The 81,171-nt window shown below is 71.5% G+C and carries 83 protein-coding genes, 1 tRNA gene, 2 pseudogenes and 1 riboswitch; of the genes and pseudogenes, 50 read left to right on the top strand and 36 right to left on the bottom strand.

What is annotated here, in order from left to right; all coding sequences use genetic code 11:
* Window positions 1-55: 55 nt before the first annotated feature.
* Entirely contained in the window at window positions 56-775 is a 720-nt protein-coding gene (locus JAN01S_RS02105) for a DUF6882 domain-containing protein (RefSeq protein WP_068312932.1), read from the bottom strand.
* 83 nt (window positions 776-858) lie between these two features.
* The gene (locus tag JAN01S_RS02100; protein WP_068312929.1) at window positions 859-1,566 is read right to left on the bottom strand and encodes a DUF6882 domain-containing protein; all 708 of its coding nucleotides are present in this window, start codon (window positions 1,564-1,566) and stop codon (window positions 859-861) included.
* An 84-nt stretch (window positions 1,567-1,650) separates the two neighbouring features.
* On the opposite strand from JAN01S_RS02100, the gene JAN01S_RS02095 reads away from it, so the two are divergent.
* The 6 genes from JAN01S_RS02095 to JAN01S_RS17040 all read left to right on the top strand — a co-directional run bounded on the left by JAN01S_RS02095 (window position 1,651) and on the right by JAN01S_RS17040 (window position 6,221).
* Complete coding sequence (locus tag JAN01S_RS02095; RefSeq protein WP_068312926.1) at window positions 1,651-2,214, top strand: HIT family protein; 564 nt, start codon at window positions 1,651-1,653, stop codon at window positions 2,212-2,214.
* A gap of 105 nt (window positions 2,215-2,319) precedes the next feature.
* Window positions 2,320-2,955 (top strand): phosphatidylinositol phosphate synthase, encoded by a 636-nt coding sequence (gene pgsA, locus JAN01S_RS02090; RefSeq protein ID WP_068312924.1) that lies wholly within the window; start codon window positions 2,320-2,322, stop codon window positions 2,953-2,955.
* A complete protein-coding gene (locus tag JAN01S_RS02085; RefSeq protein ID WP_068312921.1) occupies window positions 2,952-3,887 on the top strand; it encodes a phosphatidylinositol mannoside acyltransferase in 936 nt (311 codons plus the stop codon). The genes pgsA and JAN01S_RS02085 overlap by 4 nt, the downstream gene beginning before the upstream one ends.
* On the top strand, window positions 3,884-5,071 hold the full coding sequence (locus JAN01S_RS02080; RefSeq protein ID WP_068312917.1) for a glycosyltransferase family 4 protein: 1,188 nt from the start codon (window positions 3,884-3,886) through the stop codon (window positions 5,069-5,071). The genes JAN01S_RS02085 and JAN01S_RS02080 overlap by 4 nt, the downstream gene beginning before the upstream one ends.
* Window positions 5,068-5,637 (top strand): hypothetical protein, encoded by a 570-nt coding sequence (locus tag JAN01S_RS02075; RefSeq protein WP_068312915.1) that lies wholly within the window; start codon window positions 5,068-5,070, stop codon window positions 5,635-5,637. Before JAN01S_RS02080 ends, JAN01S_RS02075 begins: the two co-directional genes overlap by 4 nt.
* A gap of 47 nt (window positions 5,638-5,684) precedes the next feature.
* A complete protein-coding gene (locus JAN01S_RS17040) occupies window positions 5,685-6,221 on the top strand; it encodes a hypothetical protein (protein WP_169797148.1) in 537 nt (178 codons plus the stop codon).
* A 16-nt stretch (window positions 6,222-6,237) separates the two neighbouring features.
* On the opposite strand, the gene JAN01S_RS02065 is transcribed toward JAN01S_RS17040, so the two are convergent.
* Window positions 6,238-7,569 (bottom strand): aminotransferase class I/II-fold pyridoxal phosphate-dependent enzyme, encoded by a 1,332-nt coding sequence (locus JAN01S_RS02065; RefSeq protein ID WP_068312909.1) that lies wholly within the window; start codon window positions 7,567-7,569, stop codon window positions 6,238-6,240.
* Window positions 7,570-7,698: 129 nt separating this feature from the next.
* Between JAN01S_RS02065 and pdxS the strand changes: the two genes are divergently transcribed.
* Window positions 7,699-8,595 carry a pyridoxal 5'-phosphate synthase lyase subunit PdxS gene (gene pdxS, locus JAN01S_RS02060; protein ID WP_068312899.1) on the top strand — a complete coding sequence of 299 codons (897 nt, stop codon included), beginning with the start codon at window positions 7,699-7,701 and terminating at the stop codon, window positions 8,593-8,595.
* A gap of 68 nt (window positions 8,596-8,663) precedes the next feature.
* Here pdxS and JAN01S_RS02055 read toward each other — a convergent pair whose 3' ends face one another.
* The 5 genes from JAN01S_RS02055 to JAN01S_RS02035 all read right to left on the bottom strand — a co-directional run bounded on the left by JAN01S_RS02055 (window position 8,664) and on the right by JAN01S_RS02035 (window position 12,418).
* A complete protein-coding gene (locus JAN01S_RS02055) occupies window positions 8,664-10,013 on the bottom strand; it encodes a hypothetical protein (protein WP_157075557.1) in 1,350 nt (449 codons plus the stop codon).
* 165 nt (window positions 10,014-10,178) lie between these two features.
* A complete protein-coding gene (locus JAN01S_RS02050) occupies window positions 10,179-11,237 on the bottom strand; it encodes a YihY/virulence factor BrkB family protein (RefSeq protein ID WP_068312892.1) in 1,059 nt (352 codons plus the stop codon).
* Entirely contained in the window at window positions 11,237-11,623 is a 387-nt protein-coding gene (locus tag JAN01S_RS02045) for a DUF3618 domain-containing protein (protein WP_068312890.1), read from the bottom strand. Before JAN01S_RS02045 ends, JAN01S_RS02050 begins: the two co-directional genes overlap by 1 nt.
* A complete protein-coding gene (locus JAN01S_RS02040) occupies window positions 11,620-12,060 on the bottom strand; it encodes a phage holin family protein (protein WP_244884715.1) in 441 nt (146 codons plus the stop codon). Before JAN01S_RS02040 ends, JAN01S_RS02045 begins: the two co-directional genes overlap by 4 nt.
* Entirely contained in the window at window positions 12,053-12,418 is a 366-nt protein-coding gene (locus JAN01S_RS02035) for a hypothetical protein (RefSeq protein WP_068312887.1), read from the bottom strand. Before JAN01S_RS02035 ends, JAN01S_RS02040 begins: the two co-directional genes overlap by 8 nt.
* 123 nt (window positions 12,419-12,541) lie before the next feature.
* On the opposite strand from JAN01S_RS02035, the pseudogene pdxT reads away from it, so the two are divergent.
* The 10 genes and pseudogenes from pdxT to JAN01S_RS01985 form a co-directional block, all read left to right on the top strand.
* Window positions 12,542-13,141: pseudogene (gene pdxT, locus JAN01S_RS02030) on the top strand (pyridoxal 5'-phosphate synthase glutaminase subunit PdxT); the annotation flags it as partial.
* Between the two features lie 220 nt (window positions 13,142-13,361).
* Window positions 13,362-14,123: a YebC/PmpR family DNA-binding transcriptional regulator gene (locus JAN01S_RS02025; RefSeq protein ID WP_068312884.1), complete on the top strand. Its 762-nt coding sequence runs from the start codon at window positions 13,362-13,364 to the stop codon at window positions 14,121-14,123.
* A gap of 84 nt (window positions 14,124-14,207) precedes the next feature.
* Window positions 14,208-14,744: a crossover junction endodeoxyribonuclease RuvC gene (ruvC, locus tag JAN01S_RS02020; protein WP_068312961.1), complete on the top strand. Its 537-nt coding sequence runs from the start codon at window positions 14,208-14,210 to the stop codon at window positions 14,742-14,744.
* The gene (gene ruvA / locus JAN01S_RS02015) at window positions 14,741-15,334 is read left to right on the top strand and encodes a Holliday junction branch migration protein RuvA (protein WP_068312882.1); all 594 of its coding nucleotides are present in this window, start codon (window positions 14,741-14,743) and stop codon (window positions 15,332-15,334) included. The genes ruvC and ruvA overlap by 4 nt, the downstream gene beginning before the upstream one ends.
* Window positions 15,331-16,452: a Holliday junction branch migration DNA helicase RuvB gene (gene ruvB / locus JAN01S_RS02010; protein WP_068312878.1), complete on the top strand. Its 1,122-nt coding sequence runs from the start codon at window positions 15,331-15,333 to the stop codon at window positions 16,450-16,452. Before ruvA ends, ruvB begins: the two co-directional genes overlap by 4 nt.
* Before the next feature lie 140 nt (window positions 16,453-16,592).
* The gene (yajC, locus tag JAN01S_RS02005) at window positions 16,593-16,898 is read left to right on the top strand and encodes a preprotein translocase subunit YajC (protein ID WP_068312876.1); all 306 of its coding nucleotides are present in this window, start codon (window positions 16,593-16,595) and stop codon (window positions 16,896-16,898) included.
* Window positions 16,898-18,826: a protein translocase subunit SecD gene (gene secD, locus JAN01S_RS02000; protein ID WP_068312873.1), complete on the top strand. Its 1,929-nt coding sequence runs from the start codon at window positions 16,898-16,900 to the stop codon at window positions 18,824-18,826. Before yajC ends, secD begins: the two co-directional genes overlap by 1 nt.
* A gap of 5 nt (window positions 18,827-18,831) precedes the next feature.
* Window positions 18,832-20,082, top strand: coding sequence for a protein translocase subunit SecF (gene secF / locus JAN01S_RS01995; RefSeq protein WP_084359926.1), 1,251 nt, complete (start codon window positions 18,832-18,834; stop codon window positions 20,080-20,082).
* On the top strand, window positions 20,079-20,606 hold the full coding sequence (locus JAN01S_RS01990; protein ID WP_068312864.1) for an adenine phosphoribosyltransferase: 528 nt from the start codon (window positions 20,079-20,081) through the stop codon (window positions 20,604-20,606). Before secF ends, JAN01S_RS01990 begins: the two co-directional genes overlap by 4 nt.
* A 9-nt stretch (window positions 20,607-20,615) precedes the next feature.
* Window positions 20,616-22,904, top strand: a complete 2,289-nt coding sequence (locus tag JAN01S_RS01985; protein ID WP_068312861.1) for a RelA/SpoT family protein — start codon at window positions 20,616-20,618, stop codon at window positions 22,902-22,904.
* Window positions 22,905-23,209: 305 nt separating this feature from the next.
* On the opposite strand, the gene JAN01S_RS01980 is transcribed toward JAN01S_RS01985, so the two are convergent.
* Window positions 23,210-24,583, bottom strand: a complete 1,374-nt coding sequence (locus JAN01S_RS01980; protein ID WP_244884714.1) for a DUF349 domain-containing protein — start codon at window positions 24,581-24,583, stop codon at window positions 23,210-23,212.
* A gap of 56 nt (window positions 24,584-24,639) precedes the next feature.
* Here JAN01S_RS01980 and JAN01S_RS01975 point away from each other — a divergent pair, with 56 nt between their 5' ends.
* Both JAN01S_RS01975 and hisS read left to right on the top strand, forming a co-directional pair.
* Window positions 24,640-25,344, top strand: coding sequence for an MBL fold metallo-hydrolase (locus JAN01S_RS01975; RefSeq protein ID WP_068312858.1), 705 nt, complete (start codon window positions 24,640-24,642; stop codon window positions 25,342-25,344).
* The gene (hisS, locus tag JAN01S_RS01970; protein ID WP_068312855.1) at window positions 25,341-26,708 is read left to right on the top strand and encodes a histidine--tRNA ligase; all 1,368 of its coding nucleotides are present in this window, start codon (window positions 25,341-25,343) and stop codon (window positions 26,706-26,708) included. The genes JAN01S_RS01975 and hisS overlap by 4 nt, the downstream gene beginning before the upstream one ends.
* Window positions 26,709-26,798: 90 nt before the next feature.
* On the opposite strand, the gene JAN01S_RS01965 is transcribed toward hisS, so the two are convergent.
* Complete coding sequence (locus JAN01S_RS01965; protein WP_068312851.1) at window positions 26,799-27,422, bottom strand: hypothetical protein; 624 nt, start codon at window positions 27,420-27,422, stop codon at window positions 26,799-26,801.
* 46 nt (window positions 27,423-27,468) lie between these two features.
* Here JAN01S_RS01965 and JAN01S_RS01960 point away from each other — a divergent pair, with 46 nt between their 5' ends.
* The 8 genes from JAN01S_RS01960 to der all read left to right on the top strand — a co-directional run bounded on the left by JAN01S_RS01960 (window position 27,469) and on the right by der (window position 35,320).
* On the top strand, window positions 27,469-28,440 hold the full coding sequence (locus JAN01S_RS01960; protein WP_068312849.1) for a site-specific tyrosine recombinase XerD: 972 nt from the start codon (window positions 27,469-27,471) through the stop codon (window positions 28,438-28,440).
* Window positions 28,441-28,574: 134 nt separating this feature from the next.
* Window positions 28,575-29,390, top strand: coding sequence for a ParA family protein (locus JAN01S_RS01955; protein WP_084359935.1), 816 nt, complete (start codon window positions 28,575-28,577; stop codon window positions 29,388-29,390).
* Window positions 29,391-29,440: 50 nt separating this feature from the next.
* Window positions 29,441-30,367: a segregation and condensation protein A gene (locus tag JAN01S_RS01950; protein WP_068312952.1), complete on the top strand. Its 927-nt coding sequence runs from the start codon at window positions 29,441-29,443 to the stop codon at window positions 30,365-30,367.
* Window positions 30,360-30,998, top strand: coding sequence for an SMC-Scp complex subunit ScpB (scpB, locus tag JAN01S_RS01945; protein WP_068312848.1), 639 nt, complete (start codon window positions 30,360-30,362; stop codon window positions 30,996-30,998). The genes JAN01S_RS01950 and scpB overlap by 8 nt, the downstream gene beginning before the upstream one ends.
* The gene (locus JAN01S_RS01940; protein WP_068312846.1) at window positions 30,995-31,903 is read left to right on the top strand and encodes a pseudouridine synthase; all 909 of its coding nucleotides are present in this window, start codon (window positions 30,995-30,997) and stop codon (window positions 31,901-31,903) included. Before scpB ends, JAN01S_RS01940 begins: the two co-directional genes overlap by 4 nt.
* Window positions 31,900-33,027 carry a prephenate dehydrogenase gene (locus JAN01S_RS01935; RefSeq protein ID WP_084359925.1) on the top strand — a complete coding sequence of 376 codons (1,128 nt, stop codon included), beginning with the start codon at window positions 31,900-31,902 and terminating at the stop codon, window positions 33,025-33,027. Before JAN01S_RS01940 ends, JAN01S_RS01935 begins: the two co-directional genes overlap by 4 nt.
* 22 nt (window positions 33,028-33,049) lie before the next feature.
* Window positions 33,050-33,748, top strand: coding sequence for a (d)CMP kinase (cmk, locus tag JAN01S_RS17475; RefSeq protein ID WP_068312844.1), 699 nt, complete (start codon window positions 33,050-33,052; stop codon window positions 33,746-33,748).
* A gap of 84 nt (window positions 33,749-33,832) precedes the next feature.
* Entirely contained in the window at window positions 33,833-35,320 is a 1,488-nt protein-coding gene (der, locus tag JAN01S_RS01925; RefSeq protein ID WP_068312843.1) for a ribosome biogenesis GTPase Der, read from the top strand.
* 3 nt (window positions 35,321-35,323) lie between these two features.
* Here the strand turns inward: der and JAN01S_RS01920 are convergent, their stop codons facing one another.
* The 3 genes from JAN01S_RS01920 to JAN01S_RS01910 are packed head-to-tail and all read right to left on the bottom strand — an operon-like array spanning window position 35,324 to window position 38,068.
* Complete coding sequence (locus tag JAN01S_RS01920; RefSeq protein ID WP_084359923.1) at window positions 35,324-36,931, bottom strand: radical SAM protein; 1,608 nt, start codon at window positions 36,929-36,931, stop codon at window positions 35,324-35,326.
* Window positions 36,928-37,305 carry a hypothetical protein gene (locus JAN01S_RS01915; protein WP_157075556.1) on the bottom strand — a complete coding sequence of 126 codons (378 nt, stop codon included), beginning with the start codon at window positions 37,303-37,305 and terminating at the stop codon, window positions 36,928-36,930. The genes JAN01S_RS01920 and JAN01S_RS01915 overlap by 4 nt, the downstream gene beginning before the upstream one ends.
* Window positions 37,280-38,068: a prolipoprotein diacylglyceryl transferase gene (locus JAN01S_RS01910; RefSeq protein ID WP_068312839.1), complete on the bottom strand. Its 789-nt coding sequence runs from the start codon at window positions 38,066-38,068 to the stop codon at window positions 37,280-37,282. The genes JAN01S_RS01915 and JAN01S_RS01910 overlap by 26 nt, the downstream gene beginning before the upstream one ends.
* 129 nt (window positions 38,069-38,197) lie before the next feature.
* Here JAN01S_RS01910 and JAN01S_RS01905 point away from each other — a divergent pair.
* The 4 genes from JAN01S_RS01905 (at window position 38,198) to JAN01S_RS01890 (ending at window position 39,564) form a co-directional block, all read left to right on the top strand.
* A tRNA-Pro gene (locus JAN01S_RS01905) sits at window positions 38,198-38,271 on the top strand.
* A gap of 74 nt (window positions 38,272-38,345) precedes the next feature.
* A complete protein-coding gene (locus tag JAN01S_RS17630) occupies window positions 38,346-38,795 on the top strand; it encodes an SDR family NAD(P)-dependent oxidoreductase (RefSeq protein ID WP_068312835.1) in 450 nt (149 codons plus the stop codon).
* Window positions 38,796-38,812: 17 nt separating this feature from the next.
* The gene (locus tag JAN01S_RS01895) at window positions 38,813-39,223 is read left to right on the top strand and encodes an EthD domain-containing protein (protein WP_068312833.1); all 411 of its coding nucleotides are present in this window, start codon (window positions 38,813-38,815) and stop codon (window positions 39,221-39,223) included.
* On the top strand, window positions 39,220-39,564 hold the full coding sequence (locus tag JAN01S_RS01890) for a hypothetical protein (protein ID WP_068312830.1): 345 nt from the start codon (window positions 39,220-39,222) through the stop codon (window positions 39,562-39,564). Before JAN01S_RS01895 ends, JAN01S_RS01890 begins: the two co-directional genes overlap by 4 nt.
* A 39-nt stretch (window positions 39,565-39,603) precedes the next feature.
* On the opposite strand, the gene ppgK is transcribed toward JAN01S_RS01890, so the two are convergent.
* From ppgK to zwf, 4 genes are read right to left on the bottom strand one after another with little or no spacing between them, the layout of a single operon-like run.
* A complete protein-coding gene (gene ppgK, locus JAN01S_RS01885) occupies window positions 39,604-40,383 on the bottom strand; it encodes a polyphosphate--glucose phosphotransferase (RefSeq protein WP_068312824.1) in 780 nt (259 codons plus the stop codon).
* Complete coding sequence (gene eda / locus JAN01S_RS01880) at window positions 40,376-41,002, bottom strand: bifunctional 4-hydroxy-2-oxoglutarate aldolase/2-dehydro-3-deoxy-phosphogluconate aldolase (protein ID WP_068312821.1); 627 nt, start codon at window positions 41,000-41,002, stop codon at window positions 40,376-40,378. Before eda ends, ppgK begins: the two co-directional genes overlap by 8 nt.
* The gene (gene edd / locus JAN01S_RS01875) at window positions 40,999-42,813 is read right to left on the bottom strand and encodes a phosphogluconate dehydratase (RefSeq protein WP_068312810.1); all 1,815 of its coding nucleotides are present in this window, start codon (window positions 42,811-42,813) and stop codon (window positions 40,999-41,001) included. Before edd ends, eda begins: the two co-directional genes overlap by 4 nt.
* Entirely contained in the window at window positions 42,810-44,267 is a 1,458-nt protein-coding gene (zwf, locus tag JAN01S_RS01870; RefSeq protein ID WP_068312807.1) for a glucose-6-phosphate dehydrogenase, read from the bottom strand. Before zwf ends, edd begins: the two co-directional genes overlap by 4 nt.
* Before the next feature lie 89 nt (window positions 44,268-44,356).
* On the opposite strand from zwf, the gene JAN01S_RS01865 reads away from it, so the two are divergent.
* From JAN01S_RS01865 to JAN01S_RS01850, 4 genes are all read left to right on the top strand, one after another.
* Window positions 44,357-45,538, top strand: coding sequence for an ROK family transcriptional regulator (locus JAN01S_RS01865; protein ID WP_068312805.1), 1,182 nt, complete (start codon window positions 44,357-44,359; stop codon window positions 45,536-45,538).
* A 99-nt stretch (window positions 45,539-45,637) separates the two neighbouring features.
* Window positions 45,638-47,323 (top strand): glycoside hydrolase family 13 protein, encoded by a 1,686-nt coding sequence (locus tag JAN01S_RS01860; RefSeq protein WP_068312803.1) that lies wholly within the window; start codon window positions 45,638-45,640, stop codon window positions 47,321-47,323.
* On the top strand, window positions 47,324-48,337 hold the full coding sequence (locus tag JAN01S_RS01855; protein ID WP_068312798.1) for a LacI family DNA-binding transcriptional regulator: 1,014 nt from the start codon (window positions 47,324-47,326) through the stop codon (window positions 48,335-48,337).
* Between the two features lie 74 nt (window positions 48,338-48,411).
* Window positions 48,412-48,774 carry a helix-turn-helix domain-containing protein gene (locus JAN01S_RS01850; RefSeq protein ID WP_084359920.1) on the top strand — a complete coding sequence of 121 codons (363 nt, stop codon included), beginning with the start codon at window positions 48,412-48,414 and terminating at the stop codon, window positions 48,772-48,774.
* Window positions 48,775-48,777: 3 nt separating this feature from the next.
* Here the strand turns inward: JAN01S_RS01850 and JAN01S_RS01845 are convergent, their stop codons facing one another.
* The 3 genes from JAN01S_RS01845 to JAN01S_RS01835 form a co-directional block, all read right to left on the bottom strand.
* Complete coding sequence (locus JAN01S_RS01845) at window positions 48,778-49,365, bottom strand: ClpP family protease (RefSeq protein ID WP_068312797.1); 588 nt, start codon at window positions 49,363-49,365, stop codon at window positions 48,778-48,780.
* Window positions 49,362-49,991, bottom strand: a complete 630-nt coding sequence (locus tag JAN01S_RS01840) for a ClpP family protease (RefSeq protein ID WP_068312792.1) — start codon at window positions 49,989-49,991, stop codon at window positions 49,362-49,364. The genes JAN01S_RS01845 and JAN01S_RS01840 overlap by 4 nt, the downstream gene beginning before the upstream one ends.
* Before the next feature lie 92 nt (window positions 49,992-50,083).
* The gene (locus tag JAN01S_RS01835) at window positions 50,084-50,560 is read right to left on the bottom strand and encodes a hypothetical protein (RefSeq protein WP_068312789.1); all 477 of its coding nucleotides are present in this window, start codon (window positions 50,558-50,560) and stop codon (window positions 50,084-50,086) included.
* Window positions 50,561-50,704: 144 nt separating this feature from the next.
* On the opposite strand from JAN01S_RS01835, the gene JAN01S_RS01830 reads away from it, so the two are divergent.
* Window positions 50,705-52,105 (top strand): MoxR family ATPase, encoded by a 1,401-nt coding sequence (locus JAN01S_RS01830; RefSeq protein WP_068312786.1) that lies wholly within the window; start codon window positions 50,705-50,707, stop codon window positions 52,103-52,105.
* Window positions 52,095-54,104: a vWA domain-containing protein gene (locus tag JAN01S_RS01825; RefSeq protein ID WP_068312781.1), complete on the top strand. Its 2,010-nt coding sequence runs from the start codon at window positions 52,095-52,097 to the stop codon at window positions 54,102-54,104. The genes JAN01S_RS01830 and JAN01S_RS01825 overlap by 11 nt, the downstream gene beginning before the upstream one ends.
* 5 nt (window positions 54,105-54,109) lie before the next feature.
* On the opposite strand, the gene JAN01S_RS01820 is transcribed toward JAN01S_RS01825, so the two are convergent.
* From JAN01S_RS01820 to JAN01S_RS01800, 5 genes are read right to left on the bottom strand one after another with little or no spacing between them, the layout of a single operon-like run.
* Window positions 54,110-54,895: a putative hydro-lyase gene (locus JAN01S_RS01820; RefSeq protein ID WP_068312775.1), complete on the bottom strand. Its 786-nt coding sequence runs from the start codon at window positions 54,893-54,895 to the stop codon at window positions 54,110-54,112.
* Entirely contained in the window at window positions 54,888-55,772 is an 885-nt protein-coding gene (locus tag JAN01S_RS01815) for a 5-oxoprolinase subunit C family protein (RefSeq protein ID WP_068312773.1), read from the bottom strand. Before JAN01S_RS01815 ends, JAN01S_RS01820 begins: the two co-directional genes overlap by 8 nt.
* Complete coding sequence (locus tag JAN01S_RS01810; RefSeq protein ID WP_217999988.1) at window positions 55,769-56,374, bottom strand: 5-oxoprolinase subunit B family protein; 606 nt, start codon at window positions 56,372-56,374, stop codon at window positions 55,769-55,771. The genes JAN01S_RS01815 and JAN01S_RS01810 overlap by 4 nt, the downstream gene beginning before the upstream one ends.
* A gap of 5 nt (window positions 56,375-56,379) precedes the next feature.
* Window positions 56,380-57,147, bottom strand: a complete 768-nt coding sequence (locus JAN01S_RS01805) for a LamB/YcsF family protein (RefSeq protein WP_068312768.1) — start codon at window positions 57,145-57,147, stop codon at window positions 56,380-56,382.
* 40 nt (window positions 57,148-57,187) lie between these two features.
* Window positions 57,188-58,441 (bottom strand): NRAMP family divalent metal transporter, encoded by a 1,254-nt coding sequence (locus JAN01S_RS01800; RefSeq protein WP_068312765.1) that lies wholly within the window; start codon window positions 58,439-58,441, stop codon window positions 57,188-57,190.
* Between the two features lie 133 nt (window positions 58,442-58,574).
* Between JAN01S_RS01800 and JAN01S_RS01795 the strand changes: the two genes are divergently transcribed.
* Entirely contained in the window at window positions 58,575-59,282 is a 708-nt protein-coding gene (locus JAN01S_RS01795; RefSeq protein ID WP_068312937.1) for a GntR family transcriptional regulator, read from the top strand.
* 32 nt (window positions 59,283-59,314) lie between these two features.
* Window positions 59,315-60,217, top strand: a complete 903-nt coding sequence (locus JAN01S_RS01790; protein ID WP_068312762.1) for an SDR family oxidoreductase — start codon at window positions 59,315-59,317, stop codon at window positions 60,215-60,217.
* 40 nt (window positions 60,218-60,257) lie between these two features.
* Here JAN01S_RS01790 and nhaA read toward each other — a convergent pair whose 3' ends face one another.
* The 4 genes and pseudogenes from nhaA to JAN01S_RS17465 form a co-directional block, all read right to left on the bottom strand.
* Window positions 60,258-61,538, bottom strand: a complete 1,281-nt coding sequence (gene nhaA / locus JAN01S_RS01785) for a Na+/H+ antiporter NhaA (protein ID WP_068312759.1) — start codon at window positions 61,536-61,538, stop codon at window positions 60,258-60,260.
* Window positions 61,539-61,592: 54 nt separating this feature from the next.
* Window positions 61,593-61,763, bottom strand: a complete 171-nt coding sequence (locus tag JAN01S_RS16790) for a hypothetical protein (protein ID WP_157075555.1) — start codon at window positions 61,761-61,763, stop codon at window positions 61,593-61,595.
* A 94-nt stretch (window positions 61,764-61,857) separates the two neighbouring features.
* Entirely contained in the window at window positions 61,858-62,622 is a 765-nt protein-coding gene (locus tag JAN01S_RS01780) for an MFS transporter (RefSeq protein WP_244884717.1), read from the bottom strand.
* Window positions 62,623-62,726: 104 nt separating this feature from the next.
* A pseudogene (locus JAN01S_RS17465) lies at window positions 62,727-63,109 on the bottom strand (DUF6328 family protein); the annotation flags it as partial.
* Window positions 63,110-63,112: 3 nt separating this feature from the next.
* On the opposite strand from JAN01S_RS17465, the gene JAN01S_RS01775 reads away from it, so the two are divergent.
* Entirely contained in the window at window positions 63,113-63,664 is a 552-nt protein-coding gene (locus JAN01S_RS01775; protein ID WP_068312757.1) for a type 1 glutamine amidotransferase domain-containing protein, read from the top strand.
* Here JAN01S_RS01775 and JAN01S_RS01770 read toward each other — a convergent pair.
* Window positions 63,630-64,280: a cysteine hydrolase family protein gene (locus tag JAN01S_RS01770; RefSeq protein WP_068312752.1), complete on the bottom strand. Its 651-nt coding sequence runs from the start codon at window positions 64,278-64,280 to the stop codon at window positions 63,630-63,632. The genes JAN01S_RS01775 and JAN01S_RS01770 overlap by 35 nt on opposite strands.
* 103 nt (window positions 64,281-64,383) lie before the next feature.
* Here JAN01S_RS01770 and JAN01S_RS01765 point away from each other — a divergent pair, with 103 nt between their 5' ends.
* On the top strand, window positions 64,384-64,653 hold the full coding sequence (locus tag JAN01S_RS01765; RefSeq protein ID WP_068312936.1) for a DUF7218 family protein: 270 nt from the start codon (window positions 64,384-64,386) through the stop codon (window positions 64,651-64,653).
* Window positions 64,654-64,709: 56 nt separating this feature from the next.
* Here JAN01S_RS01765 and JAN01S_RS01760 read toward each other — a convergent pair whose 3' ends face one another.
* From JAN01S_RS01760 to JAN01S_RS01745, 4 genes are all read right to left on the bottom strand, one after another.
* Window positions 64,710-65,099, bottom strand: coding sequence for an ectoine synthase (locus JAN01S_RS01760; protein WP_068312750.1), 390 nt, complete (start codon window positions 65,097-65,099; stop codon window positions 64,710-64,712).
* Window positions 65,100-65,142: 43 nt separating this feature from the next.
* Window positions 65,143-66,423 (bottom strand): diaminobutyrate--2-oxoglutarate transaminase, encoded by a 1,281-nt coding sequence (ectB, locus tag JAN01S_RS01755; RefSeq protein WP_068312748.1) that lies wholly within the window; start codon window positions 66,421-66,423, stop codon window positions 65,143-65,145.
* Between the two features lie 55 nt (window positions 66,424-66,478).
* Window positions 66,479-66,994, bottom strand: a complete 516-nt coding sequence (ectA, locus tag JAN01S_RS01750; protein ID WP_068312746.1) for a diaminobutyrate acetyltransferase — start codon at window positions 66,992-66,994, stop codon at window positions 66,479-66,481.
* Between the two features lie 138 nt (window positions 66,995-67,132).
* Window positions 67,133-68,272 (bottom strand): MalY/PatB family protein, encoded by a 1,140-nt coding sequence (locus JAN01S_RS01745; RefSeq protein WP_068312742.1) that lies wholly within the window; start codon window positions 68,270-68,272, stop codon window positions 67,133-67,135.
* An 85-nt stretch (window positions 68,273-68,357) separates the two neighbouring features.
* Between JAN01S_RS01745 and JAN01S_RS01740 the strand changes: the two genes are divergently transcribed.
* From JAN01S_RS01740 to gcvP, 9 genes are all read left to right on the top strand, one after another.
* Window positions 68,358-69,350 (top strand): DUF881 domain-containing protein, encoded by a 993-nt coding sequence (locus tag JAN01S_RS01740; RefSeq protein WP_068312739.1) that lies wholly within the window; start codon window positions 68,358-68,360, stop codon window positions 69,348-69,350.
* A complete protein-coding gene (locus tag JAN01S_RS01735; protein ID WP_068312736.1) occupies window positions 69,347-69,679 on the top strand; it encodes a small basic family protein in 333 nt (110 codons plus the stop codon). The genes JAN01S_RS01740 and JAN01S_RS01735 overlap by 4 nt, the downstream gene beginning before the upstream one ends.
* A 5-nt stretch (window positions 69,680-69,684) precedes the next feature.
* Entirely contained in the window at window positions 69,685-70,614 is a 930-nt protein-coding gene (locus tag JAN01S_RS01730; RefSeq protein ID WP_244884710.1) for a DUF881 domain-containing protein, read from the top strand.
* A gap of 21 nt (window positions 70,615-70,635) precedes the next feature.
* On the top strand, window positions 70,636-71,025 hold the full coding sequence (gene gcvH / locus JAN01S_RS01725) for a glycine cleavage system protein GcvH (protein ID WP_068312733.1): 390 nt from the start codon (window positions 70,636-70,638) through the stop codon (window positions 71,023-71,025).
* An 82-nt stretch (window positions 71,026-71,107) separates the two neighbouring features.
* Window positions 71,108-71,560 carry an FHA domain-containing protein gene (locus tag JAN01S_RS01720; RefSeq protein ID WP_068312730.1) on the top strand — a complete coding sequence of 151 codons (453 nt, stop codon included), beginning with the start codon at window positions 71,108-71,110 and terminating at the stop codon, window positions 71,558-71,560.
* 2 nt (window positions 71,561-71,562) lie between these two features.
* Window positions 71,563-72,267 (top strand): transcriptional regulator FtsR, encoded by a 705-nt coding sequence (gene ftsR, locus JAN01S_RS01715; protein ID WP_068312728.1) that lies wholly within the window; start codon window positions 71,563-71,565, stop codon window positions 72,265-72,267.
* A 20-nt stretch (window positions 72,268-72,287) separates the two neighbouring features.
* A complete protein-coding gene (locus JAN01S_RS01710) occupies window positions 72,288-72,776 on the top strand; it encodes a bifunctional nuclease family protein (RefSeq protein ID WP_068312725.1) in 489 nt (162 codons plus the stop codon).
* Window positions 72,777-72,943: 167 nt separating this feature from the next.
* Window positions 72,944-73,519, top strand: a complete 576-nt coding sequence (locus JAN01S_RS01705; protein ID WP_157075554.1) for a MerR family transcriptional regulator — start codon at window positions 72,944-72,946, stop codon at window positions 73,517-73,519.
* A gap of 42 nt (window positions 73,520-73,561) precedes the next feature.
* Window positions 73,562-73,657, top strand: a riboswitch (glycine riboswitch).
* A 72-nt stretch (window positions 73,658-73,729) separates the two neighbouring features.
* Window positions 73,730-76,633, top strand: coding sequence for an aminomethyl-transferring glycine dehydrogenase (gene gcvP, locus JAN01S_RS01700; protein WP_068312719.1), 2,904 nt, complete (start codon window positions 73,730-73,732; stop codon window positions 76,631-76,633).
* A gap of 125 nt (window positions 76,634-76,758) precedes the next feature.
* Here the strand turns inward: gcvP and JAN01S_RS01695 are convergent, their stop codons facing one another.
* A complete protein-coding gene (locus JAN01S_RS01695) occupies window positions 76,759-79,905 on the bottom strand; it encodes an AAA family ATPase (RefSeq protein ID WP_068312716.1) in 3,147 nt (1,048 codons plus the stop codon).
* Window positions 79,902-81,077, bottom strand: a complete 1,176-nt coding sequence (locus JAN01S_RS01690; RefSeq protein WP_068312713.1) for an exonuclease SbcCD subunit D — start codon at window positions 81,075-81,077, stop codon at window positions 79,902-79,904. Before JAN01S_RS01690 ends, JAN01S_RS01695 begins: the two co-directional genes overlap by 4 nt.
* Window positions 81,078-81,171: the final 94 nt, after the last annotated feature.

Raw genomic sequence — 81,171 nt, 5'->3', positions numbered from 1 at the left:
GCCGATCCGATGGACCGGCTGCGGGAGTGGGTGCCCGGGCAGGAGCCCTGAGGGCTCAGCCCTCCTGACCCTTGTCGGCGCCCTCGAGCTTCATGCTCGCGTTGGTGATCCGCCGCTGGTCGTCGAAGGTGAACTCGACGTGCCCCGTCTCGTCGGCGATCCGGATGACGTCGCCGTCCTCGGTGGCGGTGAACCCGGGACGGTGCTCGGCCAGCCCCAGCACTGTCGAGCGATGGTCGGTGATGTTGCCCGCGCTGAGGACGTACCCCAGCCGCGAGGCGACCTGCATCAGCTCGGGCTCGGGCACCTCGATCCCCTCGAGGACGAACACCGCCCGCGTCCCGCCTCCCACGTCGGCGGTGTAGTACGGGCTCAGGCGGGTCGCCTCGACCCCCACGTAAGCGACGAGGTGCGCGAGGGCCGTCACGGTCTCACCGACGTCCTCGCCGGGCTCGAAGGGCAGCTCAGCAGTGGTCAGGTCGGTGATGCCGTACTTCTCTCCCAGCTCCTTGATCTTGGTTGCGGCCTCACTCCCGCCCTGGGGGTGGGCCCACCCCCAGAGCATCGAACGGGGGCCCGGGGCCACGGACCCGATGAGGTGGATCCTGGCGCTGAGGGTGCGCTCGGCACCGACGAAGCGGAGGGTTCCGGCCTCCATGTCTCCGTCGATCTGGTGCTCGCCCAGCTGTTCCTCCAGCACCTCACCGAAGAGGGTCTGCTTGAGGTTGGCGTAGAGGGCGGCTCGGTTGGCGACGTTCTGCAGTCCTGGGTGCATGGGCACCATCCTGCCGAGCGACCCCGTCCCACGCACCCCGTGGCGATGGGGAGGACTCCCCATCGTCCGGTGGGCTCGCCGCCTCAGGCGCCCAGTTGTGCGCGGATGTCGATGATCCGGTCCTGGGGGTCGAAGACGAAGAGGATCTCGCCGTTCCCGTCGTGCAGGCGGATGGCCGGGCCCTCCTGCATCGCCTCGAACCCTGCCCGGTGCTCGGCCAGCCCCAGGACCGACGAGCGATGGTTGGCGATGAATCCCGCAGACAGGATGCGCTGCATGCGGGTGGCGGCGTCGGCGAGCGTGGGCTCCGGCACGTCGACGTCGAGCAGGAAGCTCACGAGGTCGCTGCTGCCGGGCAGGTCGACCATGTAGTACGGCGCGCGCCGCGTGGCCTCAATCGCGGCCGACCCGGTGAGGTGGGCCATCCGAGCAGTCGGCGGCAGGCCCTGCGGGGCGCTGCCGCCTTCGTAGGGAAGCCGCTCCGTCGTGAGGTCGGTGATGCCGTGGCGTTCACCGAGTTCGCGCACGGAGGTTGCGTGTTCGGCGCCCTTGGGGTGGCCCCATCCCCAGATGACCTCGCTCGGGTCCGCCTTGATGAACGCGATGAGGTGTGCCGGCACCGTCAAGGGGGTGCCCTGCTCGCCGTGGAAGGTCATCGTGCCCGCCGCGCTGTCATAGGACGACTGAGGTCGTCCGAAGCGCTCGGCGAGCATCTGGCCCAGCAGAGCCTGCTTGAGCAGGGCGTACAACCCTGCGCGGTCGGCCACGTTCTGCAGTCCGGGAGTCGTCATGGGGACATCATGCCGTGCCCGGAGGGAGCGCAGGCAGCGAAGGGGGACGCCGGCCCGAATCGTCGCCATGACAGGATCGGCCGCATGACCGAGGCCAACGACCGCCCGCTCGAGGACGAGCGCTCCTTCGTCGGTGTCCCGGACGGGTTCGACCGACTGTGGACGCCGCACCGGATGGCCTACGTCACCGGGGAGCGGCCCAGTGACGAGGCCGGCGAGGGGTGCCCCTTCTGCGTCGCGCCCGACAAGGACGATGCCGAAGGGCTCGTCGTCCACCGTGGCGAGACCTGCTTCGTCGTCATGAACCTCTTCCCGTACAACGCCGGTCACGTCCTCGTCTGCCCCTACCGCCATGTCTCCCTCTACGTCGACCTCACCGACGAGGAGACGGCGGAGTTCACGGCCCTCACCAAGGCCGCGATCCGCGCCCTCCAGGCCTCGTCCAACCCGCACGGGTTCAACCTCGGGATGAACCAGGGCGCCGTCGCCGGCGCCGGTGTCGCAGCGCACCTGCACCAGCACGTCATCCCGCGCTGGGGTGGCGACATGAACTTCCTGCCGATCGTCGCGCAGACCAAGGCGCTGCCGATCCTGCTCGAGGACGCCCGGGCGGCCCTCGTCGCGGCCTGGCCGGACGCGCAGGCCTGAGGCGAAGGGGGAGGGGCGCGGCCCCCTTCGTCAGCGTCGTCGGCCGCCCCACACTCGGCGAGGTGGTCGGGGACCCGACCCGCGCGCGGTTACGCTTGTCGCGCCATGCTCAATCGATACGCGCGCGCCGCCGTCACCCGGATCCTCACCCCGGTGGCGAAACTCCTCAACCGCCTGGGCATCAGCCCCGACGTGGTGACCATCCTCGGCACCATCGGCGTATGCGTCGGCGCGCTGGTCTTCTTCCCCCGCGGGCAGCTGCTCGTCGGCGTCCTCGTCATCACCGCCTTCGTCTTCTCCGACACCATCGACGGCGTCATGGCGCGTCTGCTGGGGCGCACGAGCAAGTGGGGCGCCTTCCTCGACTCGACGCTCGACCGCATCGGCGACGCCGCGATCTTCTCCGGCTTGGCCATCTGGTTCTTCCAGGGCGGTGACGACCGCGTCATGGCGTGGCTCGCCATGGCCTGCCTCGTGCTCGGCAGCGTCGTCTCGTACGCCCGCGCCCGAGCAGAGGGACTGGGCATGACCGCGAGCGTCGGCATCGCGGAGCGCGCGGACCGCCTCGTCGCCGCCCTCGTCACCACCGGACTCGTCGGGCTCGGGCTGCCGGAGGTCGTCCTCAAGGTGGTCCTCGCCGTCCTCGCCGTGGCGAGCGTCGTCACCATCCTCCAGCGGGTGCTCTTCGTCCGGCAGCAGTGCATCGCCGACGACGCCGCGTCGACTCCCGCGACGTCGTGACCCGGTTGCGCCGGCAGGCGACCGTCTGGGCCTTCCTGCTGGCCTGGCGGGTGCTGCGTCTCGTCCCGGCGTCCCTCGCGTACCGCCTCTTCGACCTCGCCGCCGACCGGACGTACGCCGGTGACGGCGACTCCGTGCAGCGCCTGCGCGCCAACTACGCCCGGGTGCGTCCCGAGCTCGGTCCCGACGAGCTCGAGGCGTTGACGGCGAAGGGGGTGCGCGGCGCCCTTCGGTACTACGTCGAGGCCTTCCGCCTGCAGTCCCTCGACGGGGACCGGGTCGACTCCATCGTCCGCTACGAGGGCGCCTTGCCCGAGCTCAAGGGGCACCTGCTCGCCGGCCGGCCCGTGCTCGCCTTCCTCGGCCACACGGGCAACTGGGACCTCGCCGGCGTCTGGTGCGCCCGTCACCTCGGCAAGGTCGTCACGGTCGCCGAGCGACTCGAGCCGGAGGAGATGTTCCGCGCCTTCCTCGACTACCGCGAGAGCCTGGGCATGGTCATCCACCCGGCGGAGCGCGGGACCTACGCGCTGCTGCGCGCCCAGCTCGACACCGGGGAGCCGGTGGTCATGCCGCTGTTGGCCGACCGCGACCTGTCCGCCAGCGGGGTCGAGGTCGACCTGTGCGGGCACCGGGCGCGCATGGCGGCCGGCCCGGCCGCGCTGGCCGTCGAGACCGGACTGCCGCTCTTCCCCGTCACGCTGCGTCATGAGCGCATCGGTCGCTCGTGGGGCATGGTCGTCACGATCCACGATGCCGTCGAGGTGGCTCCCCAGGGCCACCCGGAGGCGGTCAGGCTGACGACGCAGGCCTGCGCGGACGCCTTCGGCGCCGCGATCACCCGGCACACCGAGGACTGGCACATGATGCAGCGGGTCTTCGTCGAGGACCTCGACCCGGCGCGCGACGCGGCCCGGAGGGCTGTGGCATGAGGGTGGGTCTGGTCAGTCCCTACTCCTTCGACGTCCCCGGAGGCGTCCAGTTCCACATCCGCGACCTCGCGGAGTACCTGGTCCGGCACGGGCACGAGGCCTCCGTCCTCGCGCCGGCCGACGAGGGCACCGAGCTGCCCCCCTACGTCGTGCCGGCGGGACGTGCGGTGCCGATCCGCTACAACGGCTCGACCGCGCGGTTGCTCTTCGGTCCGGTCGCCGCAGCCAAGGTGGGTCGCTGGCTGGAGGAGGGCGACTTCGACGTCGTCCACATCCACGAGCCCCTCGCACCCAGCCTCTCGCTCCTCGCCCTGTGGGGCACGACGAGCCCCGTCGTCGCCACCTTCCACACCTCCAACGTGCGCTCCCGCGTCATGCAGGCCGCCTACCCGCTCCTGCGCCCGTCCCTGGAGAAGATCCACGGTCGCATCGCCGTGTCCGAGGACGCGCGGCGCACCGTGACCACCCACATCGGCGGTGACGCGGTCGTCATCCCCAACGGGGTCGACACCGCTGCCTTCGCGCGGGCGAACCGGGACGAGCGCTGGAGCGGCAGCCCCGGCCGACCGACGATCGTCTTCCTCGGTCGGATCGACGAGCCGCGCAAGGGGCTGCCGGTCCTGTCGGCGGCCATGCCGGCAATCCTCGACGCCGTCCCCGGGGCGCGGCTGCTCGTCGTCGGTCCCGGCAGCGTCGACGCGGCCCGGGCGAAGCTGACCGAGCGCGTGCTCGCCGCGACCGAGTTCCTCGGCGCGCTCTCCGACGAGGACAAGGCGGCCGCCCTGGCCTCGGCCGACCTCTACGTCGCGCCGCACACCGGGGGAGAGAGCTTCGGCATCGTCCTCGTCGAGGCGATGGCCGCCGGGGCGCCGGTCCTCGCGAGCGACCTCGCCGCCTTCCAGCGGGTGCTCGACGGCGGCCGCACGGGGATGGCCGGTGCGCTCTTCGCCAACGAGCGTCCCGAGGACCTGGCTGCCCGCGCGGTCGAGCTGCTGGCGGACCCGGGTCGGCTGCGCGTCCTGTCGGACCTCGGGCGCGAGCGGGCGCGCGTCTTCGACTGGGACGTCGTGGCCAAGGAGATCCTCGCCGTCTACGACACGGTCGTCGACTCCGGGATGCACCACCGCGAGGTCACCCGGCTGCGTCCGGGCATCGACCGCAGGGCCGGGGGAGGCCCGGCATGACGACCATCAGCTGGATCGTCCTCGTCATCTGCGTCCTGCTCGTGCTCGCGTGGTACCTCTCCTACAGCGCCGCGCGTCTCGACCGCCTGCACGCCAAGGTGGAGGGTGCTCTGTCCGCGCTCGACGCGCACGTCGTGCGTCGGGCCGAGGCCAGCCTCGAGCTGGCCAACTCCGGTGCCATCGACCCGGCGAGCGGGTTCCTCCTCGCCGCGGCCGCCAGCGAGTCGCTCGAGCGGGTCAACGAGCGCACCTTCGAGTCGGACCTGCTCGAGGGACAGCACTTCGCCGGTCGCGAGAGCGTCGAGAGCGAGCTGACCGAGGTCCTGCATGCCGCGCTGCCGGGGCAGGTGGTCACCGACATCACGGCCGAAGGGGGCCCCGGCGCCGCTGCGCTCGAGCGCGTCCGCGAGGCGGGTCTGCGCGTCCAGCTGGCGCGCCGCTTCCACAACGAGGCGGTCAAGGAGGTCCAGCGGGTGCGGGCCAAGCGGATCGTGCGGCTCTTCCGCCTGGCCGGGTACGCCGACCTGCCGCGGACCGTGGAGTTCGACGACACCCTGCCGGGCTGAGTCCGGACCCCTCGCCACGGGCCCGCGGAGGCGGCATGATCTGGGGCATGACCCCGGCCGACCTCACCCTCGTCACACCGCTCAACGAGGTGCTCGGCCTCGCCGGCCTGCCGCGTGTGGGCCTGGAGCACCTCGCGCTGGCCCAAGTGGCCCTGCTCGGGGGTGACCGGGCCCTCGCGGCGGTGCCCACGGCCCGCCGGCGCCGCCGCCGACGACGCGGTGGAGGCATCGGCTTCCTCGGCCTGTGCTGCTGCCTGCTGCCGCTGGCCCTGGCCGCACTCATCGGCTACCTCGTGTGGTCGCGGCGCAAGGGGCAGGACCCCAGGACGGCCATCAGTGGCCTCGGGTCCTCCTTCGGCGGGACCCCGTCTGCGGGATCGCATCCGGCACCGCCCCCGCCCGGGGGCTCCACGTCGCCCGGGGGCGCGACGCCACCCCCGCCGCCGGGTGGGACGACGACGGCGTCCGGAGACGCACCGCCGCCGACGGGCGGTGAGGGGCCACCGCCCCCTTCGTCCGGGCGTCCGGCACCTCCGCCGCCTCCCGGGGCGTCCGACCCGGGCACCCCACCGCGGGAGGACTGACCGCCGCTGGCGCGACTCAGTCGCCCGCTCGCGCCGCCTCGACGATGTCGGTGGTCAGGGACTCGGCCTGCTCGTCGTCGAGGTCGTGCACGGTCAGGCGCAGATGGCGTGAGGGCTCGTCGGTCTCCATCAGGCGGAAGTCGTCACCAGTGCGCACCAGCCAGCCCCGGCGGGTCAGCCTTTCGGCCGCCTCCCGTGCGGCCACCGGCAACTCCACCCACAAGCTCATCCCGTCGCCGGCCTGCGTCGGCAGTCCCCGCTCCGTGAGCAGTGCGGCGAAGGTGGCGTTGCGCTCCGCGTAGTGGGTGCCTGCGCGGTCGATGCGGGCCAGCGCGTCCTCGTCCGTCATGACCGAGTGCGTGATGCGTTGCAGGAGGTGGCTCACCCACGTCGTGCCGGGACTGAGCCGCAGCTCCAGCCGCGCGGCCGTGTCGGCGTCGCAGGCCGTCACGGCGAGGCACATGTCCGGGCCGGCGAACTTCGAGACCGACCGCACGAGGGCCCAGCGCTCGTGGTCCGGACCGATGATCGAGTGGAAGGGCTGCCGCGACAGGTAAGAGAAGTAGTCGTCCTGCACGACGAGGACGTAGGGGTGCTCCGCCATCACCGCGCGCAGGGCCTCGGCGCGACGTGCGCTCAGCGACGCGCCCGTCGGGTTCTGTGCCCGAGGGGTGCACACGACGGCGCGCACGCCCTGGTCGAGCGCGTGGCGCAGCCCCTCGACGGTCATGCCCTCGGCGTCGACGGGGACGGGGACCGCGCGGTACCCGCCGAGCTGCGCCAGGTGGATGCTCGCCAGGAAGCAGGGGTCCTCGAGAGCCACCGTGTCGTCACGCATGAGCGCTTGTGCGAGCAGGCGCTCCACGGCGTCGACGGCGCCGCTCGTCAGGGTGATGTGCAGCTCGTCCTCGTCCACCGGTACGTCCGGTGCCATCCAGCCCCTGGCCCACGCGAGCAGGTCACGGTCGATCGTGGGTTCGCCGTAGAGGACGTGCCGCCCGGCGGCCGCGGCGAGAGCCGGCCCGAGGTCGGGGATCAGCGCGGGATCCGGGTTGCCGGTGCCGACGTCCCGCAGCGAGCCTGCGGGGGCGAAGCCCTCCTGGGGCACTCGCGCAGGCCGGGCGACCCGGGTGCCGGCGCGGCCCTGCGACACGACAACCCCGGAGCGGGCCAGCGCACGGTAGGCGGCCACGGCCGTGTTGCGGTTGACCCCGAGCTGCTCGGCCAGGGCCCGCACCGGAGGGAGGACCTCCCCGGGTGCCAGGCGGCCGCGCTCGACGAGGCCGCGCACGCTGTCGGCGATCTCGGCGGCCGTGCCCCCCGTGATCAGTGCTGCGTCGGTACCCACGTCCCGGAGTCTAGGTCCACCTTCACGACCCGTGGACGACCGTCACGGCTTTGGCCTGTGCCGTGCTACTTTCTGGCCTAGATCAAAAATCGGCCTGCTCCCGGCGGGCCACGGGAGATGGAGTGGACCATGACCAGTGACACGACCGAGGTCGGGACCGCGCGCGTCAAGCGCGGGATGGCCGAGATGCTCAAGGGCGGCGTCATCATGGACGTCGTCACGCCGGAGCAGGCGAAGATCGCCGAGGACGCCGGCGCCGTGGCCGTCATGGCCCTCGAGCGCGTCCCGGCCGACATCCGCGCGCAGGGCGGCGTCTCGCGGATGAGTGACCCCGACATGATCGACGGCATCATCGAGGCCGTCTCGATCCCCGTCATGGCCAAGGCGCGCATCGGTCACTTCGTCGAGGCCCAGGTGCTGCAGTCGCTCGGGGTCGACTACATCGACGAGTCAGAGGTGCTCACCCCGGCCGACTACGCCAACCACATCGACAAGTGGGCCTTCACCGTCCCCTTCGTCTGCGGTGCCACCAACCTGGGTGAGGCGCTGCGCCGCATCACCGAGGGCGCCGCGATGATCCGGTCGAAGGGGGAGGCCGGCACCGGCGACGTGTCGAACGCGACGACCCACATGCGCTCCATCCGCCAGGAGATCCGACGCCTGCAGAACCTCGCCGAGGACGAGCTGTACGTCGCCGCCAAGGAGCTGCAGGCCCCCTTCGAGCTCGTCAAGGAGGTCGCGGCCAACGGCAAGTTGCCCGTCGTCCTCTTCACCGCCGGCGGCATCGCGACGCCCGCCGACGCGGCGATGATGATGCAGCTGGGCGCCGAGGGCGTCTTCGTCGGGTCGGGCATCTTCAAGTCCGGCAACCCGGCGCAGCGCGCCGAGGCGATCGTCAAGGCGACGACCTTCTTCGACGACCCGGACATGCTGGCCAAGGTCTCGCGCGGCCTCGGTGAGGCGATGGTCGGCATCAACGTCGACGAGATCCCCCAGCCGCACCGGCTCGCCGAGCGCGGCTGGTGACGGGTCACCGAGCGCGTGTTTGAGGGGCCCGGGTCGACGACCCGGGCCCCTCACCCGCTCCCGGACTGTCAGTAGCTGCCGATGAAGTGGGTCCACCCGGGGTAGAGCTCGGCGCCGTCGGAGACCATGATCCGGCGGTCCGCGGCCGAGCGCAGGTCGAGCCGTCGGCCCAGCTCGAGGCTGTAGATGTTGATGGTGGAGCGGGCGCCCCCGCCGCTCAGGCCCGCGCGCAGCCCGTGGTCGGTCTGGCCGCTCGTGGCGATGGTCGTGGTGGAGACGATGCCGCCCAAGGGGCCGTGGAGGACGACCTGTCCGGCCCGGTTGACCTCCAGCCCGGTGACCCCCGTGCACAGGTGGTACCGGTTGCCGTAGGGGAGCACGCCCACCTCCTTCGTCGTGAAGCGGACGCGACACCCGCGCTGCACGAGATCGACGGGCTCGACGGACCCGTCGATGTACGGCCCGTAGGCCTGCGCGGCAGCGGTCGTCACGGCGTTGGTCACGCCGGGTCGCTGCGTCGTCTTGGTCCAGGACACCCACATGTTGGCGACGACCCCCTTCACCCGCGCATAGTCACGTGGTTGCCGCAGGTCGAGCCGCCGGCGCCACCGTGAGTCGTAGATGCTCACCGTCATGACCGACGGGGTCGCCGTCACCCCGGTGATGAGGCCACGGGCGGCGAGCGTCTCGTCGGGGTCGGCCTGGGCGTTGACGACGGCTCCACGTTGCTCGCCCGAGGACAGCACCTGGAGGTCGCCCGTGGGGGACAGGCGGAGCGAGGAGGCGCCGATGCACCGGTGCGTCCCGTTGGCGTGGACGCGCGGGGTCTCGCTGTCGAAGCGGATGACGCATCCGCCCGCGATCGTCGTCTCCGACGTCGCCGTGCGGTCACGGTAGGCGCCGAGCGCGTCGTACCCCGGGTCCTTGAGCAGGGACGCCGCCGTCGTCCCCGACGGTGTCACCTTGACCCAGCCGATGACCAGGTCGGCACGGACCACCCTCCGCCGCTGCGTGGTGCTGCGCAGGCTGATCCGGCTCTTGTCCCGCGCGTCGTAGAACCTCACGGTGACGTGCTTGCCGTTGCCCGTGGCACTGGTGGCAATGCCGCGAGCACTGAGCACGGGGCCGGCCTGCACCATGATCCGCAGCGAGGGATACGGCGCCTGTGGCGTCATCCGCACGATGAGGTCGCCGCGGTTGTCGACCCCGAGCGAGCTGACGCCCACGCAGGGCCGCCCCGCGGAGCCGACCGGACTCGCGGTCCCGGCCGCGTCGAAGGCGATCCGGCACCCTCCGACGACGTACCGGTCGACCGGGACGAACTCGTCGTCGATGGCCGCCGCGTTCCCCGACGGGACGAGGAGGACGGCGAGGAGAAGTGCTGACAGGACGGACGCGAGCAACCCGCGGCGAGGCATGATGAGCAAGGTGACCCCCGGTGACCAGCCCGGGCTTCCCCTCCGGGCAAGGAACCCACACGACGTGCGGGGGCAAACTTTGCGCACCGTGCCGCGCCGTGGGCGAGGCGGACTTCCGTGCATTTCCGCGTCGGTCCCGACCGGGGCACACCGCGTGACCTGCGCTCAGCCGCGGTCGGTGCGCCCGTGCCCCCTGCGGCGCAGTGCTCGCGCATCCCGGACGTCCTCCTCGTGCTTGTCCTTCTTCTTGTCGATGCCGGTCGTGTCGCGCCGAGGCAGCTGGATCTCGTCCTCGGCGGGCATGCCGGCCTGCAGCTCCCGCCCACGCTCGAGCTCGGCGTCGAGCTCGGCACCGAAGAGCAGGGCGAGGTTGGTCAGCCACAGCCACAGCAGGAAGACGATGACGCCGGCCATCGATCCGTAGGTCTTGTTGTAGGAGCCGAAGTTCGCCACGTAGATGCCGAAGGCCACGGACGCGAGCACCCACACGAGGATCGCCACGAGCGCGCCGGGGCTCATCCACCTGATCTTCGGCTGGCGCACGTTCGGCGTCGACCAGTACAGCAGCGCGACGATGACGACCACGGCGAGGAGGAGGACCGGCCACTTGGCGATCTGCCAGACCGTGACGGCACTCGACCCGAGCCCGAGCAACGAGCCGATCGACTCCGCGACCGGTCCCGAGACGACCAGTGCCACGAGCACGGCGGCCACCAGGACGAGGAGCACCGCGGTGACGAGGAGCATCAGCGGGCGCAGCTTCCAGACCGGCCGGCCCTCGGTGACGCCGTAGATCCTGTTCATCGCCCGTGAGAAGGCGTTCACATATCCCGATGCCGACCACAGGGCACCGGCGAGGCCGAGCACCAGGGCCAAGCCGGCGCCGGTGCCCTGGGCCAGTGAGGTGAGGACCGGCTCAAGGGTGTCCGTCACGGAGGCTCCCGCCGTGTCCCGCAGGACACCGAGGACCGTGTCGACCGTCTGCGGCCCCTGCCCGACGAGGCCCACGAGTGAGACGAGGGCGATGAATGCCGGGAAGAGCGCCAGGACGGCGTAGTACGTCAGTGCCGCCGCGAGGTCCGTGCACTCGTCCGCGGAGAACTCCCGCGCCGTCCGGCGCAGCACGTGGCGCAGCGTGGGCTTCTCGAGGTCGGTCGGTCCGTCCGGCGCGCGGGAGTCCTCCGAGTGCGGTGCTGGACCGCTGCGGTCAGCTCGTCCGGTCATCAGAGCCGGTAGCCCCGGTACCGGTGGAGCCGTCTGCCACGTGAACGGACGAGGCGCACGGCGAGCGGCAGCCCGACGAGCGCGACGGCCGCGGCGACACCCGCTGCCCAGACCTGTGGCATCGGCTTCCCCTCACGATCGGTCGCGGACCGCCGCACGTTGGCCACGGCGTGCTGCACCCGCGCCTTCTGCTCGTCGGCCCCGTGCTTCGCCCGCGTCCTGACGTCGAGCTTCGCGGCGAGTGCGTCGACCGTCTCACCGAGCTCGGCTCGCGTGGCGGCGGCCTCGCGCTCCAGCTGCTCGACCCCCTCGTCCGGTGACGGGTGGTGCTCGTCCGGGACCGCGCGGAGGTCATGGCGGGGTTCCTGCTCGTCGAAGGTGCTCACGGGTGGTGGCCTCCCTTGACCGTGTCGATGTCGGCCTTGACGTTGTGGACGGTGCGCTCGGCGGGCGGTGCCGCCTCGGACACCTGCTTCTTGCCCACGAGGGCAAGGAGACCGGCGACCGCCAGGAGGACCACGCCGACGACCAACGCGGCCAGCCACAGGGGCATGACGAGGTCGAGGGCGATGATGGCGGTTGCGACGAGGGCGGCGACGCCGTACAGCGCGACGAGACCGGCACCTCCGAAGAGTCCCGCTCCCGTCCCGGCCTTCTTCGCGCTCTGCGTCAGCTCGGCACGAGCGAGCGCCATCTCCTGACGGACGAGTTGTCCGATCTGCTCGGTGGCGTCGGCGACGAGCTGCCCCGTGCTCTCGTGCTGGGTCGGGATGTCGTCGCGGCCCGCGGCGTGCGAGCCGCTCGCGTGGGTGGGATCAGCCAAGGCCGCCACGTCCCGGGGTGGTGCCGGGGCCCGAGGTGGGCTCGCCCGACCCGAGACCGCCTGCGCCGGTCCCGGGGGTGGTGCCGACGCCGGTGCCGGGAGAGGCGGTGGTGGTCGTCGTCGGGGTGTCGGTGGAGTCGTTCCCCGTCTTCTCCTTGACCTTGGCGGTGATCTTGTCCCCCGCCTTGTGCCCCAGGTCCTCGGCGGCCTCCTGGGCCTGACCGGCCTTGCGCTGCACCTTGGGGTCCTTCCACAGCCGCTTGGCCTGGCCGCTGATCTTGTCGTACTGCTCACGGCCGGCTCGCGTGCCGAACACGTAGCCGATGGCTCCGGCGGCGAGCATCGAGATCTTGCCCATGACAACCTCCTGGGTTGAGTCGTGCGGTTGGTTCATCTGGCTACCCGCCGATCGGGGGACCAAACACGTCCACGCATCGAGGCGGCGGCAGTCGCAGGCGTGCGGGCGACTACATTCCGCTCCATGAGCGACCTCTCCCGTCCCGTCATCGGAGTCCTCGCGGTCCAGGGCGACGTCCGGGAGCACCGGGCCGCCCTCGAGGAGGCCGGCGCGGCGACGTTGCCGGTGCGCCGACCGGAGGAGCTGGCGACGCTGGACGCGCTCGTCCTCCCCGGAGGGGAGTCGACGACCATCGACAAGCTGACCCGCACCTTCGGCCTGCGTGACCCCCTTCGTGCTCGTATCGCCGACGGGATGCCGGTCTACGGCAGCTGCGCCGGGATGATCCTGCTCGCGGACCGCATCCTCGACGGCCACCCCCACCAGCAGACCCTCGGCGGGCTCGACATCACGGTGCGGCGCAATGCGTTCGGCCGCCAGGTCGACTCGTACGAGACCGATCTCGAGGTCCGTGGGCTCGAGGGTGGGCCGCTGCGCGCGGTCTTCATCCGAGCGCCGTGGGTGGAGCAGGCCGGTCCCGACGTCGAGGTGCTCGCGAGCGTCGAGGCGAAGGGGGAGACCCATCCCGTCGTCGTGCGGCAGGGTCGGCTCCTCGCCACGAGCTTCCACCCGGAGGTCACGGGGGACCACCGGGTGCACGCGCTGTTCGTCGGCATGGTGCGGGACTCGAGCACGGACGGCATGGTGCGGGACTCGAGCACGGAAGGCATTGTGCGGGACTCGAGCACGGACGGCATGGTGCGGGACTCGAGCACGGACGGCATGGTGCGGGACTCGAGCACGGACGGCACGGTGCGAGGTGGCGGCGAGAACGACGTCGCGCGTGACGTGAGCGCGTAGGATCGCTCCTCGGACCACCTGCCAGCCAGTACGAGGAGACCACGTGTCCGGCCACTCCAAGTGGGCAACCACGAAGCACAAGAAGGCGGCGATCGACGCCAAGCGCGGCAAGCTCTTCGCCAAGCTCATCAAGAACATCGAGGTGGCCGCCCGCACGGGCGGTGGCGACCTCGCTGGCAACCCCACGCTCTACGACGCCGTGCAGAAGGCGAAGAAGAGCTCGGTCCCCAATGACAACATCGACCGCGCGGTCAAGCGTGGTTCGGGTGCCGAGGCCGGTGGGGCCGACTGGGAGAACATCACCTACGAGGGCTACGCGCCCGGTGGTGTCGCGGTGCTCATCGAGTGCCTCACCGACAACAAGAACCGCGCCGCCACGGAGGTCCGCACGGCCCTGTCCCGCAACGGCGGCAGTCTCGCCGACCCCAACTCGGTCGCCTACCTCTTCAACCGCAAGGGCGTCGTCATGGTGCCCAAGGTGGAGAAGGGGGAGGACGAGCTCCTCGAGATCGTGCTCGAGGCGGGCGCCGAGGAGATCAACGATTTCGGCGAGTCCTGGCAGATCGTCTCCGAGGCGACCGACTTCGTCGCCGTGCGCACCGCGCTGCAGGAGGCCGGCGTCGACTACGACTCCGCCGAGGCCTCCTTCCTGCCGAGCATGCAGGTGCCGCTCGACGCCGAGGGTGCCAAGAAGATGATGCGAGTCATCGACGCCCTCGAGGACAGTGACGACGTGCAGAACGTCTACACCAACGGCGACGTCTCCGACGAGGTCATGGCCCAGCTCGAGGCCGACGACGAGTGATCGGCGTGTCGGCGGCGCCCGGTGCGTCGCCGACACGTAGCCTCGAGCAGAACAGGTGTTCGAGTCGATCCGGGAGTGGTGCGCGTGCGAGTGCTGGGCGTGGACCCCGGGCTGACCCGGTGCGGCCTCGGGGTCGTCGAGGGTGAGGCGCGGGCCCTGCGCATGGTCGCCGTCGGTGTCGTGCGCACCTCCAGCGGGCGCGACACGGGCGACCGGCTTGCCTACGTCCAGGACGAGCTCGACACGTGGCTGGACCGCTTCGCTCCCGATGCGATCGCCCTCGAGCGCGTCTATGCCGCCGACCACGTCCCGACCGTCATGACGACCGCCCAGGTGAGTGGTCTCGTGCTGCTCGCCGGCGCCCGTCGCGGCATCCCCGTCACCCTCCACACGCCCACCGAGGTCAAGGCAGCCGTCTCCGGCTCCGGCCGGGCGGACAAGGCGCAGATCGCGACCATGGTCACCCGGATCCTCACGCTCGACGAGCCGCCGCGTCCCGCCGACGCCGCGGATGCCCTGGCCCTGGCCATCTGCCACCAGTGGCGCGGCCGGGGTGCGATGCGCCAGGAGCTCGCCGCTGCCAGCGAGCGGGCCCGGCTGCGATCGGTGGCCGGCGCATGATCGCCTCGATCACCGGCACCGCCCGGCACGTCGGACTCGACCGCGTCGTCGTCGACGTCCACGGCGTCGGGCTCCTCGTGCACACCCCACCGGCCGTCGCGGCGGGCTGCCGCACCGGGACGGAGGTCGACCTGGCCACGAGCATGGTCGTGCGCGAGGACTCCATGACGCTCTACGGCTTCGCCACGGCGGGGGAGCGCGACACCTTCGAGCTGGCCCAGACCGTCAGTGGCGTCGGGCCGCGGGTCGCGCTGGCGATCCTGTCGGTCCTCAGCCCCGACGAGCTGTCCGCCGCCGTCGCGGGCGAGGACATCGCGACCCTGACCAAGGTCCCCGGCATCGGCAAGAAGGGGGCGGAGCGTCTCGTCCTCGAGCTGCGGGACAAGATGCCGCACGCTCCAGGGGCTGGGGCAGCGGCCGCGCCCGCGGCGACCGCCGCGGCCTGGCAGGAGCAGGTCGCCGACGCGCTCGTGGGTCTGGGCTACTCGACCAAGCAGTCCGCCGATGCCGTGGCCAAGGTCGCCGACGAGCACGGTGCCGGTGACGTCTCGAGCGCGCTGCGCGCGGCGCTGCAGGTGCTCGCACGATGAGCGGCTTCAGCTCAGAGATCCGGGTGGCCGACGAGGACCCGCGCGAGGGGGACGGCTCCTTCGAGGCGACTGCCCGCATCGTCGACGCTGGCGGCACCGACGACGACTCGACGGTCGAGGCGGCGCTGCGGCCTCGCCGGCTCGACGAGTTCCCCGGTCAGCCCAAGGTGCGCGACCAGCTGGGCCTGGTGCTCGAGGCGGCCCGCCGCCGTGGATCGCCGCCGGACCACGTGCTGCTGTCCGGACCGCCCGGCCTGGGCAAGACGACGCTGGCGATGATCGTCGCCGCCGAGCTCGAGCAGCCGATCCGGGTCACGTCGGGGCCCGCGATCCAGCACGCCGGTGACCTCGCGTCCGTGCTCTCCTCGCTCGTCGAGGGCGAGGTGCTCTTCCTCGACGAGATCCACCGCATGTCCCGACCGGCCGAGGAGATGCTCTATCTCGCGATGGAGGACTTCCGGGTCGACGTGGTCGTCGGCAAGGGGCCCGGCGCCACGGCCATCCCCCTGGAGCTACCCCCCTTCACCGTCGTCGGAGCCACGACGCGCGCTGGTCTGCTGCCGGCGCCCCTGCGCGACCGCTTCGGTTTCACCGGCCACCTCGACTTCTACGAGGTCGCCGACCTCGAGCGGATCCTGCAGCGCAGCGCCCGCCTGCTCGGCGTCCCTGCCGACGAGGACGCGCTGGCGGAGATCGCGCTGCGCTCCCGTGGCACGCCGCGCATCGCCAACCGGCTGCTGCGGCGGGTGCGCGACTGGGCACAGGTGCACGGCACCGGGGAGGTCGACGTCACCGCCGCCCGCGCGGCCCTGACCCTCTTCGACGTCGACGAGGCGGGCCTCGACCGGCTCGACCGTGCGGTGCTCGAGGCCATGTGCCGCCGCTTCGGCGGGGGCCCCGTGGGCCTGTCGACGCTGGCCGTGGCGGTCGGCGAGGAGACCGACACCGTCGAGACCGTCGCCGAGCCGTACCTCGTGCGCCAGGGCTATATCGTGCGCAGCCCGCGGGGACGACTCGCGACCCCGCTCGCCTGGGGCCACCTCGGTCTCACCCCACCGCCGGGGGAGCAGACCCCCCTTCCCCTCCCGGACGGAGCCGACGGCGGCCGGTTCGGCTGAGGCCGCACCGAAACCAATTGCCCCTCGTGTCCGTTGGTACAGGTCAGCAGCACTGACCTAGACTCGGCCCTTGGCTCGGGGACACCCGAGCCACTGCGACGTCTCCCGACCGACCAGTCCCGACCCAGGAAGTCCCTCTCATGAACGAAGGCTCGCAGACCGCCAGCCTGCTCTTGCTGATCCTCCCGCTCGTGCTCATCGGCTTCATGCTGTGGTCGGCACGACGACGGCAGCGCACGATGGCGGAGTTCACCGCGTCGCTTCAGGTCGGGGACGAGGTCTTCACGACCTCCGGCATCCTCGGTCGCATCGTCGAGCTCGACGACGACCGACTGCGCCTCGAGGTCGCGCCCGGCACGGTCCTGACCATGGACCGTCGGGCGGTGGGCATGAAGGTCGAGCCCACGCAGACCGGACCCGTCACGGACCAGGACGGACGGGACTGATGGCGGAGCGTCGACGCACCAAGGAGATCGCGCGCAGGGACAACGCCAAGCGCACCCTCGTCTGGCTCTTCGCCGGGATCATCGTGCTCGTCGGAGCCCTGGGCTACGGCGTCTGGCAGAAGGACGCGTCCTGGACGCCGCGTCTGGGTCTCGACCTGGCCGGTGGCACGCAGATCGTCCTCGAGCCGCGCGTGACGGGTGGCGGCAGCGTCTCGCCCGAGCAGCTCGCCGAGGCCCGCGACATCATCGTCCAGCGTATCGACTCGCAGGGCACCACCGGCGCCGAGGTCACGACCCAGGGTGACTCCAACATCGTCGTCGCCATGCCGGGCACCCCGACCAAGGAGCAGGAGGATGCGATCGCGGCGTCCTCGCAGATGCAGTTCCGCCCGGTGCTGGCCACTGCCATCGGCGACCCGTCGCTCATGGAGCCGGCCCCCAGCGAGACGAGCGGTTCGGGCTCCTCCAGCCCGACGTCCGGCTCCACGTCCGGATCCGGCTCCTCGGCCAGCGACGACGCGAGCAGCAGCACGACGCAGCCGAGCACGAGCCGCAGCGAGACCTCCGCGTCCCGCGACCGGGCGCGCACGGCCGAGCCCACTTCGCCCGGCACGACCTCGTCCAAGAGCTCGAGCAGCTCGGCCTCCTCGAGCGCCTCGTCCTCCGGCAGCGCCTCGTCCACGGGCGCGCCCAGCGAGCCCCCGGCCCAGAGCTGGTCGCCGTCGGGCAAGCCGACCGGTCCGATGGACCCCAACAACATCACCACCGAGGTGTGGGACAGGTTCCAGGAGCTCGACTGCTCGAAGCCGCCGGAGGAGGCTCCGTCGACCGACCCCGACGAGCCCATCGTCGCGTGCAAGCAGGACGGCTCGATCAAGTACGTGCTCGGTCCGGTGGTCGTTGCCGGCACCGAGATCGCCAACGCCGAGGCCGGCTACCGGGTCGGCCCGCAGGGCCAGCAGACCAACGAGCCGGAGATCTCCCTCACGCTGACCAGCAAGGGTCGAGGTGCGTACGGCGACATCTCCGAGCAGATGGTCCAGATGCCCGGGCTGCAGCCCGGGGTCAACCCGCCCGGCTCCTACAACGCCCTCGCGGCCGTCCTCGACTCGCAGGTCCTCATCGACCCCGGCTTCAACGAGGCGATCCCGAGCGGGCAGGCCAGCATCTCCGGCTTCACGATCGACGAGGCACGGAGCCTGGCCAAGTCGCTGAAGTTCGGCGCACTTCCGCTGTCCTTCGATGTGCAGACCCGCCAGGAGATCAGCCCCACCCTCGGCTCCGAGCAGCTGCGCTGGGGTGTCATCGCCGGCGTCATCGGCCTGCTCATCGTCTTCGGCTACGCGATGGTCCAGTACCGCGCGCTGTCGATCGTCGTCGTCGGGTCGATGGTCATCGCCTTCCTCATCACCTATCTGGCCATCGCCTTGTTGGCGTGGGGCTACAACTACAGACTCGACATGGCCGGCGTGACCGGTCTGATCATCGCCATCGGTGTCACCGCCGACAGCTTCATCATCTACTTCGAGAGAGTCAGGGACGAGCTTCGCGAAGGGCGCAACCTGCGGGCCGCGGTCGAGGCCGGGTGGGCCCGGGCCAAGGGCACGATCCTCGTGGCCGACGGCGTCAACCTCGTCGCCGCGGTGATCCTCTACGTCCTGGCCAGCTCCGGGGTGCGCGGCTTCGCGTTCACCCTCGGCCTGACGACCCTGATCGACCTGGCGATCTTCTGGCTGTTCACCCACCCGATGCTCACGATCCTCGCGCGCGGCAAGTTCTTCGCGTCCGGCCACCCGTGGTCCGGCTTCGACGTCAACCGGCTGCGTGAGGCCAAGGTCCGCTACAAGGGCCGCGGCACGTTCGACATCGAGGGTCCGCTCGAGCGTGACAACCCGGCGACCGTGCCGGCCGAGGGAGGCGCGCGATGAGCCGCATGGCGGACTGGGGCAATGACCTCTACACCGGGCGTCGCTCGATCAACTTCGTCGGCCAGTCGAAGAAGTGGTACGTCTGGTCGGCCATCATCATGATCGTGGCCGTCGCCGGCCTCGTCGTGCGGCCGCTCAACCTCAGCCTCGAGTTCACCGGAGGCTCCGAGTTCCGCGTCGCCACGCAGAGCGCGCCGAGCAACTACGAGGACCTCGCCACCGAGGCGGTGCGCGAGGTCGCCGGCGGCGACTCCTCGGCCAATGTCTCCACGCTCGGTGGCAGCACCGTGCGTGTGCAGACCGAGGAGTTGAGTGGCGACGAGGCCCGTGAGGTCTCGCGCACCCTCGCGACCGCCTTCGACGTCGAGAGCAGCGAGGTCAGCTCCAACTTCATCGGGCCCTCGTGGGGTGCGTCCGTCAGCCAGCAGGCGCTGCGGGCCCTCGTCGTCTTCCTCGTGCTGACGACCGCTCTCATGGCGCTGTACTACCGCAACCTCAAGATGGCGGTGGCGTCGATGATCGCCCTCGCGCACGACATGGTCATCACCGTCGGCATCTACAGCTGGTCCGGCTTCGAGGTCTCGCCGGCGACGATGATCGGATTCCTCACCGTCCTGGGCTACTCGCTCTACGACACGGTCGTCGTCTTCGACCACGTGAAGGAGAACACCCGGGCAGCCTTCGCCAACCGACGGATGAGCTTCGCCGACGCCGCCAACCTCGCCGTCAACCAGACGCTCGTGCGCTCGATCAACACGACGATCATCGCCAACCTGCCGGTCGTCGCGGTCATCATCATCGGCTTCGCGGTCCTCGGACCGGGCACACTGCTCGACCTCTCGCTGGCACTCTTCATCGGCACGACCGTCGGTGCCTTCTCGTCGGTCTTCATCGCGACGCCGCTGCTGGTGGACCTGCGGCGCAAGGACCCCGAGGTGGTGCAACTGGCCAAGGACGCAGAGAAGCACCGCGCCCGCCAGGAGCGGCAGCCGGCCATGGCCGCGAGCGGCGCGACGAGCACCGCAACCGTGGCCCCGAGCGGAGGATCTGGTGGCCGGGGCAGCACGCCGGCTCCGGACCGCGGCGGAGATGTCGGCACCCAGGACGAGTCGACCGGCGTCGCGGAGTCGGGCGGCGTCGCCGAGCCGGGCGAGGCCCAGACCGTCACCGGCCGCAAGGTGCACAAGTACGCCCAGTCGGCAGGCCCCCGCAACCAGCCGAAGAAGACGCCCCGCAAGCGACGGGGCAAGGGGTGAGCACGGACCTCGGGGAGCGGATCCTCACCGGCCTGCGCGACGTCCCCGACTTCCCGGAACCGGGTGTGACCTTCAAGGACATCACGCCGGTGATCGCCGATGCCGCCCTCTTCGCCGATGTGGTCCGGGCCCACGCCGAGCCGTGGCAGGGCCGGGTCGACGCGGTCGCAGGGCTGGAGGCGCGCGGGTTCATCTTCGGTGCCGCCATCGCGCTGCACATGGGACTGGGCTTCGTCCCGGTGCGCAAGGCGGGCAAGCTGCCGGGTCCGACGATCGGCGTCGACTACGCGCTCGAGTACGGCACTGCGCGGATCGAGGTGCAGCGCGAGGCCGTGGCCCCGGGCGCCCGGGTCCTCGTCGTCGACGACGTCCTGGCGACCGGAGGCACGGCCGCTGCCGCGTGCGAGCTCCTCGAGACCTGTGGCGCGGTCGTGCCCGGCGTCGAGGTCCTCGTGGAGATCGAGGCCCTCGGTGGGCGAGACGTGTTGGCGGGCCGTGCCGTCCGGAGCCTGGTCACGGTCTAGGCTCTCTCCATGAGCGAGCGCGGCACCAGCAGCGGCGGGTTCTCCCCGCGGTCTCTGGCGCGCGCTTCGTTGGCCCGACTGGGCAGTGGCCGCGCGGCCACTCCCGGCGTGCTGGACCCCCTGCTGCAGATCGTGCGGCAGAGCCACCCCAAGGCCGACCTGTCGATCATCGAGCGCGCCTACGACGTCGCCGAGCGCGCGCACCGCGGCCAGTCCCGCAAGAGCGGTGACCCGTACATCACCCACCCGCTCGCGGTGACGACGATCCTCGCCGAGCTCGGCATGACACCGGTGACGCTCGCCGCCGCCCTGCTCCACGACACCGTCGAGGACACGGAGTACTCGCTCGACGAGCTCGAGGAGGAGTTCGGCGCCGAGGTGGCCAAGCTCGTCGACGGCGTGACCAAGCTCGACAAGGTCACCTACGGCGACAACGCCCAGGCCGAGACCGTGCGCAAGATGATCGTGGCGATGGCTCGTGACATCCGGGTGCTCGTCATCAAGCTGGCCGACCGCCTGCACAACGCCCGCACCTGGCGATACGTCTCGACCGGGTCGGCCCAGCGCAAGGCCCAGGAGACGCTGGAGATCTACGCGCCCCTGGCGCACCGCCTCGGGATGAACACCATCAAGTGGGAGCTGGAGGACCTCTCCTTCGCCACGCTCTACCCCAAGGTCTACGAGGAGATCGTCCGGCTCGTCGCCGAGCGCGCCCCGGCCCGCGAGGAGTACCTGACGACGGTCAAGGGGCAGGTCGTCGCCGACCTGCGTGAGGCCCGGATCAAGGCGACCGTCACCGGTCGGCCCAAGCACTACTACTCCGTCTACCAGAAGATGATCGTCGGGGGTCGCGAGTTCGGCGAGATCTACGACCTCGTCGCCGTGCGCGTCCTCGTCGACACGGTGCGGGACTGCTACGCGGCGCTCGGCGCGCTGCACGCCCGGTGGAACCCCCTTCCCGGGCGGTTCAAGGACTACATCTCCCTGCCGAAGTTCAACATGTACCAGTCGCTGCACACGACGGTCATCGGACCGCAGGGCAAGCCGGTCGAGATCCAGATCCGCACCCACCAGATGCACCGTCGCGCCGAGTACGGCGTCGCCGCGCACTGGAAGTACAAGGACCGCGGCAACCCCGACGGGGGCAAGGTCGACGACGGGCAGGTCGGCGAGATGGCGTGGCTGCGCCAGCTGCTTGACTGGCAGAAGGAGACGGCCGACCCGAGCGAGTTCCTCGACTCCCTGCGCTACGAGATCAACACGCAGGAGGTCTACGCCTTCACGCCCAAGGGGCAGGTCATCGCCCTGCCTGCCGGCTCGACGGCGGTCGACTTCGCCTATGCCGTCCACACCGAGGTGGGGCACCGGTGCATCGGGGCCCGGGTCAACGGCCGCCTCGTGCCCCTGGACTCGCCCCTCGAGAACGGCGACGCGGTCGAGGTCCTCACCTCCAAGGCCGAAGGAGCCGGACCCTCTCGCGACTGGCTCAACTTCGTGCGCTCCGCGCGTGCCCGCAACAAGATCAAGCAGTGGTTCACCAAGGAGCGCCGTGAGGAGATGGTCGACTCCGGCAAGGAGGCCATCGCCAAGGTCGTGCGCAAGCAGAACCTGCCGCTCCACCGCATTGTCACCGTCGAGTCCCTGACGGCCGTCGCGAGCGAGCTGCGCCGGCAGGACGTCGACGGGCTCTATGCCGCCGTCGGCGAGGGGCACGTCTCCGCGCAGCACGTGGTCTCGCGGCTCATCGCGGCAGCCGGGGGAGAGGACGGCGCGACCGAGGACCTCGCCGAGGCCACCCTTCCGGGACCCATCGGACGTCCCCGGAGCAGCAGCGATCCCGGTGTCGTGGTCAAGGGCATGGACGACCTGTGGGTCAAGCTCGCCAAGTGCTGCACCCCGGTGCCCGGTGACGAGATCATGGGCTTCATCACCCGCGGCAACGGCGTCTCGGTGCACCGCGTCAACTGCCCCAACGCAGACTCGCTGAAGAAGGAGGCCGAGCGGCTCATCGAGGTCGAGTGGGCCCCGAGCAGCTCCAGCGTCTTCCTCGTGCAGGTGCAGGTCGAGGCCCTCGACCGGGCCGGGCTGCTCTCGGACGTCACCCGCGTGCTCTCCGAGTCGGGCGTCAACATCCTCTCCGCCGCCGTGCAGACCTCACGCGACCGCGTCGCGATCCTGCGCTTCACCTTCGAGATGGGCGAGGTCGCCCACCTCAGCCACGTGGTGCAGCAGGTCAAGCGCATCGAGTCGGTCTTCGACTGCTTCCGCATCACCGGCGGCAGCAACAAGCGCGGCTGACCGCGCCCAGACCCGAGGTGTCGGGCCGGCCGCGGCCTCCAGACCCTCGCACCGCTCCCGGACAGAAGATCCGGCGCGCTGCCGAAGCGGTGCCCTGAGGAGCTTGTGCAGCAAGCGTCTCGAAGGGTCCTTCGTCGTCGTGCGGTCACGTTGTCGTTCTCGACTTCGGCTTGATGCTGCGCCGGACCTTCTGTCCGTCCGCTCCGTGAGTGCTCCCGGCCGTCACCCGTCCGCGCATCTCCCCGGGGAAATGCGCGGTCTCGGCCTCCTGGCCGGGAGCGGTGGCAGAGAGAAGCGGAGGAGAGTCAGCCGCCGAACTCGTCGAGCCCCTTGCGGGCCTGGTCCAGCCACGCCTGCTGGGCCTCGAGCTGCTCGCGCAGCTTGGCCGCGCGCGAGGCGTTGCCGCGGGACTCGGCCTGCTCGACCTCGGCCTGCAGGTCGGCGACCTTGGACTCGAGCTGGGTGACCATGGAGGAGGCGCGCGCGGACAGCTCGGGGTTGGAGCTGGCCCACTTCTTGTCCTCGGCGTCGCGCACGGCCTGCTCGACACGCTGCATGCCCTTCTCCATCCGGGAGATGTCGGCGCGCGGGACCTTGCCCGCGGCCTCCCACCGGTCCTGGATGCCGCGCAGGGCCACCTTGGTCTTCTCGAGGTCCTTGACGGGCAGCAGGGCCTGGGCCTCGGCGAGGATCGCTTCCTTGACCTCCAGGTTGCCGCGGTGCGCCTCGTCCTCCTTGGCCGCCTCGGCGTCCTTGGCGTTGAAGAAGGCGTCCTGCGCTGCGCGGAAGCGCTCCCACAGGCGGTCGTCGTCCGCGCGCCCGGCGCGACCCGCCCGGCGCCACTCGTCCATGAGCCGCTTGAAGGCCCCGGCCGTGGCATTCCAGTCGGTGGAGGTCGACAGGCGCTCGGCCTGGACGACGAGGTCCTCCTTGACGTGCTTGACCTCGCCGCGGGTCTGCTCCAGCTGGGCGAAGTGGGCGCGGCGCGTCTTGTCGAAACCGTTGCGGGCCTTGGAGAAGCGCTGCCACATCGCGCTCTCGACGTCCTTGTCCAGACGGACCTTGCCGCGCTGGTGGGCCTTCCACTCGTCGAGCAGGGCGCGCATGCGGGCCGTGGACTGCTTCCACTGGACCTTTTCGACGGGCTGCGCCGCGATCGTCTCCGCCTCGGCAACGATCTTCTCCCGCTCGGCGGCCGCGGCCTGCTTGGCTTCGGCGCGGTGGGCCGACTCGGCCTGACGCTTGGCGGTCAGGCCGGCCTCGAGCTCGGCGATGAGCGACGCGAGCGCCGGCAGGTCGCCGACGACATTGGGCTCGTGGGCGTGCTCGCGCAGGCTCTTCAGGCCGTCACCGATCTCCTTCGCGGAGACGTCGGGGACCTCGAGGCGCTGGTGCAGCAGGTGCGCGGAGGCGTAGAGCTCGTCGTACTTGCGGGCGAAGTACTGCAACGCCTCGTCGGGCGTCGCGTCGGGGTAGGAGCCGACCTCGCGCTCACCCTCGCCGTCGCGGACGTAGACCTTGCCCTCCTCGTCGACCCGGCCGAAGGCGGCCGAGGCGGAGTGGTCCGTCGTGGCCGCCGGGGGTTCGGTGGCGGGCGTCGCGGGCGGGCGGGGAGCCATGCGGGCCAGGGCCGCAGGCGAAGGCGCCGAGGGGCGCGGGGCGTTGGTCTCGTCACTCACAGGGCCGAGGTTACCCAAGGGCGTGCGACGAAGGGGGCCGCACGTAGGGTTGTCCCGTGCTGACCCTCTCGTTCCCGGCGCAGGCCTTCGGGACCAATTGCTACGTCATCGCCGACGGGCCCGGCGAGGAGTGCCTCATCGTCGATCCCGGCATCGGCATCGAGGAGACCCTCCGCGAGGTCCTCACGACGCACCGGCTCAAGCCAGCCGCCGTGCTGCTGACCCACGGTCACGTCGACCACGTCTTCTCCGTGACCCCCGTCTGCGGTGGCGAGCTCGCCGCCTACATCCACACCGACGACCGCTACCGACTCGTCGACCCGTTGGGCTCCTCCTCCCTCGGACCGCAGCTGAGCGGGATGCTCGAGCAGCAGTTCGGCAAGAAGGTCACCTGGCGCGAGCCGGAGCGGATCGTCGAGGTCACCGACAGCGAGACGGTCACGGTGGCCGGGATCGACCTCGAGGTCGTCCACGCGCCGGGCCACACGGAGGGCTCGGTCATGTTCGCCGTCGACGCCGTGCCCGAGGGCGTGCCCGCCGAGGCCGAGGTCGACCGCACGCTCATCACCGGTGACGTGCTCTTCGCCGGGTCGATCGGTCGCACGGACCTGCCGGGAGGGTCGTACGAGGCGATGCAGGACTCCCTTCGTCGGGCGGTCCATCCGCGTCCCGACTCCAGTCTCGTCCTGCCCGGCCACGGGCCCGCGACCACGCTGGGCCGTGAAAAGGCGACCAACCCGTACCTGCAAGGACTGTCATGAGCACCCCCCGCGCCACCAAGGTCACCCCGCTGTCGGGCTTCCCCGAGTACCTGCCGGAGCAGCGCATCGTCGAGCAGCACTTCATCGACGTCATCCGCTCCACCTTCGAGCTGCACGGCTTCCCGTCCATCGAGACGCGCGCGGTCGAACCCGTCGAGCGCCTCCTCGGCAAGGGCGGCGACGCCGACAAGGAGATCTACGGCATCCACCGGCTCGCCGCGGAGGACGAAGGGGGTGCTGCCGGCGGTTCCCGCGAGGGTGATCTCGGCCTGCACTTCGACCTCACCGTGCCCTTCGCCCGCTACGTCGTGGAGAACGCGGGGCGGTTGAGCTTCCCCTTCCGCCGGCACCAGATCCAGAAGGTCTGGCGCGGCGAGCGTCCTCAGGAGGGGCGCTACCGCGAGTTCACCCAGTGCGACATCGACGTCGTCGACACGGGGGAGCTGGCGCCGCACTTCGAGGCCGAGATGCCGCTCGTCATGGCGGAGATCTTCGCCAAGCTGCCGATCCCGCCGATGGTCATCCAGGTCAACAACCGCAAGATCCCCGAGGGCTTCTACCGGGGCCTGGGCATCGACGACGTCGCCGGGACGCTGCGGGTGGTCGACAAGCTCGACAAGATCGGGCCGGACAAGGTCGCGGCCCAGCTCGTCGAGGCCGGCCGCACGCCCGAGCAGGCGCAGGCGGTGCTCGACCTCGCCTCGATCCGCACGCAGGACACCTCCTTCGTCGAGCAGGTGCGGACCCTCGGTGTGGAGCACCCCGTGCTCGACGAGGGCCTGGCGGCGTTGGCCGCGGTCATCGAGACCGGTGCGGCGGCAGCCCCCGGCGCGATGGTCGCGGACCTGCGCATCGCCCGCGGCCTCGACTACTACACCGGCACCGTCTACGAGACCCAGCTCATCGGCCACGAGTCCTGGGGCTCGTTCTGCTCCGGCGGCCGCTACGACGAGCTGGCGAGCGACGGCAAGAACACCTATCCCGGCGTCGGCATCTCGATCGGTCTCTCCCGGCTGCTCGGCCTGCTCCTCGGCAAGGGCCTCGTCGGCGCGAGCCGCAAGACCCCGTCCGCGGTGCTCGTCGCGGTCACGGACGAAGGGAGCCGCCCGGCCTCCGTCGCGGCGGCCACCGCCCTTCGTGCTCGCGGTATCCCGTGCGAGGTCGCGCCGGTCGCGGCGAAGTTCGGCAAGCAGATCCGCTTCGCCGAGCGGCGCGGGATCCCGTACGTGTGGTTCCCCGGCGCCACCGAGGGCGGCGGTGACCAGGTCAAGGACATCCGCTCCGGCGAGCAGGTGGACGCGGACGCCGCGACCTGGCAGTGCCCTGCCGAGGACCTGCGACCCCAGGTCGTCGCCCTGACCTGACCCACCGACACCGCGCATCTCCCCGGGGAAATGCGCACTCCAGACGCCTCAGAACGCGCATCTCCCCGGGGAAATGCGCGTTCTGGGGCGTCAGCGGTCGGTCGCGGCGGGGGAGGGCGGGCGCAGCCCGCAGTCGGCGAGCTCGAGCTCGGCGAGGGCCCGCACCACGTCGGCGTCACCGCGGCGCCACGCGCCGGCCGGGTCGTCGCTGATCCGGGCCAGTCGCTGGAGCGGTTGGTTCGCCATGGCCCGCAGGGCGAAGAGGTCGAGGTCGTCGACGTTGTCGACGAGGGACTGGGCGGCGGTGGCCCTGCGGACGAAGCGCCAGCGGGCCGCGAGCCAGAAGGCACCCACGATGAGGATCGGGGTCAGCGCCGTGACCCAGCCGAGGGTCGTCGCGAGCCGTTCGACGGCGGTGACGAGGTCGCGGCCGGCGTCCTCGATGCTCGAGCCGGCGGCCGCGGCTTCGCGGAAGGGCGTCGCGACCTTGTCGTCGAGCAGCGGCAGGTCGTCGACGTCGTCCCCGGCACTGGTGAGCTTGTCGCGGAACCCGCGCCCCGCGCCCTCCAGCCGCCGGCCGGGCTCCGCGAGCTCGAGTGTGGACGCGTGGACCGCCATGCCGATGCGCGCCCAGAGCACGATCCAGCCGAGCATGAGCAGGTCCGCCGCGACCTGGGCAAAACGACGGGCGGGCAGATCCGCATAGAGCTTCATGCGCCCATTAGACTCCCCGGCGTGGTCGCGACCACCCGTGGGCACAATGGGGTGCCCACGGCACGACCATCCTGATGGAGGAGCGACACAGGTGAGCACGACGCCCCTGGAGCGGGCCGTGCGGACCTGGCTGACGCAGCTGGACGTCGAGCGCGGGGTCTCGCGCAACACGCTCTCCGCCTACCGACGCGACAGCGGTCGCTACGTCGACCACCTCGCCGCCCACGGCGTGACGGATCCCGCCGAGGTCACCGAGGCGCACGTCTCCGGATTCCTCGCAGCCCTGCGCACCGGCGACGACGACCACCCGCCGCTCGCCGCCAGCTCCGCCGCCCGCACCCTCGTCGCGGTGCGCGGCCTGCACAAGTTCCTCGCCCTCGAGGGTGTCACCGAGCACAACCCGGCCGAGGACGTGGCGCCGCCGGCACCCCCTTCGCGCCTGCCCAAGGCCATCGCACCCGACGAGGTCGTCCGGCTCATCGATGCCGCGGGTCTCGGCGACGGGCCGATCCCGCTGCGTGACCGCGCCCTGCTCGAGGTGCTCTACGGCACGGGCGCGCGCATCTCCGAGGCGGTCGGCCTGGACATCGACGACCTCGACCTCGCCTCGGGCGCCGTCCGGCTCCTGGGGAAGGGAGGAAAGGAGCGGGTCGTGCCCATCGGCACCTACGCCACCGAGGCGGTCCAGGCCTGGACCGTGCGCGGCCGGCCCGAGATGGCGACGAAGGGCAAGGCCGGACCGGCCCTCTTCCTCAGCCAGCGCGGTGCGCGCCTGTCGCGGCAGAGCGCGTGGGCGGTCATCACCGCAGCAGCCGGTCGAGCGAACCTGACCGGCCACGTCTCTCCGCACACCTTGCGGCACTCCTTCGCCACGCACCTGCTCGAGGGCGGCGCCGACGTGCGCGTGGTGCAGGAGCTGCTCGGGCACGCGTCGGTGACGACGACGCAGATCTACACGATGGTCACCGTGCAGCAGCTGCGTGAGGTCTACGCACAGAGCCACCCCCGTGCCCGCTGATAGTGTCGTCGCTGATCAGCGAGAGGCTGACCGACCGCCAGACCCGATGGAGTGATCCGACTGTGGCATCAGAGGTGACGCCGCCGCTCGAGCTCGAGCACGACCTGACCCAGCACGGTCCCACCGGCCGACCCATGCCCGCCTTCCCGGAGCCGGAGCCCCTGGCCTCCCACGGCCCCGCGCGCATCATCGCGATGTGCAACCAGAAGGGTGGCGTCGGCAAGACCACGACGACGATCAACCTCGGCGCGGCGCTGGCCGAGGCCGGACGACGCGTGCTGCTCGTCGACTTCGACCCGCAGGGTGCGCTCTCGGTCGGGCTGGGCGTGCCCACCAACACGCTCGAGATCACCATCTACGACCTGCTCGTCGGGCGCGGTCACGAGATCACCGAGATCATCCAGCGCACCTCCGTGCCGGGTCTCGATGTCGCTCCGGCCAACATCGACCTGTCCGCCGCCGAGGTGCAGCTCGTCGGCGAGGTCGCCCGCGAGCAGATCCTCTCCCGCGTGCTGCGGCCCGTCGTCGACGAGTACGACGTCATCCTCATCGACTGCCAGCCCTCGCTCGGCCTGCTGACGGTCAACGCCCTCACCGCGGCGCACGGCGTGATCATCCCGCTCGAGACCGAGTACTTCGCCATGCGTGGCGTCGCCCTGCTCGTCGAGACCATCGACAAGATCACCGACCGGCTCAACCCCGGCCTGACCGTCGACGGCATCCTCGCGACGATGTACGACGGACGCACCCTGCACAGCCGTGAGGTCGTCGGCTCGGTCGTCGACCACTTCGGCGACAAGGTCTTCCACACGGTCATCTCGCGCACGGTGAAGTTCCCCGACGCCACCCTCGCCGCCGAGCCGATCACCACCTACGCCACGGGACACTCCGGCGCCAACGCCTACCGGCAGCTGGCGCGTGAGCTCATCGCCCGCGGCGGCGCTCCCTGACGACCGTGGAGGCCACTGAGGCCGCTGCGCCCGCTCCCGGGACCGAGGACATCGAGGTCGTCGCCGCCGACGGCGACGTCGAGTCGCCTGACGGACCCGCCCCTGACGTCGCCGTCCCCGGCGGTGTCATCACCAAGCGGGGCGCGCAGCAGGCCTTCACCGTGCACCTCGACAACTTCGAGGGGCCGTTCGACCTGCTGCTGGGTCTGATCAGCAAGCACCAGCTCGACATCACCGAGATCGCGCTGGCCAGGGTGACCGACGAGTTCATGGCGCACCTGCGCGCTCTGCAGGCGAGCGAGCCCTCGTGGGACCTGGGCCAGACGAGCGAGTTCCTGCTCGTCGCGGCGACGCTGCTCGACATCAAGGCCGCCCGTCTGCTGCCCAACACCGGCGACGGCGACGAGGAGGACCTCGAGCTCATCGAGGCCCGTGACCTGCTCTTCGCCCGGCTCATGCAGTACCGCGCCTTCAAGGACGTCGCCGCCCACCTCGGCGAGACGATGGCGACGACCGGGCGGATGACGCCTCGCCAGGCCGGGCTGGAGCCGCACCTCGCGTCGCTGCTGCCCGAGCTGGTCATCAGCATCACCCCCGAGCAGCTGGCGATGGTCGCCGCCCGGGCCCTGACGCCGCGCGAGCCCGAGACCGTCGGCCTGGGCCACCTGCACGCCCCGGCCGTGAGCGTGCGCGAGCAGGCCGCCCTCGTCGTCGACAGGCTGCGTGCCGAGGGAGCGGTCTCCTTCCGCGCGCTCGTGCGCGACGCGGACTCGACCCTCGTCGTCGTGGCCCGTTTCCTCGCACTGCTCGAGCTCTTCCGCGACCGCCAGGTCACCTTCGACCAGCCCGAGGCGCTCGGCGAGCTCGAGGTCAGCTGGACGGGCAGCCAGGAGGGCACCGTGGACGTCGGTGCCGAGTTCGACGACGAAGGGGAGGCACCGCCCCCTTCGTCCCCCGAGGAGGAGAGCGATGAGTGAGCCCACCGAGCCGCAGGAGCCGGCCGCGGTCGAGCCCGAGGGCGACGACGTGCAGGTCGCCTTCGACGTCGGCGAGCTGCCCGGCGGCGCCCGTGGCGCGATCGAGGCGGTCCTGATGATCGTCGAGGAGCCGGTGACCGACCACGCCCTGGCCTCGGCCCTCGAGCTGCCGGTCGAGGAGATCCGTGAGCACCTCGGCGCGATCGAGCGCGCCTACAACGACGGCCAGCACGGCTTCACCGTGCGCAACGTCGGGGGAGGGTGGCGCTTCTACAGCCACCACGCCTACGCACCGGTCGTCGAGCGCTTCGTCCTCGACGGGCAGCAGTCGCGCCTGACGACCGCCTCCCTGGAGACCCTGGCCGTCATCGCCTACCGGCAACCGATCTCGCGGGCCCGCATCTCCGCGGTGCGTGGGGTCAACGTCGACGGTGTCGTGCGCACGCTGCTCACCCGCGGCCTCATCATCGAGGTGACCAAGGACGAGGAGTCCAACGCCACGCTCTACGGCACGACCCCGTACTTCCTGGAGCGGATGGGTCTGAACTCCCTCGACGACCTCCCGCCCATCGCCCCCTACCTCCCCGACGCAGCAGTGCTCGACGAACTCGTGAACGAGGCCCGCCCATGACCCCTCCCAACCGCCGATCCTCCGGACCCCAGGGCTCGCCCCGGGGCAAGGGACCGAAGAAGCCGCCCCGCCCCGGCCGCCGCCCGCAGCCCGACCGCGGCACGACCGGACGCAGCCGACAGGGGCAGCCCGACCTGGCGCCGTCCCCGCCGCAGACCCCGACGATCGACGTGCACGACCCCGAGGGCACGCGCCTGCAAAAGGTGCTGGCCGCTGCCGGCGTCGGCTCGCGCCGGGCCTGCGAACTGCTCATCAGCGAGGGCCGGGTCGAGGTCGACGGGCAGGTCGTGCGGGAGCTCGGCGTGCGCGTGGACCCGCTGCGGCAGACCGTGCACGTCGACGGCGAGCGCATCCACCTCGACGAGTCGCGGGTCTACCTCGCCTTCAACAAGCCGATCGGGGTCGTGACGACGATGTCCGACGAGCTCGGTCGGGTGAGCATCGGTGACTACGTCGCCGGGCGGCCCGAGCGGCTCTTCCACGTCGGACGCCTCGACGCCGACACCGAGGGCCTGCTCATCCTCACCAACGACGGCGACCTCGCCCACCGGCTGCAGCACCCCGCCCACGGCGTGCTGAAGACCTACATCGCCGAGATCCCGGGCCCGGTGCCCAAGGACCTCGGCAAGCGGCTGCGGGAGGGCGTCGAGCTCGAGGACGGGCCGGTGCAGGTCGACTCCTTCAAGGTCGTCGACTCCCGCCCGGGCAAGGCGATCGTCGAGGTGATCCTCCACGAGGGACGCAAGCACATCGTGCGCCGGATGCTCGACCACGTGGGCCACCCGGTGCTCTCGCTCGTGCGCACCCAGGTCGGTCCGATCACCCTCGGCACGACCAAGTCCGGCCGGTGGCGCAACCTCAGTCGTCAGGAGATCGCCGACCTCTACAAGGCTGCGGGGCTGTGACCGCGTCGTCCGAGGCGAAGGGAGCCGCTGCCGACCTCCCGCCGGTGCACGTGATCGGCACCGGCCTCATCGGGGCGAGCATCGGCCTGGCCCTCAGCAGTGCCGGCGCCGACGTGTCCCTGGAGGACCAGTCGGAGACCTCGGTCGCGCTGGCGCGCGACCTGGGTGCGGGCCGGATCACCGGTGAGGTCACTCCGGGCCTGGTCGTCGTCGCCGCGCCCCCGGACGTCACACCGCGCATCGTGCTCGCGGCCCTCGAGCGCTGGCCGCATGCCGTCGTCACCGACGTCGCCTCGGTCAAGCAGGCGATCCTCGCCGACCTCCAGCGGGCCGGCGTGCCACTGGACCGCTACGTCGGCAGCCACCCGATGTCCGGCCGGGAGCGGTCGGGTGCCATCAGCGCCCGCGCCGACCTCTTCGAGGGACGCGCGTGGGTCCTGTGCCCGCACGAGGGCAGCGACGCCGCCGCCACGGAGCTCGTCGCCCGCCTGGCCCGGGCCACGGGCGCGGCCGTGACCACCCTGAGCGCCGCCGACCACGACGCGGCGGTCGCCGGGGTCTCCCACGTGCCACAGATCGCGGCCTCCCTCGTCGCGGCCCGTCTGGAGCACCTGAGCGAGCAGGCCATCGGCCTCGCCGGCCAGGGGGTGCGGGACGTCACCCGCATCGCCGCCAGTGACCCCGGGCTGTGGACCCAGATCCTCTCCGGCAATGCCTCCGCCGTCGCCGACGTCCTGCGTGCCGTGCACGAGGACCTCGCCCGCGTCGTCACCGCGCTCGAGGAGCTCGGCTCCGGCGAGGACGACGTGGCCGACGCCCCAGGGGCCCGGGCGGTCCTGGCGCACAGCATCGCTGCCGGCAACGCGGGGCACGCCCGCATCCCCGGCAAGCACGGTGCTCCGCCGGCCACGTATGCCGTCGTCAGGGTGGTCGTCGACGACCGGCCGGGCGAGCTGGCCCGGCTCCTCGCCGAGATCGGCGAGGAGGGGGTCAACCTCGAGGAGCTGCGTCTCGACCACGGGCTCGGACTGCCCTTCGGCCTGGCCGAGGTCTCCGTCCTGCCGGGCGCAGCCGGTCCGCTCACCGAGGCGCTGCAGGCGCGCGGGTGGCAGATCCACTCCTGAGCGCCGACTAGGGTGGACCACCGTGACCAGCCAGCCCACCCCCTTCGTCATCGGTATCGACGGCCCCTCGGGGTCCGGCAAGTCCAGCGTCTCGCGGGCGGTCGCCACGCAGCTCGGGGCCGGTTACCTCGACACCGGGGCCATGTACCGGGCGCTGACGTGGTGGTGCTGCCACACCGAGATCGACCTCGGCAATGCCGCGGCGATCACCCGGGCGGCCGTCGAGCTGCCGCTCGACATCGGTGACGACCCCTCCGCGCCCACCGTCGTGGTCGACGGCACCGACGTCGCCGAGGCGATCCGCACGAGCGAGGTCTCCTCGCTCGTCTCGACCGTCGCCACCGTGCCCGAGGTGCGCGTGGAGATGCAGCGTCGGCAGCGCGAGCTCATCGAGCAGATCGCCGCGCGGCACGGCTCCTGCGTGGCCGAAGGGCGGGACGTCACCACGGTCATCGCGCCGGACGCGCAGGTGCGCATCCTGCTCACCGCGAGCGAGGAGGCCCGGCTGCGCCGGCGCTCCCTCGAGGTGCACGGCGCCACCGACGAGGCCGCCATCGACGCCACGCGCGACCAGGTCGTGCGGCGCGACCGCGACGACTCGACCGTCTCCCAGTTCACCGAGGCCGCCGACGGCGTGAGCGTCGTCGACACCTCCGACCTCGACTTCGAGGGCTCGGTCGCCGCGGTCATGGCGCTCGTCGACGCCGCGCGCCGACGCTGACCGGACCCACCCCCTTCGTCTCGACGCGGCCCCGGCCGCCAGCGGCTGCGACAATGGCCGTCCACCGACTCTCCAGGAGCACCGTTGAACACCACCCCTGACCCCACCGACCCCTCCGGGACGGAGGACGCCGCGCACGCCGAGGGCGTCGAGCGGGTGCTGCGCGCAGGTCTCGAGGACTTCGAGCTCACCCCCGAGGACCGCGCGCTCATCGACGGCTTCCAGCCCGAGGAGGAGCAGGAGGTCACCGGTCCGCTGCCGGTCGTCGCGATCGTCGGCCGGCCAAATGTCGGCAAGTCGACCTTCGTCAACCGTGTGCTGCGCCGGCGCGAGGCCGTCGTCGAGGACACCCCGGGCGTCACGCGTGACCGCGTCGCCTACGACGCCGAGTGGGCGGGGCGGCGCTTCACGCTGCTCGACACCGGCGGCTGGGAGATCGGTGCCGAGGGCATCCACCTGCGCGTCGCCGAGCAGGCCGAGGTCGCCATCGAGATGGCCGACGTCGTCGTCTTCGTCGTCGACGCGATCGTCGGGGCGACCGACGACGACGAGGCGGTCGTCAAGCTGCTGCGCAAGTCCGGCAAGCCGGTCGTCCTCGTGGCCAACAAGGTCGACGACCAGCGCTTCGAGGCCGATGCGGCCGCGCTGTGGAACCTCGGTCTCGGCGAGCCCTACCCGGTCTCCGCGCTCCACGGGCGGGGGAGCGGCGACGCCCTCGACGCCGTCCTCGACGTCATGCCGGAGGTTTCCGCCACCGCCGGTCTCGTGCCCGAAGGGGGCCCACGTCGCGTCGCGCTCATCGGCCGGCCCAATGTCGGCAAGTCGAGCCTGCTCAACCAGCTCGCGGGGGAGGAGCGGGTCGTCGTCGACAACGTCGCCGGCACCACCCGTGACCCGGTCGACGAGCTCATCCAGCTCGGCGGGCGCCAGTGGCGCTTCGTCGACACCGCCGGTATCCGCCGCCGGGTGCACCAGACCCGGGGCGCCGACTTCTACGCCTCGCTGCGCACCCAGGCCGCGTTGGAGAAGGCGGAGGTCGCGGTCATGCTCATCGACACGCACGAGCCGATCGCCGAGCAGGACCTGCGCATCATCAGCCAGGTCGTCGAGGCCGGCCGGGCCCTCGTCATCGGCTACAACAAGTGGGACCTGCTCGACGAGGAGCGCCGCTTCTACCTCGAGCGCGAGATCGAGCGCGACCTCGTGCAGGTCCAGTGGGCGCCGCGGGTCAACCTCTCCGCCCTCACCGGTCGGCACGTCGACCGGCTGACCCCCGCGCTGGACAAGGCCCTCGACTCCTGGGACCGCCGCGTGCCCACGTCGCGGCTCAACGCCGTGCTCGGCGAGATCGCCTCGTCCCACCCGCACCCGGTGCGTGGGGGCAAGCAGCCGCGCATCCTCTTCGCGACCCAGGCCTCGACGCGTCCGCCGCGCTTCGTCATCTTCGCATCCGGGTTCATCGAGGCCGGCTACCGCCGGTTCCTCGAGCGGCGGCTGCGCGAGGAGTTCGGCTTCGAGGGCACGCCGATCGAGATCAGCGTGCGGGTGCGCGAGCGGCGCGGGCGCCGCTGAGGCTCACCGCCCGGCGGTCAGCGGCAGCAACCGCGACGACGTCTCCGGTGCGACCCCGATCTTCTGCCGCGCGAGCGGCGCCCATGCCTGGACCGCGCAGAAGGGGGCGCACTGGTCCCCCTTCGTCCCCGTGGTGCCGACGTGCACGCAGCACTGCGTCAGGCGCTCCTCGATCATCGTCTCGATGTCCATGAAGGGCTTGACGCTGATCCGCTTGACCCGCTCGCCCATGAGGCGCCTCAGTCGCTCGTGCTGGCCGGGCAGGCGAGAGGTCACCAGGGCCGTGAGCGTGGACAGGCCGAGGTCGCAGGTCTGGCAGACCGCCTTCCACAGGTCGGCGACCTGCGGGTGCGACAGTGACGTCTGCTCGCTCAGCAGACCGAGGACCGCCTCCTTGACCACCGTGCGCATCTGCTCGGGCAGGGCCTGGTCGGTGATCCGGTTGGCGAAGCTGTCCGGGGCGAGGTCGAGCCACTGCTTGAGCTGGTCGTGGCCGACGATCTCGGTGAGCGAGCGCCACGTGTCGGAGTCGTCCTTGAGCAGGTAGCCGACGGAGGCGCAGTGGGGGTGGCTGCACGGCAGGGCGGTCAGGTCGCGCCACGTGACGCGGCCGTCGGTCTGGGGACCCATGCGGGCGAGCACGCCGGTGTGGGTGAGGCGGTCGGTCGGGTCGATGGCCCCGGAGCGCCCGGAGCCGAAGATCGGCTGGATCGAGACCCCGCAGACGAAGGGGGTCGCCAGCGCCCGGTCGATGACGTGGCCGATCTCGTCGTCGTTGACGCCGAGGGCCGCGGTCATCGTCAGGGTGGTGAAGACGCCGGCCTCGCTCAGGCGTGCGATGGCCCGGTCCTTGTGGCTGCGCAGATCACCACCGCGGTGGTGCAGTGACGCCTCGGCCGACGAGCCGTCGTACTGCAGGTAGACCTCGACGCGCTGGCGGTGGCGACGCAGGAGGGCGAGGAGGGCGTCGTCGCGGGCGAGGGTCAGGCCGTTGGTGTTGATGAGGATGCGTACGACCGGGCGGGTGACGAGCGCGTCGAGGAGTCTCTCCAGCTCAGGGTGGAGGGTCGGCTCCCCGCCGGAGAGCATGAGGACGTCGAGGCGACCGTCCTCGCGGGCGAGGCGGGCGTCGACATTGGCCAGGACCTGCTCGACGCTCGCGACCCCGGTGAGCGGGGGAGCGGAGTCGGCGAAGCAGGTGGGGCAGCGCAGGTTGCACTGCTCGGTGACGTCCTCGAGGAGGATGCAGGTGTGCTGGGTCTGCATCTCGGGCAGGCCGTCGAGGTAGGCGGAGGGCACCGGGGCGAAGTTGCCGGCGAGGTCGGGCACGTGCGACTTGGTCGGTGCGGTCCACTCCTCGAGGTAGCTGAGGATCTCGGGGTGCTCGTCGTAGAGGGTGCGCTGCAGGCCGTGGTCGGGGCAGCCGCGCTCGAGCCAGATGCGACCGTCGCGCTCGGCGAGCCAGCCGCTGAGGCGCCGCACGTCCGCGAGGTCGCGGTCAGGCTGCTCGTGGTGGCAGCGCGGGCAGAAGGCGTTGACGTAGCGGTGGATGCGATCCCCGCGCAGGGGACGTCCGGGGCCGGCGTCGGGCTGGTCGGAGCGGGGGCTCACAGCGGCAGCACCGCCGCGTTGTCGTAGCTGGCCAGGGCGCCGAAGAGGATGACGGTGCACACCCCGGCGCTGGAGATCAGCCAGACCCCGGACGCGACGAGCGCGGCGACGCCCCAGCCGCGCAGGCTGTCGGGGACCATGAGGATGCATCCTCCGACGAGCAGCACGACCGGGATCGAGAGGATCGCGACGAAGACGAGCGAGGTGACGGCTGAGCCGGAGCTGCTCCCCGGAGAGATGGCGCTGGCCGCCCAACCGATCAGGCCGAGCAGGATCGGGCCGAGGAGTCCGACGAGGGCGCCGAGTGCCGCACCCGGCCCCATGCCCAGGCGCCTCGCCGGCGGTGCGTCAGGCGGGAGGGGGTACTGGCTCACGGTCGACTCCGGTGTCTCGACGGCGGATGGCGACGACGCTACGCCACACGAGCAGCGGGAGGGTGGCGGCCAGGAAGATCTGTGGGCGTGTCAGACCGAGGTCGGTCAGCTCGTTGCCGCGGACCAGCTCGACGACGAAGCGGAATCCTGCGTACCCCGTGATGTAGAGGGTGAAGAGGTCTGCGGGGTCGGTCAGTCGGTCGCGCCAGATCCAGATCGCGACGAGGGCGACGAGGTGGAAGGCGATCTCGTAGGCGAAGGAGGGGTGCAGTCGGGTGCCAACGGGCACGCCCCAGGCGGCGGCGTCGGCCGCAGACGTCACGGTCATCGCCCACGGCACGTCGGTGGGGGTGCCCGGCAGCTCGGTGAGCAGGCACCCGATGCGGCCCACGGCCATCCCCGCGGCGACCGACGGCGCGAAGAGGGCACCGGTGCGCCACCGCATGCGCAACAAGCGTTTGCCGACGAGGACCGAGACGTAGGCGAAGGCCAGGCCGCCGAGGATGCTGCGGTTGCCGTAGAGCCAGTGGAGGGCGAGCGAGTCGTTGGTGCCCGGCTGGAGGTGCTGCAGCCACGTACCCAGGCGAGCGCCGACCGCGCCGAATGCCACGGCGAGCGCCACGAGCGCCCAGATCCGGTCGTCGTCGACACCTCGGCGCTGCTTCTCCAGGGCCAGCACGACGCCGGCGGTGAGCACACCGAGACCGACCCACAGGTCGTGGGTCATGGAGGGCGTCCAGCCCTGCGCCAGTGTCGGATCCATCGGTCCCGATCCTGCCAGTCCGGTGGTCTCGGTTGCCCGAGACGAAGGGGGAGCCGCGTGCCGGAGGACCGATTCGGCGAGTGCCGGGAGCGTGGGATAAGGTGACGTTCGCTCCTCACGGAGCAGCCACGGGCTGTGGCGCAGTTTGGTAGCGCACTTGACTGGGGGTCAAGGGGTCGCAGGTTCAAATCCTGTCAGCCCGACAGTGTCCTGAGTCGCGACATCGTTTGCACGGTGTCGCGATTCAGGACTTTTTTTGTGGGTTCGCGCGGGTGTCGTGGACCTGCAGATCCTCGGAACCGCCGTGCACGCGAGTTCAGTGACGACCCGGGGGAGCGGGACGATCATCAATGTGTCGTCCCTCGACGGACTGCAACCGACTCCGCACCACGCCACCGACGGTGCCAGCAAAGCCTTCGTGAACAGCTTCTCCGCGTCGCTTCACCACGAGAGCCGAGGCAGTGGCGTCACGATCACCAACGTCATGCCCGGCTACGTGCGCACCGAATTCACGCGGACCGCCGGAATTGACGGCGGACTGGACGGCGTCCCGAGTTGGATGGTGCTGACACCCGAACAGGTCACCCACCAGGCATTGAACGGTGCTGCGGCCGGACGGGCCGTCGTGGTGCCGGGACGTGCTTACCGAGCCTCCGCCGGAGTGCTCTTAATGCTGCCGAGCCGAGTCGGCCGCCGCATCTTCAGTCGTCTCGCCCCCGGTCAGTGAACGGAGAGGAACCACCCATGGACAGAGCCTTGAGAGTGACCAGCCAGATCGCCCCGGTGGTTTTGCGCGCGGATCTGCCGCGCGACCGAGCGGCGACGTACTGGAGCGACGAGCACGCAAGGATCGTGCGCAGAGCGCTCCCACACGTCATGGAGTACAACCAGCACCACTTCTCCACGACCGACGTCGGGTACTGGCCGGCGACCGGGATGGTCGGCACCATCAGTCCTGAGGACTACGACGGGATCGCCGAGCTCCGCTTCGCGGGTGTCGTCGGAGCCGTCCGCAACATCCCGCACTCCAAGGCTGTCTATTCGACGAGCAGAACCCCTTCGAGACCGTCATCGGCTACCAGACCGGCCAGTCTCGAGGGCGGTGGTGGACCGAACGACTCGACGACAGCGTCGGGCATCGGACCGTCGTCATGATCCGGCAGCGCAAGGGCACCCGGTCCCGTGATTTCCGCACCTTCATTCACGACGAGCTGGGACGAGCGTTGCACGGGGCCGGCGCCCAGGATCTGCGCACGTACACCTTCATGCGCTACATCGCAGCCATGTGGAGCACCCCGGGCGTGAACCACGCGGGTCCTGCGCACCGCCGCCACCACGCGGCCTTGGTCATCGGAGCCGACTCCCGCCAGCAGTTCGACGACATCCTCAAGTCCACGGAGGTGGCCGCTGTCATCGATCGTCAGGAGCGGCACATCACCGCCGCACACGCCTACGCCGTCGATCGTACCGTTCCCGGCATCAGGATGAAGCCGTGAAGGTCACCGACGAGCCCGGCCCGACTGAGGACCCCATCGTCATCCGGCCGCGGGCATCACCACGGGTTGGTCGGCGACCCGTCGGCTTGCGAGAGCGGCGCCGATGACCCCCGCGTCGTTGCCGAGCGCTGCCGGGACGATCGGGGCGCGGGTGCGCACGTGCGGGAGGAACCGGTCGGCCGATGCGCTCACCGCCCCGCCGACGACGATGAGGTCGGGGGTGAGGAGGCTCTCGAGGAGCCCGTAGTAGGCGGTGAGCCGCTCCGCCCACTTCACGTACGAGAGCCCTTCCCGCTCCCGGGCCGCGGTCGAGGCGAGGTGCTCGGCGGGGCGGCCGGACATGGGCAGGTGACCCAGCTCGGTGTTCGGCACGAGGGTGCCGTCGACGAGGAGGGCGCTGCCGATGCCGGTGCCGAGGGTCGTCACGACGACGACACCGGAGCCTGCCGCCGCGGCGCCCCGCCTGGTCTCGGCGATGCCGGCGGCATCGGCGTCGTTGACGGCCGTGACGGGGCGCGCCAGTGCCGTGTGGAGCGAGTCCTCGACGGGGTACCCGATCCACGACGGGTCGATGTTCGCGGCCGTCTCGACGACCCCGCGCCGGACGACGGCCGGGAGGGCGATGCCGACGGGGGTGGCGTCGGTCGGTGCCAACGCCCGCACGATCTCCGCCACACACTCGGAGATCGCCGCCGGCGTGGCCGGCCGCGGGGTGTCGGCGACGAATCGCTGTCCCATGAGGATGCCGCTGCCGGTGTCGACGAGGGCGGCCTTGATCGTCGTCCCGCCGACGTCGACCCCGACGACGTGCTCAGGCACGGATGGTCCCGGCCACCGCGAGCGCCTCGCTCGCGAGGCGGGTGATCTCGCCCCAGTCAGCGACCTCGACCACGGCCGCGGGGGTGATCCACGAGCCGCCGACGCAGCCGACGTTGGGGAGCGCGAGGTAGTCGGCGGCGTCGGCCGGGCCGATCCCACCCGTGGGGCAGAAGCGCATGTCGGGCACCGGGCTGTGCACCGCCTGGAGGAAGGGAGCACCACCCGACGCCCGCGCGGGGAAGACCTTCGCCTCGCGGATGCCGCGCTCGCGCAGGGCGAGCATCTCGCTCACGGTCGCGGTGCCGGCGAGGAAGGGCAGCCCTGTCTCCGTCATGGCGTCGAGGAGGGGGTCCGTGGCGCCCGGGGAGACGAGGAAGCTCGCCCCCTTCGCTGCAGCCTGCCCCGCCTGCGCCGGGTCGACGACCGTGCCCGCCCCGACGGTGATCTCGGGCACCTCCTCGGCGATCCGTTCGATGGACTCGAGCGCGGACGAGGTGCGCAGGGTGAGCTCGATGATGTCGATGCCGCCCGCGACGAGGGCCCGTGCGAGCGGGACCGCCCGGCTGGCGTCCTCGAGGATGACGACGGGGATGACGGGGGAGATGTCGAGAAGGCTCATGCGTGACCACCTGAGAAGAAGAAGGACGCGCCCTCGTCGGCCGGGCCGGCCGACGCGCGCATGTTGTCGAAGAGCTCACGGCCGGTGCCCGTGAAGTCGTGGGAGACGAGGTGCGCCTCCCGCGCACTGATGTCGTCGTGGACGAAGAAGGTCCCGGCATCCGCGTCGACGGTGACGAGATCGCCGTCCACCACGCGGCAGAGCGGGCCGTCGAGGCTGGCCTCGGGCGTGACGTGGATGGCCGCGAGGATTTTGCCCGAGGCGCCGGACATCCGGCCGTCGGTGACGATCGCGACCCGGTGGCCTCGGTCCTGGAGGACCCCGAGCGCGGGCGTGAGCTTGTGCAGCTCCGGCATCCCGTTGGCCGCCGGACCCTGGTGCCGGACCACGGCGACGAGGTCGCCGTCGAGGCTGCCCTCCTCGAAGGCGCGCAGCAGGTCGTGCTGGTCGTCGAAGCACCGCGCCGGTGCGGTGACGCTCCGGTGCTCCGGCGCGACCGCGGAGACCTTGACGACGCCGCGACCGAGGTTGCCCTCGATGACCCGCAGACCGCCGTCCGTGGCGAAGGGGGCGTCCACCGTCCGCAGCACGGACTCGTCGAGGCTCTCTGCCGGTCCCTCCTCACGCACCACCTCGCCGTCGCGCAGCCGCGTCTCACGGGTGTACCGCCGCAGGCCCCGGCCATCCGCGGTGAGGACGTCCTCGTGGAGCAGTCCGTGCTCGAGGAGGGTGCGCACGGTGACGGCGAGCCCGCCCGCCGCCGCGTAGTGGTTCACGTCCGCGGAGCCGTTGGGGTAGATGCGGGCGAGGAGGGGCACGACCGTCGACAGGTCGGCGAGGTCGTCCCAAGAGAGGATGATGCCGGCGGCCCGCGCGATGGCCACGAGATGGAGAGTGTGGTTCGTCGAGCCGCCCGTTGCGAGGAGCGCGACGCACGCGTTGACGACCGCCCGCTCGTCGACGACCTCCCCGAGCGGCGCCTGCCCGGCGAGCGCGAGCTCGGTGACCCGGCGCCCGGCCTCGACGGTCAGCGCCTCCCGCAGTGGCGTGCCGGGGTTGACGAAGGTGGCTCCCGGCAGGTGCAGGCCCATGACCTCCATGAGGAGCTGGTTGCTGTTCGCCGTGCCGAAGAAGGTGCACGTGCCCTCGGAGTGGTACGAGCTGGCCTCCGCGTCGAGGAGGGCGCGCCGGTCGACCTTGCCCTCGGCGTACTCCTGCCGCACCCGCGCCTTCTCACCGTTCGGCAGTCCCGAGGTCATCGGACCCGCGGGCACGAAGAGGGTCGGCAGGTGGCCGAAGGACAGCGCACCGATGAGCATGCCCGGCACGATCTTGTCGCACACGCCGAGCAGGAGCGTGCCGTCGAACATGTCGTGCGAGAGCGCCACAGCGGTCGACATCGCGATGACGTCACGGCTGAAGAGCGAGAGCTGCATGCCGTCGCGTCCCTGGGTGATCCCGTCGCACATCGCGGGCACGCCGCCGGCGACCTGCGCGATGCCGCCCGCCCCGAGCACCGCCTTCTTGAGCGTCTCGGGGTAGCCGGCGAAGGGGGCGTGCGCGGAGAGCATGTCGTTGTAGGCCGTGACGATCGCGATGTTGGGCTTGACCAGGCCGCGCAGGTCCCCCTTCGCCTCCCGAGGTGCTCCGGCGAAGCCGTGGGCCAGGTTGGCGCAGCCGAGCCGGCCGCGGGCGGGTCCGCGGCCGGCGGCGGCACGCACCCGTGACAGGTAGGCCCGGCGGGTCGTCGCGCTCCGCTCGCGGAGTCGGGTGGTCACGTCGTCGATGACGGGGTGGAGGGTGGGGTTCATCGGGTCACGTCCTCGTTCCAGGAGCGTCCGTCACGCTCGATCAGCAGGTCGGCCGCGGCGGGGCCGTCGGTGCCGGCCGCGTAGGGGCGGGGTCGGCGGGCACCGACCCCACGGATGATCGGCTCGACCCAGCGCCAGGCCGCCTCGATCTCGTCGCGGCGCATGAAGAGCGTCGTGTTGCCGCGCACGACGTCCATGAGGAGTCGCTCGTAGGCGTCGGGGGAGGGTGCGCCGAAGGCCTGGGAGAAGTTGAGGTCGAGCGAGACGGGGCGGACTCGGATCCCGCCGGGTCCGGGCTCCTTGGCGACGAGGTGGAGCCTGACGCTCTCGTCGGGCTGGAGGCGCATGACGAGCCTGTTCGGCTCCTGCGTCCCTTCGCTGCCGGGGAACATCGGGTGCGGGGTCGGCTTGAAGGCGACGACGATCTCGGAGCAGCGCTCGCGCATCCGCTTGCCGGTGCGCAGGTAGAAGGGGACGCCCGCCCAGCGCCAGTTGCGGACCTCCGCCCGGAGCGCGACGAAGGTCTCCGTCCGGCTCGGCGCCTCGACCTCCTCGACGTAGGACGGGGCGGCCGCGCCGTCGACGAGACCGGCCGTGTACTGCCCGAGGACGCACGCGCCGTCGAGGTCCTCGAGCGGCGTGAGGGCCTGCAGGACCTTGAGCTTCTCGTCGCGCACCGACTCACCGGCGACCTGGGTCGGGGGTTCCATCGCGACGAGGCAGAGGAGCTGGAGCAGGTGGTTCTGCAGCATGTCGCGCATCGCGCCTGCACTGTCGTAGTAGCCGCCGCGGCTCCCGACACCGACCGACTCGGCGACCGTGATCTGCACGTGGTCGATGGCCGTGGCGTGCCACAGCGGCTCGAAGACCGAGTTGGCGAAGCGCGTCACGAGGAGGTTCTGCACGCTCTCCTTGCCGAGGTAGTGGTCGATCCGGAAGATCTGCGACTCGGCGAAGACCTCGCCGACGGAGTCGTTGATCTCCCGGGCAGAGGCGAGGTCGTGCCCGAGCGGCTTCTCGAGGACGACACGGCTGCTCGGCTGGACGAGCCCGATCTCGTCGAGGCGGTGGCAGATCGTCCCGAAGAGGGCCGGCCCGACGGCGAGGTAGAAGACCCGGACCGGGTTCACCCGCTCGCGGAGGCGATCCCCGAGTGCGTGCCAGTCGTCCGGCTCGTCGACGTCGAGGCACACGTGCTCGAGCCGCGCGGCGAAGTCGTCGATCTCGCCCGACGTGACGCCGGGGACGAACTCCGGGAGCGCGCCGCGCACCTTGTCGCGGTAGCCGGCGTCGTCGAGACCGGCGCGGGAGACGGCGACGACGCGCGTCTGTGTGGGCAGCTGTCCGTCGCGCAGTCGGAGCAGCAGGGAGGGGAGCAGCTTTCGCAGGGCGAGGTCGCCCGTGCCTCCGAAGATGACGAAGTCGGTGGCCTCGAGAGGCGCGGTCACGTTCATGGGCGGTGAGCCTAGGGAGACTTATGACTTCGTGCAATACAAAAGTCAGTATTTGAGAGCACCAAAGTGCTGCGTGGTTGAATGACGCGGTGCCCGCCCCCTCCGCGCCCGCCACTGCCGGGGAGGTCCTCGCGCTCATCCGCGAAGGGCGCGCGACGACCCGGGCCGATGTCGGTCGGGTCACCGGACTCTCCCGCACCGCCGTGACCGCTCGTCTGTCCGCGCTCCTCAGGGCCGGGCTGCTCGTCGAGACGGTCGTCGAGCCCTCGGGGGGTGGCCGCCCGCCGGCGCGCCTGAGCTTCAACTCGGACTTCGGGGTCGTCCTCGCGGTCCCGCTCGGGCGGAGCCGGACCCAGACCGCAGTGTGCGCTCTCGACGGCGAGGTCCTCGCCGCCACGGCCTTCGACCATGCCGACGGGGCATCGCCGCAGGAGATGATGCCGCGGATCCTCGGGGCGCTCGAGGAGCTCCTCGCCTCGATCGACGTGCCGCCGGAGCGCGTCCGGGGCATCGGGGTCAGCCTGCCCGGCACCGTCGACACCGAGCGCGGCATGAGCCTGTCCTCGCCGATCATGCCCGGGTGGGAAGGCGTGCCGCTCGCCCCCTTCTTCGATGCCTACGGGGAGGTCCCCGTACGCGTCGACAACGACGCGACCGTCCTCGCCCTCTCGGAGGCCGACGGCCACCGTCGGCGGTTCGACGACCTCGTCGTCCTCAAGGCCTCGACCGGGATCAGTGTCGGCATCTTCGGCGGGGGGCGCCTCCTGCGGGGCGCTCTCGGCGCGGCGGGGGAGATCGGCCACACCCGGACCCCGGCGGCGGTGGGACGCACCTGCCGGTGCGGTGGCACGGGTTGCCTCGAGTCCGTCGCGGGCGGCTGGGCGCTCGTCCAGGACGCGGTGGCCGCGGACCGTCCGGTGCCCCACGTGCGAGAGCTCGTGGCCCGGGCCCTCGAGGGCGACGCCGCCGCGCGACGTCAGCTGCGCGAGAGCGGGCGGCGGGTCGGCGAGGTGCTGTCCGGGGTGGTCAACCTGCTCAACCCCGGGGCAGTTGTCGTCGGTGGCGACATGGCTGCGGGCTACGACTTCTTCGTCGCGGGACTGCGCGAGACCCTCTACGCGGAGGCGACGGCACTCGCGACGCGCGACCTCGAGATCCTGCCGAGCACGCACGGGCAGGAGGCCGGAGTCGTCGGCTGCGCCCAGCTGGCCCTGGGCGAGGTGCTCCGGCCCGAGCGGGTTGACCGCTACCTCGCACGGGTGGGGTCCTGAGGGCTCGCGACACGCGCTTGCAGCAAGTTGCAGACCTCTTGCGCGCAACTTGCAGCTGCGTTACCGTCGGTCGGCACTCACCCCGACCGAGAGAGACCGATGACCCACCCCGCACCCACCGCGCCCGCCTCGGCCGCTCCCTTCGCCCACGAGGACGCGGCCGACTGGTACCGCGGCGCCGTCATCTACCAGGTGTACCCGCGCAGCTTCGCCGACAGCGACGGAGACGGCATCGGTGACCTGCCCGGGATCCGCGCCCGGCTGCCCCACCTGCGGGACCTCGGCGTCGACGCCGTGTGGATCTCGCCCTTCTACGCCTCACCCCAGGCCGACGCCGGCTACGACGTCTCCGACTACCGCAAGGTCGACCCGGTCTTCGGCGACGCCGCCGACGCGGAGGGCCTTGTCCGCGATGCCCACGAGCTCGGGCTGCGGGTCATCTTCGACATCGTCCCCAACCACTGCTCCGACCAGCACGAGTGGTTCCAGCAGGCTCTCGCCGAGGGGCCCGGCTCCGCCAGCCGCGCGCTCTTCCACTTCCACGAGGGGCGCGGCGAGAGCGGAGAGCTGCCGCCCAACGACTGGGAGTCGATCTTCGGGGGGCCGGCGTGGACCCGCGTCGAGGACGGTGAGTGGTACCTGCACCTCTTCGCGCCGCAGCAGCCGGATCTCAACTGGGACAACCCCGCCGTCCGCGAGGAGTTCCGCTCCGTCCTGCGGTTCTGGCTCGACCTCGGGGTGGACGGCTTCCGCGTCGACGTCGCGCACGGCCTCGTCAAGGCACCCGGCCTGCCGGACATCGGTCGGACCGGTCAGGTCGGCCTGCTCGGCAACGCGCCGATGCCCTTCTTCGACCAGGACGGTGTCCACGAGATCTACCGCGACTGGCGTCGTGTCCTCGAGGAGTACCCCGGTGAGCGCGTCCTCGTCGCCGAGGCGTGGACCCCGACCATCGAGCGGTCGGCGTGCTACGTCCGCCCCGACGAGATGCACCAGGCCTTCAACTTCACCTACCTCGCGACGGACTGGGACGCCTCCGCCCTGCGCGAGGTCGTCGACACGACGCTCGAGGCGATGCGGCGGGTGGGTGCCCCGGCGACCTGGGTCCTGTCCAACCACGACGTCACCCGGCACACGACCCGCCTGGGCAACCCGCCCGGCTCAGGGACCCAGATGGTGACGCCCGGCGACCCGGTCCTCGGCCTGCGCCGCGCCCGGGCCGCGACCCTCCTCATGCTCGGTCTGCCCGGCTCCGCCTACCTCTACCAGGGAGAGGAGCTCGGCCTGCCCGACGTCACCGACCTGCCCGACGAGGTCCGCGCCGACCCCTCCTTCCACCGGGCGGCGGGGCAGGAGGGCTTCCGGGACGGCTGCCGCGTGCCCATCCCGTGGTCCGGGACGAGCCAGCCCTACGGCTTCGGCCCGCGAGAGGGCGGCCCGAGCTGGCTGCCCCAGCCGGACGCGTGGCGCGATCTGAGCGTCGAGGCCCAGACCGGGGTCGCCGGGTCGACCCTCGAGCTCTACCGCTCCGCCCTCGACGTGCGTCGCGAGCAGCCCTCGCTCGGAGCCGGCGACGAGGTCGAGTGGCTCGACGCGCCCGACGGCGTCCTCGCCCTGGTCCGGCGCGGCGAGGACGGCGCGCCCGTCGTCGTCACGACGAACCTCACGAGCGAGGAGGCCCGCCTCCCGCTGCCCGGGGGCCTCCTCCTCGCCTCGGGGGAGCTCGCGGTCGACGGCGACGAGGCCCTGCTGCCGGCCGACACGACCGCGTGGTGGTTGGGCTAGATGACCGAGTCACGCCCGGGAGCCCGCCTCGCCGACGTCGCTAACCACGCCGGGGTCAGCCAGGCGACGGTCTCGCGCGTCCTCAATGGTCGGGCGGGCCCCTCCGCGTCGACGCGTCAGGCCGTCCTCGCCGCGCTCGACGTGCTCGGCTACGAGCGACCCCGCCGGCCCAAGGAGACCAAGGCCGGTCTCGTCGGGCTGATCATGCCCGAGCTGAGCAACCCGATCTTCCCGGCGATCGCCCAGGTCATCGGGCAGACCCTCGCGCGACACCGGTACATCCCGGTGCTCGGCACGCAGACCCCGGGCGGGTCGACGGAGGACGAGCTCGTCGCGGTGCTCATCGCGCGCGGCGTCGACGGGATCGTCTTCGTCTCCGGTCTGCACGCCGACATGACGGCCGACCACGAGCGGTACGCCCGGATCGCGGCGCAGGGCATCCCCTTCGTCCTCGTCGACGGGTACAGCGAGCGGATCTCGGCCCCCTTCGTCTCGGCCGACGATGCCTCGGCCATGGAGATGGCCGTGAGCCACCTCGCCGAGCTGGGCCACGAGCGGGTGGGTCTCGCGCTGGGGCCCGAGCGATTCGTGCCCGTCGCCCGCAAGGTCGCCGGGTTTGCCGACGCGATGCGCCGCAGGGGCCTCGACGCCGGCCACGTCGAGCACTCGCTCTTCACCCTCGCGGGTGGGCAGGCGGCCGCCGGTGCGCTCGTCGACCGGGGGTGCACGGCGATCGTGTGCGGCAGCGACATCATGGCGCTGGGCGCGGTCCGTGGCATCCGTGCCCGCGGCCTCTCGGTCCCCGAGGAGGTGTCCGTCGTCGGCTTCGACGACAGCCCGATGGCGGCCTTCTCCCACCCCCCGCTCACGACGCTGCGCAAACCGGTCGAGGCGATGGGGACCGCAGCCGTCGACGCGCTGCTCGACGAGATCGACGGCAGCACGGCCCACCGCGCGGAGTTCCTGGTCCAGCCCGAGCTCGTGCTCCGCGGGTCGACGGCCCGGGCACGCTGACGCCGCTCGACGACCGGATTCTGCCGGGAGCGGAACTCTCCCCGGAGCCTCCCCTGCCGGTCCTACGCTGAGGCATGGCCGAGTCAGCCCAGACCACCCACCGCAAGGCGACCCCCTTCGAGCGGGCGCTGCTCCAGCGACGACGGCGAGCCGCCGAGCCCCTGTGGCGCGAGGCCCTCGGTGACCAGTTGCGGCGACGACGCCACGAGCGCGGCGACACCCTCGACGACACGGCCGCCCGGGCGGGGATCTCCCCGCAGTACCTCTCGGAGATCGAGCGCGGCCGCAAGGAGCCGTCGAGCGAGATGATCGTCGCCGTCGCCGGTGCTCTCGACGTGACGCTGCTCGACCTCACCCTGGCGGTGGCCGAGACCCTGCAGGCCCCGGCCACCGCAGCGGTCCGCGGGACGGTGTCGGTCCTGGCCCTTGCCGCCTGAGGATCACCGCACGTCGATCACCTCGTCGACGAGCCCGTAGTCCCGGGCGGCACCCGCGGTGAAGACCCGGTCCCGGTCGGTGTCCGCGCGCAGCTCGGCGACGCCCCGGCCGGTCGCCCGGGCGAGTACGCCCTCGATGTCGGCCCGGATCCGCACGAGCTCGTCCGCCTGGAGGATGAGGTCGGGGATCGGCCCCCGCCCCTGCGCGGAGGGCTGGTGCAGGACCACCCGTGCGTGTGAGAGCGCCGCTCGCTTGCCCGGAGCGCCCGCGGCGAGCAGCACCGCGCCAACCGAGATCGCCTGTCCCACACAGGTGGTCGCGACATCTGGCCTGATGTAGCGCATCGTGTCGTGGACCGCGAGCATGGCGCTGGGGTCGCCCCCTTCGCAGTTGATGTAGAGCTGCACGTCCTGGTCGGGGTCCACGGACTCGAGGTGGATGAGCTGGGCGATGAGCGCGTTGGCGACGCCGGCGTCGATCCCGGTGCCGAGGTAGATGATCCGCTCGGTGAGCAGGTGCGAGTAGACGTCCATGATCCGCTCGCCGCGCGGGTGCTGGGCGATGACGTTGGGGATCGGGTAGGTGCTCATCGCCCGGCCCCCACGAGGCCACCCCGGAACCCGGTCGGCGCGCGACCGCCCGGTGCGATGTCGTCGAAGCTGCCGACGACCTCGTCGACGAAGCCGAAGTCGAGCGCCTCCCGGGCGGAGAACCACCGGTCCCGCAGCGACTCCTCGAAGACGCGCTCGAGCGGCTGCCCCGTGTCCTCGCAGATGAGCCCGAGGACCGTGTCGCGGGTGTGCCGCAGGTCGTCCGCCTGCAGCTCGACGTCGACCGCCGTGCCCCCGATGCCGGCGGACCCCTGGTGCAGCAGGACCCGCGAGTGCGGGAGGGCGCGACGCTTCCCCTTCGTCCCTGCGGAGAGGAGGAACTGCCCTGCGCTGCAGGCGATCCCGAGCGCGAGCGTGCTCACGTCGTTGGGGACCAGTCGCATGACGTCGCGGATCGCGAGCATCGCTGGGACGGAGCCGCCGGGGGAGTGGATCCACAGGGCGATGTCGGTGGTGGGGTCCTCGGCGGCGAGTGACACGAGCTGGGTGGTCAGCAGCGTGCCGTTGTCGTCGTGGAGGACCCCGTCGAGCACGAGGACGCGCTGCCGCAGCAGCTCGCGTCGCGCGCGGTCGTCGAAGTGGGCTGGGGTCGGTGTCTCGCTCATGTCTCCAACCTGCCCCGGCGAAGGGGGAGACCCACCACGGTCCTGCCGGCAGCAGATCTGCTCTGAGCGGCCGGGTCGGCCGGTCGGCGTGGTCAGTCCGCGACAGGGCCGGGAGGGACCCGGTCGCCGGCCTCCGTGGGCTCGAGGTCGAAGCCGTCCACCTCGGCGCGGAGCAGCACCCCGGCCACGCGCTCGGTGACGAAGTAGCTGAAGGACTGCACATGCTCCCACCACGCGCCCGACACGAGCTCGCTCGCGCCCGTGGTGTCGGCGACGAGACCCTGGTATCCCTCGATCGGGCGGCCCTGACGGTCCTCGACGGCGATCGGGTAGGTGCTCCATCCGTCGACGCCGAGGTCGGTCAGCGCATCGACGAAGCGGTCCGACACGACACCGATCCCCAGGCCGAGGGTCCACAGGAGGTCGCCGCGCCGGACCCCCGTGCTGCTCTGCTGGCGGAGCCGCACGGCGAAGGGGAGGGAGTCGGGCTCGCCGTTGCCGATCACCTCGTCGAGAGGGGTCCCGTCCGGCGATCGCCACGTCAGGTCGATGCCGTCGGGCGTGCGCACCTCCAGCCAGAGGTCGCGCGTTGCGGATGGTGCCGTGAGCCAACGCCAGGTGGTGTCCGCCGTGCCCGCCTCCTCGATCTGACCCCTGCGCGTGAGCGTAGTGCGGCGGATCGGCTGTCGGACGGGAGGTCTAGCCTGCTGAGGGTGAGCACCCGGACTGCCGCCCCCACCATCACGACCGTCGGCGAGCTGCGTGCCGCAGGGCACGAGGCCAAGCCCCTGCGCAGCGAGCTCCGCGACAACCTCCTGGCCCGGCTGCGCGCCGGCGAGGACCCCTGGCCGGGCCTGCACGGCTACGAGGACTCGGTCATCCCGCAGGTCGAGCGGGCGCTGCTCGCCGGTCACGACATCGTCCTGCTCGGCGAGCGAGGCCAGGGCAAGACCCGTCTGCTGCGCACCATCGCCGGCCTGCTCGACGAGTGGACCCCGGTGATCGCGGGCTCGGAGCTGGCGGAGCACCCCTTCGACCCGATCACCCACGCATCCCGACGGCGTGCGACCGAGCTCGGCGACGACCTGCCGGTGGTCTGGCGCCACCGCGACGAGCGGTACGTCGAAAAGCTGGCCACCCCAGACACCTCCGTCGCCGACCTCATCGGTGACGTCGACCCGATGAAGGTCGCGGAGGGCCGTGCGCTCGGCGACCCGGAGACGATCCACTTCGGCCTCATCCCACGCAGCCACCGCGGCATCGTGACGATCAACGAGCTGCCCGACCTCGCCGAGCGGATCCAGGTCGCGATGCTCAACGTCATGGAGGAGCGCGACATCCAGGTGCGTGGCTACGTCCTGCGCCTGCCGCTCGACGTGCTCGTCCTCGCGAGTGCCAACCCCGAGGACTACACCAACCGCGGCCGGATCATCACCCCGCTCAAGGACCGCTTCGGGGCCGAGATCCGCACGCACTACCCGCGCGAGCTCGAGGCGGAGATCGCCGTGACCCGGCAGGAGGCGCAGCTCGTCGCGCAGGTGCCCGACCACCTCCTGGAGATCCTCGCCCGATTCACCCGCAACCTGCGCGAGTCGTCGGCCGTCGACCAGCGCAGCGGCGTGAGCGCGCGCTTCGCCATCGCCGGCGCCGAGACGATCGCCGCGTCCGCGCTGCACCGTGCCGCGGTCGTGGGTGAGGACGACCCGGTCGCGCGGGTGGTCGACCTCGAGACCGCCGTCGAGGTCCTCGGCGGCAAGATCGAGTTCGATAGCGGCGAGGAGGGACGCGAGCTGGAGATCCTCACCCATCTGCTGCGGACGGCCGTCGCCGACACCGTGCGCCACCTCGTGCGCGGCATCGACTTCGGGCCGCTCGTGCGGGCGATCGAGGACGGCGCCGAGATCGCCACCGGTGAGCTGGTGACGGCCCGTGACTTCCTCGACGGGCTCCCGCTCCTCGGGGAGTCCGACCTCTACGACGAGGTCTTCGAGCGACTCGACGCGACGAGCGAAGGGCAGCGGGCGGCCGCCGTGGAGCTGGCCCTCGAGGGTCTCTACCTCGCCCGCAAGATCGGCAAGGACACCGCAGGGGGCGAGACCGTGTATGGCCAGTAGCCGCCGCCGGTTCCACCGGTACGAGGGCGGCGACCCCCTCGCCCCGCCCGTCGACATCGCCGAGGCGCTCGACGCCATCGGTGAGCGCGTCATGGGCGGGTCCTCACCTGAGCGGGCCCTGCAGGAATTCCTTCGGCGTGGCGGCCGCGACCAGAGGGGACTGGACGACCTCGCCCGACAGGTCAACGAGCGCCGCCGCGAGCTGCTCCACCAGCACGGTCTCGACGGCACGCTCCAGGAGGTCCGCGAGCTGCTCGACCGGGCCGTCCTCGAGGAGCGCAAGCAGCTGGCCCGCGACGTCCACCTCGACGACCTCGAGCGCGATTTCGCCCAGATGAGGCTGGACAACCTCTCCCTGTCCACGGCCGCGGCCGTGAGCGAGCTGCAGGACTACTCGTGGCAGTCCTCGCAGGCCCGGGCCGACTACGAGCGGATCAAGGACCTGCTCGGCCGCGAGGTGCTCGACCAGCGCTTCGCCGGGATGAAGCAGGCGCTCGAGGGCGCCACCGACGAGGACCGGGCCGCCGTCGACGCGATGCTGCGTGACCTCAACGAGCTGCTCGAGAAGCACCAGCGGGGTGAGGACACCCCCGAGGACTTCGCCGAGTTCATGGACCGGCACGGTGACTTCTTCCCCGAGGGGCCGCAGGACGTCGACGAGCTGATCGACGCGCTGGCGCAGCGCGCGGCCGCCGCCCAGCGCCTGCTCAACTCGATGACCCCCGAGCAGCGCGAGGAGCTCATGCAGCTGTCGGCGCAGGCCTTCGGCTCACCACAGCTCATGGAGTCCCTCGGCCGGCTCGACGCCAACCTGCAGAGCCTGCGTCCCGGCGAGGACTGGAGCGGCTCGGAGCAGTTCGGCGGGGAGCAGGGCCTGGGGCTCGGTGACGGCACCGGGATGCTGCAGGACATCGCGCGGCTCGACGCCCTGAGCGACCAGCTCTCGCAGTCCCACGCCGGTGCCCGGCTCGACGACATCGACCTCGACGAGCTCGCCCGCCAGCTGGGGGAGCAGGCCGCGGTCGACGCCAAGGCGCTGCGCGACCTCGAGCAGGCCCTGCGGAGCAGCGGCACGGTCCGCCGTGACTTCGAGGGGCAGCTGCGCCTGACCCCTCGGGCCATGCGCCAGCTGGGACGATCGCTGCTGCGCGACATCGCCGATCGGATGTCCGGTCGACAGGGCCAGCGCGACCTGCGCCGCGCCGGTGCAGCGGGGGAGCGGTCCGGGGCCACCCGGCCCTGGGAGTTCGGCGACACCGAGCCGTGGGACATCCCGCGCACCGTGCTCAACGGCGTCCTGCGCCGGGCCGGCGACGGCAGCGACCGACTGATCACCTCGGACGACATCGAGGTCGCCGAGACCGAGGCCCGCACCCAGGCGGCCGTCGCGCTGCTCGTCGACACCTCCTTCTCCATGGCGATGGACGGGCGGTGGGTGCCGATGAAGCGCACGGCCCTGGCCCTGCACACCCTGATCCGCTCCCGCTTCCGCGGCGACCACCTGCAGCTCATCGGCTTCGGTCGGCACGCGTCGGTCATGGAGATCGAGGAGCTCACGGCGCTGGACGCCTTCTGGGACAAGGGGACCAACCTCCACCACGCGCTGCTGCTGGCCAACCGGCACTTCCGCAAGCACCCCAATGCCCAGCCCGTGCTGCTCGTCGTCACCGACGGTGAGCCCACGGCGCACCTCGAGCCCGGCGGCGAGTCCTTCTTCGACTACCCGCCGCACCCGTTGACCATCGCGGTCACCGTGCGCGAGCTCGACACCGCCTCCCGGCTGGGTGCCCAGACCACCTTCTTCCGGCTCGGCGAGGACCCCGGGCTGGCACGCTTCGTCGACACCCTCGCCCGGCGCGCCGGTGGCAAGGTCGTGGCGCCGGAGCTCGACGACCTCGGTGCCGCCGTCGTCGGCTCCTACCTCGGGTCCCGGCACGGGGACGCGGGCGGCGACGACCAGGACTGGTTCGGCGGGCGCGGCTTCTGGTTCGGCACCTGAGCCGGCTACGGCACGAGGTAGTCGCTGTCGCGCGCGTCGGTGATGGCCATCATCCCGGGCGCGTGACCGATGGCGAAGGGCGGTCGTGACCTCATGATCGCCGCCTGCGGGGTGACGCCACAGGCCCAGAAGACGGGGACCTCGCCGTCGGCGATCGGCACCGCCTCGCCGAAGTCTGGCGCGGCCAGGTCGGTGATGCCCAGGGCCGACGGGTCACCGATGTGCACTGGAGCCCCGTGGACGGCCGGATACCGCGAGGTCACTCGGACGGCGGTGGCCACCTGATCGGCGGGCATCGGTCGCATCGACACCACGAGCGGCCCGCTGATGGACCCGGCCGATCGGCACTCACGCGTCGTGCGGTACATGGGGACATTGCTGCCGACCTCGATGTGACGCACGGGTGCCCCCGCCTCGAGGAGGGCTGCCTCGAAGGTGAAGCTGCACCCGATGAGGAAGGCGACGAGGTCCTCCCGCCACAGCTCGCGCACGTCGTCGACCTCGGCGGTGAGCTCACCGTCCTCGTAGACCCGGTAGGCCGGCAGGTCGGTGCGCAGGTCCCCGTCGAAGATCGAGCAGAAGACCTCTCCGGGCTCGGTGGCATCGAGGATGGGGCAGGACTTCGGGTTGCGCTGCGCGAAGAGGAGGACGTCATAGGCCAGCTCCCGGGGCACCGCGATGAGGTTGGCCTGGGTCCACCCGGCGCTCCACCCCGAGGTCGGCACCCGCAGACCCTCGCGGAAGCGGGCCCGTGCCTCGACGGGAGTGAGCGAAGCGACCTGCTCAGGCACGGCTGCGCCCCCCTTCGACGACGAAGCGGACGCGCTGGCCCGGCTGTGCCTGCGCGGCGCGACCCACGTCGTCACCCACGACGACGCCGATGACCGGGTACCCGCCGGTGACGGGGTGGTCGGCGAGGAAGAGGGTCGGCTGTCCCGTCGGCGGGACCTGGAGGGCGCCGGGGAGCATGCCCTCGCTCTTCAGCTCGCCCTCGCGCGCCCGCTCCAGCACCGGTCCGGACAGGCGCATGCCGACCCGGTTGCTCTCAGCCGTGACCTCGTAGCTGCCCCCGAGGAGGGTCTCGAGCGCGTCGGCCGCGAACCAGTCCAGGCGGGGCCCCGGCGCGACGCGCAACCTCACCTCGCCGAGCGTCGGCACGGCGACGGGCGCCACGTCGACGGTGGGCGGTGCGCTCGGAGCGGGGCCGACCGGGAGCAGGTCACCGGGCGAGGGGACGGGCGGGCCGAGCTCGGCCAGCGTGTCGGTCGACCGCGAGGACAGCACCGGGGCCACGTCGATGCCACCACGGACGGCGACGTAGCTGCGCAGGCCTGCCGTCGCGGCCCCCAGACGAAGGGAGGACCCGTCCGGTATCCACGTCACCGCTGCGTGGCCCACGGGCCGACCGTCCACCGATGCCGGTGTCGTGGCTCCGGTGACCACGACCCAGACGCCACCGCGGGCGCGGACCTCGAGGCCGCCCAGGGTCACCTCGAGGGCTGCCGCGCCCTCGGGATTGCCGAGCAGCCGGTTGGCCAGACGTAGTGAGCCGGCGTCGGCCGCGCCGGAGCGCCCGACACCGAGGCCGGCGAGACCGATCCGGCCGAGGTCCTGGACCGTCGCCTGCGGTCCGGTGGCGATGATCTCGAGGGCGCGGAAGCGGCTCATACCGTGACCTCGACGTAGCGCACGACCGTGCCCGGCACGAGCAGGGCGGGCGGCTCACGGTCGATGTCCCAGACCTCCAGGGCGGTGCGTCCGATGAGCTGCCAGCCACCGGGCGACTCCCGGGGGTAGATGCTCGCGAACTCGCCGGCGATCGCCACCGACCCGCGGGGCACCCGGGTGCGGGGGTTGTCGCGTCGCGGCACCTGCAGCCGCTCGTCGCCGCCGACCATGTAGCCGAAGCCCGGGGCGAAGCCGCAGAAGGCCACCGTCCACGGCGTCCCGGTGTGGGCCTCGATGACCGCCCGCTCGTCGAGCCCGGTGAGGCGCGCGACCTCGGCGAGGTCCTCCCCGTCGTAGACGACCGGGACCTCGATCTCGCCCGTGGTCGCGCGGTGGTGGGTCCCGATCTCGATCGACCGGACCTGTCGGGCCAGGCTCTCGACGTCGGTCACCGACCGGTCGATGGTGAGGAGCAGCGTCGTCGCGGCCGGGATCATGTCGACCACGCCGTCCGGTAGGTCCTCCTCGAGGTGGGCGTACAGCGCGAGCACCTCGTCCATGTCGGACAGCTCGACGAGCAGGCCGGAGTCGGCGCAGGGCATGACCTTCACGCCGACTCCTGGGCGAAGGGGGTCAGGTCCACCTTGACCTGCTCCAGCGCGGCCCGCACCTGGCGCGCGATCTCGACGGCGCCCGGGCTGTCGCCGTGGACGCACAGCGACCCGGCCGGCGCGGGGACGACGCTGCCGTCGACGGCGACGACCTCCCCCTGCGTCGCGATGCGGACGCACCGCTGCGCGATCTCGGCGGGATCGTGGAGGACGGCCCCCGCCTCCCGGCGGGAGACGAGCGTGCCCTCGGGCGTGTAGGCCCGGTCGGCGAAGGCCTCGCCGACCGTCGTCAGTCCGGCCTCCTCCGCGAGCCGCAACCACGCCGACCCCGGCAGCCCGAGGACCGGCAGCGTGCGGTCGTACTGCACGACCGCGTCGACGACCGCCGCTGCCTGCTCCTCGTGGTGGACGATCGCGTTGTACAACGCGCCGTGCGGCTTGACGTAGCGCACCCGGGTACCGGCCACCTTGGCGAAGCCCTCCAGCGCACCGATCTGGTAGATCACGTCATCCGTGAGCTCGGCCGGCGCGATGTCGATGAAGCGCCGACCGAAGCCCGCGAGGTCGCGATAGCCCACCTGCGCGCCGATCGCCACGCCCCGCTGCGCCGCGCCCTCACAGCTGTGCCGCAGCACCGACGCGTCACCGGCGTGGAACCCGCAGGCGACGTTGGCGCTCGTCACCACCTCGAGCATCGCGTCGTCGTCACCGAGCGTCCACCGCCCGAAGCTCTCACCGAGGTCGGCGTTGAGGTCGATCTGCATCGTTGCTCCTAGTCGTCGGTTCGTGGTCGGGGGAGTGGGATCACTGCCAGAGGTCGACGATCCCGCTGAAGGACTGGTAGCCGAGGTAGATCGTCAGCAGGAAGATCGCCAGACCGATGTAGGCGAGCCACTTGGGGTAGTCGTACCCGCCCAGCAGGTCCTTGCGCCGCAGGGCGACCCAGATGAGGATGCCGAAGCCGAAGGGCAGGATCAGGCCGTTGAGCGCGCCGGCGAGGATGAGCAGGGTCGCGGGCGACTGACCGAGGGAGACGTAGATGACGGCCGAGATGAGGATGAAGAGCACGACGACCCACTGCCGGTGCTTGTTGATCGTCTCGTTGAACGTCGTGAGGAAGCTGACCGAGGTGTACGAGGCGCCGATGACGCTCGTGATGCTCGCCGCCCACAGGATGATGCCGAAGAGGCGCAGGCCGGCCTCCCCGAGAGCGGCCTCGAAGGCGACGGCCGGCGGGTTGTCGACGCCGATGAGGTTCACCCCACCGACGACGACACCGAGGATGGCCAGGAAGAGCAAGCCGCGCATGACGCCGGTGACGAGGATGCCGGTGATCGACCCCCGGCTGATCGCCGCGATCCGCACGGGGCCGGTGATGCCGGAGTCGACCATGCGGTGGGCGCCGGCGTAGGTGATGTAGCCACCGACGGTGCCGCCGATGAGCGTGGTGATGATGAGGAAGTCGACCTTGTCCGGCAGGACGGTCTGGGTGAGGGCATCGCCGTAGGGCGGGCTCGTGGCCACGGCCGCGTAGGCGACCATGCCGATCATCAGCACGCCGAGGACGACGACGATGCGGTCCATCGCGACGCCCGCCTTCTTGCTGACGAAGATCGCGATGGCGATGAGGGCGGAGATCGCGCCGCCGATCTTGGCGTCGGCGCCGAGCATCGCGTTGACGCCCAGCCCCGTCCCGCCGATGTTGCCGATGTTGAAGACGAGCCCACCGAAGACGACGAGGGCTGCGAGCACGTAGCCGAAGCCGGGGATGACCCGGTTGGCGAGGTCCTGGGCCCGCATGCCGGAGACGCCGATGACGCGCCAGACGTTCAGCTGCACCGCGATGTCGACGATGATCGAGACGAGGATCGCGAAGGCGAAGGCGGCGCCGAGCTCGGCGGTGAAGACGGTCGTCTGGGTGATGAATCCGGGTCCGATGGCGCTGGTGGCCATGAGGAACATCGCTCCGAGGAGCGCGCCCTTGGAGGCGGCGCCCGTGGCGGAGCCCGTGGTCTGGGCGGGTGGCGTGTCGGCCTGGGGGTCTGGAGCCTGCGTCATCGGGGTTCTCCTCCTCGGTCACCGGAACACCTCATTGTGCTCCTGATCACTCACGGTAGCGATTGTTCAACAATCCGGCAATACCCGGATCCGCTAGTCTCGATCCACGAGCCGCGACGAAGGGGTGGGCACGATGGGGCAGGACTGGCTCTCCGCACTGGAGTCCGAGCGCGGCTCGATGGAGCGCGCGAGCGCGAGCGCGAAGGTCGCCGAGGCCCTCCGCACGCGGATCATCGAGGGGGACCTGCAGCCCGGGACGCGGCTGTCGGAGGAGCGCATCGGCACCGCCCTGGGCGTCTCGCGCAACACGCTGCGCGAGGCCTTCCAGATCCTCGAGCACGAGCGGCTCGTCGTCCGCGAGTTCAACCGCGGAGTCTTCGTGCGGGCGCTGGAGAGCGCCGACGTGCGCGACCTCTACGCCTTCCGTCGGATCCTCGAGGTGGCGGCGGTACGGCAGGTCGCGACCGATGGCCCCGACCTGACCGCCCTGCACGCCGCGGTGGACGAAGGGAGCGCGGCCGCGGCCGCCGAGGACTGGCGCGCCCTCGGCTCGGCCAACATGCACTTCCACGAGGCGCTCACGGCGCTCGTCGGGAGCCGCAGGGTCGACGACGCCATGCGCCAGGTCCTCGCCGAGATGCGCCTGGTCTTCACGACGATGGCCGACCCGCGGACCTTCCACGAGCCCTACCTCGACGGCAATCGTCACCTGGCCGCCCTCCTGGCGCAGGACCGCTTCGACGAGGCCGAGAGCGAGCTGCTCGCCTACCTCGAGCGCGCCGAGACCCAGCTGCTCGAGGCCATGTCGACCCAGCCGTTTCCACCCGCACACCCCGGGTAGTGCCCCGTCGTCCCGACGACGAAGGAGCCCCGATGAGTGAGTCGGACATCGGCCACAGGGCCGCCGAGATGACGACCGGACCCGAGGGCGGCTTCCCCGCGCAGCAGCAGGCGCTCCCGGGGTCGACGACGGCCATGGAGCCCGTGCCCGACCACGGTGAGCAGAGCTGGGTCGGCAGGGGTCGCCTCGAGGGCCTGCGCACGCTGATCACGGGAGGGGACTCTGGCATCGGCCGCGCCGTGGCCATCGCCTTCGCCCGGGAGGGTGCAGACGTCGCGATCAACTACCTCCCCGAGGAGCAGGAGGACGCCGAGGACACGGCCGGCTGGGTCCGCAAGGCCGGCCGCACGGCCGTGCTCTGTCCGGCGGACCTCACCGAGCGACGGTCCTGCGACGAGGTCGTCGCCGCTGCAGTCGAGGGGCTGGGTGGCCTCGACGTGCTCGTCAACAACGCCGGCGTGCAGTTCGCCCGTGACGACGGACTCGAGGCGATGAGCGACGAGCGCATCGACCGCGTGCTCCGCACGAACCTGCACGCGCTCTTCTGGCTGACGCGAGCGGCGCTGCCGCACCTGGGTCGAGGGGCGAGCATCATCAACGTCAGCTCGATCCAGGCCTACGAGCCCTCCACCTCGCTGCTCGACTACGCCTCGACCAAGGCGGCGATCAACAACTTCACGGTCAACCTCGCCGCCGAGGTCGGTGCCCGGGGCATCCGGGTCAACGCCGTCGCCCCGGGGCCGATCTGGACCCCGCTGCAGCCGGCGACCCAGGAGGAGGCCAAGATCGAGGCCTTCGGTGCGGACACGCCGTTGGGTCGCGCCGGCCAGCCCGGCGAGCTCGCCGGTGCCTTCGTCTTCCTCGCCTCGCCGCGGGAGGCCTCCTACGTGTCGGGCACCGTCCTCGGCGTCACGGGTGGCAAGCCCGTCTTCTGAGGGGCCTGCCACCCGGCGAGCGGACGTCGACCGCAGAGACTCAGGACGCGGTGGCCCCGGCCCGTTGCGCGGCCCGGCTGCGCAACGCGAGGAGGCCGCCTCCGACGAGCGCCGAGATCAGCGAGCCGAGCAGGACGCCGATCTTGACGTGCTCGTCCGCGACGCTCGCGGCACCGTAGGACAGCTCACCCACGAGCAGCGAGACGGTGAAGCCGACACCGGCGACGAAGCCTATGCCGATCATGTCCGGCCACCGCAGCGACTCATCGAGCTGGAAGGCGGGCAACCGGCTGAGCAGGAAGGTCGTGACCGTGATGCCCACCGGCTTGCCGATGAACAGACCGGCGATGATGCCGATGGTGATGGGGTCCTGCAGGGCCGTACGGAACCCGTCGAGGCCGCCCACCGTCACCCCGGCCGAGAAGAAGGCGAACACGGGGACCGCGACGAGGGTGGTGAAGACCCCCCACTGGTCGGCGAGGTAGGCGGCGACACCGTCGTACACGGGTGTGCCGTCCTCGTCGACCGAGGACCGCACCCGGGCTCGTTGGGTGGCGATGACGGGCACCGTGAAGCCCAGCAGGACGCCGGCCACCGTGGCGTGGATGCCCGACGCGTGCACGAGTGCCCAGGTGAGCACGGCCAGTGGCACCAGGAGCCACCACGAGATCACCCCGCGCTGGGTGAGCAGCCCGAAGAGCACGAGCGGCACGAGGGCGAGGAGCAGCCACTGCAGCTGCAGTCCCTCGGTGTAGACGACGGCGATGATCGTGATCGCGATGAGGTCGTCGACGATCGCGAGCGTCAGGAGGAAGACCCGCAGCGCCGGAGGCAGGAATCGGCCGACCACGGCGAGGACCGCCACCGCGAAGGCGATGTCGGTGGCTGTGGGGATGGCCCAGCCCCGGAGGGCACCCTCCGAGTCGGACGCGAGCGCGATGGCCGTGAAGATCAGCGCCGGGACGGCCACACCGCCGAAGGCTGCCGCGATCGGTAGCGCCGCCTGCCGCGGGTTGCGCAGCTTGCCGGCGACGAACTCCTCCTTGAGCTCGAGGCCGACGACGAAGAAGAAGATCGCGAGCAACCCGTCCGCGGCCCACTCGCCGATGGTCAGGTCGAGGTGGATCGCGTGCGGTCCGAGGGTGAAGTCTCGGACGGAGGCGTAGATGTCGCTCACCGGTGAGTTGGCGAGCAGCAGGGCGATGACGGTGGCGCCGAGGAGGAGCGCACCGCCGACCGCGTCGTTCTGCGCGGTCGCGTGGACGCCGCGCCAGAGCTCGTGGGGAGCCAGACGGCTCGTGGATGGTGGGGACTGGGACATGTGTGACGACCTTGTCTGGAGGGAGCTGGGGCTGCGAGTGGCGCCAGCGGCGCCTCAGCCGCTTGGCGGCGGGCAGCCGGCGATCTCCCCGTGGGCATTGGTGCCCCACGTGCTGATCCAGCCATTGGTCCCCGGATGGAGCGTCGTGCGCTGCCACGGGCGCATGCACGCCTGCCCCGCGAGGACGCGGGGTCGCGGGACGGTGCGCGTCGTGGGACCGGTCACGTATGCAGTCTATGGACATGACGAAGGGGGACCACCGCGCGGGTCTCGGTCCACGAGCGCCCGGGGCGATCCCCCTTCGTCATGTCGGTGCCGGTCAGCGACCGGCGGCGTCCGTCGCGGCCGACTCCTCGGCGATCGCCTCGACGCCGTAGTCCTCCGGCTCCGCCTCCGGGATCTCGGTGCCGTGCAGCGAGGCACCGGCCGTCTCCTTGAGGAAGAGCAGGGCGACCATGCCGATGACGCAGGCGAGCATCATGTAGACGGCGGGGAACTCCAGGAAGCCCGTCGAACCGACGACCGCCTCGTTGATCGGGGCGGCGGTGCCACCGAAGGCCGCCGTGAAGACGTTGTACGTCACCGCGAAGCCGGCGAAGCGCACGCGGGCGGGGAACATGGCCGGGAAGGTCGCCGAGATCGTCGACAGCTGCGGGATGTACAGCAGGCCGAGGACCGCGAATCCGACGAGCGCGCCGACGAAGCTCTGGCCCATCAGCCAGTACATGGGCACGGCGAAGACGAACAGGCCGATCATCGAGAACCACCACATCCGGCGCCGGCCGACGATGTCGGAGTAGTGGCCGCACCACGGCAGCAGGGCCATCATGACCAGCTCGCCGACGAGGATGACGATGAGCGACTTGTCGCTGTCGAGGCCGATCTTGGTCTCGAGGTAGGTCGGCATGTACGTCAGCAGCGTGTAGTTGATGATGTTCAGCGGGATGACCAGGCCGGCCATCGTGAGCATCGGCTTCCAGTACTCGACCATGAGGTCGCGCAGGCCGTGGGTGGCCGACTCCTCCCGCTCGCCGGCGTCCTCGAGGTCCTGGTAGACGGGGGTCTCGTCGAGCTGCGATCGCAGGTACAGGCCGATCGCACCGAGCGGGCCGGCGACGAAGAAGTGGCCAGACCGACGGTCAGCAGCGCGACCGCACCCAGCGCCAGACGGACCACGAGGTGGCCCACCCGCACCAGCCGGTCCTTGTGCGCCAGACCGAAGAGCCGGCGGTGCACGGCGATCGGCAGCACGAGCAGGATGGTCGTGAGGAAGGCGAGCAGGACCAGGACCAGGTACAGGCCGCGCTGGGTGCCGTCCAGGTCGGCGAAGGCCGACTGGAAGGCAAGGTCAGGAGGAAGCCGGCGAGGACCTGCACGCCCGTCTGGAGGACGCGGAACTCCTGCAGCAGGTCGTTCCAGTTGCGGTCGGCGCGCTCGGCGGCCGTCTCGTCGCGGCCCGGTCCACCCTCGTCCTGGTTTATGGGCCTATCCTCCTCGCGTCGACCGCATCCGCATGGACGCGGCGTCGACGGGTAGGCCGATCGCGACCCACACCCCGACGAAGGGAGCACCTGATGACATCCGCCTCCGACACTTCAACGACCCGGCGCGTCGCCGTCCTCGTGGCGATGGAGGGCATCGAGCAGAGCGAGTTGACCGGGCCCTGGCAGGCCCTGCAGGACGCCGGGTGGCAGCCGGTGCTCGTCGCGCCGGACGAGGGCGAGGTACAGGCCTTCAACCACCTCGACGCGGCCGACACCTTCCCCGTCGACGTCACGTTGTCCACGGCGGTGGTCGACGACTTCGCCGGTGTGGTGCTGCCGGGCGGGGTGGCCAACCCGGACGCCCTGCGCCTGGACGAGTCCGCCGTGGCCTTCGTGCGAGAGGCCGTCTCGAGCGAGCGGCCGGTGGCGGCGATCTGCCATGCCATCTGGATGCTCGTCGAGGCGGACGTGCTCACCGGTCGGCGGGTCACCTCGTGGCCCAGCCTCCAGACGGACGTGCGCAACGCCGGTGGCACGTGGGTCGACGAGGAGGTCGTGCGTGACGGCCACCTCGTGACCAGTCGCAAGCCCGACGACCTGCCGGCCTTCAACGCAGCGCTCCTCGAGCTGCTCGGGTCCTGACGGCCCCGGCGTCCTCCTCGGCGCCGACGCGACACAGCGCGTCGGCGCCCAGGAGGGGGAATCGGTACTCGTCCCGCAGGGTGTCGAGGGTCAGCTCGTGCAGCTCGGGCCGGTGGGACGCGATCGCGTCCCGCACGAGCACCACCTCGAGGTCGAGGGCGAAGGCGTGCGCCGCCGTGAGCATGACGCAGGTGTGGGTCGAGACGCCGATGACGACGACCGCCTCGGCGCCGAGTCCCTCCAGGGTGGCCGCCAGCTCGGTCCCGACGAAGGCGTCGTCGCGCGTCTTGACGACCTCCACGGACCCCGAGAGGTCGAGCTCGGCGAGGTTGGCCGTGTGCGCTGCCCCCTCGAAGAGGAAGCCCTGGTCGTCCTGCAGCATCGTGAGCGTCCACGTCGAACGATCCCTGCGATGCACGGTGCGCACGTTGACCACGGGCACCGACTCGCGCTCGGCCCACCGCAGCGCCTGCCGCGAGCGACGCACGAGGTCCTCACGGCGCTCGGCGAGGGCGCCGTCCTCCAGGAAGGCCTCCTGCAGGTCGACGACCAGGAGCGCTGTGCGGTCCAGCGGAGCCCGCCACGGTGCGTGGCGCGCGGACGAGGTGGGGGTCATCCCCCCTTCGTACCCCGCGGTGCGCGCCTCATGCCGGGCGGTCGCATGGGACCGGTCGGGGCGGGTAGGGACCACGTACCCGAGACGAGAGGACGTGGACGAGATGCCAGAGCGCAAGCCGGGCCCCAGCGTCAAGGACGATGAGCTCTACGAGGAGTTGCGTGATGACGGGGCGAGCAAGGAAAAGGCGGCCCGCATCGCCAATGCCGCGGCCAACAACTCACGCTCCGAGGTCGGACGGCGGGGTGGTGAGGCCGGGTCGTACGACGACTGGACCGTCGACGAGCTGCGCGAGCGCGCCCGTGAGCTCGAGATCGAGGGCCGGTCGTCGATGGACAAGGACGCGCTGATCGACGCCCTGCGCAACCACTGAGGACGTGACGAAGGGGGAGGACCGGCCGGTCCTCCCCCTTCGCCTCGTGCGGTGGCTCAGTCCTCGGTGAGGACCGGGTACACCCCGTTTTCGTCGTGGACCTCACGGCCGGTGACCGGCGGGTTGAAGACGCACGCGCAGTGGATGTCCTCCTCGACGGTCACGGTGTGCTTGTCGGCGTCGTCGAGCATGTACATGACGCCCGGCTCGAGCACGTACTCCTCGCCGGTGTCCCGGTCGGTGAGCGTGCCCTTGCCCTGGTAGACGTACACGGCCTCCACGTGGTTGGCGTACCAGAAGTCGGACGAGGTGCCCGCCTTGAGGATCGTGATGTGGAAGCTGAAGCCGACCTTGTCCTTGGCCAGGACCATGCGGCGGCTCTGCCAGTTGCCGTGGGTGACGTCGTACTCGGTGCCGTCGAGGTCGTTGACGTTGAGGACCTTCATGCGGATCTCCTTGTCGTGCGGATGAGTTGGTGGACGAAGGGGGTCAGGCCGTCGCGCGTGCCGGTGCGCCGAGCACCTCGCGCGCGGCCTCCTCGAGCTGGTCGAGGCCGGCGGCCATCTCCTCCTCGGTGATGGTCAGCGGCGGCATGATCTTGACGACCTCGCTCGACGGACCGGAGGTCTCGACGAGCAGCTTGTGCGTGAAGGCCGCCTTGGCGATCTTTTCCGCGACCTCGAGGTCGCGGAAGGCGACGCCGGCCAGCAGGCCGCGGCCACGCAACTCGCTGCCCTCGGCGAGGCCGGCGATGACCTCGAGGCGCTCGGTCAGCTGCTGGGCGCGCGCCGCGACATTGCGCTCGAGGGCGTCGTCGGTCCAGTAGGTGCGCAGCGCCTTGGTCGCCGTGACGAAGGCGGGGTTGTGCCCGCGGAAGGTGCCGTTGTGCTCGCCGGGCTCCCAGTCGTCGACCTCGGGCTTCATCAGCGTCAGCGCCATGGGCAGGCCGTATCCGGAGATCGACTTGCTGATGGTGACGATGTCGGGGTCGAGGCCGAAGGGCTCGAAGGAGAAGAAGGTCCCGGTGCGGCCGCAGCCCGCCTGGACGTCGTCGATGATCAGCAGCACGCCGTGCTCCTGGCACAGGTCCTGCAGCTCCTTGAGCCACTCGCCGCGGGCGGCGTTGAGGCCGCCCTCACCCTGGACCGTCTCGACGATGACGGCCGCCGGCAGGTTGTGCCCGGAACCGCTGTCTGCCCAGATGCGCTTGAGCCAGGCGAAGTCCGAGGTCTCGCCGTGGATGTAGTCGTCGTAGGGCGCCGAGGTCGCGTGGTAGAGCGGCGTGCCGGCACCGGCCCGCTTGAACGCGTTGCCGGTCACGGCGAGCGAGCCGAGCGTCATGCCGTGGAAGGCGTTGGTGAAGGAGACGACCTCCTCGCGGCCGGTGACCTTGCGAGCGGTCTTCAGCGCGGTCTCGACCGCGTTGGTCCCGGTCGGCCCGGGGAACTGGATCTTGTGCGTCATGCCGCGCGGCTCGAGGATCAGCTCGGTGAAGGTCTCGAGGAACTCACGCTTGGCCTTGGTGTGCATGTCCATCGAGTGGGTGACGCCATCGCGGGAGATGTACTCGATGAGCGCCTCCTTGAGGACGTCGTTGTTGTGCCCGTAGTTGAGGGCACCGGCGCCGGAGAAGAAGTCGGTGTAGCGCTCGCCGTCCTCGGTCGTCTGGTACGGGCCCTTGGAGGTGTCGAAGACGACGGGCCAGTTGCGGCAGTAGCTGCGCACCTCCGACTCGCGCTGGGTGAAGATCTCGGTGGCGGGGTTGCTCATGACGTGGTCCTTCCGGGGGAGGATCGGTACAGGGGTGGTCTCGTGGGTGGCCGGGTCAGAACGGTCCGATGCGGTGCAGCACCTCCGGCTCGTGCCCCGGGTCGGGGAAGTGGGACTCGACGAAGAGGTCGATCTCCTCGTGCTGGGCGTCACGGGTCCGGGCAAAGCGCGCAAACAGTGCGCGGGAGGCCTCGTTGTCGTCGGTGATCGTCGTCTCGAGCATCGTCACGTCCGGGACGGTCTGCGCCAGGTGGTCGAGCATCCGACCGGCGAGTCCGTGACCGCGCTGGTCCGCGTCGACCGCGACCTGCCACACCATGAGGGTGCCGGGGGAGTCGGGGCGGACATAGCCGCTGACGAATCCGACCACCCGGCCCTCGCGCTCGGCGACGACGCTCGTCGCGGCGAAGTCACGTGCCCACAGCAGGTAGGCGTAGCTGGAATTGAGGTCGAGTGTCTGGGAGTCCCGGGCCACGCGCCACATCTCGCCGCCGTCCTCGATGGACGGTCGACGCAGGATGAACGGGGACGACTGGGAGCTCTGGCGGGGTGTCTCTTCGTCGTTGGTCACCTGTTTCAACCTAACGTGACCTGCTGACAGATCAAATCACGGCCCGGCCACTTCGCCCAGATCCGTTGCGGCACAGGGCAATTCGTCGTTTCGTGATCCGAGACACCCCGGCGTCCCCAGCGGCGGAGGAGACCTGGGTCACCCCGGACGGTGCTGCAGGGACTGCGCCATCCGCTCGATCGCACGGGTCAGGATCTGCGGCGAGGTGGCGAAGTTGATCCGTGCGAACCCGTCGCCGGCACCGAAGGGCAGACCCGACATCAGTGCGACCTGGCCGACCTCGAGGAAGTGCTTGGCCGGGTCGGGCCCGAGATCGAGCGCGCGGCAGTCGAGCCACGCCAGATAGGTCGCCTCCACGGGTCGCCACGAGACCTGCGGCAGGTGCGTCGCGAGCAGCTGCGAGAGCAGGGTGCGGTTGGCGTCGAGGTCGGCGACGAGGTCGGCCAGCCAGTCGCGGCCGCCACGAAGTGCCGCGGTGTGGAGCCGCACCCCGAGGTGACTCGTCGTGTACTCCAGGCTCGCCGGCAGGGCTCGCATGGCGTCGTCGGCACCTGTCCCGCCCATGAGGACGCCGGACTTCGCGCCGGCGAGGTTCCACCCCTTCGCCGGGGAAAACACCGCGAGGCCGGACTGTGCCTCCGGCAGGGAGAGCAGGGGCGTGAAGCTCGCCCCGGGCAGGACGAGCGGGGCGTGGATCTCGTCGCTGACGATCCGCACGCCGTGCCGCTCCGCCGCTCGGGCGACCTCGGCGAGCTCGGCTCGGGCGTGCGCCGCGCCCGTCGGGTTGTGCGGATTGGACAGCAGCAGCGCTCCCCGGCCGCCGGCGGCGAAGGCGACGGCCAGGGCCGCGGGGTCGAGCCGGCCCGTCGGGCCCATGGGGACGGGCACGAGGCGGCGACCGCACTCGCGCACGGCGGCGTGGAAGGGGGGATAGACGGGGACGGTGATGTAGACGGGGTCGTCGGGGCGGGTCAGGGCGGTGAGCCCGGCGCGGACCCCGGCCATGACGTCGGCCACCGGGCGCATGCGGCCCGGCTCCACCCGGACGTCCCACTCGTCGTAGAGGTCCGCCACGGCCTCGGTGTAGGGCGGGATGACGGGGTAGCCGAGGTCGCCCTCGCGGGCGATGCGCTGCAGCTCCTCGACCACGGCGGGAGCCGGCGCGACGTCCATCTCGGCGATCCAGAGGGGCAGGACGTCGGACCCGTGCAGCTGCCACTTGATGCTCTGGCGGCGGCGCAGGTCGGCCTCGTCGACGGTGAGGACGCGGCGGTGCATGGCTCCACTCTGGCAGGCGGCCGACCACTTACGCTGGTGCGCGTGGCCACGAGGCCACCGTGTCCCGGACCGGAAGGAGAGGCGCGTGCGGCCCGACCAGCCCGAGGGCGACTCCTCCCGGGACGTCCCTCCTCCCGAGGACCTGGGTGAGGGCGAGGAGGACTACGCGGACGCCCGCGGACTGCCCCAGCCCGCCCGGCGGCGCGATGCGTCGATGACACTGCTCACCTCGATGCTCGAGCGTCCGCTCGATCCCGGGTACCAGGCCGCCGCCGACGCGAGGGTGGCGCAGGGGTTGCCCGCGAGCACGGGGACGCGGCGGGTGCGGCTGCTCGTGGCCCTGCTGCTCATCGGCCTGATGATCGGGGTGAGCACGGCCGCCCTGAGGGACCGTGACGGCGCCCGCACCGCGGCGCGCGCGGACCTCATCCGGCAGATCGAGGAGCGACAGGCCGTCGTCGACGAGCGCGACACCACGGTGCGCTCCCTCCAGCAGGAGGTCGATGCCGCGACCGCCCAGCTCGACCCGGATCTCGTCGGCACCCGGCGTGAGGAGCTCGAGGCACGTCGGGTGACGAGCGGCCTCGCGGCCGTGTCCGGGCCCGGCCTGCGCATCACGCTCGACGACGCGCCCGGCACCGGCACGACTGCCGACGGCGACCCGCGCACCGGTCTGCAGGACGAAGGTCGGGTCCAGTCCCGCGACATGCAGCTGGTGACCAACGGTCTGTGGGCGGCCGGCGCCGAGGCGATCGCCATCAACGGGCAGCGGTTGACCTCGCGCACCGCGATCCGCTTCGCGGGCGAGGCGATCCTCGTCAACTTCCGACCGCTCACCCGGCCCTACACGATCGAGGCGGTCGGTGACCCGACGCAGATGCAGGCCGCCTTCGCCGAGAGCCCGGCCGGTTCGTACCTCAACGGCCTGCGCAACAACTACGGCATCCAGACCTCGTTGACCACGCAGGACGATCTCGAATTGCCGAGCGCGGTCAACGTCAGCACCCGTGAGGCCGAGGTCGTCCCGGACGGCGAGCCCGCCCCTCGGATGACCCCGATGAAGAAGGAGACCCCGTGATCCCCGCCCTGGGCCTCGTGGCCGGCATCGTGCTCGGTCTCGTCCTGCAACCGGACGTGCCGGTGTGGATGCAGCCATACCTGCCGATCGCGGTGATCGCCGCGCTCGATGCCGTCTTCGGCGCCGTCCGGGCGACGCTGGACGGCATCTTCGACGACAAGGTCTTCGTCGTCAGCTTCTTGTCCAATGTCGTGGTCGCCGCCTTCATCGTCTTCCTCGGCGACCAGCTCGGGGTGGGCTCCCAGCTGTCCACCGGTGTCGTCGTCGTCCTCGGCGTGCGGATCTTCTCCAACGTGGCCTCGATCCGCCGTCACCTCTTCAAGGCGTGACCGGCATGGCGGACGAGACGAAGGGAGCCCCGCCCGAGGGGGTGACCGAGGAGACCGACGTGCGCGCCACGGCGCAGACCCCCGAGACTACGAAGGGGGCCGAGGGCCCTGACACGACGAAGGGGGCCACAGTCCCCGACGACGTGACCGATGGTGTGGGCCCGGGTGCGACGGAGCGCACGGCGACGCCGGCGCAGGGTGCGCGCAGTGCCTGGCGCCGGATGTACCGCATGGCCCGCCCCCGGGCCACCAGGGCCAATGCCTTCGCGCTGCTGCTCGCGGGTCTGCTCGGCTTCGCCATCGCCACCCAGGTGCGCCAGACGCAGGCGCAGGGCCTCGAGGACCTGCGCCAGGACGAGCTGGTGCGCATCCTCGACGACGTCACTCAGAACGGTTCGCGTCTCGACGACGAGATCACCGAGCTGCAGGCCACGCGCGACGGCCTCGTCGACAGCGACGCGAGCTCACCCGAGGCCATCGCCGCGGCGCAGGAGCGCGCCGACACGCTGGGCATCCTCGCCGGCACGGAGCGGGCCACCGGCCCCGGCATCCGGATGCGGATCGAGGACGCTGACGGCCAGATCGACGCCGCAGCGGTCCTGGACGCGGTGCAGGAGCTGAGGGATGCCGGGGCAGAGGCGATGCAGATCGGTGACGTGCGCGTCGTGGCGAGCACGTGGTTCCGAGACGCCGACGGCGGGGTCGAGGTCGACGGCACCCGGCTGGAGGCCCCGTACGAGTTCTTGGTCATCGGTGACCCCCAGACGATGAGCTCCGCGATGGAGATCCCGGGCGGCGTGTCGGAGTCCGTGCGCAGCAAGGGAGGGGAGGTGACGATCACCGAGTTCACCTCCATCAACGTGGAGGCGTTGCACAGCGATTCATCGCCTCGTTACGCTCGCCCCGTCCCGGAGCCGTCCGACGGCTCGAACTGATCGTGCTCGATGAGGAGAGAGATGACCGACGCCAGCTATCCCGAGGACCTGCGCTACTCCAGCGACCACGAGTGGGTTCGTGAGACCGGGGACGGCACCGTCCGGGTCGGCATCACCCACTACGCCCAGGAGGCGCTCGGCGACGTCGTGTACGTCAGCCTCCCGGCCGTCGGTGACGTCATCGAGGCCGGCGACTCGTGCGGCGAGGTCGAGTCGACCAAGTCCGTCTCGGACCTCTACGCGCCCCTCGGCGGCACCGTGACCGCCGTCAACGAGGCGCTGGACGCCACGCCGGAGCTGGTGAACTCCGACCCGTACGAGCAGGGCTGGATGTACGAGCTGCAGCTCGCGGACGGTGCCGACACCTCCGCGCTGCTGGACGCGGCCGCCTACCAAGCCGAGATCGGCTGACCACACGCACGACCGTGACCGGCCCGCTGTCGGGCCGGTCACGTAGGCTTGATCACGTTGAGACGACAGGAGGGAGCGCTGGATGAGCGACAACGACGCCAATCGGCCCGCACGACAGGACCCGGCGACGCAGCAGTTCACGGGTATCGAGAGCAGCCAGCCTGCCGACCTGCCGGACTCCGACTACCACCTCAGCCGCGAGGAGCAGGCGACCGTCGATGCCCTGCACCCGGGCACGGCCTTGCTGATCGTGCTGCGCGGCCCCAACACCGGCGCCCGCTTCTTGCTCGACGACGCCGAGGTGACGACCGGGCGCGGCCCGGACAGCGACATCTTCCTCGACGACGTCACGGTCTCGCGCAAGCACGCCGTGTTCTCCCGTGAGGACCAGGGCTTCGGTGTGCGCGACGTGGGCTCCCTCAACGGGACCTACGTCAACAAGGAGCGCATCGACCAGAGCAGCCTGCGCACCGGTGACGAGGTCCAGATCGGCAAGTTCCGCCTCGTCTACTACGCCAGCTCCTCTGCCGGCTGACCTTGGCTGACGACCGCCTCGGCATCGGCGCCCTCATCCGGCAGCTCGAGGGCGAGTTCCCGGACGTCTCGATCAGCAAGGTCCGCTACCTCGAGGCAGAGGGCCTGGTGACACCGGCCCGCACTCCGTCGGGGTACCGCAAGTACTCCACCGACGACGTCGCGCGCCTGCGGTTCGTCCTGGCGGCCCAACGGGACCGCTTCTGGCCGCTGAAGGTCATACGTGAACGGCTCGATGCGATGGACCGCGGACTCGACGTCAGCGATGACGGCGAGATCGCGCCCCCGACGCCGGACGGTGCGACGACCGACGGCCGGCTCGACGCGCCACGGCACCGCCCGCTGCGGTTGACCGCCATCGAGCTGCAGCACGCCGCCGACATCGACACCGGCACCTTCCGCGAGCTCGTCTCCTACGGCTTGCTGCCCAAGCAGCGCACGCACTTCGACGAGGCGGACCTGGAGGTCACCCGGGCCTGTGGCGCACTCGTCGATGCCGGTATCGACGTGCGGCACCTGCGACCGTTCAAGAGCGCCGCGGAGCGCGAGGTCGGACTGGCCGAGCACGTCCTGGGCCGACGTGCCCTCCGGGGCAGCGGTGCCGACGCCGACGGAGTGGACGACCAGACGGTGCGACGGCAGGTCCTCGAGGACTGCCTCGACCTGCACGTGGCCCTCGTGCGACGAGGGCTGGGCGACCCGGACTGACCGAGGGATACGGTAGGAGGGTGAAGTCGCTCGACGTGCTCGGTGTCCGGGTGGAGATGCCCACCTCCCAACCGATCGTGCTCCTGAGGGAGCGCGACGGAGGTCGGCACGTCCCCATCTGGATCGGCGCCGCAGAGGCGACCGCCATCGCCTACGCCCAGGAGGGCGTCGTCCCGCCGCGGCCGCTCACCCACGACCTGCTGGTCGACGTCATCGCCGCCGTGGGTCGCCAGCTGGTGACGGTCCGCATCGACGCCGTGCTCGAGGGCGTCTTCCACGCCACCCTCGTGCTCGACGACGCGACCGAGATCTCCTCGCGCACCTCCGACGCGGTGGCGCTGGCCCTGCGCACGGGCGCCGAGATCGTGGCGTCCGACGAGGTGCTCGACGAGGTCGGCATCGAGTCCTCCGACGAGGAGGAGGACGAGGTCGCGAAGTTCAAGGAGTTCCTCGACGAGGTCTCGCCCGAGGACTTCGAGGCGCCCGGCGAGGACCCGCCCGCGAGCTGACCGCGGCGGGTCGCGACCCGATCGTTATCCGACACGGGCGCCCCCTTCGCGGCGAGGATGATTGACGACCCGCGCGCGGCGCCGTAGCGTCGAAGACACACCGGTACAACACCGGTGTCATTCCCATCCGATCAGGTTGGGACCGACGGGTGAGGCGGGAGGGCGCAGTGGACGCCACCAACGACGAGGGCAGGACTTCGGTCCGCTCCCAGGGTGTGCTCTTCGACGACGACCTGCCCGAGCTGTCCGACGACATCGGCTACCGGGGTCCGGCAGCGTGCAGCGCCGCCGGCATCACCTACCGGCAGCTCGACTACTGGGCTCGCACCGGTCTGGTCGAGCCCTCCGTCCGCGGAGCTGCCGGTTCCGGTAGCCAGCGCCTCTACGGCTTCCGGGACATCCTCGTGCTCAAGGTCGTCAAGCGACTGCTCGACACCGGTGTCTCGCTGCAGCAGATCCGCGTGGCGATCAACCACCTGCGCGAGCGCGGGGTCGAGGATCTGGCCCAGATCACCCTGATGAGCGACGGCGCCAGCGTCTACGAGTGCACCTCCGCGGATGAGGTCATCGACCTCGTCCAGGGCGGTCAGGGGGTCTTCGGTATCGCGGTCGGCCGCGTCTGGCGGGAGGTCGAGGGCTCGCTGCTCGAGATCCCGAGCGAGCGCATGGCCGACGACGATGCTGCACCCACCGAGCTGCCGGGCGACGAGCTGTCCGCCCGCCGCCGCGCCAAGCTCGCCTGAGCCACGATCGGCGGTCTGCCGCTGATAACCTGAGGCCGCTGCTCACCCCGCGGGGGAGAGTCCCCGCGCACTGGTCGCGGGGCGCCGAAGGGGCAAATCTCCCCGGAACCTCTCAGGCGCCAGGACCCCGCGGATCAGGCACCTCTGGAGCGTCCCGGCGCGACAGAAGGGGAGGCTGACTTCGTGTCCACCCACGTCCAAGGGAGCCTCATGAGCGCCTCGTCCCCCCTGTCCGAATTCGTCGGTCGTCACGTCGGTCCCCGCCAGGACGACGTCGAGCAGATGCTGGCCGCCATCGGCCGGCCGAGCCTCGACGCCCTGTGCGATGCGGCCGTCCCGGGAGCGATCCGGCAGACGCAGGCGCTGACGATCGAGGCCTCGCCGAGCGAGCTGGCCGTCGTCGAGGAGCTGCGCGGTCTCGCGGCGAAGAACACCGTGCTCACCTCGATGATCGGGCTGGGCTACTACGGCACGGTCACCCCGTCGGTCATCCAGCGCAACGTGCTGGAGAACCCCGCGTGGTACACCGCCTACACGCCCTACCAGCCGGAGATCAGCCAGGGCCGGCTCGAGGCACTCCTCAACTTCCAGACCGTCGTCGCCGACCTGACCGGTCTGCAGACCTCCGGGTCCTCGCTCCTCGACGAGGGCACGGCCGCCGCCGAGGCGATGACCGTCATGCGCCGCTCGAGCAAGGCGCCGAAGGACGCCGTCATGGTCGTCGACGCCAACACCTTCCCGCAGACACAGGCGGTCATCAGCACGCGTGCGGTGCCCCTCGGCCTCGACGTCGTCGTGGCGGACCTGACCGGTGTCGCGTCGGCCGACGAGCTGCGTGCCGCGGCCGGCGGCCGCGAGGTCTTCGGTGTCCTCCTCCAGTACCCCGGTGCGGACGGGCTCATCAGCGACTGGCGGGCCCTGACCGAGGCGGCGCACGAGATCGGCGCCCTGGTCACTGTCGCAGCCGACCTGCTGGCCCTGACCCTGCTCACGCCCCCCGGGGAGTGGGGCGCCGACGTGGCCGTCGGAACCACCCAGCGGCTGGGTGTGCCGATGGCCTTCGGAGGACCGCACGCCGGATACATGTGCGTGCGAGCCGGTCTCGAGCGCACCCTGCCCGGACGCCTCGTGGGTGTCTCGGTCGACGCGGCCGGCCGGCAGGCCTACCGGTTGGCGCTGCAGACGCGTGAGCAGCACATCCGCCGCGACAAGGCGACGAGCAACATCTGCACCGCGCAGGTCCTCCTCGCGGTCATGGCGTCGATGTACGCCGTGTACCACGGCCCCGACGGGCTGCGGGCGATCGCCGAGCGCGTCCATGGCACGGCCGTCGGCCTCGCGGACCGGCTGCGGACCGCGGGCGTCGACGTGGCCGACGGGCCGTGGTTCGACACGCTGCGCATCACCGTGCCGAGTGCGGACACCGCCGTCGCGGCCGCTCTCGAGGTGGGCGTCAACATCTGGAAGGCCGACGAGACCACCGTCCTGATCTCCGTCGACGAGACGACCGACCCGGGCGAGGTGGCGGCCGTCGCCGGGGCCCTGGTCGCCGACGGTGGCGGGGCCGACGCGCACGAGGTCGACGCGTCGCACGCGCCCCGCGTGACGCCGAACTGGCCGGACCACCTGGTGCGCACGAGCGAGTACCTGACCCACCCCGTCTTCCACGCGCACCGCAGCGAGACCGCGATGCTGCGCTACCTGCGTCGGCTCTCGGACCGGGACTTCGCGCTCGACCGGGGCATGATCCCGCTCGGCTCCTGCACGATGAAGCTCAACGCCACGACCGAGATGGTCGCCATCACGTGGCCCGAGTTCGCCGGCCTGCACCCCTTCGCTCCCGATGACCAGACGGTCGGCATCCGCGAGCTCGTGGGTGAGCTCAGTGACTGGCTGAGCGAGGTGACCGGGTACCACTCGGTCTCGTTGCAGCCCAACGCCGGATCCCAGGGCGAGCTGGCCGGACTCCTGGCCATCCGGGCCCACCACGCCGCCACCGGCCACGCCGAGCGCAACATCTGCCTCATCCCCGCCAGCGCGCACGGGACCAACGCGGCCTCGGCCGTCATGGCCGGCATGAAGGTCGTCGTCGTCAAGACCGCCGATGGTGGCGACATCGACATGGACGACCTGCGGGCGAAGATCGACAAGCACCGGGACGACCTGGCGGCCATCATGGTCACCTACCCGAGCACGCACGGTGTCTTCGAGGACACGATCAGCGAGCTGTGCGCCCTCGTCCACGACGCGGGCGGGCAGGTCTACGTCGACGGTGCGAACCTCAACGCTCTCGTCGGTCTCGCGCAGCCGGGCAAGTTCGGCGCGGACGTCAGCCACCTCAACCTGCACAAGACCTTCTGCATCCCGCACGGCGGCGGTGGCCCCGGTGTCGGACCGGTGGCCGTGCGCGAGCACCTGGCGCCCTACCTGCCCAACCACCCGCTGGCCCCGGCCGCCGGACCGGCCACCGGTGTGGGTCCGATCAGCGCCGCACCGTACGGCTCAGCGGGCATCCTGCCGATCTCGTGGGCGTACGTGCGCCTCATGGGCGGGGCCGGTCTGGCGCGGGCCACCCAGGTCGCGGTGCTCAACGCCAACTACGTCGCGCACCGACTGGGTGAGCACTACCCGGTGCTCTACTCCGGCCCGGGCGGCATCGTCGCCCACGAGTGCATCCTCGACCTGCGCACGATCACCAAGGAGACGGGGGTGACCGTCGACGACGTCGCCAAGCGCCTCATCGACTACGGCTTCCACGCACCGACGATGAGCTTCCCGGTCGCGGGCACCCTGATGGTCGAGCCGACCGAGTCCGAGGACAAGGGCGAGATCGACCGGTTCTGCGACGCGATGATCGCCATCCGCGAGGAGATCGATGCCGTGGCCGCCAGCGGTGACGTCGAGTCCTCGGTGCTGCGCAACGCGCCGCACACCGCGGCCGACCTGGCAGGGGAGTGGACCCACTCCTACGACCGCGCCTCGGCGGTCTTCCCCGTCGGGGTCGAGGCTGCCGACAAGTACTGGCCGCCGGTCTCGCGCATCGACGGCGCCTACGGTGACCGCAACCTCGTCTGCTCCTGCCCGTCACCGGAGGAGCTCGCCGAGCAGGACTGACCCGGGTCGGACCGGGTCGGACCGGCCCGACCGCCACGTGACCGCGCATCTCCCCGGGGAGATGCGCGGTCACGTGCGTCAGGGCGCGCATCTCCCCGGGGAGATGCGCGTATTAGGGGGCAGGCTCAGGCCACGGAGTCGACTGCGCCGGACCCGTCCGCGCCGGTCCCGGCTGCGTCCGCCCCGTCGAGCACGGTGATCGTCGACCCGTGCTGGCTCTTGTCGACCCGCACCTGGGTCGTGATGCGCGAGCGCATCTCCGCCACGTGACTGACCAGACCCACGGCGCGGCCACCGTCGCGCAGACCATCGAGCACGTCGAGGACCTGCTCGAGACTGTCCTCGTCGAGACTGCCGAAGCCCTCGTCGACGAAGAGGGTGCCGAACTCCTGACCGCCCGACTCCTCACGGATGGCATCGGCGAGGCCGAGTGCCAGGGCGAGCGAGGTGGTGAAGGACTCGCCGCCGGAGAGCGACCCGGTCGGGCGTTCCCGACCGGTCCACAGGTCGCGCACGAGCAGGCCCAGGCCGCCGCGTCGCTGCCCTCGCGCGGATGCGTCGTCATGGACGAGCTCGTAGCGCCCGTCGGCCATGGAGGCGAGGCGTTCATTGGCCAGGGCGACGATGCGCTCCAGCCGCGCTGCCAGGACATAGGTCGACAGCCGCATCCGCTTGTCGTTGTCGCTGCTCGTCCCGGTGACGAGGTCGGCCATGCGTCGCACGAGCGTGGCCTCCTCCACCCGGGGGCCGAGGTCGGCGCACGTGCTGCGGATGAGGTCGGTGGTGCGCGCGAGCTGACGTCGCGTCGCCTCGGCCGTGGCCTCCACGCGCCCGGCCTCATCGGCCGCTGCGCGAGCAGCCCGGGCCGCAGACTCGAGCTCCGTGAGCGCCGGCTCGGGTGCATCGAGGGCATCGATGACAGCCGGGTCCTGCAGCACCGAGCGGACCGCCGCCAGACGCTGCTCGTGCCCCTCCACCTGCTCCTGCAGCCTGGACAGCCCCCTTCGATCCAGTGCCGCGGCGCGGACCTCATCGGCCCCCGCCAGCTCGTGCTCGCGGAACGCCTCCGCGAGACGCTCGTCGGCCTGGGCCAGCTCGGCCGCACAACGGTCGCGCTCATCGGTGGCGTGCACGAGCGTCGTGACCAGCCGGATGCCGTGGCGGTGCTGCTCGGTCAGGGACAGGCGGGCCTGCTCGAGGCCGTCGACGCCAGTGGGATCCACGTCGGCGAAGGATGGCGGGTCTGGCGCCAGGGACGTGCACGGGCACTCCCGGGCGTGCTCCTGCATCAGCGCCGACAGACGCTCCGTGCCAGCCGCGAGCTGCTCGAGGACCTGCTCGCTGCGGACGACGAGGTCGGCTGCGGTGCGCTCGGCCGAGCGCACCCGGGCCACCGCGGTCTCGACGGAGGCCTCGTGCCGGGTGACGTCGATGCGGGCGGCCTCGGCGCGGTTCGCCACCGGACGCAGCGCCTGCACCTCCTGCGACAGGGTGTCGTGCCGGCGCACCTCGGCAGCCGGGTCGCCGAGGTCGGTGCCCTCGTCGGCATGGTGACGGCCGACCAGTGCGTCGATGCCCTCGCGCTGCACCTCGACGCGGGCGACGAGCGCAGCCCGCTCGTCCGCCGCGCGCGCGTGGTCGCGCTCGGCCGCCGCGGCCGACAGCTCGGCGGCCTCGATCTCGTCGGGCGTGACGACTCGCGCGGCCTGCGCGGGGGAGGGGTGCTCGGTCGCGCCGCACACGGTGCAGGCGCGTGCGTCCTCGAGCTGGGCGGCGAGCTCGCCGGCCATGTTGTCCAGCCGCGCCTCGACGAGGTCCTGGACCCGCTCGCGCAGGTCCAGTGCGCGCTGACGCAGCGACTGGGCGTGGTCGGTCGATGCGTGCAAGGCGACCTCGGTGGCGCGCAGCTCCTCGCGTGCCGTGATGACCGCGGCGAGCACGTGCACCCGGTCCGTCAGCTCCTCGAGTCGGACCGCACTGCGCTCGGCCTCGTCCCTCCGCTCGACAGCCTCGGCCAGGGACTCACGCGCACGTGCGAGCGCCTGCGCGGCCTCCTCGACCCGGCGGGCCTGCTGCTCTGCCGATGCCTCGACCTCGGGAGCCTCGAGCCCCAGACGCTGCAGCGTCTCGGACTCGTGCTGCGCCCGGGTGAGGAGCACGTCGTGCCCACGCACCTGGTCCAGCCAGGTCGCCGGCTCGACCGGGAGAGGCGTGGTCATGACCTCTCCAGCACGCAGGTGCGCGTGGGTCGCAGCGGCCAGTCGATCGTGCGCGCGGTCGCGGGCCTCGACGAGAGGGAGCACCACGCCCGCGGTGCGGGCTCGCTCGAGCGCGAGCCGACGGGTCCGGTGCTGCGGTGCCGCGTCCTCGAGCGCCCCGAGATCGGCCCGGGCCCGCTCGCCCCGACTGCGCAGGGCGGCAACCTGCCGGGCCGCGTCGAGGGCCGCCGCAGCCGCGTGGTCGGCACGGCGGGCCTCATCACCGCGCGCCATGACCTCGCTCAGGTGGGTCTCGTACCCCGTGGCGACCTCGTCGAGCGCCGGCCCGAGTGCCGACGGCGCCAGCTCGGTCCACGGCTGGTCCGGCTCGGGCAGGTCGAGCGGCATCCCGCTCAGCAGCTCCACGAGGTGCGCGACGTGCCCGCCGAGGCGTGCCCGGCCCTCCTTGACCGTGCCCTCCAGCTGCTGGCGTCGCTCGACCAGATGGGTCTCGACCCCGGTGTAGTCGGTGATGTCGAAGAGGCGCTCGAGCACCTCACGCCGCTCCTCGTCGGTGGCGCGCAGGAATGCGGCGAAGTCACCCTGCGGGAGCAACACCACGCGACGGAACTGGTCCATGCCCATGCCGAGGAGGTCGTCGAGCACCTGGGCGGTCTCGTCGATGCGGGTGCTCAGGGTCGACCAGCCGCTCCCGGAGCGCTCCTCGAGCTGCACCCCAGCCGGCTCGGTCGTCGTCCCCGTGCCCCGCCGCTTGGGACGCTCGTGTGCCGGGTGCCGCCGCACACGCAGGCGACGACCCCCGATCGTCAGCTCCAGCTCCACACGTGTGGGCACCTCGTCCGGCGCGTGCTGGCTGCGCAGGGCACCGGCGACGCGGTCGCCGGGCACGTTGGCGTAGAGGGCGAAGCAGATCGCGTCGAGCAGGCTCGTCTTGCCCGAGCCGGTCGGGCCGTGGATGAGGAACAGGCCGGCCGCGCCGAGCCGCTCGAGGTCGAGCTCGACCGTCCCGGCGAAGGGGCCGAAGGCAGAGGCCGTCAGCCGGTGCAGCCTCATGCCGCGCCTCGGCGTCGGGTGCGTCCTCGCTCCTCGGCGGCGTCCTGCCCACGGCGACCCGCCTCCAGGGCGGACTGGAGCAGACCGCGCTCGGACTCGTCCGCTGCGGCGCCCTGCCGGACGTCACCGACGAAGTCGCAGCACACCTCGATGGGCTCGCGACGACGCACCCGGGCCGCATAGCTGCGCACGGGGGCGACCTGACCGCTCGGCTCGAAGGCCAGCTTGAGCAGGTGGGGGAAGCGACGCCGCAGGCGGTCCAGCGCGCCCACCGGCCGGACGGGGTCGGTGAGCGTCGCCATGACCCAGCAGGCCTCGGCAGCGTCGTGCTCGCGACTGGACAGCAGATCGTCGAGGTCACCCCGCAGGACGGCGAGCTCGCGGTGCACCGGCGCCGCGACGGTCTCGACGGCGACGCTGCCGTCGCCGTCCAGGGTCAGCAGGAGCGACCCCTTGGCCTGACCGGCCTCACCGAAGGACATCGCCACGGGCGACCCGCTGTAGCGCGTCGTCTCGCCGACCTGCTGCGGCCGGTGCAGGTGGCCCAGGGCGGCGTACGCGACTCCGTCGAAGGTGCTCACCGGGACCATCGCGACGCCTCCGGAGGTGATGTCGCGCTCGGACTCGCTCTCGGCCCCTCCGCTCGCGAAGCAGTGGGCCATCGCGACGGTGCGTGGTCCGCGCGTGGCGGCGTCGGCACGCACCCGCGCCATCGCGGCGGCGAGCACCGCCTCGTGCGAGCGCCGCGACACCCCGAGCTCGTCGGTGACGGTGACGGAGGTCGGCTCGAGATAGGGAAGGGGGTAGATCGCCGCGTCGCCGACGAGGACCGGGGACCCCACGGAGGCGACGTCGGAACGGATGTGCAGCCCGGCGCGGGAGAGCAGGTCGGAGGCGAAGCCGAGTCGGATCGCCGAGTCGTGGTTGCCACTGGAGAGGACCACCTGCGCCCCCGCGTCGATGAGTCGGGTGACCGCCTCGGAGAGCAGGCGCACTGCGTCGGGAGGAGGCAGCGCACGGTCGTACACGTCGCCGGAGACGAGGACGGCGTCGACCGTCTCCGAGCGCACGACGTCGACCAGGTGGTCCACGTACTCCGCCTGGGCGGGCAGCAGCCCCACACCGTGGAACGAGCGTCCCAGGTGCCAGTCGGAGGTGTGGATCAACTTCATGGTCCCCACGCTATGAGGGCCCACCGACAACGCCGTGGCGCGACACCCCCTTCGCCCGCAGTCGGGTGGGGCGGCCCCCTGCGCCGCCCCACCC

Source organism: Janibacter anophelis NBRC 107843 (assembly GCF_001570945.1).
Lineage (GTDB): Bacteria > Actinomycetota > Actinomycetes > Actinomycetales > Dermatophilaceae > Janibacter > Janibacter anophelis.
This window is presented reverse-complemented; position numbering and strand designations above follow the sequence as displayed.

What these genes read in the sequence shown, in the direction of transcription:
- JAN01S_RS02105 (WP_068312932.1), bottom strand. Translation starts at nt 775, where the DNA reads ATGCACCCAGGACTGCAGAACGTCGCCAACCGAGCCGCCCTCTACGCC.
- JAN01S_RS02100 (WP_068312929.1), bottom strand. Translation starts at nt 1,566, where the DNA reads ATGACGACTCCCGGACTGCAGAACGTGGCCGACCGCGCAGGGTTGTAC.
- JAN01S_RS02095 (WP_068312926.1), top strand. Translation starts at nt 1,651, where the DNA reads ATGACCGAGGCCAACGACCGCCCGCTCGAGGACGAGCGCTCCTTCGTC.
- pgsA (WP_068312924.1), top strand. Translation starts at nt 2,320, where the DNA reads ATGCTCAATCGATACGCGCGCGCCGCCGTCACCCGGATCCTCACCCCG.
- JAN01S_RS02080 (WP_068312917.1), top strand. Translation starts at nt 3,884, where the DNA reads ATGAGGGTGGGTCTGGTCAGTCCCTACTCCTTCGACGTCCCCGGAGGC.
- JAN01S_RS02075 (WP_068312915.1), top strand. Translation starts at nt 5,068, where the DNA reads ATGACGACCATCAGCTGGATCGTCCTCGTCATCTGCGTCCTGCTCGTG.
- JAN01S_RS17040 (WP_169797148.1), top strand. Translation starts at nt 5,685, where the DNA reads ATGACCCCGGCCGACCTCACCCTCGTCACACCGCTCAACGAGGTGCTC.
- pdxS (WP_068312899.1), top strand. Translation starts at nt 7,699, where the DNA reads ATGACCAGTGACACGACCGAGGTCGGGACCGCGCGCGTCAAGCGCGGG.
- JAN01S_RS02055 (WP_157075557.1), bottom strand. Translation starts at nt 10,013, where the DNA reads ATGCCTCGCCGCGGGTTGCTCGCGTCCGTCCTGTCAGCACTTCTCCTC.
- JAN01S_RS02050 (WP_068312892.1), bottom strand. Translation starts at nt 11,237, where the DNA reads ATGACCGGACGAGCTGACCGCAGCGGTCCAGCACCGCACTCGGAGGAC.
- JAN01S_RS02035 (WP_068312887.1), bottom strand. Translation starts at nt 12,418, where the DNA reads ATGGGCAAGATCTCGATGCTCGCCGCCGGAGCCATCGGCTACGTGTTC.
- ruvA (WP_068312882.1), top strand. Translation starts at nt 14,741, where the DNA reads ATGATCGCCTCGATCACCGGCACCGCCCGGCACGTCGGACTCGACCGC.
- ruvB (WP_068312878.1), top strand. Translation starts at nt 15,331, where the DNA reads ATGAGCGGCTTCAGCTCAGAGATCCGGGTGGCCGACGAGGACCCGCGC.
- yajC (WP_068312876.1), top strand. Translation starts at nt 16,593, where the DNA reads ATGAACGAAGGCTCGCAGACCGCCAGCCTGCTCTTGCTGATCCTCCCG.
- secD (WP_068312873.1), top strand. Translation starts at nt 16,898, where the DNA reads ATGGCGGAGCGTCGACGCACCAAGGAGATCGCGCGCAGGGACAACGCC.
- secF (WP_084359926.1), top strand. Translation starts at nt 18,832, where the DNA reads ATGGCGGACTGGGGCAATGACCTCTACACCGGGCGTCGCTCGATCAAC.
- JAN01S_RS01985 (WP_068312861.1), top strand. Translation starts at nt 20,616, where the DNA reads ATGAGCGAGCGCGGCACCAGCAGCGGCGGGTTCTCCCCGCGGTCTCTG.
- hisS (WP_068312855.1), top strand. Translation starts at nt 25,341, where the DNA reads ATGAGCACCCCCCGCGCCACCAAGGTCACCCCGCTGTCGGGCTTCCCC.
- JAN01S_RS01965 (WP_068312851.1), bottom strand. Translation starts at nt 27,422, where the DNA reads ATGAAGCTCTATGCGGATCTGCCCGCCCGTCGTTTTGCCCAGGTCGCG.
- JAN01S_RS01960 (WP_068312849.1), top strand. Translation starts at nt 27,469, where the DNA reads ATGGGGTGCCCACGGCACGACCATCCTGATGGAGGAGCGACACAGGTG.
- JAN01S_RS01955 (WP_084359935.1), top strand. Translation starts at nt 28,575, where the DNA reads ATGCCCGCCTTCCCGGAGCCGGAGCCCCTGGCCTCCCACGGCCCCGCG.
- scpB (WP_068312848.1), top strand. Translation starts at nt 30,360, where the DNA reads ATGAGTGAGCCCACCGAGCCGCAGGAGCCGGCCGCGGTCGAGCCCGAG.
- JAN01S_RS01940 (WP_068312846.1), top strand. Translation starts at nt 30,995, where the DNA reads ATGACCCCTCCCAACCGCCGATCCTCCGGACCCCAGGGCTCGCCCCGG.
- JAN01S_RS01910 (WP_068312839.1), bottom strand. Translation starts at nt 38,068, where the DNA reads ATGGATCCGACACTGGCGCAGGGCTGGACGCCCTCCATGACCCACGAC.
- JAN01S_RS01895 (WP_068312833.1), top strand. Translation starts at nt 38,813, where the DNA reads ATGGACAGAGCCTTGAGAGTGACCAGCCAGATCGCCCCGGTGGTTTTG.
- JAN01S_RS01890 (WP_068312830.1), top strand. Translation starts at nt 39,220, where the DNA reads ATGATCCGGCAGCGCAAGGGCACCCGGTCCCGTGATTTCCGCACCTTC.
- eda (WP_068312821.1), bottom strand. Translation starts at nt 41,002, where the DNA reads ATGAGCCTTCTCGACATCTCCCCCGTCATCCCCGTCGTCATCCTCGAG.
- edd (WP_068312810.1), bottom strand. Translation starts at nt 42,813, where the DNA reads ATGAACCCCACCCTCCACCCCGTCATCGACGACGTGACCACCCGACTC.
- zwf (WP_068312807.1), bottom strand. Translation starts at nt 44,267, where the DNA reads ATGAACGTGACCGCGCCTCTCGAGGCCACCGACTTCGTCATCTTCGGA.
- JAN01S_RS01860 (WP_068312803.1), top strand. Translation starts at nt 45,638, where the DNA reads ATGACCCACCCCGCACCCACCGCGCCCGCCTCGGCCGCTCCCTTCGCC.
- JAN01S_RS01855 (WP_068312798.1), top strand. Translation starts at nt 47,324, where the DNA reads ATGACCGAGTCACGCCCGGGAGCCCGCCTCGCCGACGTCGCTAACCAC.
- JAN01S_RS01850 (WP_084359920.1), top strand. Translation starts at nt 48,412, where the DNA reads ATGGCCGAGTCAGCCCAGACCACCCACCGCAAGGCGACCCCCTTCGAG.
- JAN01S_RS01845 (WP_068312797.1), bottom strand. Translation starts at nt 49,365, where the DNA reads ATGAGCACCTACCCGATCCCCAACGTCATCGCCCAGCACCCGCGCGGC.
- JAN01S_RS01840 (WP_068312792.1), bottom strand. Translation starts at nt 49,991, where the DNA reads ATGAGCGAGACACCGACCCCAGCCCACTTCGACGACCGCGCGCGACGC.
- JAN01S_RS01825 (WP_068312781.1), top strand. Translation starts at nt 52,095, where the DNA reads ATGGCCAGTAGCCGCCGCCGGTTCCACCGGTACGAGGGCGGCGACCCC.
- JAN01S_RS01815 (WP_068312773.1), bottom strand. Translation starts at nt 55,772, where the DNA reads ATGAGCCGCTTCCGCGCCCTCGAGATCATCGCCACCGGACCGCAGGCG.
- JAN01S_RS01810 (WP_217999988.1), bottom strand. Translation starts at nt 56,374, where the DNA reads ATGCCCTGCGCCGACTCCGGCCTGCTCGTCGAGCTGTCCGACATGGAC.
- JAN01S_RS01805 (WP_068312768.1), bottom strand. Translation starts at nt 57,147, where the DNA reads ATGCAGATCGACCTCAACGCCGACCTCGGTGAGAGCTTCGGGCGGTGG.
- JAN01S_RS01800 (WP_068312765.1), bottom strand. Translation starts at nt 58,441, where the DNA reads ATGACGCAGGCTCCAGACCCCCAGGCCGACACGCCACCCGCCCAGACC.
- JAN01S_RS01795 (WP_068312937.1), top strand. Translation starts at nt 58,575, where the DNA reads ATGGGGCAGGACTGGCTCTCCGCACTGGAGTCCGAGCGCGGCTCGATG.
- JAN01S_RS01790 (WP_068312762.1), top strand. Translation starts at nt 59,315, where the DNA reads ATGAGTGAGTCGGACATCGGCCACAGGGCCGCCGAGATGACGACCGGA.
- nhaA (WP_068312759.1), bottom strand. Translation starts at nt 61,538, where the DNA reads ATGTCCCAGTCCCCACCATCCACGAGCCGTCTGGCTCCCCACGAGCTC.
- JAN01S_RS01775 (WP_068312757.1), top strand. Translation starts at nt 63,113, where the DNA reads ATGACATCCGCCTCCGACACTTCAACGACCCGGCGCGTCGCCGTCCTC.
- JAN01S_RS01770 (WP_068312752.1), bottom strand. Translation starts at nt 64,280, where the DNA reads ATGACCCCCACCTCGTCCGCGCGCCACGCACCGTGGCGGGCTCCGCTG.
- JAN01S_RS01765 (WP_068312936.1), top strand. Translation starts at nt 64,384, where the DNA reads ATGCCAGAGCGCAAGCCGGGCCCCAGCGTCAAGGACGATGAGCTCTAC.
- JAN01S_RS01760 (WP_068312750.1), bottom strand. Translation starts at nt 65,099, where the DNA reads ATGAAGGTCCTCAACGTCAACGACCTCGACGGCACCGAGTACGACGTC.
- ectB (WP_068312748.1), bottom strand. Translation starts at nt 66,423, where the DNA reads ATGAGCAACCCCGCCACCGAGATCTTCACCCAGCGCGAGTCGGAGGTG.
- JAN01S_RS01745 (WP_068312742.1), bottom strand. Translation starts at nt 68,272, where the DNA reads ATGCACCGCCGCGTCCTCACCGTCGACGAGGCCGACCTGCGCCGCCGC.
- JAN01S_RS01730 (WP_244884710.1), top strand. Translation starts at nt 69,685, where the DNA reads ATGGCGGACGAGACGAAGGGAGCCCCGCCCGAGGGGGTGACCGAGGAG.
- gcvH (WP_068312733.1), top strand. Translation starts at nt 70,636, where the DNA reads ATGACCGACGCCAGCTATCCCGAGGACCTGCGCTACTCCAGCGACCAC.
- JAN01S_RS01720 (WP_068312730.1), top strand. Translation starts at nt 71,108, where the DNA reads ATGAGCGACAACGACGCCAATCGGCCCGCACGACAGGACCCGGCGACG.
- gcvP (WP_068312719.1), top strand. Translation starts at nt 73,730, where the DNA reads ATGAGCGCCTCGTCCCCCCTGTCCGAATTCGTCGGTCGTCACGTCGGT.
- JAN01S_RS01695 (WP_068312716.1), bottom strand. Translation starts at nt 79,905, where the DNA reads ATGAGGCTGCACCGGCTGACGGCCTCTGCCTTCGGCCCCTTCGCCGGG.
- JAN01S_RS01690 (WP_068312713.1), bottom strand. Translation starts at nt 81,077, where the DNA reads ATGAAGTTGATCCACACCTCCGACTGGCACCTGGGACGCTCGTTCCAC.